This is a genomic window from Sphingobacterium sp. Lzh-3, assembly GCF_046764375.1.
Lineage (GTDB): Bacteria > Bacteroidota > Bacteroidia > Sphingobacteriales > Sphingobacteriaceae > Sphingobacterium.
Genome location: NZ_CP177226.1, coordinates 3,342,144 through 3,457,486 on the forward strand (window position 1 = coordinate 3,342,144; position 115,343 = coordinate 3,457,486).

The following is a 115,343-nucleotide window of genomic DNA, read 5'->3' on the forward strand; positions in this document are numbered from 1 at the left end:
TGATTGGCTTCCTTATAGGTTACCCACTCTTTGTATCCTTTCCCCAGTACTCTGTTTCTTGGACACTCATATCGATTATACTGGTCATTTCGCCACAAGAGAATGAATCAAAAAAAATAGCTATCGATCGCGCTAAATCCAATTTTATAGGCTCGGCAATCGGGCTTAGTTTATATTTTGTACCTATTTCACAACTGTACGCCATGATTATCGGCATTGTCGCGTCATTGATTACTTGTAAGCTACTCAACATCATGGCTGTGGCGCGAACATCGATGGTCGCCCTAATTATCGTCTACCTTCATGAACAGCAAAGCCGCTCCTACTTCGCCGCCTTGGATCGCTTTGGTTGTGTCTGTTTAGGTTGTCTGATTGGATTGGGGGTCATCCTGTCTACAAGAAATATTATTCTGAAATTAAGAAAAAGGTATAATTGTTGAATTATACCTTTGGGCGACCTAAAAAGCAATATACTTACTTTCAGCACCATAGCCCAAATGGTTAAGATTTCTTTACAGTAAATTCGAATAAAATTCACATACCACTCCGTTTAATCAGAATAATATTCAGGATAGCATAAATAATTTTGAATATTATACTTTTTTAGCTACCTTTGCAGTCGAAATGACAAAAGTAGAATATAATTTAGACCAAGTCGACTATAAAATCTTGCGCTTAATGCAGGATAATGGACGGATCAACAACGCTGATATCGCAAGAGAATTAGGTATGGCACCATCAGCAATCCTCGAGCGCGTAAAAAAGCTTGAGCAAAAAGATGTGATTTTAAAATATAGTGCTAAGATCAATCCTGCCGCGGTCGATCAAAAACTTTTATCGTTTATTTTTATCAAAGCCAATGATATTATTGGCGAACAGGGTGTAGGGTTGGCACTTGCCGAAATCCCTGAAGTTCAAGAAGTACATGACATTGCAGGTGATGATGGTTATCTTATTAAAGTAAGAACTGCAGATTCTACAGGTTTAGTGGATCTCATGCGAAATACCTTAAGTAAAGTTGAAGGTATTATTTCGACACGGACAACAATTGTACTTCAGACAGTCAAGGAAGATCAGCAGGTTGTGATACCTGAGTAATAGAAAGGAGGTTTAATTATGTTGCAAGGACAAAAAAAGGCAGCTAGCCCATTCATGGTTGTTGTTGCTTATTTCATTATTTATGTGGTATGGGGCTCTACCTTTTTCTTTATAGAAAAAGCATTGCATAGTTTCCCCCCATTTATTTTGGGTTCGTTTCGATTTGTTGCAGCCAGTGCAATCCTAATGACATATTGCGCCATAAAAGGATATAAATTATTTAATAAGCGTTCTATTCAGGAGGCCGCAATCGTAGGTTTTTTATTACTCTTCGTCGATATGGCAGGGGTTATCTGGGCCGAGCAATATGTATCTGGCGGTGTTGCCGCTATTATTGCTGCCGCTGCTGCAATCTGGTTTATATTATTGGACAAACCAAAATGGAAAGAAAACTTTAGCAGCATTAGCACAGTTGCCGGCGTAGCATTAGGTTTCTGTGGTGTTGTGATGCTATTTGCTGAACAGATCATGGCGACCAATGACAATACAGATGGCACCCTTAAGGTGATTGCCTTATCGATTTTAGTATTGGGTTCTATCGCTTGGACTGTAGGTTCATTGATTTCCAAATACTTTAAAAAATCTGAAAAAGAAGAAATAGAGGATCTGCATGTTATGGTGAAGACCGCTTGGCAAATGGTTACCGCAGGTGTCCTCTTTAATATCACAGCGCTTTTTACCGGCGAATATGCATCATTTACACTGCGTAGTGTGGCACCTGTTGACTGGTTTAATTTGGGGTATTTAATTACATTTGGCTCAATTCTTGCTTTTAGCTCTTATATCTGGTTATTGCAGGTGCGTCCAGCAATGGAAGTAAGTACCTATGCGTATGTGAACCCAATTATTGCACTTATTTTAAGTCATTTTTTCACTTCGCACGTGGTAACCTCCCTGCAAATTGTCGGTTTAGCCGTTATTCTATTTTCAGTCTTGTTGATGAACTGGAAAGCGTATCGCACCAAACTGTCGTTGCGCAGCAAAAGGAAAAAGATCATCCAACAAGGTAATAAGCTGGAGAACTTAAAAACAGCAGATTGCCAAATGGATGCCAATACTATTCCTGACACGGAATTAGTTCACTAGGTTGTTATTTTTCTAATTATATGGACAAAGCTTAATGTGTAACAATGTTAAGCTTTTGTTGTTTTTAAAAATTAGCTAACATTGGATAAGATTTGTTCATATATAATTGGCTAACTTTGCAAAGTATTTGGTTAAATTAAAGAGAATGAATATATCGAAGCAAATTGCCTTTATTGGTAGCCTTGGTGTCGCTTCGCTTTTGATGGTTACAGGTTGTACAAAACAGCTCCATCCAACGCAAAAAGATTTCCGACAATATCATATCAATAGCGATATGCAAGCTGATCCTGCAGTCGTATCAATCTACGAGCCCTTCAAGCACAAAATGGAAGCGGAAATGAACCGTGTGATTGGACATGCGGACAAAGCATTGACAAAAGAGAAAACAGCGGAAACATTAATGGGCAACTTTTTTTGTGAAGCCTTTTTGTGGATGAGTGAACATAATGCCCATAACCCTGCGGATTTAGCGTTCGCAACAAAGGGTGGGATTCGAAATGACCTTAAAGCAGGAGATATTACCGTAGGACATATTTTCGAGGTTATGCCCTTTGAGAACACATTGACAATACTCGAACTCAAGGGTAGTCAGATTCGTCAGCTTGCTGACTATATTGCAACAACACATGGTCAACCTATTGCTGGAATGACTTTGACAATTACAGGCAACAAAGTTCAGGACATCAAGATCAAAGGTCAAGCTATTGAAGACGATAAGTTATATAAACTAGTGACCTATGATTATCTTGCCAATGGTGGTGACAACCTTACCCTGTTGACACAACCTGTATCGCGGGCAGACTATCCGCAACGTATGCGTGAAGGTTTGATTGAATATGTGAGTGAATTAACGAAAGAAGGCAAAAAAGTAAATGCAGAATTAGATGGAAGAATTAAAATCAATTAACCGAAGATCGTTTATCAAGCAAGTTGGTGGATTTTCTGCTGCAGTTGCTTTGGGATCACTTCCTTTTCAAGTCGACGCGAAGAGTAAGAAGGTAAAACTTACAATTTTACATACCAACGATGTTCATAGCCGTATTGAACCGTTTCCGATGGACGGCGGTAAATATCAGGGATTGGCTGGTGTTGCGCGCCGAAGTACGCTTATCAATAAAATCCGCAAAGAAGAAGAACATCTTCTATTACTGGATGCAGGCGACATGTTTCAAGGTACCCCCTATTTTAATCTTTTTGGAGGAAAACTTGAACTTGATCTCATGACAAAGCTGGGTTATGATGCCGGGACATTCGGAAATCATGAATTTGACAATGGTCTTAACGGTCTTGTAAAATACCTGGATCACGCTAAATTTCCGTTCTTAACGGCCAATTACGACTTCAAAGGAACTGTATTGGAGGGGAAAACCCAGGATTATACCATATTCCATAAAGGCGGAATAAAAATAGGCGTGTTTGGACTAGGAGTAGATATTGAAGGATTGGTTGACCCCAATAACTTCAAGGGAATGAAATATTTGGATCCTATTGAAGTATCCAACAAGGTGGTCCGCATATTGAAGGAAAAACACAAATGTGATTTGGTCATCTGTTTATCGCATTTGGGTTATCAATATGAAAACGATAAAGTGTCCGATCTGATCCTTGCCGCTAAAACCTCAGATATTGACCTAATTATCGGCGGCCATACCCACACCTTCTTAAATGAACCAACACTGGTTACTAATTTAAAAGGAACGAAGACCGTTGTGAATCAAGTCGGTTTTGCCGGGATTAATCTGGGACGTATTGACTTTATTATGGAACCGGGGTCTGAGAAGAAACAAATGGTCGCAAGTACCTATCAGGTCAATCCTTCAATTCCAGAGTCCATGTTGGCATAATATGATCTAATTCTAATAAATGCCAAGTTGACTAATCAATTTGGCATTTTTTTTACCAATACGACAAGAAGACGTATGAATTAAAAACCTTATACGATCTATACAAGCTGATTCATCATTCAATGAAAAGAATTTTATCGATATACCTCGACTCCTTTAAGGGACTGTCTCAAGCCGCATGGCTACTTGCCATAGTTATGCTCATCAATAGAATGGGAAGTATGGTGATTCCCTTTCTTGGTCTCTACATGACCCAGGTTCTACATTTTGACATTAAACAGGTCGGTGTGGTATTGATGAGTTATGGATTCGGCTCCGTTTGTGGTTCCTATATAGGTGGCTGGCTGACTGATCGGATTGGTAGTTTCAAGGTTCAGTTCGGAAGTCTCGTATTGGCCGCTCCTTTATTCTTACTGATTCCACATTTCAAAGAGGTGCAGTCGTTATCCATCATGATTTTTACGTTGAGCTTAATCTTTGATGCCTTTAGACCTGCAAACTCGGTGTCAGTGGCGAGTTACGCTAAACCAGAAAATATCACGCGCGCTTTTTCATTGAATCGCCTAGCCATAAATTTGGGGTTTTCAATCGGCCCAGCGGTTGCTGGCTTTTTGGCCACCATCTCATTCAATTGGATCTTTTATGGAAATTCTTTTGCCGTCCTTTGCGCTGCAGTGATTTTCTTTGTCTTTTTTCATAAGCGAGAAAAAAGAAGCGAAATCAAATCAAAAAAAGAGATTATTCCTGAAAACGGATTGCCTCAAAAAGGACGAAATCCTTATACGGACGTGCCTTTTGTCTTATTCAATATCTTTTGTTGTATTTTCTCATTTTGTTTCTTTCAGCTGATTACGACTTTACCCCTTTTCTACCGTGAGGTTCATCATTTGAACGACCACCAAATCGGATTTCTACTCGGTTGGAGTGGTTTCGTTATCGTATTGCTGGAGATGTTTATCGTCCATATCGCTGAAAAAAGATTCTCGTTAATTAGCACGCTCGTCTTTGGAACATTTTTATGTGCCAGCTCTTATGCCATGCTAAATTTTACAGGCGGGCTGGGTTGGTTATATTTCACATTCTTTATTTTTGGTCTCGGCGAAATGCTGACATTGCCCTTTATGGCAACGGTTTCTGTTAACCGCTCGACACCCAAAACACAAGGAGCATACATGGGCTTCAATTCCCTTGCTTTTTCAGCTGCAAATATATTTTCACCACTTTTAGGGACAAGCATAGTTGACTCCTTTGGTTTTACAACACTATGGTGGGCAACTGCATTGACTTTATCTGCAACGGCAATCGGGTTCTATTTAGTTCTGAAATGGATGAAATAGTATAAACTAAATAAACAAAAAGCGGGTGTATTTAAAATTAAATGCACCCGCTTTTTGTAAAATGATTGATAACTACCAAATTTTGATACGCTTATCGACCGGAACAAACATTTTGTCGCCGTTCTTTGTATCCCAAGCTTTATGGAAAGCATCTAGGTTAATGATCGGCGCAAAAGCACGGTACTGTGCCGGAGAATGTGGATCAGTTTTCACTTGATTGACCACAAACTCGTCTGTTGTCTTCGTTCTCCATATGGTAGCCCAGGAAAGGAAAAAGCGCTGGTCCTGCGTAAAACCATCTATTAATCCAGGATTTCCCTTATCTTTCAGATAGAGTTGCAATGCATCAAAAGCAACTGATGAGCCTCCCAAATCCCCTATATTCTCCCCCAATGTAAAGCGACCGTTCACAAAAACGCCCGGTACAGGTTCATAGGATTCAAATTGACGTACCAAAGCATCAGCCGCTGCTTCAAATTTCGCCTTATCACTGTCGCTCCACCAGTTGTTCAGGTTTCCGTTTCCATCGTATTTCGCACCCTGGTCGTCAAATCCATGCGAAAGTTCATGACCAATTACCGCACCGATACCACCAAAATTAACTGCAGCATCAGCCTTATAATCATAGAATGGCGGCTGGAGAATAGCTGCCGGAAAGACAATCTCGTTAAACAATGGGCTATAATAAGCGTTTACAGTCTGCGGAGTCATCCCCCATTCAGACTTGTCTACTGGCTTATCTTGTTTCGCCAAATTTTGGAAAAATGCCCATTTACTCGAAGCCAATACATTTTCATACAACGATGTACCAACATCAAGTTTGCTATAATCTTTCCATTTATCCGGATAGCCAATTTTAACTTTAAACTTAGCCAGTTTGTCCAATGCCTTTACTTTCGTTTCATCCGACATCCAGGTCAATCCCTTGATATGCTGCCCGAAAGCTTTAACGAGATAGCTTACAAGTTCTTCAGCTTCGGCTTTGGCCTTCGGAGGGAAGTTTTCTTTCACATATAATTTCCCTAATAATTCTCCTGCGATCGAATTGACAAATTCCACACCACGCTTATCTAAAGCACGCTGCTCCTTTTGTCCTTTTAACTTACGACCCCAGAAGTCAAAATACAGATCATTAAGCTCCTGTGTAGTATATGACGCTGCATTATTTAAAATATGAAATGTCAATATCTCTTTGATTAGCGGTAGATTTTCTGGATTGAAAACTCGATCCAAATTCTCATAATACTTTATTTCCGGCACAATCACAGTATCAGCCTTAAAACCGACATCCTTTAGGTACTTTGCAATATCCACGTTTTTCACCATCTTTTTTAGATCTGCTACAGCGATCGGATTATATCGACCATTAGCATCACGTGATTGCTCAACAGTTTTAAGGTTTGCGGCCATTTGCTTTTCAAAAGCAACAATTTTTGGACCTTTTAAATCCTTCGTAACTTGGCCAGATTTAGCATAAAGTGCAGAAATATAATTTGAATAGTCAGTTAAGGTTTCTTCGTTCTTCTTGTCTTTTACTTGATAATATGAACGTCCTAAACCTAGACTTCCGCCACCAAGGTATACCGTATTGACATCGGAATTTTTAAGATGTGCATATACATAGCCACTAAAAAAAGGATTTCCACCACTGGGTGCTACCTCAACAAGATATTTATATAAATCATCGAAATTCTTAATGGCTGCAATTTTAGTGAGATAAGGTTTAACAGGCGCTAAACCAAGTTTATTACGTGTTTTCATATCCACAAATGATTTATACAAATCACCTATCTTCTGATTGTCTGTACCCTTTTGGAACTGTCCAGATAATGATTCTTGCAAAACCTTCAAAGTAGCAATATCGGTATTTTCACGCAATTCGTCAAAAGAACCCCAACGTGCTTTATCAGAAGGTATTTTGACCGTTTTCATCCATTTCCCGTTCACAAAATTATAAAAGTCATCTTGCGGACGAACACTCTTATCCATGTAACTCACATTAATTGCATTGTTTTGCGCATGGCTTGCCAACGAGCCGCAGGCTAACAAGGCTGCTAAAAGTAGATTTTTCTTCATATAAAAATTTAGTTTGTTTATCGCTATACACAAACTTAAGAAAAGTTCTTCTATTGTTGATGCAACAAATATGGTTCTAATGACAACCAAAATTAAGAAACATAGCTGGGTCTATGCTTTATTGCGGGTTGATTTACGTAGTACAAGGATAAAAATCAGTAAGAACAAGGCAATACCTGCGATCCAGACCCACGGATTAGCAAACCATAAAGTACCATTCGCTTCTTTGAGTTTTTGATCTTCCTCTAGCGTAACCTGTGCTTTCAATAAAAAAAATGAAAGAACAGAACAAACTAGTAAAGCAGTCTTTTTCATATTTAATCACTTAACATGAATAGAATGCTTTTTTAGCCGTTTTTGTTTGAAATGAATTAAATTATCCTTGTTTGATTTCGCCTAAGTAAACCACATCTTTCAGATCAAAAGGAGTTTCTTGATACACGAAGTAATTCAACCAGTTATTGAAAAGCAGGTTCGCATGGCTTGTCCAGCGCACTAAAGGACGATTTTCGGGATTGTCATCGACATAATAATTTGCAGGCATAGCAATCTCCTGCCCTTTTTCCAAGTCTCTTTTATACTCTTCGTCCAATGTAAAAGGAGCATATTCTGAATGTCCCGTCAAATAAAATTCTCGTCCACCTCGTGAAGAAACAATAGCAATACCTGCTTCCGGCGATTCCGAAAGAATTTCCAAACCCTCTTTCACCAGGAGATCATCCTTCTCAATGGTCGTATGGCGGCTGTGCGGTATAAAGAACTCATCATCAAATCCACGGAATAGCGGATGTCTTTTGTTTAACGTAGTATGCTTAAATACACCAAAAAGCTTTTCCCCTAAAGGCTTTTTCTCTACACCATAGAAATGATACAATGCAGCTTGAGACGCCCAACAGATATACAAACTTGATGTTACATGGGTTCGTGCCCAATCGAAGATGGTCTGAATTTCTGCCCAGTAGGTCACTTCCTCGAAAGCAACCATTTCAACTGGAGCTCCCGTAATAATCATTCCGTCGTAGAAATTCTCCTTAACCTCAGTCAAGCTCTTATAAAACATCTCCAAATGCTCTTCGGGGGTGTTCTTTGAAACATGCGTTTCAAGTCGCAAAAATTCCATTTCCACCTGCAAAGGATTATTCGACAGCAAACGAATAAAATCTGTCTCTGTCGTAATTTTAAGCGGCATCAAGTTCAGTACTAAAACGCGAAGCGGTCTAATGTCCTGCTCATTTGCTCTTAAATCACTCATGACAAATATATTCTCCTTTTTCAACAGCTCAATGGCAGGAAGGTTATTAGGAAGTTTGACCGGCATAGATAATTTCTCCTTATACAATTAGCATGCAAAATTAGCAAGAAAATGCCATAAATGCTAAATGAAACATAAATTATCTTCCATTATATTAATATAATCTCCAACATCAAAATCTATTCCTTACTTAAATCTAATAGGGATTTTCTAAATCTCTGCGACCCAAAATTCATTCCACCTACATGCTTAATGACCAACTTACCAGCCTTGTCCAAAATAATTGTTGTGGGTATGCTTGTGGTACTCAATTCATTCGGTAACACCGAATTTAACTGATAGACAGGTAGACTATATTTTCTTTTCGCCATAAATTTCCTCGAAGCGCTAAGATTTCCATCAATATCGACAGACAAAATAATAATACTATCGTTGCCTTTAAAATCCTGATAGAGTTGATCCAATGAAGGCATCTCAGCAAGACAAGGTGGACACCATGTCGCCCATAAATTAATAACCACAACTTTCCCCTTGAGTTGATTTAGGCTCAACACATTGTTTTTACTGTCCCTAAAGCTAAGATCATACCCTTCGGTCCAGCCATTACCCTCCCCTTCGGCAACAGAAAGCGTATTTGCTTTACCCGGAAATGGGCTGCAAAACAACAAACTAACCAAGAAAAGGACACTATAATTTACTCTTTTTCTCATACAACACTGTTTCTAAGCATTAACATAACGTTTGCATCCTAATTTGATTGTCTCTAAATCAGAAAAAGCAATCTTTTTTTTATCCTATTTTTTAATTCATTTTTTAGCGCCGATATAGGCCTAAATTCCGTTTTTGGAATACAATAGCGGAAAGATATGTGTAAAAGATATTACAAACAAATTTGGGGATATGTGTATTATATAGTATGAAAATAAGTAAATGAATATGAGCAAAGAGAAATCAATACGAGAAATTGAAATTAACGGAAAAGTTTACCAGTATAGTGCTATTAAAGATCTTCCTGAAGGTAATATCACACACCTGCCATTTAGTATCCGCATCCTACTGGAAAATGTATTGCGTAACCATGATGGATTCAGTATCACGGACGAGCATGTCAATACCCTGATTCATTGGACTCCACAACCTGTTGACAAGGATATACCCTTCAAACCAGCCAGAATTTTAATGCAGGACTTTACCGGAGTACCTGCTGTAGTCGATATGGCATCGCTTCGTGCCGAATTTATCCGGCATGGCAAGGATGGACAAAAAATAAATCCCGCTATCCCTGTGGATCTAGTTATTGATCATTCCGTTCAGGTCGATTACTTTGGCACAGACTACTCGTATGACAAGAATGTCGAGTTGGAATATGAACGCAACCGCGAGCGTTATGAACTCCTTAAATGGGCACAGAAAGGATTAAAAAATTTCACCGTTGTTCCTCCGGGTATGGGTATCTGCCATCAGGTCAATTTAGAATATCTTGCCAAAGGAGTAATTGAACGCGACAATTGGCTTTTTCCGGATACCTTAGTAGGGACGGATTCGCATACACCAATGGTCAACGGTATTGGTGTACTGGGTTGGGGAGTTGGTGGTATTGAGGCTGAAGCTGCCATGCTTGGACAACCGATCTTTTTCACCTGTCCTGAAGTTATCGGCCTTAAACTTATCGGCAAAATACCGGCGACATGCACCGCCACAGACATGGTTCTTTCGATAACAAAAATACTTCGCGATAAAGGTGTTGTGGGCAAATTTGTTGAAGTATTTGGCGATGGATTGGACAGCCTTTCAGTGACAGATCGTGCGACAATTTCCAATATGTCCCCAGAATTTGGCTGTACAGTTACCTATTTTCCGATTGATGACCGAACCCTTGAATACATGCATAGCACCAATCGAAGTGCAGAGCAGATTAAAATTGTTGAAGATTATTGTAAAAGCAATTTACTCTGGCGCACTGGCAAGGAAGAAATTCAATATTCGTCGGTCGTTGAATTCGATTTATCAAGCCTTGAACCAACTGTATCTGGGCCCAAAAGGCCGCAGGATAAAATTCTAGTGAAGGATTTAAAAACCACATTTTCACAACTTTTGGACAGCGAACACCATCGACAATATGTCCCTGTTTTGCAGCGATCTGAATCTGCCTGGCTTGCTGACGGCGGTTCAGGAACAGAGTTTACCTTTGGTAAGGTACCTGTCGAACATGATTCACCGCATGAAGTTATTCAAGAGTCTATTCATGCCGTTCGCATCAAACACAATCATAAGGAGTATATTGTCAGTGATGGCAGTATTGCGATCGCAGCTATAACAAGCTGTACCAACACCTCGAACCCTACGGTCATGATCGGTGCAGGATTATTGGCCCGTAACGCCATCGAGCGCGGACTTCGCACCAAATCCTGGGTAAAGACCTCTTTAGCCCCTGGCTCAAAAGTCGTTACGCAATACCTTGAAAGATCAGGACTTAGTGCTGATCTTGATGCCCTGCGTTTTCATACCGTAGGTTACGGTTGTACCTCCTGTATTGGAAACTCCGGTCCTCTTCCACCACAAATAGCAGAAGCGGTGGAAAAAGGTGAATTGATTGTTGCCTCGGTATTATCTGGTAACCGAAATTTTGAGGCCCGTGTGCATCCACAAGTCAAAATGAACTTCTTAATGTCGCCGATGCTTGTTGTGGCCTATGCGCTGGTCGGACGAGTGGATATTAATCTCTTGGAGGAACCATTGGATTACGACCCTAACGGTCAGCCCGTATATCTGAAAGATATTTGGCCAAGCCGCGAGGATATTATGGAAACCGTCCATGCTTGCGTCAAACAATCGGATTTCCAAGAAGTCTATGATGTCATCTTCGACGGATCGACAGACTGGCAAGAACTTGAAGTGAATCTTGATCAAAATTACCAGTGGGACAACACGTCTACCTACATCAAAGAATCGCCATTTTTTGAAAATCTACAAGCCGTTCCTAATCCAATACAGGATATTCAGAATGCAAGGGTATTACTTTATCTCGGTGACTCGGTGACTACGGATCATATCTCACCCGCTGGTTCATTCAAAGAAGAAACTGCAGCTGGACAATACCTCAGATCACATCAGGTAAGTAAAGAAGATTTCAATTCTTACGGATCTAGACGTGGGAACCACGAGGTCATGATGCGCGGAACATTTGCCAATGTGCGTATTAAAAACAAAATTACCGATCGTGAGGGTGGATTTAGCCGTTACTTCCCCACCAATGAGGTGAAGACGGTGTATGAAACCGCAATGGAATATCGCAAAAACAACACAGCGCTCATCGTACTGGCCGGAAAAGAGTATGGTTCGGGTTCCTCCAGAGATTGGGCAGCAAAGGGCACATTCCTTCTTGGCGTACGCGCGGTTATTGCTGAAAGTTTCGAGCGTATTCACCGAAGTAATCTTGTCGGTATGGGCGTAGCACCTCTTGTCTTTATCAACGACGAAAACGCAGAGAAATTAGGACTAGATGGAACAGAAGTCTATAGCATCTCTGGACTTGAGACCGATTTAACACCCCATAAACTTCTCTCGGTAACGGCGGTACATGACAATGGAACGGTAACCAATTTTCAAGTAAAAGCAAGACTCGATTCAGCCATTGAAATAGAGTATTTTAAGAATGACGGTATTCTACAATATGTGCTGCGTCAGTATTTAAAGAACAACTAACATTGTGCAAATAGAGAATCGGAATATCTAAAAAAGTAAAGGGCACTGATCAGTGCCCTTTAACAAACTATATAAAAACCTACCAGAGTTCTACAATACTTCAGTCTTGACCCCAGCACCCCAAGAATTATATTTTATGACTACGCCAAAAATAGCCATAAAAAATCCCTCTTTTTATCCCTGAAATCAGGTATTTTGGTCGCAAGCGGAAATAGCGCCTTTGACTTTATTTTAAAGTAAAATCATTCGGCAGAATTCCTTATTTTCGCTAAAATCAATGCCAACACGATACAGAATGGAAGAACTTGTCGAACAAACAATCACTAAACAAACATTTACAGCTGAACTAAAGCAAGTTCAGGAATTCTACAAATGCACCTTTGAACAATGTGATTTCCAGAACGCAGAACTCGTAGATCTCCTATTCACAAACTGTGAATTTAAATCATGTAATCTTTCCAATGTCAGTCTAAAGGGCACACAACTAGATCATGTTGTTTTTAATGACTGCAAAATGCTAGGCATACACTTTAATGAATGTAGTTCATTTTCCTTTCATGCCAATTTCAGCAACTCGGTTCTGGATTACTCCTCTTTTTTTGAAAGAAATATAAAGAAGTTCCAGTTTGAACAATGCTCTTTGCAACATGTGGATTTTGAACGGGCCAACCTTCAACAGGTGCTGTTTAAAAAAACGAATTTGCTAAATGCCCGCTTTGTACAATGCAATCTCGAGGGCTGCGATTTTCGGTCTTCGATCAATATCCAGCTAGATCCTGAGGTCAATCGTATGAAAAAAAGTAAATTTGGTCCGGAACAATTACCTGGTCTACTACTTAAATATCAACTGGTTATTGATTAAATATGGGAAAGGCCGTTCAACTAACTCCAAAATCAATGTATTCCATTGAACCATGTTGATTTATCGTTAAATAACGGATTTCAGGGATAAAACTCCCCACTTTGAATCAGGATATTTGTCATTCAAAGTTTAAGAAAATGAAAAAAATATCCCTATCATTCGCAGCTATCTTAGCGGCCAGCACAATGTCGTTTGCACAGATCAATAAAGCATTCAAGATCAACTATGCCATTACGTATGCTGTCGATCCCAGCGAAGAAGCACAAGCAGCTCCAGTTTCTGTTTACGAAGCGTATGTTAACAATGATAAAATAAAAGTTATATCGGCTTCCGGAGACGGCGAAGAGTCAATCTTTCTCATTAAAAAAAATGAAGAACAATCAATTATATTGTACCCAGGACTGGCAAAATACGTCGTTAAAGAAAATGCGCTCAGCCCACATACGATCAAATTCGTCCCAAACCAGACGAAAATGATTGCCGGTTATCCCTGCAAACTAGCTCAGGTCGAAATTCCTATTTCAGAAGATAATGACGAAAACAGCACCTTATCGATCTGGTATAGCGATAAATTGCCAGCCACCTATTGGGAGGGATTTGATCTATTCAAAAAAATCCCCGGGGCTGTGCTACAGCTAACAACACCCCTCGGAATGGATATGATTGCCCAGAACATCGCCGATAGCCAATTAGACGATAAAGATTTTATCGTACCTGAGGATTATGAGCAAGTAGCATCCATTTATGACGCCGAGGAAGATTCGGAAGAAAACAACCAGATTGCTGAAAATCTGTATTTATTTGAAGATGCTGCAACTAATCTCCTAGGGGTACAAGACAGCGAAGAAAAAACAATTGTACCAGCACAATACCTCTATATCGCACCATTTGTTGGCGATCTTAGTATAGTTCAATATAAAAATGAAAAATATGGCGCCATTAATCTGGCTGGTAAACCAATCATCCCCTTTCAATACGATTATTTAGGTTACGATGATCACCTTGGACAACTGGTTTTTGGACTAAACGAAAAATATGGGGTCATGGATAAATCCGGCAAAATTTTAATTTCCCCAAATTATGATATGATATCGTTTATTAACGGTGGTTATGCCGTATTTCAGCAGAAAAATAAATATGGTATATTGAATCAGGCGGGCAAAATAATTGTTCCGGCGACGTATAGCTATATTTCTGAAAATAATTCAACGCATTTCATCAGTATCGAAAACGACAGATATAATCTTACTGAAATAAAGACCAATAAAATCGTTGCTCCCGACTACGATTTGATTTCAGTTACAGAAGAACCTAATCTTTTTCTTGCTAGTAAAGATGGAAAATATGGTTATTTAGATGGTCAGGGAAAAGTGGCCATACCATTTATCTACAGCGGGGCTACCTCTTTCAGTGATGGTGTAGCTTCTGTCTCATTAGCGGATTCGGACGATGTAATTTTGATTAATACAAAAGGTGAACGTGTAGAAATCGATGCCGCGGCAGAAGCAACAGACACAATTTAAGAGCCAGAAACAAAAAAAGGCAGCAGATATATCTGCTGCCTTTTTTTGTTATAGGGTTGCCGATCATCAAAGATCAATAGGAGTTTATTTTTTCTTTTTAAACAGCCCTTTGCCGATCGTAAATAAAACCACCACGATAAGACCTCCCCCTAGGCCAAATAACAGCTCTTTTATCATTCCTGGCAGAGCTGGTAGCGCATGGTGTAAGAAATCAATATAATGCGCAAATATTCCGCCTGAAACCAGAATTAAAGCAAATGTACCTACAACAGCCAATAATTTGATAACAAAGGGAAGCGCACGGACTAAAAACCGACCTAGGCTTGCAACAGGACCTTTTTCACGTGAGGTTTTAATCAATTTATAACCGGCATCGTCCATGCGAACGATAAGAGCTACAATACCATAGACCCCAACTGTGGCCAGAAAAGCAACAACCGAAACCGTAATAATTTGTAAGGACAAGCTTTTTCCCAGAACCGTTCCCAAAGCAATAATGACGATTTCCACAGAAAGAATAAAGTCTGTCGTAATAGCCGATTTTACCTTCGCTTTTTCAGCGGCAACTGAGTTTTCAGCAACGACAGTCTCCACTTTTGTTTCCTCCGTAGGATGTTTGCGATGGAACAGGTATTCAATAATCTTCTCAACACCTTCAAAAGCAAGATAGAAACCTCCTAAGATTAAAATATATTTGATGGCAATTGGAAAAAAGACATTCAGTAATAATGCTATTGGTACAATTATCAACTTATTAAGCAGTGAGCCCTTTGTAATTGCCCATAAAACCGGGAGCTCGCGCGAAGCTAAAAAGCCAGTCGCTTTTTCGGCATTAACCGCTAAATCGTCACCTAAGATTCCAGCAGTTTTTTTTGTTGCGATTTTACTCGCTACTGCCACATCATCCATCAACGCTGCAATATCATCTAGAATTGCAAATATTCCTGAAGCCATAGTTATATAAAGATTGAACGTAAAAATATAAATTTAATTCAATTTTGAAATAAGGAATTTAATCCATTTGCAATATCAAGCTACATTACATTTGAATTAAATACGTAATTTTAGTACCACAAAGGACAACCATTATGAAAAATTCACTTACACAAGAGGAACAGTCAATGCTACTTGAAACGCTGAAAGAAAGGTTTCAAAAATTCCCCAAACGACACCCACAGATCAGCTGGGACGAGGTAGTGCATAAATTGCTTGAAAGCCCCCAAAAATTATGGAGCTTGTTCCAAATGGAAAAGAGCGCTGGCGAGCCCGACCTTGTTATTATTGATCCAAACAAAAAGCAGTATGCTTTTGTGGATTGTACAGAAGAAAGTCCCAAAGGAAGGAGAAGCCTCTGTTTTGACCAAAAAGCCTTAGATGAAAGGAAGGAAAACAAGCCTATTGGAAGCGCTGTCGAAGAAGCTAAAAAAATGGGAACGGAGCTGCTTTCTGAACAACACTATCGCCAACTCCAAATGTTAGGTGAATTTGATTTAAAAACTTCCAGCTGGATACAAACTCCAGCGGATATTCGTAAGCTTGGTGGCGCCTTATTCGGTGACAGACGTTACAACCAAGTTTTCATCTATCATAATGGTGCGATCTCCTATTATGCGGCACGAGGCTTTCGTACCATACTTTTTCTTTAAATAAAAGCACTTAAGCATCGTAATATAACACCTATATGAAAACAATTTTAATCGCTACCCTACTCTTTTGCTTGGGAGCCGCTCAACCTCTTTTTTCACAAGTACCTTTTCCTTCTTTCTTAGAAGGGACGTGGAAGGTTGACAATAAAGAGGAATATGAACAATGGGATCGTATAAACGAACATGAATTAAAAGGCCTTTCCTATACGTTGAAAAATGGCCAAAAGATAGTCAGTGAATACCTAAAATTGACCAAAATAAAGGATAAAATCATATATACAGCACTGGTTATTGGACAAAACAATGGGAAAGAAGTCAATTTTGAGCTAAATTATCAGGATAGTACCTATTATTTTGTCAATGAGGCCCATGATTTCCCTAATTACATTCGATATACGCCCGTTACGACAAACCGACTTTATATTGCAGTGGAAGGAAAATCAGGAAAAGTCAGATCTTTTTATGCGACGAAAATCGTACCCACACCGACCGTAGCGAACCCAAATTACGATCAGGAACTCGCAAAAAAATTAGGGGCCGATGATTATGGAATGAAATCCTACATCTTTGTCCTCCTGAAAACTGGCGAGAATAAAACAACAGACAAACAATTTATTAATGCATGTTTCAAAGGTCACATGGAAAATATCAATCTTCTCGTAAAAAATGGGCAACTGATTGTTGCTGGCCCGTTTGGGAAAAATGACAGTAACTTCCGGGGCCTTTTTATCTTAAATAACATGGCTTCTATTGATGCCGCAAAGCATATTTTAGAAAACGATCCAGCGATAAAGAATGGTCTCTTAGAAGCTTCATTTTACCCTTGGTATGGTTCAGCTGCTTTAGCAGAATACCTGTCCCAAGTAGATAAAATCTGGAAAAATCAACATTAGCTGTTTGTTCGTGACATACGGCTGTCATTTACAGCGCTAACTTTGGGGAAAACAAAAAGACATGAAAAATCAAACAATCCCTTCATTCAGTATAATTGGCCTCGCCATCCGTACGAGCAACCAAGATGGACAGGCAGCTAAGGACATTCCGGAACTTTGGGCCCGCTTTTTTAAAGAAGATGTATTAAGCCGTATTCCCAACAAGATATCCAGCGAACTCTACTGTATCTATACCGAATATGAAAAGGATCACACCTTACCTTATACCACTTTCTTGGGCTGTAAAGTGAGCAATCTTGAAGAAGTACCCGAAGACTTGGACGGTATTCATATCGCTGAAAATCGTTACCAACACTTTACTGCAGAAGGAAGTTTGGAAGATGGCATCGTTTATGAAACTTGGCAAAAGATATGGAGCTCAGATTTACCAAGAACGTATGCCGCAGACTTTGAAATATATGGCGAAAAAGCCCAAAATCCACAAGATGCAAAAGTGGATATATACATCGGTATCCATTAGGGGGTATACCGTAACAAAAAGTATGTCTTAAGGTATTCATCATATATTTTAAACTAAATAACACTTACCTTTGAGCCGATTTAAAGAAAAACATTATGCAAGGCAATACGACATACAGAAAAAAAGTTGTTCGATATAGCTATTTAAAATTAATTGGAAGTTCAGTTCTTGTCAGTATCATTTGCTGCTTATTGGCATACAGTCTCAAGCACAGCACAGGTTATGTACAGGAAGAATTGTTTGAAAAAGTATCTTCCTGGAATCCTAAACTGTTTATTATTCTACCCAGCATAGGTATTACAGCTATTTATTTCTTACGGAAATACGCTTTTCAAAACAGAAAAAACAAAGGGATCAAAGAAATCTATACAACATTGGAAACAAGAAAAGACCATTTGCCTTTTTTTAAGATTCCATCACATTATATCAATGGTTTTCTAACTGTAATTTTTGGTGGTTCAACCGGTGTTGAAGTCTCCACAGTTGTTGCCACAGCCACAGTAGGTAACCAAGCGTATAAGAGATTACATCCGGCTTGGGCCTACAAAACCGAGTTGATCTGCGCAGGCGTAATTGCTGGAGTCACACTGTTGTTTGGAAGCGCATTGGGTGGTTTTCTTTTTGCTTTTGAGGTTATTGCACGGAGATATAATAAGACTTTACTCATTAGCGGACTAACTTCAATGGCTGTGGCATCCATATTTGTTTATTACATTGACGCAAGTCCTTTATTTACATTTGAGGTAAAAGCATGGCGATGGCAGGCGATCCCTTTTGTCGCTATTTTAGGACTGATTGGCGGGATCTTAGCGTTATATTTTACTAAAATTGTTATTTATGCAAAGTCCTATTTTGCAGGCATAAAAAGTAATTTTATCCGTGTCAATTTGGGCGCAATCACTGTTGGGACGTTAATCTTTTTCTTGCCGGCACTGTATGGCGACAGCTATCATGGTCTTGGAGAAATTCTAAAAAGCAGTCTGCATGATTCAGTCAATTTACTATACTTTCTTCCGCTGATCCTGCTTGTTCTCTTAAAACCTTTTGTAGCCTCTCTGACCTTAGGTGCTGGTGGTGATGGAGGCGTTTTTGCCCCAAGTATTGTTACCGGTGCATTGTTAGGCGTTTTGTTTGCACAGCTTTGTAATCATTACCTCGGTACACAATTGGTGGTTATAAATTTTGCTCTTTTTGGTGCGGCAGCAATGCTTTCTGCGGCTATACATGCACCATTTACGGCAATCTTTATTATTGCAAGCCTTGTTCCTTCAGGCTATTTATTACTAGCACCGCTACTCATCAGTAGTTTTATTGCGAAAGCGCTGGCAAAAAAACTATATCCTTATAATGTATACACCTATAAGGAAGTGGCGACAGCCAAACCACTTTAATCGCACTCATTGATCAACAAAACATGATCAAATTACAATAAAAAAGCGCCTCAAATGTATTTGAGGCGCTTTTTTCATGATTTAATCTTCCCTGCTTCCATCATCTGCCATACGGACTATCTTGGGCGAAAATTTTGCCACGACATCAACAAGATCTCTTTGTGAAGCCATTACGGTATGGATGTCTTTATAGGCCATCGGCGCTTCATCCATCCCTGCCCCAAGCAACATAATACCTTTATCTTTAAGCATCGAATGGAGATCATGGGAAGATAGCGTTTTAATCGCTTGTGTACGGCTCATCAGTCGACCTGCCCCATGAGATGCCGATTGTATCGCATTCGACTCCCCTTTTCCACGAACCAAAAATCCTGGTGTAGCCATGGAGCCTGGAATAATCCCCATAACTCCTTTTGCAGCTGGCGTAGCACCTTTTCGATGGACAATAACCTCTTGACCATTCCACGTTTCCTTCCATGCAAAATTGTGGTGATTTTCAACCTTCGCCAACAATTCGGCCCCTAAAGCCACCGTAATCTTTTCATGGATCACTTCATGGCAAGCTGACGCATAGTCGCCGGCGAGATTCATCGCTAGCCAATATTCTTGCCCTTCATGAGTATCTAAGTCTAAATAGGCCAAATTTTCAGCCTGGTAAGGCAACTTACACAAGGATTTAGCCAACTTGGTATAATGTGCCGCAATGGTAGCGCCCATTCCTCTTGAACCTGAATGGGTCAGTAAGCCTAAATAGGCTCCGCTATCAATGTTCAAAACCTCATCTCTTTCTTCAAATTCGACTATACCAAACTCCACAAAATGATTCCCCCCACCTGAAGATCCCAATTGCGTCCAGGCTTTATCCTTCAATGCGGAAAGGAAGCTGTTCTCAGTGAACAACTCGTTATCCAATACAGCATGATCTACACGTTCATGTCTCAAATATCCATTGCCAGCACCAAACTTACTATTACGCAGAATAATGTCTTTCAAGGTCATTAAATTGTCTTCCAAAAATGAGGCTGGCAAATCAAAGATCGACAAAGCCATACGACAGCCAATATCAACACCGACCCCATAAGGAATCACCGCATTATTAGTCGCCAGTACGCCACCAATTGGCAACCCATATCCTTGATGCGCATCTGGCATCAACGCTCCGGCAACTGAAACAGGTAATTTCATGGCAACACTCATTTGTGCTTTCGCCCCTGTTTCGATTTCAGATGCACCATAAATCGTATATTCCGCAGGAGTCTCGTTCAATGCAATTAACGACTTATCAACAGCCTCTTGCCCAAGTATAGCATGGGCCAAAATTCCGAAAACAGCATCTTCTGAATAGCTGGTCGGATCTTCCAGGACAGACTTGAACTTCTCGAGCATTTCTACCCGCGTAAAACCGTGTCTTTTACTATTGATCTTTAATGCCACGCCCAAGGAATGATTCTCTTTATACCCTAATGCAATTAAATCATTGCCATTTATTCTCTTATTTTCCATTTTTTACTTTCTTTTTTGATGGAGGAGCCATACGACTTCTCCAAAGCAGGTAACAACATCTCTTTACGTTGCTACCTGCACCTCTTTCAACTTATTAATCTTTTATTTCACAAACAATTGCTTGAGTTGGTCAACAATTTGTCCATTTCCGGAAACCGAAATCGTATTGATCTTTTCAGCAATCTTTTCGACATATTCCATTTCCTTCAATTTAAACAACATACTGTTTTCTTCCATCAGCTTCGCTGTATTCAACAAACTCCGTGTCGAAGCAGTCTCTTCACGACGCATGATACTATTTGCCTGTGCCCTCTTCTCTGCAATCAACACCTGGTTCATGATGTCCCGCACATCTCCTGGTAAAATAACATCTTTAACGCCGCAGGTCAATAGTGTTATACCCAAGCCCGCGACTTGTGGCAATGTGTTTTCTAAGACATAGCCCTGTATTTCGGTCTTTCGCTCCATCAACTCGTCCAAAGTCATCTGGCCAATATAGGACCGTAAGGTCAACTGCATCAACGAATACAATTGCTTTTCATATTCCTTATTATCCAATAGCGCTTTGACAATATCCACAATCTGATATTGCAGCGTGAAATTGATTCTGATCTGTGCCTTATCTTTGGACAAGATCTCCTGTCCTACCACCTCCAACGTCAAGACTCTCATATCAGCTTTTGAAATCGCTATGGTTTTTGCATTCTTCCACCAACAATACGTTCCCGACTTCAAAATATCTACAAACACACCGTCCACAAAAAGCAGCGCTTTCTCATTTGGTTCAATCTTATATTGACGTACATAATAGCCTAAGCTTTGCTTCTCCAGCAATTGACGATTAACAGATGCAGGGATCTCAATCTCCGTAATGTCTTCCAATTGAAATCTGCGTTCGCGCAATTCCTTCCAAAAAACATGTCTGCCAGACGCTAACGTCTTTTCAAAATTACCATTCAAAAAAACAAGACAGATTTCCGTATCACCCACTTCAACGATATCGACCAATTCGCGAAAACCTGTCAACTGCAACAGTACATCGACATTGCGACCGGAAGGAAATGGATGAGTCGTCGTGTACTTCTCCAGTTTTTCACCAAATCCCAACCAGTAGTTACCGGATTTCAAAACACGGATCACCGCATTGTTCTTAACAACCAATCCGATTTCGTCTGTAGTTAGCTGTACTCTTTTCATTGTATATTCTTTTAAATTTTCCTATTTCTATTATAAAACCTGCTATTTTTTATCCCTTGACCTCAAGCGGGATTCGAAAGTCCTGGTACCTTTTTTTTAAATCAAAAGTCGATGAACAAATACCCCATCTTATCGTCATGACTTTTTATGATAAATGCAGATACCTCACTTAGGAATCTCAGGCCATCAATCAATTGCTCAATCGCATGAAAAACAGCGCATAAGCAGGATAAAAGATAGCAAGCTTCTACCAAATGACCTTTTTGAAGAAAGTCTTAACTTTGAATGTCCGAATGGACAGTTCGATGCAATACCCTTATGCTATTCCATCCGAAAATGGAAGTGGGATTCGAACCCACACGATTGTGTTGTTATTCTAACCAGACTGAACTATCCTGATTGCTCAGGAGTAGGAATCGAACCTACGACCCACAACTAACTGCTTTGCTCTACCCTTGAGCTACCTTTTTTACAGGAGAGGATTCGAACCTCTAACACGAGCACTTTCCTTTCAACTTCTCGTTTTATCAGTATATTGAAGCTCATAGAGAACAATACTAACCTGCTATACTGAAACAGGTGACCAGGATGCCATCTGAAGAAGAAAGGCTCTTTTATACTTCATAATGAAGTATATATCTTAAAGCTTTTCGCTATAATTTCCATCAAAGAACGTTTGTCACTGTTGACATTACAAATATCGTTGGCTTAATATGCAGGGAGTTTGCGTAACAATAAAAAGAAATAAGAAAATTTATAAAAAAAATATAAAATACTGATATATAGACAATAAAAAACAAATAATTAGTATCAAAAAAAAATTAGAAGTCCTGAACTACGCAGATTCATTGCGTCTTTACTCGACACGGTAGACTTATGGCCCGCTGCATTATTTCAAAAAGAATGGAAAATTAGATTTTTTGATGAATATTCTGTTGAATATAGTGGTAATCCGTGATCATGTTATCCAATTTATATCCTAATTTTATTCCAGTTTTAAGACGATATCAAAAAATGAAAAGTTTATATGCAACAATAGGGCTGTTTTGCATGCTAGCAAGCTGTACAAATTCAGCGCAAGACCATAAAAGCGCTACTGCAAATCATCCCGCAAAGCAAATACCATTCAAAGACAGCACAAGGACAGCGAAGCAAGACACGGCAGTGGGTCAGCATCAGCAAGCAGAAGCTTGGTTGAAAGGAATTTTTCAATGTGCAGGTTCCGCATCTGGAAAATATTGTTACTATCTGGATAAAGAGGACGCATTATGTACCAAGCGATTCCAAGCCTTTTTAAAAGATGCGAATGAAATTTACGGACCCTCCAACCTCACAGATGAAGAACTACCCAAAGCTGAGGCAGCTTACAGGGCCAAATGGGAGAAAATCTACCCTCTATATACGGAGGAAACCTGGTTATTTGGAAGAGGTAATGACGACGCATTGGATATCAAGGATGTCAAAATCGACAAAGTAACTGAAAGCAAATTTATCGTATTTATTGATTACGGTAATGACATCCGAACCAAAAATGAAGTTCAATTGGTCAATGAGCAAGGTTCTTATAAAATTGATTACTGCAAGACGACTTTCCTACACTAATCGTTCCCCCTAGCATTGAAAATGCCAATTTTCTAGACGATAAATTGGCATTTTCAATTTATGATTGTTTGCTATTTTCAATTAAGCTTGGGAGCTATTGTTCCATTTAACAACATTTCCCTGATGGATAAGCCCATAGACGGTTGAGATCCGAGAAACTGCTTCTGCAGAACAACTCGCATCGACAAAAAGGAGGTTAGCATCATCTCCAACTTTCGGCCATACGGAATTCCCTTGATCATCAAGCGGAATTTTGCCATTGGTCGCATAACGAAGGCAACGGGATAACTCGAATTCAGTTTCATAACCATATAATTCCGCAGCTAGATTGGCTTTTTGAAGCATATTACCGCTACCGAAAGTACCCCAATGGTCCTGAACATTGTCGTTTCCTACAAAAACTTCCACTCCCGCTTTTTTCAATTCCCGAAATGGCATCAACATATTGCGAAAAGGAACCGAACTGCATATACCAACTTTCGCTTCTGCCAATCGTTCGGCCGTATGTGCTAAGTCCTTTTTCGGCATGTAACCTAAGGCGAAAGCATGACTGATAAATGTACGTCCCTGCAATGCCGGATTTTCCAATGCTTTATCAATCAAATAATGTATGGTCTTAACACCTGATTCCCCACCCTCATGTAAGTGGATATCGATTCCTTTGTTATTATCCAATGCAAGTTGAACTGTCAGGTCCATCGGCTTCTCAATACTGCCGTCAATACTAAAGGGATCCAAACCACCAATAAAATCCACCTGCTCCCATTTAGCGACTTCCTCCATCAGCTTCGCTGATGCTGTGTAGAATAGACCGTGCTGAGGGAATGCAACCAGTTCTGCAGCAAATGAATATTTTAAATGTTCCAGCGCCTTTAACAAATGCTCCAATGACTTTGTTCCCGATGTAGGCTCTACATTAAAATGCGTCCGTGCAAAATTTGTTCCGTAGCCCTGTAAAAGCGCGATTAACTTTTCGGCCCGTTCGACAGAGGTTTTCAACAACTCGGGGATAATCACCTGTTCCTTGGCAATCATATCTTTTACAGTCCTATTTTTTGGAAATACCGCCTTCCAGGGCAGGCCATATAAGGTTTTATCCAAATGAATATGCATGTCACGGAATGGCGGCAACGCCAATTTACCTTTCGCATCAAAGGCCTTTCCGCCCCCCGCCGATTGCGCTGGCTCAATACTTTTTATTTTATTGGCCTCAATTTGAATATCAAATAATGCCGTTTTCGTAGCAACAATTTCTTCCTTCTCATAAAGAAAGCCAGTTTCTAGCAATACATTCTTCAACAAATAAGTATCTTGATTTTGATTGATTTCATTCATGCCTATATCATTTTTCACCAAAGCTAAGTGATTTGAGCCAATGATCTTTGTACGAATTATTACAGCTTGTGTAGATATTATGGCTGCGCTTTAAACTGACTTGGCGTCATATTCGTATGGCTTTTAAAAAACTTGCTGAAGCTTGCATTATCGTAAAACCCCAAATCAAAGACAATAGCTTTGATCGTTTTATCCGAAATTTTAAGCAATCGCTTTGCTTCCAGTAACACACGTTCCTGAATCAAAAATGAAGCTGATTTCTGTAAAACCCGATTACTTAACACATTCAGATAATTTGCCGAAATATTTAGCTTCTCGGCATAAAAAGCGACTGATTTTTCACTTTTATACCATTCATCGATAAGCTGCACAAATTTTGCCATAATTGGATTAGCCTGATTTTGTTCATAATCATCAAAATTATCCTGAACGATCTTGCTGATCAGAAGCGTAATTACTTTGACCCGTGCGTAAATCAATTCCCATAGGATCTCACCATTCTGTAAATCATCTGCAATTGCCTTGAATTCTGTCAATAACGACTGAAAATTGGCCGTTGAAAGATCAATGACCAAATGCTTAAAATAATAAGAAATAGGAAATCGCAACGCAGGTAATAAGCTTTCGAACCAATGTCTGCTAATCATGAGCTGCAGTGCATAGGTAGGATCGCCCATCTGCCATTGATGTACCTGTCCAGGAAAAACCAGATGTAACTGATTTGCACCTAGTACAAAACGGTCAAAATCTATTGTATGTGTGCCTACAGACTCCTGGAACAATAAAAGGATAAAAAAATCGTGTTTGTGCGGTTCACTAATTTCTCTAGGGCCAATGAGCTCATGAAAAAGTAAATCGCGGTCAGCGATAATCCCTTCCTGAAATTTCTGCAGGTCTAATATTGGGAAATGGTCGTTGGGTTGATACATAAACAGTATTCCAAAGATAGTATCTAAATTTTAAAACAAAAAACAAAAGCTAGAGAGAGCTGGTAACAATGCTAAAAATTACGACTAACTTATGACCAGCTTCGTACTGTAAGCACAGTGAGTCCACAGTAAGTCCACGTTGAGTCCACCTTTTAAACGTGTATTCACTATGGCTTCATCGTACAGACATACTACTTACAGTCCGAAGTTGATTACTCGTAGTCCATAGCTTGTTCAAACGAAACTCTTATTGTTTGGACTAACTGTATAAAAGAAAATTGTTACGATTATAACTAATATTTAATATAAAAAAAATGTTACTTTAACGCAGTTGCAAGGGTATCAAGCGATATTGAATGCCGACGCCCCATATCTAATTAAAATCGAGAAATGCAAATCGAAATCGGTCGTATATTTTATGAAATAGTTCCCTGGAATAAAGATTATATCCAAATTTCGGGTAATTCATCACCCTATCGTGTACATGCTCCGGCACATTGCGATGTTGCTTTCCTTAAAGAGTACATCAAGTTAAACCCGCCAGAAAGTAAATCGGAAGGTACATCCTATTCCTACCTCGAAAATCCCTACTACCTATTTGGAAAACCTTATTTGGTCAAAATCTATCCTTCCACAACGCTAGCAACCTTTGAACTGACAGCTACAAGTATATGTGTATATCAAAAGAAGAGCACGAATACATTGAAATTACTGTACAAATGGAGTCAGGAATTACTCTACCATGAAATAATCAAGCAGATTGCTTATTGGGAAGAACAGTTGGATATATATGATGTAGCTACAGTAACCATCCATAAATTATCCAAAAACGATTTTAGAATCGTTGAAGGTGGATTTCATTTTTCAAATCGACTCATTGATTTCGAAAAAGAATACATCAATCTAATTATTCTAAAGGCTTTCTGTAAATTTGCTCATAAGACGCGAAAAGAAACAGAAGCAATTTTCAGTTTATATATTCCAAACTGGAGAGATCTTTATTAGTACAGCATAATAAGATGACAGAAATTAACATCAGAATCCAACTAAAAAAAGACGATTTAATCATACCATTCAGCAATCAAGATCTTATACCATTCATCGCCAAACATCAGCAAGAAATCAATGATTACGTTATCGAGCAATTGGAAGATAAAGATGGCGCACCGCATTTAAGTGACTTTAGCATAAGTGGATTAACTTTTTATACAAATAGTACCGAAGGTTCATTTAGACTTCATTTTAAAATTGATCGTCAATTTTGCTGCAGTGATCTCTCATCGTGTCAAATGGATTATATAGACTTTAAGTTTAATAAATCAAATGATAGTATCACACTAACTGGAAGTTATACCGTTTGGACAATTCAATAAAAGATATGCGAGTACCCGAACGTTATCAAGTTAATACAAGTTCATTTTCTTTTTATTGGTCGAAGGGGCTTGGTGTCGAATTGCTTCGCAAATTGCCGACGAAACTTTCCATCGCTGCTGCCGATCAATTTACTCCTTTACTCTATCAATTTGACAATAGCTGCGACCAATTTGTCGAGCAGCTACACCTAAAAATTGGTTTCCATCAAGGTCAACAACTGCTTAAAGATGCACTTGCAGGCAAGCCTATTGATGCAGCATACGAACATGTATTGCTGAATTTTTTAAATACATTAGATCTCAGCCCTTCTTGGTTAGATTGGAATAAAATAGAACAAGGCATTGGGCTCAGTCAACGTTCTGGTTTATCAGGACTTATTGTATTACGGGATTATGTCCTCATGGGGGGCTATGAATCCAGTGCGATCAATAAACCCTTAATCTTTACAGGTGCGTTAAAAAAAGGGGCTGTCAAACGACTCACCGAAACGGTAACCTTTTGGGTGGATATCACAGGCGATGATGCACTGAAAAAGGGTAATATCGGCATAGAGGCCATTCTACTTACCCGATGTATCCATTCGTATGCGCGATTAAACATTCTAAAGCACGGTCAGTGGCAAACAGAAAAATGGGGTATTCCATTAAATACGTGGGATATGCTTGCAACCAATCTCGGATTTTCTCTTGTTTACCTAACAGGGCTAAAACGCATGAAATTCAATGTATTGGAAAACGAGGTAGAAGGTTTATTCCATGTCTGGAAGTTTATCGGAACATTGCTGGGTATTCCATTGCAACTTCTCCCCGACACAGAGGAGCAAGCTATTGAAGCTTTGTATTATTGGACCATGACACAACAATCAGGAGATCAGGATAGTTTAGCTTTAGCAAAATCACTCATGGAAGAGCCCATTAAAGCGGCCTACCCCACAAACAAATGGGGACGAAAGCTCATGCGCGAAATTCATCTCTACTACAATCATTATCTATTGGGCGACTATTCGTGTTCACTATTGGGTTTAAAAAAGACGGTACTCGGTAAAATTGCTTATGTGAATATCTTAAAAAATAAAAAAGCAAATCGTATGGTTACCGACAGCTTATGGCGACAACAACAAATTGAAAAAGGAAGAAAAGTACACGAAGGCGTGAAACAAATCTATCTGAAATACAATTAACCAACGTTGCGCTCGTAAGGCACCCGTGTCGCAATGGAGCGTCCCAGGGTTAGCTCATCGACATATTCCAACTCGCCACCAAAGGCAATACCGCGGGCAATCGTTGTAATTTTTACATCAAATTCACGCAATTTACGGTATAAATAAAAAATGGTGGTATCCCCTTCCATTGTTGCTGAAAGGGCCAAAATAACTTCTTCTACCTCACCTCTCTGGATTCGGTTAATTAAACCTTCAATTTTTAGATCAGCAGGGCCAATACCATCCATGGGCGAAATTAATCCCCCCAATACATGATATACACCTTGATATGAATTTGTATTTTCGATGGCCATCACGTCTCGCGTGTCTTCTACAACACAGATCAAATTTTTATCGCGTTTGAATGAGGCGCATATCTCACATATACTGTGGTCAGAAATATTGAAACATTCCTGACAATATTGAATATCTTCTTTTAAGCGATCGATAGAGGCCGTAAAACGCGCTACATCTGCATCGGATTGCTTCAACAGATGCAAAACCAGTCTCAATGCCGTCTTTTGTCCCACGCCAGGTAATTTTCCAAATTCAGCAACCGCATTCTCAAGAAGTTTAGAAGAAAAATTCATAATGCAAATGTAAGAATAATCAGAAAAAGTAGCTAGTATTAAAAAAATAGCTATATTGTATTCCTTTTTGAAAAATTAGGTTTTAGAAATTAAATGTATAACGTTATATATGGACATTACAAAAGAAGATAAAATTATCCGCGCATTTGAAAACAAAACATGGCAGGAAATTAAAGTAAAGGACTCTTGGCAGATTTTTAAAGTGATGTCAGAGTTTGTGGATGGGTTTGAGAAATTGGCAAAAATTGGCCCCTGTGTTTCAATATTTGGATCAGCACGTACCCCACGCGAACACAAATATTATCAAATGGCGGTAGATATTGCTAGCTTATTGACGGAACGCGGTTATGGTATTATCTCCGGCGGTGGACCGGGTATTATGGAGGCAGCCAATAAGGGCGCTTACGAATCTGGAGGTAAGTCTGTTGGCCTAAACATTGAATTACCATTCGAGCAATTTCACAACAAATATATTGACCGCGATAAATTGCTTGAATTTAAATACTTCTTCGTCAGAAAGGTCATGTTTATGAAGTATTCTCAAGGGTATATTGTTATGCCTGGAGGTTTCGGAACCATGGACGAACTGTTTGAAGCAATCACACTGATTCAAACCGGTAAAATTGCACGTTTTCCAATCGTATTGGTCGGCTCTGAATATTGGAAAGGGTTAATAGATTGGGTTCAAAATACGATGATTTCAAACAAATATATCAGTGAAGAGGATTTAAAACTATTTCGAATTGTGGATACGGCCGAGGAAGCAGCTGATCATATTTTCCGATTCTACGATAAATACTTGTTGAAGCCAAACTTCTAAGAAGCACTTCTTCAAAAAAAGGAGTATCTGTTGATTCGGATACTCCTTTTTTTTGTCTATTCGAAGCTGCTTTCCTTTGTAAAATATGCGTTTAGCTGCTTAAAGCCAGCTTTTATTTATTAAAGTTGCATTATTCATAATTTAGTCCCTACATTTATAGCGCAATTAGCATTTCACGTCGTATAACCATAGAAAAACAAATTATTGTCTTGCATGAAAGATTTTGGAGGCCATTCAGATGAAGAGTTGATCGTGTTGATTCAACAAGACGATAGCTTAGCTTTCGAAGCTTTGTATGATCGCTATTGGAAAACGCTTTATTACCAGGCTGCCCGCAAAACAAATTCACTGGAAGATGCGCAGGAAATTGTACAAAATATCTTTACTTCACTTTGGCTGAGACGCCATCAACTCCAAATTGAGAGCAATCTCGCCTCCTACCTCGCTGTGGCCGTAAAATACAAAGTATTTAAATATCTCGCACAACAATACAAACAGGAAGCTTTTAAGCATGATACGGAATGGGTGGATTTTGATAACTCGACGGAAAATTGGCTCCAGTTTGAAGAGCTTCGTGTTCGGCTAGATCAGCTTGTTTCGGAACTGCCTGAAAAATGCCAGCTTGTCTTCAGATTATCCCGCGAAGAAGGACTCTCCTATAAGCAGATCGCTGAAAGTATGAACATCTCTGTGAAAACTGTCGAAACCCAATTAAGCCGTGCCTTAAAAAAAATACGCACTGGTATTCAGCGCTTTCTGATTACTTTGTAATTTTTTTTCTCTTCTTGTCAGGGTGTCAGCCCAATTTAGGGACTCTATATATAAATAACCTCTAAATATGGTTGATCATAATCAATTCCGGATAAAGCAATTGGCTTATAAATGGCTTCAAGGCACATGTAGCCCTGAAGAAGAGGCCGAACTGCAACAATGGTATGAAACAAGTAATGGCGAACCTCTCCCTATCCCCGAGGAGCTCGCAACGGATGAACAACAACTCAAAGAGCTGTTATTCTTACATATCAAGCAGGAAATCCAAGCGTCAAAAATCAAGCGAATTCCAAAATGGGTGAAATTGAGTGGAATAGCTGCTGCTTTAGCACTGTTATTTATACTACCCCTTTACCTTGTTAAAAGAACAACCGGAGACACCCCGCTGGTAGCTGTGAAGCCGCTACAGCAAGTTCATCCGGGTATTAAGGCAGCTGTATTAACTTTAGCTGATGGAACTAAAATTGACCTTTCTGCCCACCAACAGAGCGTTCTCCATCAGGATGAACAGGTGAAAATTGTTACAACTGCTTCCGGAACCGTGCAATATCAATTTACGGCCAGTAAGAATACTACTGCTAGCCGTACCAATACCATTGAAACGCCGATTGGAACAGAGTATACGATCATTTTGGCCGATGGCAGTAAGGTATGGCTAAACGCTGGCTCCGTGCTGACATTTCCTGAATCTTTTGCGTCAAATAGCCGTGAAGTAAAATTATCTGGTGAAGCCTATTTTGAAGTCAGCCACGATAGTAATCGACCATTCTATGTGCGATCGAATGAACAAACCATTCGCGTATTCGGAACACATTTTAATGTAAGCTCCTATCCAAATGAAAACAATAAAACCACACTTATAGCAGGCTCTGTACAAGTCTCGCAATTCGGCAAGTCAAAAATGCTGAAACCTGGTCAAGCAGCATTTACCGCAGGCGGGAATCTTATCGTAGCAGAAGCCAATATCGAAGAAGCAATGGCCTGGAAAAATGGCTTTTTCTATTTTGAATCGACACCAATAAAAGATGCACTCGCTGCCATAAAACGCTGGTACAATGTAGATATTGTCTATAAGGGAACAAATGAAAAGCGTGAGCTGACAGGAAAAATAAAACGTAATTCAACGGCCCAGCAACTGGTTGAGACCCTTAACTTCCTGGATATAAAATGTCGATTGCAAAACAATAAAATTGAAGTTGAACTCTAAATTATTTAATATAAAACAAACTTACCCAACTAATTATGTATAAACTTAAAACCATCCAGGGGGCTGGTAAAAAGGCAAAACTATTTGCTGCTTTACTCGCTATCCAATGCGTTTCCCATGCAAATAATTTGGCGATGGCGAATGTAAACCAAACTAAAATCAAGTTACAAGACAAGGAATACACTTTGGCAAAGTTTGCTAAAGAGATCGAGCGTCAGAGTTCTTATGTGTTTCTGTACGATAACTCGCAGATTAATGATAACCAAAAAATCCGAATAAACCATAAAGATGGTTCTATTGTTGAAATTCTGGATGACAACCTGAAAGAGCTATCGTATTCTTATAAAATTGTCAACAACACCATTGTCCTAAAAAGGAAAACAGATGATATGCCCTTAAGAAACACGATCAATGTACAACAGCTTGTCAAAGGGCGCGTTTCCGATAGCGATGGTAAAGCATTAACAGGGGTCACAATCCGCAATACAACAACAGGTAAACAAACGGAAACAGACAGTAAAGGTGAATTCTCGATTGAAGCGACCTCTACACATCAACTGAGCTTTAGTTCGATAGGTTATGAGACTATCAGTAGTACGGTAGGTTCCAATAGTTACCTCAATATACAGATGAAAACTGCCAACAACCAACTGGAGCAGATCGTTGTGGTCGGTTTTGGAACACAGAAAAAAAAGGACATCACGGGAGCCATTGCAACCATGAGCACAAAGGATATTGAAGATCGCCCTGTGACCCAATTGGCGAGTGCCATGGAAGGTAAAATGGCGGGGGTAGAAATTGTAAAATCCTCCGGACAACCGCAAGCTGGCTTCTCCATTCGTGTCCGTGGAACCTCAACAATTACTGCAGGTAGCAACCCATTATACATTGTAGATGGTGTTCCTACAGAAAATATATCGGAGCTCAATCCATCAGATATTCAAAGCATTTCGGTCTTAAAAGACGCTGCTTCTGCCGCTGTCTACGGATCGTCAGGAGCCAATGGCGTGGTGTTGATTACGACCAAAAGAGGAACAAACGGTAAGACACAGGTAAATTTCGAAACCTATCAAGGATTTTCAGCCATCAGAAAAAAGCCTAGCGTTCTAAATGCGGTACAATATAGAGAATTAATGACTGAGATGGGAGAAGCCTTGGATTGGTCGAAATATACCGCTGATACGAACTGGCCAGATCAGCTATTCCGCACCGGTCACAGCCAAAAATACCAGGCTTCAGTACGCGGTGGAGATGAAAAGACAGGGTTTTACATCTCTGGATCTTATCAAAAAGATAATGGTACAGTCATCACAAATACAGTAAACAAGGTCAATTTCAAGGTTAATTTGGATCATCAGATCAATAAAATCTTTAAAGTTGGAACAAGCTTATCTTACAACCGTTGGTACGACGTGGACATTACCGAGAACTCCCGAAATGGAGTCATCATGAATGCTTACCTGGGCTCTCCAGTAATCGGCATATATGGCGATAAAGGTGCTTTCACAGTAGATCCATTCTATACGGATCTTGACAACCCCGTTGCATTGGCAACAGGCAACGAGCACAGCTATATCAACAACAGATTTACAGGAAATGCCTTTGTGGAAGCCAATATCCTACCGGGACTAAAATTCAAATCGCTGTTTGGGTATGAGAAATTTAACAACCAGTACCGCACTTTTGTGGATCCGTTCCGCACGACAGAGGGTAGAAAATATAAAGGAATGGCGACGCTCCAGCAGCAGGATAATCAGTATTGGATGTCCGAAAATACATTAAACTATGACAGAACTTTTAGTGATAAGCACCACTTCACAGGTTTACTAGGTTATATCACCACTAAAACACAAACAACAATCTCAAATATCGCTACCCAGAATTTTGCTAATCCAGCAATTCATACCGTCAATGGAGGTTCAATGATTACGGCGATGCCAACAGCGATAGATGCTGCTGTATCCACTGTCTCCGGCATTGCAAAAATCGGTTATGATTATAACGACAAGTACTTATTTACAGCCAATCTGAGAGCTGACGCGTCATCTGTATTCGGGCCTAATAACCGTTGGGGTTACTTCCCTTCTTTCTCTGCCGGCTGGCGTTTATCCAATGAAGATTTCTTTAGTTCGCTGAAAAACACGGTAAACGATTTGAAAATCCGCGCTAGTTGGGGTAAGGTTGGAAATAGCCAAATCCCGGCCTTTTCCTATCTTGGTTTAGTTGACGTCACGGGATCGTACAATATCGGCGATCAGGTTGTACCGGGGTATACACCTGCTACCTTGGACAACCCCAATCTAAAATGGGAAACAACAAACCAGACCGACATTGGTGTGGATGCCAGTTTCTTTAATTCCAGATTGATATTTGGTGCAGATTATTATGCAAAAAAGACTGTAGGCCTACTTCTCAACTCAAGAGTTCCGTATAGTTCCGGTTATAGAACTGCGCTGAAAAACCTCGGCGACCTACAGAATAAAGGTTTCGAATTCGAATTGAGTAGCCGAAATTTCGTTCACGATTTCAAATGGAATACAACAGTCACCTTTGGGCTCAATCGCAATAAAGTACTGAATATTGATGGCGGAACCTACTATGACGGAAATATTGATGGCCGTGGCAATAGTACGATTGCAAAAGAAGGGGTTGCATTGGGATCATTCTGGGGTTACGTCGCGAAAGGCGTCAATCCAGAGACCGGAGATATGATCTATCAGATGGCCGACCCTGAAGCAGGTCTTCAAACGAGTGATATGGCTATCATTGGTAATGCTACACCAAAATTCTCTTATGGCATGACAAATGATTTTAGTTATAAGAACTTCAGCTTTTCTTTTTTCTTACAGGGTGTACAGGGAAATGATATCCTTAATGCGACACGTATTTATACAGAGGGTATGTGGGAACCGAGAAACCAAAGTACTGCCGTATTAAACAGATGGACAGTCAATAACAAAAATAGTACTATGCCGCGTCCGGATCTAAATAATACAGATGACAACTACAATTCACAGATTTCTTCCCGTTTTGTAGAGAAAGGTTCCTACCTCAGGGTAAAATCGATGACCTTGGCCTATACCCTACCTAAACAAGTGCTTGAAAGATGGAAGCTCAATAAGGTCCGTCTTTATGTGACAGGCGAGAATCTGTTAACATTCACAAAATACTCAGGTCTAGATCCTGAGGTAAGCATGTATGGGGGAACTAACCAGGAAACCGTGAGCTCCAATATGGCGCCGGGCATCGATTTTGGTACTTCGCCGCAGGCACGCACCTTTATTGTTGGTATAAACCTAACTTTTTAACCTTTTAGCTTACAAACAATGAAATCAAATAGATATACGTCATTAGCCATCGCCTTATTGGCTTCTCTTGCTCTAAATTCCTGCAAAAAGTTTTTAGATCTTCAGCCTACCTCCACGGTAACGAGTGAAAATGCCTATCTCACCGGAGACAATATTGAGAAAGCATTAAACGGGGCCTATAATTCTTTTATAGGCAATGGTACCCGCCCAGGAAGCAATGCCAATTATTATCAATGGGAGATGATTTTACAGACCGATATCCGTTCGGACAATGCGCATGCGGCCGGCGGTGGTGAGATAGACTTTGCACAAATTGACTATAATACGATTACGAATACCAATGAAATGGTACGCAGGGATTGGGAAGAACTGTATGGAGCAATCTCAAAATGCAATATCGTTATCGACAATGTTGGTAAAGTCACAGATCCTACTTTTTCGGATGAAAGACGCAAACAAATTCTTGGAGAAGCTTCATTTTTAAGAGCCTTCCATTATTATCAATTGGTCAAACTTTACGGTGGTGTCCCCTTGGAAAAACACTCCAACAGTACAGATTCGGAAGTATTACGCATCAAGCGATCAACTGTAGAGGAGGTTTATGATTTTATAGATTCGGATCTACAAGTGGCAGCAAACAATCTTCCCGATGGATTTGGACAGCCCTCTATTGACAAGGTTAGAGCTACAAAAGGTGCTGCAAATGCCTTGCTGACAAAGATATGGGCGCAACGCCCTGATCGGGATTACAATAAGGTATTGCAATACGCCAATGCAGTGATCACTGGAAAAGGTGGCTATCAGCTCCTTCAAAACTATGCGGATCTTTTTGACGGTAAACATAACTATAACAGTGAATCCATCATAGAGATTCCCTATATCGCCGGCAGTCCCAATCTAAGCTGTTGGGGTGGCGCATTCTTTTTCCCGGATCTTGATGAAAATGGCCAAATCAACGAAAACGAATGGCGCCGGTATGGCACACCTTCGAAAGATCTTGTCGAAGCTTATGACAACGCTGGCGACACTGAACGAAAGAATGCCAACATCTGGTTTTTCTCTGTGCCTTGGGCAGATGAGTTCTGGAACCCTTGTGGAGATGCCGATACAGAAATCCCATTTAATGTAAAGCAAAAACATGCCAACAGCTTCCAAAGTGGCGATCATTTTTACCTTTTGCGGCTTGCGGACATCATTCTGCTTAAAGCAGAGGCTCAAAACGCCTTGGGAAATGCTTCTGGTGCGCTAAACACTATAAACATCATACGTCGTCGCGCAGGGCTCTCCGATTTATCCGGTGTCAGCTCCAGTGCACTGAAGGCCATCATTCTTAACGAGCGCCGATTGGAACTTGCTTTCGAAGGTCAACGTTGGGATGACTTAAATCGTTATGGTGTCACAGTAGATGTAATGAATAAATTAAATGAAATAAAATTTACATGCGATAACGGCAAACAGAGCAACCCTACGTTAATTAAGTATAATTTTAACCAAAATAGCCTGCTCCTTCCAATACCATTATTGGAACTGCAGGCAAATCCGAGCCTGACTCAAAATCCAGGCTATTAATTAGACCAAGCATTAGGCTGTTCAAAAGATTGATTCCTTGAACAGCCTTTTTTACGAATATACTTTATTATGACTCGTTTTAAATCACTGGATATTTTCCGTGGGTTTACACTCGCGGCGATGATTCTCGTCAATAATCCCGGCAACTACCACCATGTATTTCCTCAACTTGAACACTCCATCTGGCATGGATGTACGTTTACAGATCTTATATTTCCATTTTTCTTATTTGCTGTTGGAAACTCGATGGCATTTTCTTTAAAAAATATCGATCAACAGGCTCCATCAGCCTATTGGCAAAAAGTTGCGAAAAGAACAGGCATCCTTTTTATGCTGGGCATCTTTTTAAATGTTTTTCCTTTTGTTGAATGGAATAGCCTTCATCAGCTGGAATGGATTCCATTTGCCAAGTACAGGTATTTCGGCGTACTGCAACGTATCGCTATCTGTTATTTCAGTTGCGCCATGTTAGTATATTATTTTAAAGATAAAGGCGCAATTATCATCGGTACGGCATTTCTCTTGTTCTATTGGTTGATTTGCTACTATAGTAATCCATCGGATCCTTATAGTTTGGACGGCTGGTTCGGAACTGCACTTGATATTCGAATCTTCGGTGCGTCCCATCTCTATCACGGCGAGGGCACAGCATTTGATCCAGAGGATATCTGGAGCGTTTTACCGGCCATCAGTCAAACAATATTCGGGTATATTACCGGAAAGTACATTATTCAAAAACTGACAGGAAAAAGGGAGCTGATGAACCTATTTATCGTAGGTCTGTCCTTTATCCTGATTGGCTATCTATGGTCATTTGTTTTTCCTATTAATAAGAAGATCTGGACCAGCAGCTACGCCGTATTCAGCACTGGAATTGCACTCTCTTTTCTCGGTATATTAATCTATCTTATCGAATTTCAAAACATCAAAGGGATAATTTACACTGTCCTTGACGATTTCGGTAAGAATACACTATTTATCTATTGTCTTAGCGGCTTAATCCCCACGATTTGTTCTTTTATTCTCATCGGGGATACACATCAAAATCTTTGGAACTTAACCTACCATTTCCTGTTTGATAGCTGGCAAAACCAACGATTATCCTCAGCCCTTTTTGCGCTGCTATTTGTCGCTTTGAATTGGTTGATCGCATATTGCCTACGGAAGAAAAAAATCTATATCAAAATCTAGGTCAAGGTGCCATTGGCTTAAAATAGGCAATCTGAATAATAGGAATAAAAAAAAAAGGGCCAAGGCCCTTTTTATATATAAAGATATGGATAAGATATACCGCAGCTACTTTTAGAAAACGCCCCATCTTTGTTTTACTATTTCGCTATTACAGTATGCTGACACTAAAATAGCTTAAACTAACTACACAGAGAAAAAACTTAGGGGGACAAAAGGGGGACAAACGATAATATGTTTAAAACCAATAAATTAAAAGAGTTTTAAATTTTAAAAAATTATCCATTTTATCTTTGCCAATCAATATGTAAGGAGGATTCCCGGTCAAATTCCAGTTAAGAAGTAATAAAAAAAAGAAAACCTGAGGTTGGGAGCCCCAGGTTTTAACTAACCAATTATTAACCTAAATTATGAAAAGTCTTTTTTTATATTTTACATAAATAATATTTCAACTATTGGACCAAAATATGCCACTAATACGTATTTCACATTTCTTTAACAGATTACTGAGATTGAAATGACCAAACAGAGCCATTAACAAAATATAACGTAAAAATCCTCCACTCAGACAAAGTTAAAAAGGTTATTCGGAGACATTTTGTCATAAGATAAATTGGGTTCTGCTGCAACAGCGAGGAGCGTAGATTTTGTTAGGAAATGTACTTTATTAGGCTGCCTTTCTGCGGCCATTTTGACCAATTCCATCATGTAGTGATTACTTTGATATTTATTGACCTGCCTTTTTATGTCTTCAAGCTCGTTACATTGACAATATTGGTCAATATAACCCATTCCATAAAAAAGACCATTTTCAATGACGATACAGCTTTTTTCATCGGAATTACGTCCTTTATCGATCAGGACGTAAGACGGTCGCTCCCTAAGCCACTCCTCAATACAACGTTCAACTCTCGTATTATGCAGGATTCGGTCAGGCAAATCATTCTTTTTTATGGATTTCGTGGTCAGGCTGGCATGACCAAACTGACAAAATTGCGGATTAATATCCCCCTCCCGAATAAATGTTTGCAGCAATTGAATCGCATCATATTCACGTTGAAACAATTGGATACACGCTTGTCCCTTTATTATCTTCCCAATAGCCAGGTGGAGGTAGCCATTTTGATCCTCATAAGAGAACAAACCGAATTTGGGTTCATATCGCTTAAGCGCCCGATTATATTTTGGCCAAAACCTTTTAATCTCTGCACATTCCAAAAGAAGTGCCATAAGCTCTGTGCCACAGCATTCGTAACTTATATGATGAATTTCTTTTAAAAAATTCTGCCTTTGTGCTTGAATATTATTTCCCGTAAAATGGGACAATACTCTTTTTTTGATATTTACGGCCTTGCCAACATAAATAACTTTTCCAAGTTTGTCATGAAAATAATAAACTCCGGCCTCATTAGGCAATTGCTCATACTCTGACGGATTTAAATGCGGGGGAAAACGTTGGTCTAGTGCTTTATGTTTAATCATATCCTGAAAGACCTGCTCGGTATCCAGCGCTTTTAAATAAGCAAAAAGAATAGCCGTTGCATTGGCGTCACCGCCCGCACGATGCCTATTTTCAATAGGGATATCTAAATAATCACATAGACGTCCTAAACTATAGGATAATAATCCCGGCTTTATTTTTCGTGCATAGCGTACCGTACATAATTTTATAGCTGACCACTCGAAGCCCGATTCCTGAAGTTGAAATCGGATGAATGAATAGTCAAAATTTACATTATGTGCAACAAAAATACGGTCTTCAAGCATTCCATAAATATGTTCGGCTACTTCATCAAATAATGGAGCATCCTTTACCATCTCATTATCGATGCCAGTAAGTGCAAAAATCGAATTCGGAATTTCTTTCCCTGGATTAACCAATGTTTCCCAACGTTCCAACACTTGATTACCATCGTGAATAACAATGGCAACCTCCGTAATCCGACTTGATTTTGCATTGCCGCCTGTAGTCTCTATGTCCACAATGGCAAACTCTTGTTTTTTGCTTTGATTTACACTCATAACGCAAAGCAAACATACTAAAAATATTAGCTATTCAAAAAAAAATCCCCGCACTTTTACAAAATACGGGGAAACCAATTATATAATCCAAATAATGAAAATAGCAATTTTTAGAAGCTACCTGAAGATACGACAATAATTAACCAAATGATTAAAACAACAGATTTATTACAAAACTACGATCCACCCAGCGAAAACTGTTCATGTTATATATTGTTGAATTTTGTTTATTTTGTAATTTCCTTTAATTATCTTCATGCTCATGGAAGTAATACAAAAAAATAACGACAAACATGGTAGCTTTGAGGTTATCGATCAGGAAAATTCCGTTGCACAAATGACATACACTTGGGCTGGCCCTACAAAATTCATCATAGATCATACAGAAGTGGGCTCCGAGTATGCTGGGAAAGGGCTAGGCAAACAAATGTTAATGGCAGCAGTTGCTTATGCCCGCAGAGAACATTTAAAAATTATGCCACTATGTCCATTTGCAAAATCAGTTTTTGATAAGGATCCCACATTAGCCGATGTACTTTTTTAATACCTCTCCTAATAATGAGAAAAAGGTTAGGCTTTTTTCAAAGAAAACCTAACCTTTTTTTATCAACAACAATATACTTTACAGTATATTTCTTAATCAATTTTTGTTGCTATTTTGTTTGTCAACTTAAATATCAGATCAGCTGCCAATTTGGCTGTTCTGGAATCTATGTCAAAATAAGGGTTTAATTCGGCAAAATCGACAGATCTTATATTGGGTAGATCTAAAAGAATATCATAAATTGTAAAAAATAGCTGATCCGGGACAATACCGTTAAATGCCAATGCACTTACTCCCGGCGCATAGGCTGCTGCGAAAGCATCAAGATCAATCGTCAAATACACATAATCCACCGATTTGGAGAAACGAACAATTTTTTCCCTAATTAAATCAAGCTTTTCAATGATCAAACTCTCTCTTTCAATAATCTGCACATCCTTCTCTTTGGCATAGTCCAACAATCCCTTGGTGTTACTAATTTCCTGAATACCAATTGCTAAGTAATGAAATGGCAAATCAGCTTTAGACTGATCCTGCTCGATTTGAAAGAAGCCCGTTCCAGAATTTCCTTTGCCATCCTCCAATGGACGGATGTCTAAATGGGCATCCAAATTAATAATGCCAAGACTTTGATTACGACTCTTTAAAAATTCTTTAACACCCAAATAATGGCCATAAGCTACTTCATGGCCACCACCTAAGATGACTGGAAATCCTTCTTGTTCGAGAATACAATTTAAAGCAGCCCCTAGCCCCTGCTGAGACAACTCTAAATCATTGTCTTTTAAAAGTATATCACCACAATCTTTAAGTTTTAGTTTATCAGAAAAATGGACAGGAAGGTTTGTTAATACATTCCGGAGTGCTGTCGGTCCATCTTTGGCCCCTACACGACCTTGATTGCGTGCAACACCCTCATCGCTACAGAATCCGAGAAAAGCAATGGACTGCCTTAAATTGGGCTGCTCGAGAAGATCAACACAATCCATTAATTGATGCCAACGCATCCATTCACGATCCTGGCCATCGATACGCCCCTTCCAGACCGCTTGGTCTCCTTTGTTATATATTTCCGGATTATTCAACAATAAGTTCATTCGCCCAGATTAAATAATTGTTCGATAATATCGTCATCTACAAGTTGCGCGCGCGTAACCTGCAATGTGGAATTTCTCTCCATTGCACGATCTAGCGCCTGATTAGCTTCCTTATTTCTAGCCCAGGCGCGCCTGGCAATCCCATTATTCACATCAAAATACAGCATCGTTTCCAATTTAAAAGCTGCTTCTGCAGAGCCATCTAGCAGTAGACCGAAGCCACCGTTGATGACTTCACCCCAACCGACTCCACCGCCATTGTGAATAGATACCCAAGTGGCCCCCCGGAAACTGTCGCCAATGACGTTATGAATAGCCATATCTGCTGTAAATTGACTGCCGTCGTAGATATTACTGGTCTCCCGATAAGGTGAATCGGTACCGCTCACATCATGATGGTCTCTTCCCAAAACAATAGGTGCTTCAAATAAGCCACTTTTTACGGCTTCATTAAAAGCCTTTGCTATGGCAATACGTCCATTGGAATCTGCATAAAGAATACGCGCCTGAGAGCCAACTACAAGTCTATTTTTACCAGCTTCTTTAATCCATTGAATATTATCTTGCATCTGCTGCTGAATCTCCACAGGGGCTTCTTTTCGGAGCTTTTCTAAAACTGTCATGGCTATTTCGTCTGATTTTTGAAGATCCGAAGCCTTTCCAGACGTACAAACCCAGCGAAAGGGTCCAAAACCATAGTCAAAACACATTGGACCAAGAATATCCTGTACATAAGATGGGTAGCGGAATTGATCCTTTTTATCATTCCAAACCGCTGCACCAGCACGACTGCTCTCCAACAGAAACGCGTTACCGTAATCAAAGAAATAGGTTCCTTTGGCTACATGCTTATTGATGGCATCGACATGTCGTATCAAGCTTTCTTGGACACATCGCTTAAACCGGTCAGGATCGGTCGCTAACAACGCATTGGATTCTGCAAAGGTCAACCCCATCGGATAATAGCCTCCAGACCAAGGATTATGTAATGATGTTTGATCAGATCCTACCGTGATGTGGATATTTTCGCGATCAAAGGCTTCCCACACTTCGACAATATTACCGATATAGGCGAAGGAAATTGTTTCCTTTTGATCCATCGCCAACTGCACCTGTTCAACGAGTTCATCGATGTTTTCTATCAATCGGTCTACCCAACCCTGTTCATGGCGTTTTCTTGCCGCAGCGGGATTTATTTCAGCGCATACGGTGATACAGCCGGCAATATTACCGGCTTTGGGCTGTGCACCACTCATTCCTCCCAACCCAGAAGTCAAAAATACCTTGCCATGAATTGAATCTCCCTTTGCCAAATGTTTCCGGAAAGCGTTCATGACAGTAATTGTGGTGCCATGCACAATACCCTGCGGACCAATATACATATAGGAACCTGCTGTCATCTGCCCATATTGTGTAACACCCAAGGCGTTAAAACGTTCCCAGTCATCCGGTTTCGAATAGTTTGGAATCATCATGCCATTGGTTACAACAACACGAGGTGCATGTTGTGCGGAAGGGAAAAGCCCCATTGGATGACCACTGTAAAGATGTAACGTTTGTTCATCTGTCATCTGCGAAAGATACTGCATGGTGAGGCGATATTGCGCCCAATTTTGGAAAACAGCTCCATTCCCGCCATAGGTAATCAGTTCATGGGGATGTTGTGCTACAGCTGGATCGAGGTTGTTCTGAATCATCAACATAATAGCCGCCGCCTGCTTACTCACTGCTGGATAATCATCTATTGGTCGAGCATACATGGCATATTCGGGTCTAAAACGGTACATGTAGATTCGGCCATAGGCACGAAGCTCCTCTAAAAACTCAGGCGCTAAAACGGCATGCCATGGTTTCGGGAAATAACGCAATGCATTCCGTAGGGCCAGCTTTTCCTCCGACTTGGTGAGAATATCCTTTCGTCTGGGCGCATGACTTATTGTATGATCTCGTTCTACTTTTGGAGGTAATACGGTCGGAATACCTTCCGCAACCTCGCGCTTAAATGTATCTTCCATGTTATTATATTGAGAATACTTCCTGACCATTTTTCCATACTGCCGTAGGCTGCAAGCTTCCTTGGTAGTAAGTAATATCCTGATAATTATCTGTTTTAAATAAACTGAAGTCTGCTTTCATGCCCTTGGTCAATACGCCGCGATCCGACAGATTTAAGGCTTTTGCAGCACGGTAGGTTAGTGCTGCAAGCAGCTCAGCATTCGTCAACTTTTCTGCTGTTGCCAAAATACTCGCACTCGTCAGTAACTGTCCCATGGGCGCGGAACCTGGATTCCAGTCACTTCCTATTGCCAAACATGCCCCTGCATCCAGCAACTTTCTAGCAGGTGTAAAACCACATCCGAGGCCAATGGAGGCTGCAGGCAGCGCCACAGCAACAGTAGCTGAGTGTGCGATGAGTTCTATTTCAGCCGCAGTTGATGCTTCAAGATGATCCGCAGAATGCGCACCGAGTTCTACAGCAATCTGACTTCCCGAAGTGGTAAACTGATCGGCATGAATCGTCAGATCAAAACCCATTGCTTTTGCTTTTCGTAAATAGGCCACAACGTCTTCCCCCTGAAAAGCCGTTTTTTCGATAAATGCGTCAATCCGATTCGACAGCCCTTCTGATTTCAATAGGGGAAAAAGATCTGTTGTGATCAGATGAAGATATTCTTTTGCCGATCCGTCGAAGTCCCGTGGGAGCATATGTGCCGCCAAACAAGTTGGAATAAGGTCTGATGCCGTACGACGATCCGATTCCTGAATGACCCGTAATATCTTAAGTTCTTCTTTAACATTGAGACCGTAACCACTTTTAACTTCAATTGTTGTGATTCCTTGCCTTAATAGAAAATTTGCGCGCTGGATGGTGAGATCAATCAATTCTTCGGCGTTACAATCCCGCGTATGGGAAACGGTGCTCCAGATCCCACCTCCTGCCGCTGCAATCTCCAGGTAGCTTGAGCCCGCATTTCGAAGGGCGAAATCATTCGCTCGATTACCGGCAAAAGCAATATGTGTATGGCAATCAATAAAGCCTGGCAGAGCGACCTGATCTCCTTCTACAAGTACAAGTGCCGCCTCCTTTCCCCATTGCAGTTGTAGTTGCTCAAAATCCCCTACTTCCAATATATGATTACCTGCTATTAAAATACCACCTTCTTTAATAATAGCCAATTGTTTATCGTGGAGTGCCCCATTTTCGGGCATATTTGACATCGTTAATACCTGCCTAAAAGGTCCAACTAATTTCAGCTCTTTTTCCATCATTCTTCGTTTAAAACATTTCAAACCTTTGTTTCAAATCCGCTTCCATCTCACCTGTAGCATATTGACGATGCAATGTGATCAGTTCGCCTGATTTTACGAGCCTTTGTGCCTCAGTCAGCAGCTCTTCCATAGGTTGATCGGATTCAATATGCGGAATAGACTGACGAATTCTTGCATGGATAGCTTCCAATGCTGCAGTCGATTTTAATGGCTGATGGTAATCCTTGGCCTGTGCCGCACATAACAGTTCAATACTTAGTATTTTATCGACATTGTAAATGACCTGCAGTAATTTTCGGCCGGCAATAGATCCCATACTGACATGATCTTCCTGGCCTAAAGAGGTAGGAATACTATCTGCACCTGCAGGAAAACAAAGTCCTTTATTCTCACTTGCAATCGCGGCAGTGCTATATTGTAAGATCATAAATCCTGAATTGAGACCGGTTGACTTCATTAACAATTTTGGGACACCGTTGGTTTGACCTTCTAAAGACAAATAGACCCTACGGTCCGAAATATTGCCAATTTCCGATGCGGCCAGTGTGGCATAATCCAAAGGCAAAGCGATTGACTGTCCGTGAAAGCTACCGCCACTAATGGTGAGTTCATCATTAATGATCACAGGATTGTCGGTCACTGCATTTATTTCGATTTCTATGGTATCCTTCAAATGAAACCAAGCATTGCGTGATGCTCCATGGACCTGAGGGATACAGCGCAGCGAATAGGGATCTTGTACACGAGAACAGTCTTTGTGGCTTTCCAAAATAGCCGAGCCATGAAGCATGTTAAAAATGCTTGCAGCAACATAGCGGTTTCCTGGGTGCGGGCGTAATTGATGTAATTCTGTAAAAAATGGTTTTATTGAACCATTTAAGCCTTCAATCATTAAGGTAGCAATAATATCAGCGTTCTGAAGTACACGATTTAACTCGGCAACAGCCATCACACCATGTGCCGCCATAAATTGAGTTCCATTGATTAAAGCCAGACCCTCTTTTGCGCCCAACTGAACCGGTGCCATACCGTGTTTTTCCAAAACGGCTACTGTCTCCACAATCTCCCCTTCTACGTTGACTTTTCCTAGGCCAATCAATGGTAAAAATAAATGTGACAATGGAGCCAAATCACCCGATGCGCCCACAGAACCTTGTTTAGGAACCACAGGAATGACATCATTTTCAATATGCCAAATAATCCGCTCAATCGTCGCATACTGGACTCCTGAAAATCCCTTAGAAAGTGCGTGAACTTTAAGAATAAGCATCAATTTGGCCAAATCGTTGGCTATAGGTTCTCCCATACCGACAGCATGGCTTTTTAGAATATTTTCCTGTAACAGCTGCGTTTGACTTGCATCAATAAGTGTGGTACACAATGGACCGAAACCTGTATTGATCCCATAGACAACCTCACCGCGCTCTACTATTTTCCTGACATAACTGGCGCTTTGCTCAATCTTATCCTTGACTTCGGGGGAAATTTCCCCGGTAACTGTTCCTTTTGCTATCGCTAAAGCTGTGGAGCATGTTAGCTGCCCACTGCCATATAAAAATTTTTCCATTATCATAACTGCTTTACTCAAATGTACTTGCTATATTTGATAATTAGAAATACCATTTTTATCATCAATTGATAACCATGAATTATCAAATAGAGCTAAGACATTTACTATATTTTAAGGTATTGGCGGAAGAGCTGCATTTTAGAAGGGCTGCCGAAAAATTATTTATTGCGCAACCAGGCTTGAGCAGACAAATTAAACAGTTGGAGGAATCCTATGGCGTAACACTTTTTGAGCGTAATAAACGAAATGTTCAAATGACTGAAGCGGGGCTGTATCTCTTTCAGGAGGTGAAAGAACTATTTAGGCACTTGGATCAGATTGAAACTCAACTTCAAAGTTTTGCCAACGGTAAAATAAGCACCTTAAAGCTGGGGTTTATCGGATCAGCTGTTCAAACAATCCTGCCGGAACTACTTGTTAATTTAAAACAGCAGCAGCCTGATATCGAGTTAACACTTCACGAACTAGCGAATGAAACCCAGCTGGATCTGCTGGAGAAAAAAGAACTGGACTTAGGGTTTGTTCGTCTTTCCGAAACGCCCCCCGGGTTATGTAGCCTGCCTATACATACAGAGCATTTTAGCCTCGTTTTACCCAACGATCATCCCCTATTGAAGTCGCCGCGTGCAAGTCTTGATGCATTCAAAAATGAATCATTTATCTTATTTTCCAAAAACTATAGCCACTCTTATTATGATCTCGTGATGAGTATTTTTAGTGATCATAAGTTTATCCCCAAAGTTACTTTACGGACAGTGAATGCTTTGACCATTTTTAATATGGTAGCGCAAGGACTGGGTGTTGCCATTGTTCCTTCCTCTTTAAAGAACGGATACCATGTTGATGTTACTTTCCTTGAATTGGATACTTTGCCGCAGCGAACAACGCTCTCCTTGGTTTGGAATGCCCAAAATCGTAATCCGGGTATTCCATTAGTTGTTCAGATCATCGCTTCGCAAACCAACAAAGCTGGACCTTATACTGCCGGCATAAACAATAATAGCTAAGCCTGCATCAAAAGAATGCCAAATAAATTGTTCGGATAAGCTTGTTATTGTTTTGCATATAAAAAACAAATTCTCTAAGTTTGATGTATTTACTAAACTTTATTTAAAAAACGAATTATGATTTTAGAAGTAGCTGTATTACAAATTATTGAAGGACAACAGTCCGATTTTGAAAGAGATTATAAAACAGCTTGCCAGTATATTAGTGCGAGTAAAGGTTATATCACGCATTCCTTACGTAAATGTATTGAAAAAGATAACCAGTACATTTTGTTGGTTGAATGGGAAACTTTAGAAGACCATACCATTGGTTTCAGGGAGTCGGCATTATTTAAGGAATGGGAGAAACTTTTACACCATTACTACGATCCATTTCCAACAGTCGAACATTATGAAGTGTTAAAATAGTAGTTTTGTCGTTCTTTTCTACAATAATCTAGTATCTTTGTAGAAATTTTTGATATTCAACTTTTAACCCCTATAACGTCACAAGCGTTATAGCTTTGAACAGAACAAGATGTACACAAAAGAAAAAGCAAAAGTAAATAGTTTTACGGTAGATCATACCAAATTAAAACAAGGGATCTACGCTAAAGCTTCTACAACCAATAACAGCAATGTTGAGAGTTACACAACTTACGACATTCGCATGATCAGACCGAATTCTCCGGAGCGTATGCTATCACCTGAGGTCATGCATACCTTAGAACATTGTTTTGCAACAGAAATTAGAACCATCTTAGGTGATGAAGTTATTTATGTTGGGCCAATGGGTTGTTGCACGGGATTTTATGTTGTTTTGGCTGGAACAGCGAAAACTCCTCAGAATGTGGCGGAATTGATGAAAGAAGTATTAGAGACTGTTCTTACAGAAGGATACGAAGTACCTTTCCAAAATCCAATTAGCTGCGGAAACTACACATTCATGGATTTTCCCACCTCAAAACAGGCTTGTGTTAACTTCTTAAATCTAATTACTGCCGAAGAATTGGAATTTGAGTATCCATATATCGAAGAAAATTAAATGATCCTGAATAAAGATATTGAAACGATTATCTTGGTAGCAAATAAAAATGAGCTATCTTTTAATTCGACAAGTGAATCGACTTTTGTATACGAAATTGGTGTAGGTAAAGTAAATGCGCTCCTGTCTGTAGCTACGCTTTACGAGGACATCAAAGCATTAGGGATCAGTCCTGTTCTTCTCAATGTTGGCACGGTAGGTTGTACAAGGCATCCGATAGGCCATGTCCTTTATCCGGCATACTATGCACAAGGGGATGCTTATACGGATGGATTTTTCCTGGAAAACACCTTGTTTTTTAAAGGTCAAGGCGTATTGGAATCCATATCTCGTGATGAATTTCGCTACGAAGATGCACTTTTGACATCGGATCGTTTTATCAATGTAAATACTGCTTTTTATCAGGATATCAAACATTTTAATCCTTTGGCATTTGATATGGAATCTTATGCCCTAGCGAATTTCTGTTTTCAAAAAAATCTCACCTTTCATAGTATTAAAATTGTTTCAGACAATTGTGATGGTACAGTGAAAGATTGGGAAAGTATTTTAGGCGAAATTTCAGGGAGATTAGGTGATATTCTCGATCAATTCATGAAAAAGCTGGATAACGAAAAAGCTGTAGCGGTCAGTGTATCGTAATTTTCAGTATATCGGAATCTAATGAAATAGCAAAAAAAGACCTGTAGAAATAGAGGTCTTTTTTTTTGCAAAATACCGTGTTCTTTCTTCAACAGCTTCCCTATTGTCTTTCTAATTTGAATTTATTCAAACTATTCTCTCCCGAGGTTGTTCAGATAAGTGGATTACAAGCCCATCGTTATTTCAATATAACTCTTCCACACTGCAAATAAATCGATCTAATATTCTTATGAAGAAAAAGAAGAAAATAATAATTTCAAATAGACTGCCGATACAAATAGAACGAAAAAAAGAAAAATTAATCATCAAGCCTAGTGCGGGCGGACTGGCAACCGGTTTAAATTCCGCCTTTGATACGGATGAAATACTTTGGGTTGGCTGGCCGGGAATTGTTCCCAAAGATGAAGAGGAAAAAGAAAAGATTGTCGAGCTTCTCAAGCCGATGAGCTTACTTCCTGTTTTCTTATCAAAAGATGAAATACGTAATTTCTACGAAGGTTATTCCAATGAGGTCCTCTGGCCTATTTGCCACTATCAGCCGGGCTACATCCATTTTGACCGCGAATATTGGTCTACCTATGTCATGGTAAATAAGAAATTTTGCGAGGCTGCGCTTTCTATCGATGCGCCATCCGATTTTATTTGGGTGCAGGATTATCAGCTTATGCTACTCCCTCAACTGTTGCGTTTAGAAAACCAAGAGCTCAACATCGGTTATTTTCACCATATCCCTTTTCCTTCGGAAGAACTCTTTATGAACATTCCGCAACGTAAAGAATTGGTTGAAGGTTTACTGGGAGCAGATCTTATCGGATTTCATACTTTCGCCGATAGTCAGAACTTTCTAAATGCCTGCAAAAAAATACTGCATGTATCGTCTGGACATAACCAGCTCAAGTACAAAGACCGTCATATATTTATAGAATCCTTTCCGATGGGTATTGATTTTGATAAATTCGTCGAAGTCAGCAGTCAGCCTAAAATCCAGTCCATTGCAAGCCAATTCCGGAGCCATTTTCCCGATCAAAAGATTATTATAGCTGTCGATAGGCTCGATTATAGCAAAGGGATATTAGAGCGATTACGTGCATTCCTCACTTTCCTTGAAAAATACCCCGAATGGCATACAAAAGTTGTGCTATATATGCTTATCGTGCCCTCCAGGGATAAGGTATCGCAATACAAAAAACTGAAAGATGAGATTAACCGGAAGGTGAGTGAAATCAATTCCATTTATGGCAATCTAAGCTGGACGCCGGTACTATATTTTTATAAATCGCTTCCATTCGAAGAGCTGGTTGGATTATATGTTGCATCCGATATCTGTATGATTACATCTACGCGAGATGGGATGAATCTTGTAAGTAAAGAATACATCGCAAGTAAGACTTTATCAAAGGGGGTATTGATTTTAAGTGAGTTTGCAGGAGCCTCCAAGGAACTCGTTGATGCCTTGATTATTAACCCCTATAATCGTACAGAAACGGCAGACAGTATTTACCAAGCGCTTAAAATGCCGCCCGAAGAAATTCAGGAACGTACCGATGCCAATATTCAGATTATACAGAAGTTTAATGTGCAACATTGGGTGCAGCTCTTTACCAATCGTTTGGCTGAAACCAAAGCCATACAACGTGACGAATGGGCAAGGCGAATCTCGGATAAGGTGTTGAATAGTATTTCAGAAAGGTATAGCAAAAGTAGCAATAGACTCTTTTTTCTGGACTATGACGGTACCTTGGTCAAATTCCAGAACCATGCCCAGAAAGCAACTCCGACGACCCTGTTGTATAACCTTTTGGATAATATCATTTCTGATCCACTCAATACATTGGTCATCATAAGCGGCCGATCACAAGAGAGCTTATCGTCTTGGTTTGACGGTCGATCTTACTATTTAGTTGCCGAACATGGCATTTGGTCAAATTTCCCAAATTTCAACTGGTCGTATAAAAAAGGATTGGCCCTCCACTGGATGCCTGAAGTAAGGAAGCTGATGGAAAAACTGGCCGATCAAACTCCGGGTGCTTATATTGAGGTCAAGCCCTACTCGTTAGCTTGGCATTATAGAAAAGTGGAACTGGGCTTAGGCGAACTTAAAGCAACAGAGCTAAAGGAGACCTTAAACCCAATGCTCAACGACTATGGATTACAGCTACTGGACGGAAATGCTGTCATTGAGGTCAAAAATACAGAAGTTAATAAAGGTAAGGCGGCATTGGAAATCGCGGGACACATAAAAGCAGATTTCATGTTGGCTATTGGCGACGACATTACGGACGAGGATCTATTTAGGTATCTACCTCAATCGACCATAAGTATTAAGGTAGGCAGCAACAAATCTGCAGCAAAATATTATTTAGATGAACAGGAAGATGTTCTTCAATTTTTAAATCAACTTATCGTAAAATAATGAACGAAAATACAACAGAAAACAGACATATCTACCAATCTGGAATCATTGGAAATTGTTCCTACATAGCGCATGTTGGCATTGACACAAACATATCATGGTTGTGCTGGCCATCGTTTGAAGATAGCTTTGTATTCGGCAGTATGATCGATAAAAATCAAGGTGGAACGTTCAAGATTAGTTCAGAGGAAGCAGTTGTGGAAACCAAGCAGTATTACATCAAAAACTCCAATGTACTCTGCACGGAAATCCATACAGAATCTTATGCCTATCGTATTACCGATTTTGCACCTCGTTTTGAACAATTCGGGCGGTATTTTAAACCGTTGATGCTGATACGCAAGATTGAGCCACTGCATGGTGCCCCTAGCGTCAACATCAGGTGTCAGCCGACTGCTGACTACGGCCGCTTGGCACTTAAGCCTACCCGCGGCAGTAACCATATTCTTTATAGCAACGATCAGGTCGGAGAACGGATTCGACTTACTACTGATCTGCCTATTTCACATTTCTTCCAAGAGGAAAGCTGGACCATTATCAGTGAAAATAAATACCTTATACTGACGTATGATGCAGCTTTCGAATCGGCCATTGCAAGCACCTGTGAGGATTTCCTCCATAAGACGCTCAGTTATTGGCAGCGATGGATTAAAAGGTGTAGTATCCCCAACATATATCAAACAGAAGTTATCCGATCGGCTCTGGTGTTGAAACTTCATCAATATGAGGATACCGGAGCAATTATCGCCGCATCAACCACTAGTCTGCCCGAATATCCAGGCTCGGGAAGAAACTGGGACTACCGTTATTGCTGGGTACGTGATAGTTATTATGTCCTAACAGCCTTGACGCACATCGGTCAATTTGAAGAAATGGAGAGCTTTGCGAATTATATTGCTGGCATCACGCATCGCAACCCTGGAAGACTTCAACCTTTATATGGTATCCTTGGTACCACAGAACTGACGGAGCACATTTTACCTTACCTAAAAGGCTATCAGGATAGCGGTCCAGTACGGATCGGCAATCAAGCTTTTGAACATATTCAAAATGATGTATATGGCCAGGCAATGATTGCCTTGTTACCTCTTTTCACCGACCAGCGTTTTAAAATCCATGAAAACAAGAATGTATTAGGCTGGGTAAATTTCATTCTCGAAAAGATTGAGGCTACTATTGAGGAAAAAGATGCCGGTATCTGGGAGTTTAGAAATTTTGCCAACCACCATTGCTATTCCAATCTTTTTCAATGGGTTGGATGTAAAGCAGCCCTGTTGATTGCGCGGCAAAATGGTTATCAAGATATGGAGGATCGCGCAAATGTCCTCTTAAAAAAAGCAGAAGCTTACATCGAGGCCTGTTATGACGAAGAGCGAAAAGTCTATCAGAATGCTATTGATAGCCGGAATTTAGACGCCAGTACCTTGCAGCTCATCGTCATGGATTACCTTGACCCAAAATCGGAACGCGCCCTTCATCATCTCGAAATGCTGGAAAAGGAATTAAAAGGTGAAAATGGACTTTTCTATCGATATAAGCATCAAGATGACTTCGGCAGACCCAAATCCACTTTCTTAGTCTGTGCATTTTGGTACGTGGAAGCGCTAGCCTGTGTCGGCCGTGTGGAGGAAGCGAAAGAGATCCTGGAACGTTTGCTGACCTACAGCAATCACCTGGGCCTGTTCAGTGAGGATGTTACCGAGGACAATGGCAGCCAATGGGGCAATTTTCCACAAGCCTACAGTCACGTTGGATTGATGAATGCCGTTTATCGTCTTGCCATCAAATTAGATAAACCAATTTTTCATTGACATAAAAACAAAATGTGCGATCAAAATAAATTGATCGCACATTTTTACACGTATAATTGCCAATTAAATGGCCTTGATAAAATATTACAATTTATCCAGCCAGTTTTCTACCTCTTCTTTGGTTTTTCCGGTCTTTTGTTGCAATTTACCCAACAATTCATCTTCTTTTCCCTCTGCATATAGTAGATCATCATCGGTTAAATCTGCATATTGCTGTTTCACTTTACCTTTCAGCTCGTTCCAACGGCCTTTCCATGTTAAATTACTCATAAATGCTCCTTGTTTAAAAAAATGAATTGTTTGTACTTATATATCTATATTAATGTCTGTTTATAGCTATCAAAATGTTCACAGATCTCCTCCATCCCTATTCGCTTGCCCATCAAGTCTATAAAACGGTTTTTATACAATGAAAATATGTATAGTCCCGTTGCTAAACTTCCTATGACAAAAATACCTTCCAGCTCATTGCTCTTCACAAGCTTGTTGTTCAGGTGGCACTCTTTGAGTAATGGAATGTTATAAGAAGACCATTTCCCCATTCTATCTTTGAGTACCAAACCAATATTTTTTGTCCCTGTCATCATTTCAGCTCCTTTTATCAGAAAAACAGCTACGTTGCTTCAAATGTTTTCTAATTTTTGTCATTTTGAGAAGAATAGGTCTTTCATACATATAAGCAAGTAATTATACGGTGGCGTCCAAAAAAAATGTTTCCAATTGATCAATTGGAAACATGCTGTTAAAGATTGCTATTTTTTGCTAGCGTTTACCTGGTAAATAGATTTGAAAACCTACGCCAACGCCTAACCCACTCGCACCGCTGCCTGTATTAATATTAGCCTTGCTATAATTGTAGCCAAAGGTAGCTTCCAAAGCAACAGTTCGTGTGATAAAATGTGCATATCCAACATTGGCTCCTACCGCTAGCGCGACATCTTTGCCCCTAGAGCTTCCTGAAATACCAATATCTCCCTGTCCAAAAAACCGACCTGTACTTGATCCCGCATTTGGAAAGTAATAACGCACAAATGGCGCTACACCATAGGTCCATTCATTATCAGCATCTTTTTGAGTAGCCAGACCAAGATTTGCCTGTGCACCAATAGCCAATCCATCGGACACGAAATAACCAGCTCGTGGTTGAAGTGCTACATTAAATGATTTTCCTTCAAAACTATAGCCAAGATTACCGATCGATCCACCGACCATCCAATTTCCTTGTCGAATAGGTTCAATTCCGACATCCGATGACATCTGTGGCGTGGTTTCAATTTTCTGAGCATGGGCCTGATACCCAATTCCTGCTGTTATTAATAAAAGAAGTGTCAATTTTCTCATAGTATATCTATTATCTAAATTACTTTAGTTTAATAACAAGGTCGACAAATGAAAAGTTTTAAATTTATTCTTAAAATATATCGTTTTGTCATTTTATAAAAAAGAGAACCAATCAGATTTGGCTCATGTTCCTATTAAAAAGACTATGAATACAGCAATTCAATTTGGCGATACTATTTCAGATTATTCCCGAGAAAGCTCCCTATTCTTGCACGAAATAGCCCCAATGGAAAACGAACCGGACAGCTACAGTCTTAGGGCTTTATTTAGTCCATCCAAAGTTTCGGATCGAGATGCGGTCAATCTCAAACTATACGCTCCAAAAAGTATGGCTGGCCCCGATCCAAGTGAAGAAGAACAACGCGACCGCACTACTAAAGAAAAGATTAATACAGAAGAGGATCAACATAAAGAGAAACCAGATCATTCAGAAGAAGATATTTATGATGCTGATTCAGATCAAAAAGAAAAGGACAAAAAAAACTCCCACAACTAAGGGAGTTTTTTTGGATATAACGAAGCGGTACGGGTGACCTTTGCTAAGTGCTCCTTTAAGGTTTAGATTGTATAGCATTGATACTATCCTTCCTAAGCGTGTCTGCTAAACTGGTATCCTTCTGCATGCTCATTTTTTGTTGCTCGCTTAAATTGTATCTTGTCTCATCGGCAGCGCTCGGCGCGATATTGTCCGCCTGACCACTTCCCTCTGCTGGATTTTTGTTTGGATTTTGGCACGCAAAGAATAGTGTGCTGCAAAATAATAACGTTCCCAAAACTACCGTGAATTTCTTGCTCTTTTTCATATTCTATTTGTTTTTGTGATCAACCTTTTTTTCTTAAGAACCACATTCAGAACTTATTAGTTTAATAAAAACTGATAAAAAACAATCATTTAAACTTCTGCTTAAAAAAATAGACAGTTCCCATACTCCACTGAATACAGAAGGATACCCGTAATAAAGACATTTTTTAATGGAACAAATACCCAATTGACCGGTCCCTAATCGGCCGCCTATTTTTATCGGGACGTTTTCAATTGTGTATTCTTGTAGCGTTTAGGCTACAAAACGATCAATACGCAGGTGTACGTATTTTTCCCCTATGCCTGTTTAAACAAGTTTTAGATGAATCTGAAAACGTAAATGTAGCACTTTAATTGCACCTCCATGTATCAAATAAACATCAATCAATTTAACAAACGGTACTATGAGCAATTCCAATTTGAATATTTTAGTCGAGGAAAAAAGAAGTCTTTTGAAACATTTTGCTGGAAAATTCACCAATGATCCCGATGAAAAAGAGGATTTAATTCAAGAGACGCTTATTCGTGCATTGAAATCGATCGATGATTTTATCCGTCATCCAAAATTAATGTCGTGGCTCTACGTTATTATGAAAAATGTTTACATTAACCAATATCGCAAAGCCAAACGTACGAACGACATCCATGAAACATACATCGGTCTGGAAAGCACGAACACTGTAGAATCCAATAAAAGTGACAACAAGTTCATCGCTGACGATATTCAAAAAGCGATGTGTAGTTTGTCGGAAGAAAATTACCAAGTGTTTCAATTATTCCTTGAGGGATACAAATACCATGAGATCGCCAGCTACTTTGGGATGCCAGAAGGTACAATTAAAACCAGAATACACATGACGCGGAAAAAGCTTCAAAAACAGCTTAAAATTTATAAACTAAAATAAAAACAAAATGTATTTTTTGAAGTTATCTACCTAAGGTAATTAAACCAGATAGCTGACAATTCGCTAAATAACAAACATATGAAATCTGAAGTTAAAATAAAAAATCAGCACAATATGGTCATTACGCTGATTATCTGTGGCGGTCCCATTGGAAAAGGAAATGGTAAAACAATTATACAAGCGGAAGTTCCGGAGGTATTAGACAAAAAGCCAATTAAAGCTGATACAGAGAAAGGTAAAAAAGCTTCTTCTGTAGATAAAACAAAATAGGTGGAAATTTACCCATAGAAAGGGTTGCTTTTGTAAAGAAAGCAACCTTTTTTAATATATTTTCATTTTATTTATCTGATAGTCCGCCCCCCACTTTTCTGTATAAAACCTTTGATTTATGTGAATACTACGTATCTTATCTTTTTTGAAAACCAAGGATGCCCCTCTTCAGTTCTTACAAGAAAGATTAAAATTCATATGAAAGTAAAAGCTGGTTATACAAGGAAGAAAATAGGCAAGTCTTTTAAATATTTCGATACATCAGGAACAGAAGTATCTGATAAAAAGATCTTAGAAAGAATAATGAAACTGGTTATTCCACCCAACTGGAAGAATGTATGGATTGCCAAAAGTGCAACCAGTGATCTGCAAGCTTTTGGATTTGATCAAAAAGAGCGTAAACAATATATCTACCATACGAAATTCGTTGACCAACGGCAAGCGGCAAAGTTCAGCAATATTCTTTTTATGGGTAAATATTTGCAAGAATTAAGAAAGATCAGCACTAAACATCTCAAACGTCAGGTTTGGGATATGGATAAATTGTGTGCAATTGCTTTTAAAATTATGGACAGTACATTAATCCGTATCGGCAATAAGCGCTATACACTGACCAATAAGTCATATGGCCTAAGTACACTGGAAAAAAGGCATGTCACCATCGATAACAACAATATTTCTTTGGCCTACAAGGGAAAAAAGGGCGTTTTTCAGCAAAAGACATGGTCCAATAAGCAACAAGCTAAGCTTTTGGAAGAACTTTTAAAAATGAAAGGAAAAAGGATATTTCAGATTGATAGTGCTACCTGCGAAAGCACGTTCTGTGGTGCGGCCTTTAATCGGTATCTCCGGGAGAATTCTACGGGCCAGATCAGCTGTAAAAGCATCCGCATTTGGGGAGCCAGTCGAGAAGCTTTTTACCAGCTCGCCCAAACAAAACAGGCAGAGACACTTAATGCGCGAAAAAGACAGTTAAACAAGGTCATTAAACATGTTGCTGAGCAACTCGGTAATACAAAGACTGTTTCACAGACATATTATATCCATCCCGACATACAACGTTTATTTATGGAGGGAAGATTCCCCAGCATAAAAAGTAAATTACCGCTCGCGAAATTAGAGGATAAATTATACCGTTTTCTGCTTAAACACACCGCTAAGGCAATTGTTTAACGCCCAAACCTAAACCATTTGTCCAGTGGATGGCGTAGGTTGTTCAGCCAGCATGCTGCCATATCCATGGCAGCCACCGAAAATGTGATACCATTTCCACCGAAACCACATACAAAATATGAGTTTTTAAACTTTTCATGTTTTCCGATATACGGCAATCCATCTTTGGTTGTTCCAAATGTACCAGCCCAGGCAAAATCTGCGTGAAAGACCCTATTGGCAATAATTTTGTTAAATGACTTTTCCAATTGAAGTGATTTTGCTGAAATGAGACTATCTCGCTTAACAGGGTCTTTGAATTCTTCATCTTCGCCCCCAATCAGAAACCTATGATCGTCTGTGGTGCGCATATACAGATAAGGTTCAGCGGTATTCCAAATAAGCAGATCGCGATACCGATCATAATTGTCTTTATCGACTTCTGACACGATTGCGAAGGTACTCAATAGATCGACAAATTTTTCAGGAATAAGGTTTGTCGTTTCGTATCCTGTACAATAAATAATTTTCTTCGCTTTGATTTTAGCGCCTGTTGAAGTGGTTACAAGATTATGCCCCGACTTATATAATACAGTGTCTAAAGCTGTTTTGTCGAAAATCAATAATCCCTTTCTAACGTTGTATGCCAGCAGTTCATGTGTAAAGCAAAAGGCATCTATGCTTGCCCCTAGAGCAGAGAGAATCCCAGCATAAGCGCCATATATAGCATAACGATCCTTGATATCTTGTTCCGTCAACCATTTAACGTCAAAACCCGCCGCTTGTCGGGCTTCAAACTCTTGCTTCAACCAGGAGATATCTTTTTTCCTTGCCGCGTAGTAGAGTGATTTTTTTGTTCGGAAACCAGCTTTGGACCGGATTTTCTTTGCGATTTTCCCCAATTTGACAATTGCTTCACCGCAGGCGCTGTAGCTCGCTATTGCGCCCTCTTCACCAATTAACTCCTTTAATCTATACAAAGGCACATCAATTTCATATTGCAACATAGAGGTTGTTGCCGCCGAACTCCCATTTACAATTTCACGCTTGTCAATAAGAATACATTTCTTTCCATCGTTTATGCATTGATGTGCGATCAGGGCCCCTGTAATGCCGCCCCCAACGACAAGAACATCACAGCTATTATCATCTTGCAAGGAAGGGTAACTATTAAGAAGACCGTTTTTTATTAACCAGAAAGGTTCATTTGACTTTAAATCCATTGTAGTAAAAGCATATTGAATGTTTGTATAACTGTTTCTTTCCAGAATAGTTTGGCGGACATTTTATAAAAATTCAAACCATTTGATCATTACCAAGGTTATCCTATTAGCAATTAATAGATTACTTATGCGAGCAATTTGGACCGGGGCTATTGGTTTTGGTTTGGTCAATATCCCAATTAAAATATATAGTGCAACGGAGAGTGCTGCTTTAGATCTGGATATGCTTGATCGAAAAGATCTATCCAATATTAAATTTAAGCGGGTAAACGAACAAACCGGCAAAGAAGTAAAATGGGACAATATCGTTAAGGGATATTTCATGAAAGATCATTATGTCGTATTGGAAGATGCGGATTTTGAAGACGCAAGTCCGGAAAAGACCAAACTTATCAATCTTCATGCTTTTGTCGAACTGACGGATGTGGACAGTATATATTTTGAAACGCCCTACTACCTGGAGCCGCAAAAAGGTGGAGAAAAAGCCTATCAGTTGTTGCTCAAAGCATTGGAAAAAACTAAAATGGCGGGCTTAGGGTCGTTCGTGATGCGAAATGTAGAACATCTAGCCCTTATAAAGCCTTATCAAAATGCATTGGTTTTGAATAAAATACGTTATCAACAGGAAATCAGGGCACTTGATGAGCTTAAATTACCTAACACAATTAAAATTCAAAAAGCAGAAATGGATATGGCTACACAGCTGATCAAGCAACACAGTACATCTTTCGATATCAGCAGCTATAAAAACGAATATATGGACGGCCTGCTCAAAATAATCAAACAAAAAGACAAGGGTAAACGTCCTACCATTCGAAAGATGAAGGTAGAGCATACAAAAGCGGACGATTTGCTTGCAAAACTTAAAGCAAGCCTTGGTTAAACAAAATACCCTGTGCCATGATACGTAAACTAAAGTCGGGACAATATCGAATATATGCCAGGCATCCAGATAAAGAGACGAACAGACGTCGGAACCTGGGTACTTTTGATACCCTTGCGGAGGCAAAAAAACACGAGCAAGAAATTCAATATTTTAAGCATAAGAAGTGAAATAAGATGAAGAATATCATACCGGAACAGAAAGAAGGCAAGCACCTGGATTGCTTTGAATCCCTCGAATTTGCAAGTGAGGCTATTGCCGATTTAGCCTATACTTCGGCTATAAACAATCTTAGAAAGGTCAATCATTGGTATGAACTCGCTCAGATTCCTTCCACTGTATTTCAATTAACGACGGGTTATGGTACTCCAATAGATCGTTTACTCGAATTACACGATTATATCAGACTCGATATTCCAGGACCGGGACTTCCCAGTAGTAATGGTTATGATTGGGTGAATGTAGTCAGTCTCATATCAGACAAAACGGACGATTATAGTGTTTTTGCCATAACATTAAAACCTTGCCCCGATCCTAGCCATCCTGGGGATAAAAATACAGCTCATTTTTTTGAAGGGATTTCATCTTCAACCTTTTTGATCGAACAACGGAGGAATAGTATTTTGTTCCAGTACGCCGGAAGAAACGAGATCATCAATGTCGACAATGAAAATATAAGTGATAATGTCAGGAATTATGTCATTGGTCTAGCAGCTAAAATGGGGGCATCTTACCCACAATGGAAATCACTTATTAAAGGAATGGCTCATGCAATCGCCAAAGAGTTTAATGTTCAGCATTAATTCCTTCTGCCGCACGGAAATTGGCGGCAGCTTTAATTTAAAAGTTAAAAAAAACCAATAAGACAATTTTATATAACTTTATAACGTTCTGTTAGCAAAGATTCGATCGATGTTGTCGATTTTTTTTTTGTATATTTATGTATATCATAAGAAGTTTTGGGGTATTATGAATCATACATTTCAACCGAACAATCAAACCATCATTACGCTTCAATCTTTTGGCAGTCTGGTCATCTTAGATCGACATTTTAATGTCGTTGGGGTAACCGAATCTGTCGTAAATGATCACGACGCCAAAGAGAACCTATTAGGAACTCATTTCTTTGATAGCTTTAGCAATACATTTGGTAAAGCGTTATCCAAAATCAAAAATGCAGTAACTGATCTACTTGAAAACAGGCAGTCGCGCCATATTTTACCCATTAAAATGAGAAAAGAACGTGTCTACGTAAAATTACGAAGACACGATGAATACTTCTATATCGAGTGGGAACAACAACACAAAAAATACATTGCCGCAAAAAAAATAAATGAGCTTAATTTTTTGCTGGATACTATTCAACCGAATAATTGGGACCGTGTTTGTTCGGCCATCAACAAATTACTGAATTACGATCGGGTTTTCGTTTTGCAGGTTCAGGAAACGGGATATAGTTCCGTGATTGCTGAACATACAGCAGATGGACAAGCCCATTTCAGAGGAATGGAGTTCTCGAAAGACTTCATGCCTGAAGAAGTCTTGTCGTACTATCGGAGCTATTCATATCGATATGCTCCCAATATTAATATCGAGGGACAGGAATTCTACTATACTGACGAAGGAATTGATCCGGTCTCGAGTTTATTATCACCTCTACCTGAACTTCATCGGCTTTTTTTAAAAAAGATAAATGTACAAAGCGCCTTGTTTTTTAGAATCTGTATCGATGATGACTTTTGGGGTCTTGTGGTCGCACAGAACGATGAAGAGCGGCTAGTCGATCTGCAGCAGCGAAAACTATGTACGTTTGCCATCCAGGCAGCCACCAGCAAGTATGAGAGCCATGTCAAACAGAATCTGTTGGAAAGAACGGAGCTTCTTAAACTTGCCGAAGAAGAGTTAAAAAGGAGTCTTTCTGAAAATAAAATGGTGAATTGTGCTTTGATACAGCATATGGATATTCTTACCCAGCTGGTCAATGCAGATGGATTGGCCATATTTAATCAGGGCGATGTCTTTAACTATGGTCATTCTCCGCAGAAAGCACAATTTTATGAAATTATTCAATTCCTACAAAAACATACCGATAAAGCCCTCTTCAAAGATTATAACTTTCGGCTGAATCATCAGGATAACTTTAACGATAAACTTGATTTTGCGGGCCTCATGTATCTAAAGGTTGGCTTGGAAAACGATTATTACCTGGTTTGGTTTAGAAAGGAAAACCGCAATCAGGTGATGCAGATGGAGCTGAAAAATGAGCCACATGAAGACAAACAGCTCAAAATCTGGGAAGATATGCGCTATGACGTTGCCAAACCCTGGAATGATGCTGAAATCAATTTTGTCCTTCGTCTGAATCAGATTATCAAGGAATCCATTTTTGCAAAACTAAAGGAACGTCAGTTGCTGAATGAAGAGCTTCTGAGCTTGAACAATGAGTTGGAAATGTTTACACATACCCTTTCTCATGATTTAAAAAATCCCTTGTCCATCTTAAAAATGGGCATACAGTTTTTACAGCAGCACTCCGACAATATTGATTTTACAAAAATCAATAAGTGGTACCAGAATTTCAGCAGAAGCGTTACAAACATTGAAGATATTATCAACAATATGGTCCAGTTGAGCCAGCACCGTTCTAGCGTTTTAGACAAGGAACCACTTCCTATGGCCTATACAATTCAGCGCATATTTCAAGAAAACAGCATTTTATTTAACGTCAATAATTGCCAGCCCACTTTTGGTACCCTATTACCAATTTGGGGCGAAAAAAGTGCCGCGTATCAAATTTTTTCCAATCTAATTATTAACGCAATAAAATATTCGGCACAATCCGAAAGACCTTTAGTGACAATAGATAGTTCTCATGAAGATGACTATACCCATTATCAGATCAAGGATAATGGTATTGGCATACCAAGTGACCACCTGCCCCATATTTACGAAATGTTTACCAGAGCCGACAATGTGGGATCAATACCTGGTACGGGCATTGGGCTTTCGCTGGTGAAACGGATAATGGAACGATTGGGAGGAAGTATAGAAATTGAATCAGAGGTCGGTTTGGGCACCATTGTCCACCTTTACTTCCCGATTGTCAAACCATTTCCTGAGCAAATGCTACTCGATTGATCTTTGTTTCAAATCCTGAAATCTTTCAAACTATTTTCCATCTAATGTTGTTCATTTAAGGAAAGTATACCATCCAATAAAAAGGATTGTACCACTTAAAATGAAATCGAAAATGGAAGAGATATTGCAACATACAGTAGTAAAACGAGGTTTAATTATTGCCTATTATTTTAGTAACATCTGGTATCGTAAAGGATTGTTCGGGGAACGTACTGTTCCCGATCCAAATGACACTGATCCCATCGAACATCCTGAACCAGATATAGATGAGACAGATCCGGAAGAAGAGGAAAATATCAACTATAAATATAAAGATCTGAGGACAGGAAACAGCACAAGACCTGGAAAGAAATCTCCCGCTACCCAGACCGAAAATGTCGAAAATCGGGCCATATCCAAAAAGACAGATTGACCGATTGGTCAATCTGTAAAGATGTTCAACTGTCCTTTTTCATCAAAAAAAACATCGCTGATAAAAACGATACGCTGATCTCCCGTCTTTAAGGTGCGGCCATGATATACACAGCGGATTTTTCCTTCCTTGTCCTGAAATAAACTATTGTGTCCAGTACCCGAAACCACCCCACCCCTATTGGTATTCTTTTCAATGATTGGATTAGATGCCGATTTTTGATAGCTTCCTAAAGGAGTTGTTGCTGTCGCATAACCAACAGCATAATTGGCTCCTGCAAAATAATTGGCCGAATACATCATATAGTATAATCCGTTTTCTTTGACCAAAAAGGAACCTTCTGTCCATCGTCTATTGACCTCACCTGAAGTAACTGATCTACTTTCCCATTCTGATTGTGCATCGTTCATCGTAACTGGGGGACGCATTAAAAGAACGGGACTACCGATCACCTTCGTCATACTGCTATCCAATTCGACTCCGTATACCCAGCTTTCTTCAATATTTTTATAGCCAAATTTCTTCTCCGCCCAAGTTGCAATTTCCGATTCCACAGGATGTTCGTAGCAGCAACGTGAATAGAACAGATAATTTTTATGGTCTGTATCTCTAAAAACATTCGCGTCAATGATGGGATATCCAGGATCAAAAATAGGTTTCCCGGTCAGATCTTTAAATGGCCCCAATGGACTATCCGCCACTGCAATTCCTATACGATAGTTTTCTAGGTGTTTTTTGGGATTTTCTTTCCAATGAGCACTATAATACATGTAATATTTGTTATTTACACGATAAACTTCAGGAGCCCAGAAATCCTTTTCCCCCCAACCATTCGGCTGTTTGGCATCGTATACTTTTCCTTCCTTTTTCCATGTCTTTAGATCTTTGGAACTATAGGCTATAAATCCATTTTCAGTCCCGCCGGTTCCATATAAATAGTATTGATCCGAAGGTGGATCGAATACAATAAAAGGATCACCAAAGGCTACATCTGTTTGATAGGATTTTCTAGGTTGCCTCGATCGTTGATCTGTGCTTAAAAAGCGAAACTTTGCAGTTTCGAATTGGGGAACCAAGACACCACTGCTATCTGCCACAAAATGAATAGGCACTAAGGCTGTCCGCCGAGGTGCAACTTTTTCATCTGAAAAATGTGTGTGACAGACGTAATACCATTGTTTTCCTTTTTTGAAAATGTCGCCATGTCCAGTTCCGGCAAATCCGCTATTCTTACGGCTTAATGCAGGCTGATCTTCCAATTTTTTCCATGGTCCATAAATATTTTCAGCGATAGCAACGCCCACAGCGTAGTCCTTATTCCGAAAATCATTCGCCGAATAGAACATATAATAATATTTTCCCTCTCGAATGACGGTGGGACCTTCACTTACTGTCCAGTCGGCATTTGCCGTATTTTCCCAAGGAAGTTCTGCATGGAGACATTCTTTCAACGTTTCTTCCTTTATTCCGGAATAATCTGACTTCAGCTCCGCCACAAAAATTCTATTCCCTTCCTTTAACCTTACATGAAATAGGTATTTTTTCCCATCTTTATCGCGGAATACAAACGGATCAATTTGCTTTTGCCCGATAGCAATTGGCACTTTGTCAGTTTGCTTAAAAGGACCCGTTGGAGCATCACCGACTGCGATTGCAATATGCTCATCGGCTGTGTAAGCCATATAAAACTTACCATTCTCAAACCATACTTGCGGAGCCCAAAACCCCTTTGATCCAAAGATATCGCCCTTTACAGCCGCAAAACCTGAATTAACTCCCTCCAGACTTACCCAGGAATCTAAATCCTTGGACCGATATACTTTAAAGCCCTGCTGTTCATGTTGATCACCATTCGTACCGTAGAGGTAATAATATCCTTTGTGATAGAATATGGTCGGATCCGCTTGAAAAATGCCGTTTATCGGTGTGTGCACATTTTCAATTTGGTTGTTTATCGTTTGCGCAGAAGTCCTTTGGACAAAAAACAGCAAGATAGCAATAGGCAGCAAATATATTTTGTTCATTGATTATAATACATCATAGAGGTGAAAGCCTAAAATTGAATAAATATTTGCTAAAACTGGAGGTAAATTGTATCAATCGAATATCATTTTGTATCAAATTAACAATCCCCTCATAAAATTATCACAATCCATTCCTCTTCTAAGTCCACAAGCCCATAGTATTGTCGAGCCTTATTCTATCCGAAAACATTTCGATATAAACTCCAGGATTACTTACACCACCTATACGTATCAAAATTTTCCTATTCATTTGTCAGGAAAATTTTCGCTAATTCAAAATCCCTCTTTCAAAAGCAAACTTAACCAGATGTGCCGTATTTCTTACACCCGCTTTGTCTATGAGATTCTGACGATGGCCCTCAACAGTACGCTTACTTAAAAAAATCTTATCTGCAATTTCGACATTCGTATAGCCTTCCGCAATCAATTTTAACACTTCCAATTCCCGCTCTGAGATATCAAAATCCGTTTGCATCTCTCCTGGGATCTGTGCATAGCTTTGCCCAGACCTAACCTGATCTAAAAGTATCATGGCTATTTCTTCACTCATATACCGACCACCGTTTGCAATATGATTTAATCCAAAAAGCAATTCGTTATAGCCAACATTTTTAACCAAATAGCCAGCAAGACCAGATTCAAACGCTTCAATGACATAATTAATCTGATTGAGCATGGAGAGTATAACCACTTTAATAGAGGAATACTGTGTGTTTAGGATCTGAAGCAATTCCATGCCGTCCATTTCATCCATACTGATATCCGTTAAGACGATATCAGGAACAGGATTTGTCCTCAGGAAGTCGAGCGCCTCTTTGCCATTCGACGCTTCGCCAACGACTTCAAATCCTTCTTGAGATTCTAATAGTAATTTTATTCCGTTACGTACAACCATGTGGTCTTCAACCAATAGGATTTTTATCATTATTATCTTTTTAAATAGTCAATTTTAGTAAAATACCTGCCGCAAGCGTATCATTCATAATCCGCGCATTGTAGAGCTCGGCAATCTTCATCAAACGCATTGGGCTGTTTTCGAGTTTTGATACCGACAAGGCTCCTCCTTGCTGAAAAAACGGCGATACTTTAATAAGGATGTCAAATTCGATCACCTGCACTGAAATTGAGATTGCCTGTGCGGGTATCTCATCATTTAAGTACTGAAAAATAGCTGTCAAGAGTTTAAATAAATGAACTTGTGACTGTTGATGCAGTTCTCTCAGATGCGGATCAAGTAGCGTATCAATTGTAAAACCAGAACGTTTTTTGTAAGTGGCCACGACTTCATCAACGGCATGGAAAATTCCCAGATCATTTAATATGGGATTATATAGCAATCCAGCTTTATTGCGGATTTCTACAACTAGGGAAGTCAATGAATCACTTAGGCAACGTAATTCTTCAAAATCACCATAGCGATTTGTAAAATTCTGAAGCGATATACGCATTCCATAGAGCTCCTGTGCCAATTCATCACGAAAATACCGTCCTATTTTTCCGAGATCTTCCTGTTGATTTCTAATAATCGATTTATAAAAGTCTTCTTGACTACCGTACCACACCTCCTTTAATTCCGACTGATCTTTAAGACCTTCAGATTGCCCTTTCGGACCATCTGATAAGTCAAAATATGTTTTTTTGTTCACGTCCCCCATATTGTTTTTCATTTCATGTTGTAACTAATAACCAATTTAAGGTACGAACAGTTTTAAAAATTAACATCTATCTAGATAAAAGATGTATCTTTTAAAGTACTACGTATAAATACGTGCATAAAAAAGATAAATGGGGGAATTTAAACAGGAAAACACTTGTTGTTAAAGTAAAAAAGTTCAAATAAAGCACCAATACACTAAGCGATTAATCTTTACAAAACCCTGTATAACAACTATTTAAAATAATAAATAAATCTACTCGCTTGATAACACTTGCCTCAATCCATCCTTCCAAATTGTTTTTTCTAGCATCTTAATTGCAGTGCATGTAGAAAAGATAGACACTTAAAATTTGATAATATGGAAAATACAACAATCGATCAACTGTTTAAGGAAAAAAGACCTACATTAAAATATTTGGCAGCGCAATTTACAAACGATCCGGATGAACGGGAAGATTTGGTTCAAGAGACCATGGTGAGGTCGCTAGCATCTATCGAAAAATTCCTGAAACATCCGAAATTGATGTCTTGGCTCTATATCATTATGAAAAACACGTATATCAATCAATATACACGTAACAAAAGGTTAGAAAATTACAGAAGCGAATACATCAGCACTGGTTATCGCAATGAAATAACAACCAATCGCGGAGAAGATAATTTTGTTGCTTCTGACATTCAGCATGCGCTCAATAATTTATCGAAAGACTATTATGACGCCTTTGCCATGTTTTTGGAAGGATTTAAATATTATGAAATTGCAGAGCACTTACAAATACCGGAAGGAACTGTGAAAACACGTATACACATGGCAAGAAAATCCTTGCAAAAACAGCTTAAAATTTACTCAAAAAGTATTAATTAAAAAAATAGTCCTATTTCAAGAACAAAAAGCAGGTTATAGCCTGCTTTTTGAATTTACACCCCGTTATTTTGGCTAATATTGTTTTAGTCGCTGACCCTACCTCGGGATATATTTATTATATTTAGGGTGAAACTTACTAATTACAATATCACTTTGAACATCATGTAATATGAAAAAGCAAACAATCGCTATGTTTTTTATATGCTTGAGCAGCATAATTTTAATAACGTCTTGTGGTCCGGTATCAAAGGAAAGTGAAAACAGAATTCGTGTAAGTGGCGAAGGAAAGATTAGGATCATGCCCGACCAGGTCACCCTGACCATCAATACGGCTTTCACAAAATCCAGAATGGTAGACGCGGTACGAGAAACACAAGCAACAGTCGACACCGTAATAGCGTTGCTCCAAAAATATGGACATCAAAAAGAAGATATCAAAACGAGTAGCGTGTCTGCAAATAAGGACTATCAATACATTGGTAATACCAATAAATTTATAGGTTATCAAGCACAGCAAACAATCGATTTTGTTTTACATGATTTATCGAAATTCACAGAATTAACGGGAAAATTGTTAGAAACAAAAATTAGTGGAATCGGCTCCATCTCATTTGACCACTCCAAAGCAGACAGTATTTTAAGAGAAGCAGATCTTATTGCATATGATGATGCTTTAAAATCGGCAAAAAAACTTGCATCTAGGGCTGATGTTAAAATCGGAAAACTGCTATTTCTGTCCAATGATGGAAGCGCATCCAACGAATCAACGCAGTACAGAACAGGAATGGCTTTAGAAACATTCAATAAGGGCTATGGCGGTGAAGGTTTTAAAATTGCTCCCGAAGTTTTAGAATTTAAAAGAACAATATTTACAGAATTTGAAATCAAATAAGTGCCAACCGATTCAGTCTCCATTCAACCAGCGTCTTTGATACAATGGTTGAATGAAAAAATAACGCTCGAGGGATAGTGTGTTAGCCGTTACGCGGACGAATTAGTTACCGATGATTATCGAAATTATTTTTTCGTATATTTAACATATAGTTTATATCCAGTTCATATAAGTTCTGTTACTTTATAATGCGATAATTAATGTAGTCAACGGAGTTAATGTATCTATTATGACAACGATAAACTATTTTTTCCAGCGGATTATATTTAGAATCTTTTTGGGTCGATTCAGTTCATTCTATTCACCATTAAGATTCCACAAAACTTAATTGTTTTTAAAAACGGCATTGAGGTCCGATAATTTTATTTTTGTAAATGCTATTAACCAAAGATGCCTTTGGCAAAGATTTTATTTGGGGAGTCTCTACAGCTGCCTACCAGATTGAAGGAGCACATGATTTGCATGGAAAAGGCCCTTCTATCTGGGATATATTCGTCAAAAAAAGAAACCGTATATTTCAAAATCAACATGGTAATGAGGCCTGTGATTTTTACAATCGCTATGTTCAGGACCTGCATTTGATGCAGGGAATGCATATTCCTAATTACAGATTCTCTTTATCATGGAGTCGTATATTTCCTGCTGGCATTGGTGCGGTAAATCAATCTGGATTGGATTTTTATGATCGTTTGATCGATTTATCCCTTGAGTTAGGGATAACGCCCTGGCCTACCTTATATCATTGGGATCTTCCACATGCATTGGAAAAGAAAGGTGGCTGGGTAAACCGTGATGTGAAAGATTGGTTTGGAGAATTTGTTTCCAAATGTGTGCAAACCTACGGGGACCGTGTCAAGCATTGGATGGTTCTCAACGAACCTACAGTATTTACTGCTGCAGGTTATTTCTTCGGTGTACATGCACCAGAGCGAAAAGGTTTGGGCAATTTTTTAGCTGCGGCCCATCATGCTGCATTAGCACAAGCTCAAGGTGGCCGAATTATTAAGTCTTTACAGCCTAATAGCGAAGTAGGAACGACTTTTTCTTGCTCCCATGTTGAACCATTTACGTCGAAAGACAGAGACATTATTGCGGCGAAGAAAGCAGATGTATTGCTCAACCGCCTATTCATAGAACCACTACTAGGAATGGGCTATCCAACGCAAGAGATTAAAATACTGGGTAGAATTGAAAAGTATATGCACGCGAATGATGAGCGAGATCTAAAATTTGATATGGACTTTATTGGCGTGCAAAATTATACACGGGAAATTATACGATACGCCATGTTCGTTCCTTATCTTCAAGCGAAGATAGTGTCGGCGAAAGACCGCAAAGTTGAAATGACCGAAATGAACTGGGAAGTTTACCCAGCCTCCATTTATTATATGCTCAAGAAATTTAGTGCCTACCCTAATATACCCACTTTAATTGTTACCGAAAATGGTGCAGCATTTCCTGATCAAATTGAAAATGGTTTAGTACATGACCCCAAAAGATTGCGCTATTTACAGCAAGCTTTACAGCAGGTTTATCGCGCAAAACAAGAAGGAATAAATGTCAAAGGGTATTTTGTATGGACATTCATGGACAACTTCGAATGGGCTGAAGGATACCGTCCAAGATTTGGGCTAGTGTATGTTGATTTTAACAATCAACAGCGCATCGTCAAGTCCTCTGGACATTGGTACGGAGACTTTTTAAAATAAATGGATGGCTTCTCCATCCTTATGAACGATATATCAAATTTGTAATTCTCAATAAAATTAGACCAAGAAACAATGCAGCAACAATACTAAGTATTGTGACTAATGTATTCCTTCCGTTGTCTGCAAAAAAATAGATGGATAGTCCAGCCAATATACATGGAATACCAATAACAATAAGCTTGACCCAATATATTCGGTCTTCTTCCCTACGGATAATTTTTGTTTCAACTGCGGCTAAAACATCCGGTCTATTCTTTCTAAAATATTCGAGAATAATTTCGATTTCGTCTGAACGCAATTCACGAGGACGTACGATCTGCTGCTGCAAGGCAATAAGTAAAGTATTTCCATCTCGCTGAGCTGAAACAACTGCTGACATTGGAAAGCGCTTTTTATACCCCATTGGGTTCATTGCATAGCCTTTGTAGTCACTGTTATCTGGACTTAAACATACAAAATACTCCGAACCCATTGCGAAGATCACATCGGTATGCTCCTGTTGGTTTTCTTTCCATATAACGATAGCAGGCTTAATGGCTGCAAGCAATAGACATTGAAAAATAAATATACCAAAAGACAAGCTGAATATCCACGACAAAGAAAATGAAAGGATTAAAAAAGCAATGACAAACCAGAGGACATTTGACCAAAAATCAATTTTCCGCTCGATTAAATAGAAAGCAATGACGCAGATTATTGGCGCAATGCTGGCTTTCCAATCCCAAAATATACTTACAATTCCGAGTATTGAAAACAGCGCATAATTCAACAGTTGAAAATATGCTGACTTCCGCTGAAAATTAGTTCTTTTAATTTCAATGATATTTTCCGATGTGTTCTTTTTTTCCAATGGGTCCTCTAATAAAATAACAAAATCTCTTTTGCTAAGATAGCGCTGATTGCATAAATATAAATATCTTTACTAAAATAAAAACGTGTAAAATAGAAGTCACCACTATGGATACCTTTCAATTTAAATCACATAATGTAAAAAAGGGCTTGATCTTTGGATTTGGTTACCTAATTGTTGTTTTTATCCTATGCTGTTTAATTTTTGGCGGCATAAATGGATTAGCTGATGCCGTAAACAATTTTGGTTCGGCAAAAGGTCTTGGGATATTGGTTGCTGTCATCGTAATCGGTCCCCTAGTCATACTATTGCAATTCATCAATCCCAAGATAGAAATACAAGTTGATAAAAATAACTTATCCATTAAACAACCGAGAAAGGAGAACAAAATTATTCCGTTAGAAGTAATTCATTCCATGGAAATAAATCGTTCCTTGGTCAACCAACTTCAACTATTCGACCAGAATGGAAAACTACTTACCACTATTCACCCTCAAAACGATATGAATGTTATTTTCTCCATTGCAAATATAATCGCGCAACATGGTGGATTTACACAGAAAAAAGGGACCAAAAAGATCTTTGGTAATCCCGTTGAAACGATCTCCTATTTTAGGCAATAACACTGTAGCGCATTCGTTTCGATGAAACCAAAAATACACTATCTACTTCGCGTTGCTTTAACCATCTTCATGGGTTTGTTGTCACGTAAAATATCCGCCATTCCTACCATTACCGGCGATGTACTTTATGCGGTTATGATTTATTGGTTGTCACGTTTTTTATTTACGAGGAAATCGTTATTATTTTCTTTTACGACGACACTTATATTTTGTTTTGCCATCGAATTTTTACAGCTTGTACAACATCCTTTACTTATATGGATAAGAAACAATCCGCTTTTGCGGCTCGTGTTTGGACAGGGCTTTTTATGGTCGGATCTTGTGGCTTACTGCCTGGGAACCGTCGGAGCTGCATGCATTGATTATCTTAATTATCAAATGTTAAAGACAGACCCTACGTTACGAACTAAATAGACCTACTTCGTGGTTTTGGCCCCCAAATCGATGCCCATCTTTTCATAAGCAAGATCATTGGGCTGCCAAAGCTCTATTTTGTTTCCTTCAATATCCATGATATGAGCAAATTTGCCGTAGTCAAAGGATTCGATCGTATCAAGTACCGTAACGCCCTCCTTCTTCAATTCTTCGATTAAAAGCTCAATATTGGCTACCCGATAATTGATCATAAAATCTTTTTCCGAAGGGCCAAAATAGGAAGAGCTCTCTTTAAAAGGGCTCCATTGCGTAAAACCCTTTTTCGTACTGTCAGCTCCCTGATACCACTCAAATACAGCGCCGTAAGAATTTGTAGCCAGTCCCAAATGATCGGCATACCAAGCTCTAACTTTTTTAGGATCTTTACATTTGAAGAAAATTCCACCTATACCGGTTACTCTTTTCAACTCGGTGGATTGATATGAATGGCTCAAGTTATTAAAAGCATACCCCATTCCAAATGCCAGCAAAATACTTGCAACAAATACGACTCTTTTCATAATTTAATAAGGACAAATCAGTTATTCTGCCTTCTCTCCCGAATTTAATCATTAGTTTTGACAAAACATTTACGGCGCTTCAGAAAACATTCTTATCCTACAACAGCAGTACTTAAAACGCATAGCTTTTGTCCTAAATTTTTCTAGATTAAGATTGTTAAAAAATGAGACTGTATGTATACATTTGACCTACACAAGACTCGAACGTCCTACCCTAGGAAAAGAGTTTAATAAAGCATCCGCATTAAATAGATAAATTTATGTACAACTTTAAAAATGACTATTCAGAAGGGGCACATCCCCGCATTTTAGATAAGCTTATTGAAACGAATCTGATACAGCAATTAGGCTATGGAGAGGATGACTATTCCAAAGAAGCCAAATCGATTTTGAAGAAAAAGATAGCGAATCAGCAAGCCGTTATCCACTTTTTATCTGGGGGCACACAAACAAATCTTCTTGTCATATCTTTTCTTTTACGTATCCATGAAGCAGTGATCAGTGCAAAAACAGGGCATATATCTGCAAATGAAACTGGTGCTATAGAAGCAACTGGACATAAAGTCATTACCGTTGAAACGTCTGATGGGAAATTGACACCTAACGATATTAGTACGATACTCAGGGAACATGCTTTGGCGCCACATGTGGTAAAACCAAGAATAGTTTATATTTCTAATTCCACTGAAATCGGCACAATATATTCTTTGGCAGAGTTGGAAGCGCTATATGTGTGCTGTCAGCAGCAACAACTGTTACTTTATTTGGATGGCGCACGCTTGGGCCATGCTTTGACCGCGGAAAACAACGATTTAACCTTTGCAGCTATTGCTAGGTATACTGACGTTTTCTACATTGGCGGAACAAAAAATGGAGCTCTTCTGGGTGAGGCAGTTGTGTTTAACCGTCCCGAATTAGCCGTAGATTTTGACTATGCGATTAAGCAGAAAGGCGCCTTGCTCGCCAAAGGCAGAGTACTTTCAATTCAATTTCTAATGCTATTTCAGGATGATTTGTATCTTGAGCTGGCATTAAGAGCTAATTCGCTTGCGATGCGTATGGCGAAGGCCATCAAAGACAAAGGATATTCCTTTCTAACGGAATCAACCACCAATCAGATTTTTCCCATTTTACCTAAATCGCTCATCGAAGCTTTGCTTATAAATTATCAATTTTATATATGGAAGGATATCGATTCAGATTATGCAGCGGTTCGTTTGATCACGTCCTGGGCTACGGACGAGAAACAGGTTACTAACTTTATAAATGATATATTGAATTCCTAGGGATTGTTCCGCCCTAGCCAATAAATCTTATATAAACAAAAGCGCCCAATAGGTAATATTTTACGTATTGGGCGGATCTTATAAAATTGAAAAACTAGTCTTTAGGTTCAAGGGCTTTCCATACCCCTGCTGCTACAGCTGCCCCTACTAATGGAGCTACAATAAAGAGCCAAAGCTGCGATAAAGCCTGACCGCCGGCCAGAATCGCTGGCCCAAATGAACGAGCAGGATTAACCGATGTACCTGTTACAGGAATAGCAACCAAATGGATCAAAAGAAGCGTAAAGCCGATTGCAAGCCCAGCCATTGTGCTGTTTCCTACCTTCGAAGTTGTTGCCAGTATCACAAACAGAAAAATGAAGGTTAACACGGCTTCAATCAAAAAGGCGGAAGCAGTACCATACTCGTTTTGATATCCTTTACCCCAACCGTTTGAGCCATACGCCCACTCTCCTGCCGTAAATCCGGCCAATTGCCCACTTAAAATCTGCTGAAGGACAAATGCCCCCAAAAGTGCACCAATAAATTGAGCAACAATGTAGACAACCGCATCCTTGGCAGACATTCTACCTGCCAATAACACACCAACAGTCACCGCAGGATTGATATGACAGCCTGAAATTTCACCGATCGCGTATGCAAATACCACCACTGAAAGTCCGAAGGCGACAGCAATACCCAAAAGACCAAGACCAGAAAGCCCAGCTGTGGTATTGGCTCCTGCAATAGCGGCCGCACCGCAACCAAAAAGTACCAAACCAAATGTTCCAATTAGTTCGGCGATAAATTTTGAAGATGTTTTAATTTCCATATGAATCTGTTTATAAATTAGTTAACTCTAATTTAATCATTTTCCATATAAAATTATACTGCTAAATAAATTATTGTAGAACAATATCCACACCGCTTTAAAACCAACGTTAATAAGCTTTTCTATGTTAATTTAACCAGATTTCATCACAGGCTATAAGAGGCTTTCGCTTAGGATGATACCGCCATTCGGGTAGTTTTACCAGAGGTGAAGCATAAACTCGGATCACTTTAACACTGTCATTTAATAATACTTGATAAGGTATCCTGTCCAAGGTGTAATCCTCCTCAACGGATTTAAGCTTACTGAGAAATACATCTTGGAAATCTTTTCCATTCTTAGATACCGAAATTCGAATTTCTTTTGGTGGAAATATCCAATGTCGGGCATCCTTTAGAAAATTAAGTGTTATGGTATCTATTCGCCTTTCCTGTTCAAAATCAAAAGTAATATCCATCGGCTCCCCGTTCCATAGCAACCAATTATAGCTATAATCCATATAGCCCGGCACACTATCTGTAAGTGTTTTTAGTCCATTGGCAGGGAAAGAAGGATCAAATGCATATCTCAACTTAATATTTGCTTCAGAGGCCTTATTTGCTCTAACGCCGGCTTTAAATATTTCGGACCACTCCTTTGCATAACTATCGGGTGATGCACCACCTTCGGCAAGCTCTATAACGCCCAATTTTTTTGCATCTTCAACAAATTGTGTTACTTTACGACTTACCTTTGGTCTCACAACCCAACGCTCCCCCTCTTGTTCAAATATACCATGTTGATGCGGTCCATAGAATCTTGCTTGTTGCAAATAGGTATAATCCAACCCAAGTCCAATACGCCTGACACGGGATTCCAATAAAGGATTACCTTCACTGGCTATTTCCGCTTTTTCTAATAATGTACTATACTTATCCATGGCCTCTGGACTTAAAAAGTCATGCCTGTTATCAATCGGGTTTCCGTAAATAGATAAAGCTGATGAAGGCCCAGGCAAGTGATTTCTTCTTTCAGCAAGGTATGCTTTAATAAAGGGTGCAGCCTTGCCATAATAGCCCTCGATAAATTCGTTGGTTAGCTGTTCTTCTGAAAGCGTCGTATCCCAGGCGAGGCTAGCCAATATATAGGCATTTAGCTCGGCCATATCACTATAAGTCGCTCCTCCACCTTGCAAAAAGACCCCTTCGACACCTTGCGTTTTCAGATATTGTAGACTTTCCTGCATGGTTCCTTGGATTGGAAATGGCGCAAGATAATTGGTGAACTGTGTCAGATAATCCCATACAAATACATGCTTGGTTTTAGCTTTCCAAGCGCCTAATTGTCTACGAAAAGTTGCTGCTGATGGTTCACTTCCAATGTCATTTTTTCTAAAAGCATCAATATTACTTAATATAACAGAAACATTATCGGCAACCCTGAGGTGTGTTGGGGCATTTGCTGATTCTAAATACGCCAGTGTTGTAAATTTTTTGTCGGGAAATTGTGCGGCCACTCTATTCACAAAGTGAATCAGTGAACCTTGCGCTCCACCTTCCCGCTTATCAATAGCCTGACAACGATCGCAAGTACAGCTTCCGATATCGTCATTGGCCGCGATAGACCAATAAGTAGCTGTGGGATTTTCGCTTATCCTACGCTTGAAATAAGCTACGGTAAGCTTAAAAACGTCCTCATTAGATAGACAAAGTTGAATAGGTTGGCGTTTTCCATCATACAGGGAGTAATACTCCGGATGTTCTTTAAAATAAACTGATGGTGGCAATATTTTACTGAAAGTGTGCCCCCAATCTCCCCAGCGTTCTTCCAAATTATGTAAACCATACCAATCCATATACTCCTGATCTAATTCAACAGGGAAATAAACCTCTCTAAACTGAAAATTTGGTTTGGAATAAATCTTCAGATCTGAATCCACTGCCAGGAATGTCAATTTTGGAACATGTGTATTTTCTTTACCTACATACCACTTTCGTCCACCAATAATATCCCTGACATAACGATATGCCGCAAATAGTACACCTTTACCACTTCCCTTGATATAAATATTCTTTCCTACAGCTTGTATAGAGTAACTGTCTTCGGGAAACGTATTAGTTATGGAGCTTTTTTCCAAAATAATGGCATGTGTGACTTCACCTTTAGCTTGTATTGCAAAATCTACGCCTGTACTTTCTTTTGTAAAAGTGTTTATCACTGCAGCCGCTTTTTGTAAAACAGGATCATTTGCATCCGCTTGAATGACATAGTCCGTTTTCCCTTGATCAACCAATGTAATCCTTTCTTTACCCTGAACTATCGTTACCATTGACAATAGACATAACATAAACTTCCACATCATTTTAAAAATATTTCCTTAATGATAGATTTAGGTCATACTGATTCATAAATCTATTTTCAGCAACTTTGTAATAGCTCCAACCGCCCATCAGTGTAAACCCCCAGTTGTCTATACGATGTTGCCATCAAGATAGACCAGCCCCCACCCTCGAAAAATGATCAAATGACATGGATTACATGTCCAAATTTACTAAGCATGACCTATTCTTAATCGTACACGAGATATCAGTTCTGACGGAGAAATAGGCTTTTTAATATAATCATTGGCTCCGACTTCAAAGCCTTCCACAATACTATTATCGTCACGGTAACCAGAAATAATAATAACAGGCACCTGATTATTCGTATTGCTTTTTCGAATGCAATTGATTATTTCGTAACCATTGGCAAAAGGTAATGCGATATCTGTTATGACCAAATCAATAGTTTCGTCAGAAACCAACGAGAGCGCTTCTTTGCCAGATTTGGCAAGCAATAGGTCATAGCCCTCCCTTACAAGAACAAATTGCATTGTGCTTAATAGAATCTCATTATCTTCGATAACAAGAATTCTCTTTTTTTCGTTCCCCATAGCGATAAAATTTTAGTTTTTCACGGTGAAACAAAGTTTCAAAAAAAAAAGAGAATTCGTTGTAGATTAACCACTACAACGTCATTTAAATTATTTAAACACAGATTTTAGTTATTAGTTCTAATTAAAATGACAGTATGTTGACAGGCGACAAGTTCATATTATTATTAAACAACTAAACTAGTATGCAAATTTTCAACTTCTCGGATTAACATTTGAATTATATCTGCTGTCGAAAGTTCACTGTATGAATGGATCGATTGCCCTGCCCAAATATTTACAAAATCGACATTTTTATTGGCCTTGGCTATTCTTCGTAATTCCCCGGTGAGTTTATTTTGATAGGGATATGGTAAGATGTATTGCGACTTGTCCAAAGCTTCAATAAATGTATTCTTTATACCTCTGGCATAGCGCCCTGAAAAACTCCTTGTCAAGACAATATCTGATTCCTGAACATGAGAAAGACGCGCTTTCTCAAAGTCCAGCAGTGCGCTTTCTTTAGATTTGAGCAATAAACTACCAATCTGAAAACCATTGGCACCTAATAGCTTTGCAGAATGGATCGTGCTTGCATTATATAATCCACCGGCATAAATAAGCGGAGCGTTTACATGCTCTTTCACCTGTGGTAGCAGAGAAAATCCGCCAATCTCAGGAACAGGCGCCTCCTCAAAACTTCCACGATGTCCCCCAGCCTCTAATCCCTGTACACAGATCACATCAATACCAGCTTCTTCCAGAGCAATTGCTTCTGCCACTGAAGTGCATGTACCAATAATTATCACATCATTGTCTTTCAACCGTTTTATACTATGTGGATCCAGATTTCCAAAAGTAAAACTCACAACTTTACACTGTTGGGTTATGATCGCGTCAATTTGTTCCCTATAATCTGTAATATGGATGCTGTCGAGCTCTGGTAAAGCTACTTCTAAGCCATGTTGCAGGGCTAACTGTTCCACAAAAACCTTTGTTTCATTATATGCTATCCTCAAATTCACCGAAACTTCAGGAACATGATTTACAAAAATATTAACTGCAAAAGGCTTCTTTACATGTGCAGCGGTTGAACGAATAAGCTCACTACAGCGTTCTGCTGGTAGATCACCCAACGATAAGGACCCGAGCGCCCCTGCACGTGATGCTGCAATGACCATTTCTGGTGTGGTAACACCAAACATGGGTGCCTGGATAATCGGATAATCAATACCTATTAATTGTGTAATTTGATTTGACCATTTCATATCGGAAGTAATTCATATGCTTAAGATTCAACTATACTAGTTTTCATGTGATTGTTCTAATTTAAGCTATTTTAAAGCAAATTATACTATAATAATAGAAAATCATCCCGCATTGCGGTTCCAAATAAGCAATTTATACCGTATATTTATGCGATACTATTACGTAACAAACAATTTTATGAAAATCGCTTTCTTTTCGACAAAACCATACGACAAATTATTTTTTGAGCAAGAAAATAGCACCTATGGCTTTCAGTTTAATTTTTATGAAACGCACTTAGGCCCGCACATTGTCAATGCGATTGAAGATGAGAAGGTAGTCTGTGCATTTGTCAATGATAAACTCAACCGGCAAGTGATCGAAGTACTTGCTCAAAAAGGAGTTGAGCTGATCGCCTTGCGTTGCGCTGGATTTAATAACGTTGATCTGGAAGCGGCCAGGGAATTTGGTATAAAAGTTTGTCGAGTGCCCGCCTATTCCCCTGAAGCGGTAGCTGAACACACCATGGCCATGTTATTGACATTGAATCGTAAAACACATAAAGCCTATAATCGCGTACGGGAGCAAAATTTTGCATTGAATGGACTTTTGGGATTTAACCTGCATCAGAAAACAATTGGTGTTATCGGAACAGGAAAAATAGGTAAAGCCTTTATCAAAATCGCATTGGGATTTGGGGCAAATGTAATTGCCTATGATTTATACCCAGACCAGCAGCTTGCAGCACAAGGTGTCAATTACAGATCGTTGGATGAAGTCTTTGAAGAATCAGATATCATTTCTCTTCATTGCCCACTTACTCCCGAGAACCATTATCTTATTAATAAGGAGTCATTGGATAAGATGAAAAATGGGGTAACAATTATTAATACAAGCAGAGGCAATCTAATCCATACCAGTGATGCTATTAAAGCGCTTAAAGAACGGAAAATTGGCTTATTAGGTATTGACGTTTATGAACAAGAAGAAAAGTTGTTTTTTAAAGACTTATCGACCACAATAATTGAAGATGAAACAATACAATTATTGATGAGCTATCCGAATGTTTTGGTTACGGCGCACCAAGCTTTTTTTACAACAGAAGCATTAACAGAAATTTCTCAAAGAACGCTTCGGAGCATCTCCGACCTATCAACTAAAGGGATCACTGACGCAGAGGTTTTGCTATAGCAAGACTTCGTATCAAATTTAGTTCGGATAAAACAATGAAAAACCATGTTTTGAAAGGATTCCTCTTGGCAATCGGGGCGGCTATTCTTTGGGGGGTATCGGGTACTTTTGGCCAATTTCTTTTTCAGAAAAGGGCAGTTAACGTAAAATGGCTTATTACGGTACGAATGCTTGTAACAGGTATTGTATTATTGCTTTTGGCCGGAATACACAAGAAAAATGAGATTTGGCAGATTTGGCGTCATCGTAAAGATAGTTTAGCACTTTTTCTATTCAGTATTTTCGGTGTATTAGCCGTCCAATATACTTATTTTGCCGCCATAAATTATTCCAACGCTGCTACCGCAACAGTACTACAATATACTGGTCCGGTCCTGATCGCAATCTACATGGCGTTGAACAAGAGAAAATTCCCTTCGAAAGTTGCCTGCCTGGCCATACTTTTAGCTATACTAGGCACATTTCTTTTAGTCACACATGGGAATTTTGGTTCTCTCTCGATTTCTCCGCTCGCATTATTTTTTGGTTTAATGTCGGCTGTTACGCTTGCTTTTTATACACTACAACCTATACACTTGTTAAACAAGTATAATGCGGCAATCGTTATCGGTTGGGGAATGCTATTGGGAGGTTTCGTTTTTTGCTTTGTCAAACCTCCTTGGGAGGTTGATGGAATCTGGGATATATATACCTATAGCTACACTGCTTTTATTGTAGTCTTCGGCACACTAATCCCTTTTTATGCTTATCTAACAGCTGTTAAGCTTATTGGTGGACAAAAGACAAGTCTTCTGGCTTCTGCCGAGCCTCTATCGGCAGCCCTATTAGCTGTCTTGTGGTTAAATACGCCATTTAGAGAAACAGACTGGATAGGAACTTTTTGTATCATCGGTACAATTGTCTTATTGGGCATCAGCAAAAATGAGGAGCGAGAAGGGATAAGCTAAACGCCTACCCCCTTTCGCGTTTGTAATCTGACCACCACTCATCAAGTCTTTCAATGACCGGCAGTAAAGTTTTACCTAATTCGCTAAGTTTATATTCCACGCGTGGTGGCGATTCAGCGTAAATCTGTCTACATAAAATACCATCGCGTTCGAGCTCACGGAGCTGAACAGTCAATGTCGTCTGCGCCAGATCTTCCATTTCCCGTCGTAGCTCACCAAATCTTTTGGGGCATTGTTTCGCAACAGCCTTAATGAGCAAAACTTTCCATTTTCCACCTATTATCTTAAAAATTCCATTGACATCACAGCAGGCGCCAAAATTTTCACTTTTTTTTTCATTCATAATCACCTCATACTGACCATTAGTTCATAAAAACATACCAAGTACATAATTTATAACTACTTGATTGTAGAAAATATCCACGCTATTTTTAACCATAAAATTATTAAAAACTTTCTATATGCGCTTTCAAATTAAAGATTTACTTCATATTTTCCTCCTTTCAACTGGTATATTTCTATTTGTCATAGATCTCTTTATTATTAATGTTTCCCTTCCCACAATTCAACATGGACTACATCTACGAGACAGTGATACGCAATGGATTATCATACTTTATATTATTGGGTATGCAAGTCTTCTAATCAATGCTGGGAATGCCGGAAATCATTATGGAAAGAAGAAATTATATTTAATTGGGATGGCTTGTTTTACTGTAGCCTCCCTTTTATGTGGCCTAGCAAATAATCTTTACATTTTATTGGCTGGAAGATTGATCCAGGGGATTAGCTCTGGCCTTATGGTTCCACAGGGCATCGCATTGATCACCTTACTTTTTGAAAATCCGGAGAAGCGGTCGATGGCTTTGGGCATCTATGGAAGTATAGCAGGTATTGCCTCAGTAATAGGTCAATTGTTAGGCGGAATTCTTCCGGATCAGACGTGGATACATGAAAGTTGGCGTCTTATTTTTTTAATCAATGTTCCCATTGGGGTACTTGCCTACTTTGCTGTCTATCGCTATACATTCAATGATCAGGTTACTGGAAAATCTAAGATATCTTTTATCCCTATGATAACATTGTTTATGCTTTTAATGGGAATAATTTTCCCTTTAATCATGGGACCTGAGTTGAAATGGCCACGCTGGTCATTACTGCTATTGGGAACAGCAATTGTTCTTGTCTTGTTGTTTCTAAAAAAACAACGTAAATTAGAACAAACGGGCCGTTCTAGTCTACTCAATTTCTCCTTATTTAATAATCGGGTTTTCAATTTAGGCCTTCTAGCCGCTTTAGCCTATTATATGGTCCAAGATTCATATTTTATTATCAACTCCAATTACCTTCAAAATCAAAAGAATTATACGGCAACAATGACAGGAATTGCCTTTATTTTTCAGGGTATTGGTTACGTATTGGCAAGTGTTATTGTGAGCAAGTTAATACAGCGCCACGGAAAGACCATTGTCCTATATGGATTAGGAATAATGATTTTGGGTTTGCTGTCTCATCTTTTCGTTTTCAATACGATGATCATAGATAGCAATCAAATACATGCGCTCTTCTTTTTTTATGGTATTGGCTGCGGTAGTGTATTGCCGGCATTAATGACACTAGCATTAAAAGACCTTAACGAAAAACTAATCTCTGTAGGATCTGCCATCTATCTCACAGTACAACAACTATCTATATGCTTAGGAATCGCATTTATTGTCGGGGTATTCCTTCACAGGAAAGGGACTAAATTTCTTATTTGGCAGAATATCTCATCGGCCTATGGCTATTCGATCGCACTATCGGTCATATTACTCTTATTTGTCGTATATTCAATAGCTTATTTACCTTCAAAAAAGGTAAAATAGCACTTAAATTGGTTCAGCATTGCAATGGGGCTTTATAACAGCCGGATGAATTAAGGCAGCTAATCTGCTTCCTTATATTTGTTTACTAAAGCATAATCATAAGGAATGGACATACTCAGCGGGCCGGCTTCCCATAAGTCTGAACCGCTGGGCAAATAGAAATCATAGGCATTACGCAGGAAATTCTCCCCATTGGGAGCTTCTTGCCAGCTTTTCTTCTCCCTATTGTAAAGTAATATCATACAACTCACGCAAGTACCCTTATCTTTTATGGTCGAATTTTCATAGCACTTCCCTATTTTTAAAGTTAATTTTTGCTGAATAATAACATCAGTCAACCGACCATTTGTAAGGTGAATTAGAGCGATCTGTGCATCTTCATCCGTTGGTGAATGTTTTGCTGCTTTCAATTGATCGAACTGAGCCCGATGTATTCGCGCTATTTCGGCCTGCCTCACATCCAATGGTAAGAGATTTGTATCTACGGGATGGAGGTCTTCAACATCACCCGCCCGGGTGATACCAGCACTTAATATAATACTTTGTTTGGATGTATCAGTATCAGCGGCAGCTGAGCCTTCATTTTTATCGAATAGCTGCGTAAGTTCTGAGATATGATGCCCTATTTGATTAAAACCCACAACATAATTTAAGATAACGAAAGCCAACAGGGCAAGGACAGAAAAGATAAAAAGTGCCTTCCAAATACTCGTTCGGCCACGTTCATTTGTTTCTACTTCCAAAAAAGTAGATCCTTTGTGATCTGCTTCCTGCGAATCGCCGCGATGCTCAACCAATTCATAATCAAACAAAAACAGGTCTTTACCATCAAAAAGATCAATATGGTCTTCTTTAAACATCTCCACAATATCCCGGGCAGTTTTATACTTTACATTTGCCTGGGTGGCAATCAGATCAATAGCAGCATTTACATCACCCTGTTTAATGAATTCACGAATAGTTGCTTTATCAATTTCGATCGTATTAACGATAATATTCTTGGTCATACCTTTTAAATCCTATAACGTGCCTACCTACTGGAGGATAAATGTTTATTTTTTCAAAAATGAGATTAATAAATGAGAGATCAATGAAAATTTCTTCCCTTATGAAAAATACCTGCAGCATTGTCGCCATCTGTTGTCAGATCTTTTAACAAACCTGACATATCAAAGCATCGTTGCGCTATTACATGAATAACTTCACCTTCAACTTGGATTTTGCCCGCAACCATAAGGAGTTTTCCCCGAAGGATTTCTTTTCGATATTTTTCAAACACATTACTCCAAACGACAATATTTGAAAAACCAGTATCATCTTCAATAGTGATAAATAAAACACCCTTAGAGGTTCCTGGACGTTGCCTAACAGTAATCAACCCACATACTTTCACGGGCATATCATTTTTTAAGAATGCTAATTTCGCTGTTGGCACAACATGGAGAAGGTCGAACTTTCCGCGCAAGAAACTCACTGGATGTGCTTTAATGGATAGCGAGGTCCTTGCGTAATCAGCCACAACATGTTGGCTTTTGGTTAACAAAGGTAATTCGATTTGCCCCTCCATGACACTTTCAGACGCTTGACCTTCAAATAATGCAATCGGCCGATCACCCAAGGCTGTAATTTCCCAAAGCGCTTGCCGACGATCAATACCTAATGAGGTAAAGGCATCTGCATCAGCTAATTTCTCCAACGCAATAAGAGATAGTCCAACATCCATCATACCAGTAATGGATGAATAGGCAGACTGCCGACCTTGAGTCAACACAACGGCCTCATCCATTGAGAATCCTTTGATCTGACGTAACCCCAATCGAAGAGCATGCGGTTTTCCAATTTCTCCTTCTAAGGTATTGTCCCATGAAGAATGATTGATATCAATAGGACGTACTTTTACGCCATGTTTCTGCGCATCAATAACAATTTGAGCAGGTTGATAAAAGCCCATGGGCTGACTATTGAGTAAGGATGCCGCAAAAATATCAGGATAATAATATTTAAGCCACGAGGACACATACACCAGTAAGGCAAAAGACGCTGCGTGACTCTCTGGAAAACCGTAACTCCCAAAACCTTCCAATTGCTTAAAAACTCTATTGGCAAATTCTTCCGTATAGTTTTTTTTTACCATACCATCGACCATTTTTTTGTGAAAAGCAGATACCTGTCCTTTTGCTTTGAATGTAGCCATGCTACGCCGCAATTCGTCGGCTTCCGCAGGAGTAAATCCGGCAGCGACTATGGCAATTTCCATGGCCTGCTCCTGAAAAAGAGGAACCCCCAAGGTTTTTTCAAGAATGGTTTGGATCTCTGTACTGGGATAATCAACAGCTTCCTCTTTATTTCGACGGCGCAAATAGGGATGCACCATATCGCCTTGTATCGGTCCAGGCCGAACGATAGCTACTTCAATGACCAGATCATAAAACTCCCGTGGTTTTAATCGCGGCAACATCGACATCTGGGCCCGGCTTTCGATCTGGAATACACCTAGAGTATCTGCATGACAGATCATATCGTAAACCTTTGGATCGTCCTCTGCCCCAATATCAGCCAGAGTAAGCTCTTTTCCATAATGCTTTTTAGCGAGATCAAAAGCTTTGCGAATACAGGTCAACATCCCCAAAGCAAGTACATCAACCTTTAGAAAGCCGAGTGCTTCAAGATCATCTTTATTCCATTCGAGATTTGTCCGATTATCCATGCGGGCATTTATTAAGGGACAAAGCTCATGCAAATTACCTTGCGTAATAACAAATCCGCCTGTATGCTGCCCCAATTGACGTGGAAAGCCAATATACTGATGTGTCAATTCGAGAACTTTTCGCAAATGTTGGTCTTCAGGATTAAAGCCCTGTTCAACCAAACGTTCCAAATTGATATAATCGTCCCAATGGCTACTCATACCCCCTGCTAAACGCCCTACAGCATCCATGGAAAGCCCCATGGCCTTGCCAACATCACGTATAGCCCCTTTGGAGCGTACCTGTGTGACAGTTGCTACAATAGCAGCACGATTGCGGCCATATTTCTCATAAATATACTGGATGACTTCCTCACGGCGCTCATGCTCAAAGTCGACGTCTATATCTGGTGGTTCATCGCGTGCATCGGACATAAATCGCGCAAATAAAAGCCTGTATTTTGACGGGTCAACAGAAGTAATACCTAAGCAGTAACATACGGTTGAATTTGCTGCAGATCCACGCCCTTGACATAAAATTCCCTTTTCCTTCGCAAATCGAACATAATCATACACCGTCAAAAAATAAGAAGCATAATTTTTGCGTTCGATAAAATCAAGTTCCATTTGAATCGTTTCGCGAATTGCATCCGGGATATCTCCGTTAAATCGTTTACGGGCACCTTCCCAAGTTAAATAACTTAGCTCTTCCTGTGTAGTCCGACCATGAGCTGATAATTCATCTGGATAGATGTATTTCAAATCATCTAAGGAAAAACGACAGGCATTGGCAATTTTTACACTCTGTTCTACAGCTTCAGGGTACAGTCTAAACAAGCGTTCAACTTCAGTTATTGATTTTAGATAGCGCTCTGCATTGGGATATAAATTAAATCCAGCCGTATGTATTGTGCATTTTTCACGAATACAGGTTAAAATATCCTGCAATTCACGCCTTTCAGGTACATGATAATATACATCTCCAAGTACAACAAGCGGGATAGCCAGGTGTTCGCCCAACTGATTTATTCTAAACAATAATTTAGCATCATCACCACGATAGAGTTTTTTTATTCCTAGATTAAGACAACCCTGTAGACGCTGTTGACATTCCTGTACAAACGCTATAAATGACTGCTCAAGCTCAAAACCGACCACTAGTTTTTCAGGTGGGCAAATAATGAATATAATCCCCTCAGCATATTGAAACACATCATTCTTGTACAATTCGCATTTTCCTTTTTCCGTCCTTAGATTTCCAACAGTTAACAATGTTGAAAGCCGTCCGTAAGCCTCTTTATCTGTGGGGTATGCCAATAAGCTTGGCCCATCCTGTAAATCTAGACGACAGGCAGGAATCAGTCGTATACCGGCTTTTTTTGCAGCCATATGTGCACGGACGATTCCAGCAAGGCTATTGCGGTCAGTTACTGCAACAGAATTATACCCCAATCGCGCCGCTTGCTCGATCAGTTCTTCCGGATGAGAAGCACCTTCGAGAAAACTAAAATTACTTGTTATCTGTAATTCACAATATACCATACACTAACCTTATGCAAAAAAACCATGTATAAACCATTGATCTGCCTGTCCGTCATAATGCCCGGCGCGATATAACCAAAAGCGCCGACCTTGCAGATCTTCCACTGCATAGTAATCCCGATGTTCACCAGGATCAATCCACCATTCGCGTTCAATACGTTCGGGGCCATCTGCTTTCCTTATAGTATAGGTATCTCCCTTATAACGGAACAGTATGGGTGGATAGTCGGGTATGGGTGCTGTGACTATAATACGTTCAGGGATCTTCAATAGTCGTGTTGGACGTGGCCTTGCAGTTTGCCAGTCAACAGCTGCAACCTCATCCATTTTAGCCGCTATTTTCATGGATCGTTCGGGCCAGTAGTGCGCAGATGGAACATAGCGTGAAATCTCACAATTGGCGTCCCTACTTTTCAAGCGATCTAAAAGTTCGGTAACCGTCGGGTTTTTGAGACCAATTCTATTGTTCCAGAGATTTTCCTGAACAGGATCTGCCGTCTCAACTTTGGATACGCCCAAGGTAAATAATTCAATACCCAATGCCGGTTCAATTTGAGGAATCTTTAGGACAAATAATTGAAGGATATGTTTAACCTGAGCAGTAGCACGATTAGTCTCAATAGTAATGGTCTCTATTTTTCCATCCACGCGATGACAATTCAATTCGGCTGCACGTAATCCTTTACCCTCCCCCGACAAACGCTTACACAACTTGTTTAATAAATCTTCCAAAGCCAATTCAATACCAGTTGCTGTACAGATAGGCTCCAAACAAGGTAAACGTTCTTCATAGGGTAAGATGGGTTTTATAGAAATAACAAATTCATCTTCCAATCCCATGGCCTGGTCCAGTCGGAGCAGTAAACTATCGCCAAATCTTCTACGCAACACTGAACGTGGCATTTTTGCAAAACTTCCGATTGACCGTAATCCAAGCGATTGTAACCGCTTCAATTGAACATCTTCCAATCGTAATGCGGCAGGACTTAATGGAAAAAGCGTTTCCGACTGCGCCTGTTCATTTATAATGATATCTTCGTGTCCAAAATGCGCTACCGCCCATGCGGCCCCAATGGTATCAGCAATCCCCATACGTACATCATAACCATGTTGTCTAAATTTCGAGACAATACTTGTTAAGTAGGCCGCCTCCCCGCCCCAAAGATGAGCACAACCACTAATATCCAGGATGATACCGTCGGGCGTATCTAATGCAACCTGTGGAGTGTACCTGATGCACCACTCTGCTATCGAATGGAGTAACTTTTCAGCCAATCCAGCTTGCTCATTGATTATTTTAAGTGATGGAATAAATGCCCGTGCATCCGCTATGGCCATTCCTGAATGCACCCCCGCTTGCTCCGCTAATAAGTTACTCCCACTGACGATTAATCTTCCTTGAGCGGCGATGGACAATACAAAGGGAATATTTTGCAAATGTGGTTTACAAACAGTGAGCCAATCTGTTTTCAGATGAGGAAACCAAAGTGAGGCAAATCTTTTTTTCATGACTAGCCAAGATTTTGGTAGTTATAATTCCAGTCTTTTACCTGTATCTCCTTTTTAGAAAATATTTTAAACCCCTGTGGCGACCAGGTTATTTGCTCTTTGGCTGGACTTCCATTCCTTACCTTGAGGAGCTCTACATCCCAACAGGGATAGCCAATACCAGGTAATCCATCATCCGATTGACTAGGTAAAGAAGTGACTTTCCAACGTGCCGCACAACTCGTCGCCAACAAGATTTTTGGGTTATGTTGAAGTATAAACCCTGTAACCCGACTTTTTTCTACGGCAAGTTGAAGGCGCCTCGACTGAACAAAATCCAGCTGATGTATTTCGGCCAGCACGGCTGTTATGCCCTGACATTTCAACGCTTCTTCCATCGCCCATAACACATCCTTCTCCCGTTTCATAGAAACAAAAACAATCGATGCTGGATCAACCCCAAATGATCTGATTGCCGCTGGAAATACCGTTTGAATGGAGCCTATCCAAATACAAATCCCATCAGCTTGCATAAGTTTTCCAAGGAGACCACCAATAAACCCACAGGATGCAGCACTATCCATGCGGTTAAAGCTCACAAACTCGTGTATTACCCCTTTAGGAAAAACGCCATTCGGAAAAGCTTTCTCCAATGGTCCCAAACCCATCGTGCTTGCATCATTTGACCTTTGAGGTATCCCTTGCCAGGCAAGCAAGTCCTTTTTAAGTTTGCTGATCAAAGCCTGTTTATCTTCTAACATCATAGCCCCTCGTATTTAATATTACACACAAATATAATACTAATTATTTTAGCAATAAAAGAGAATGCTACATTTTTTAGTATAAACAACAGAACTTAGAATCGTAGAGCCCTTGTTACTTCAAGCCTTATATATCATTCAAGAATTGCTGGATAACATCTTTTTTTCTTGTCGCAACAGGAATCATTTTACCATCGGACATTTCTATCTGGCCATCCTTGAAATATTTTTTTATATAGTTTGCATTGATTAAATAAGATTGATGACAACGAATAAATTCGGATTCAGGAAGCATAGTTTCAAAGTGCTTGAGGACTTTCGAAACCATCATCGGTTTATTGTCTTTAATATAAAATGTGGTATAACCCTTATCTCCATGGCAATAAAGAATATCATCAATATTCACAATCTGAGTGTATTCAAATGTACGTAGTGCTATTTTCTTTGGTCTAACTGGTGACTTCAGATAGCTTTCGGCCATACTTAATTGCATGCTATTGAATCTAAACTCTGTATTTTTCTTATAGCATTTTTCAATAGCCTCTATAAATTGTTCCGGAACCAAAGGCTTTAATAAATAGGCAATAGCGCCTATATTAAGGGCTTCTATCGCATATTGGTTAAATGCGGTTATAAAGATTGTATTGATGTCCAATTTCAGCTCTGAGAGGAAGGATAAGCTTGATCCATCTTTCAATTGAATATCAGCTAAAATAAGATCTGGATTAGATACAAGTAACTCACGTTCTGCCTGGGCGATTGATGGACTATAACCAACGATCTGGACATAAGGAATAGCATCCAATAAAGACTTAATGTACAAATAGATATTATACTCATCTTCAAGAATATAAACTTTCATAATTTCACGTATTTAATTAAAATATAAAACGAGTGGGATATAGAGTTCTACGCGATATCCACTTTTATCTTCTCTATAATTGGGCTTTATTTCAATCCTTGCTTTTTGCTGAGGATCGTTAAACAAAAGCTCAAGGCGCTCTTTCGTGATAACTTGTGAAAGAGAGGTCTTGTGTGCATTATTTTTCTGATAAGATTGCATTCCCCAGCCATTGTCACTGATAACAATATGCAATTGATCTGCTTCCTGATTAAAAAGAATTTGCAATTGTCCACGATAGTTCAAATTTTTGAAAGCATGTTCAATAGCGTTTTCAACAAAAGGCTGAATCAACATAGGGGGAATCATGACATCATCAACATCCAAGTTACCGCTCTCAATTTCAAAATCAAATACATCTTGATAGCGCATCTGCTGTAAAAGTATATAATTCTTTAATGATTTAATTTCTTGATCCAAAGAAATATACTCTTCCCTATTTAATTCGAGTATGTCACGAATTTGACGGGACAATAAGATGAGGTACTGATTTGCCTTTGCTTTTTGCTCACTACTGATCAAACCTTGCAAATTAGCTATAGCATTATAAATAAAATGGGGATTAAGCTGGTTTTGTCGCGTCTTCTGCTCTAAAATTAATTGTCTATTTTCGGCAACTATACGCTGATTAATATTTTTCAATAGCTTTTGTTTATTCCGGTAATAAAGGAAGAATGCAATGCTAAAGATCAGCGCAAATAAAATAACAAAAATCCAGCGCTGTTGGACCATAATCTTATAGTTGAATGCATTTGTTGTTTTTAAAAGCTTAATAGCCTGATCCTTTTTTTCAGTTTCATACCGTGTATTGATCTCATTGATACGTTCATTTTCAATACTTTTTGTGCTATTTTTATAATCCTGATAGGCCGAATCCAAGGTAAAATAAGCCCGTTCATAATCTCCTTTTAATGCGTATGCTACTTGTAGATTCTGGTAATAGAATAATTTATTTTGCTTGCCTTTATGTGTTTTGATAAACTGCAATCCAGCATTAAAATAATAGATCGCCGAGTCAACTTGATGATTATTCAAAAAATTTTTTGCCAAATTCGCATACGCATAGGCATTGAGTGCCTTGCTTGAAGATAAATAATTAAAATATTTTTGGGATGCCTCTACCGCTTTTCGACTATTCCCTATGCTAAAGAAATACTGCGCCTGTAAATTATACATGCGCATAATGATAGCAGAATCGGCCGTTTTATTTGCGTAATATTTGCAGCTATCCAGTGTTGCTTTTAGCTTCTCAAAATCATGCAATTCAATATACTGCATAAATTTGATCTCCTGATACGCTTGCGCAACACGGGCATCGGATCTATTGGGATGATAATGATACCATGACTCGTTATCTTTGAGCGCCTGGTTATAGTCAGCTCGACGATAATTTGCATTAGCCAATAGATTGAAAAAAAGAAAGCTAAACCTACTCTTATTTTCTAACGCATATTCTTTAGCATCGATAATTTGTTCCATGATGCCAATGGTAGTCACATCATTAAAACTAAAATTAGCCCTTATTTTAAAGTAATCCTTCAGAACAAGCAAATCCGGAGACAGCTTTCTCCCATCCAGGTTTTTCAGCGCAATTTCTATTGAATCTATTTTATCGTCCAACAAATAGTTGTAGGCCAAAAAAATCCAGTTATAACCAGAATTATTAAAATACTTATCCTGAGCAAACTCCGCTATCTTCTTTGCTATAATAGATTGATCCCTAAAATCTTGTAATGCGAGAAATTTAAATAACGTATCCTGATAGGTTAAATCAAGTGAGTTATCTTCGCTATGCGTATTATTTTTAGACGCCTGTTGGTCACTTTGATGACAAGAGTGTAACTGTGCCATGAGCACGAGAGATAAAAAACAAAAAGTAAATCTTGTCAAATTTCGTATCATCAGAAAATAACTATCTGTTTAAATTTACATGAAGGTGCCTATATTTTTCCATAACCTCGTTCATTAACTAGGATAAGCTTTCACAGGATGTAAACAGCTATTAAAGAAATATGCAAGATGCTATCTATATCATGTTATCAATTGTCGAATATCGGAATATTATCAAAAAAACAAGATATACTTTCAAAAGTATTTAACCCGGCTGATACTTATGCTAATATTCTTCTCCAATAAAAACACCGGTCGCAATTATGGAACTCGGCGATAGTTAATTTCCTTTTACTCCCCACAAACATACAAATTGGTCAAACAACGAAAACTTCATAGTTAATAATCGCAGTATATGACTCAATATTTGCATCAATAAAGAGAATTTCGTGTTTTTTCATCAAAGTGTGTAACGAAATACCCTTACCACATACCTATACGATGGTGCATCACGCTAAAACGTCATATGGTAAATAATCTAATCTTAACTTACATAAACTGGAATATAGATAGTGACATCTTTGTTATTCCAATTATTGAACACCCTATTCGCTGGTACGGACTATTTTGGTTATTGGGCATTGTATTATGCTATAAAGTATTAGGTTCATTATTTAAGAAAGAAGGTCGGTCAACCGAGTTCTTAGATCAGCTAACCATTTATATCGTTTTAGGTACAGTCATTGGTGCTAGATTGGGGCATGTACTGTTTTACGACCCCAGTTATTACCTAGATCATCCCTTAAAAATAATGGCCATTTGGGAAGGTGGGCTGGCAAGCCATGGTGGAGGTATAGGTATCCTGATTGCGATCTATTTATTTGCAAAAAAACAGGGGCTTCCTTTTCTTTGGGTTGCGGATCGGATTGCTTTAGTCGTTCCTTTAGCAGGGGCTTGCATTCGCCTGGGCAACTTAATGAACTCTGAAATGATTGGTACAGCAAGTAATTTACCTTGGGCTTTTGTGTTTAGCCGTATCGATACAATACCTCGCCATCCGGCACAGCTTTATGAAGCATTATTTTGTCTCCTATTATTCGTATTGTTATATCGTTTGTGGAAAGACAAAAAGCTTCGACGTAACAATGGAAACTATTTCGCCTTGCTGTTGGTTTTGCTGTTTTCGTTCCGGTTTTTGGATGAGTTTTTGAAAATCAATCAAGAGCATTTTGAAGACTCCTTATTCATCAATATGGGACAGCTGCTTAGTATACCATTTATTATTATTGGAGCTGGTCTATTTATTTTCAACCGTTTTCGAGAAAGAATACCAAAATTAAAGTAAGGGGATGTGTAGTATTTTCAAAGATCGCCCGCTGTGGCATGGTCACCAGTAACGTAAATAGTTCTCATTATTTTTTTAATAAACCATGTTGAAAAGCATATTTTACTAATTCCGCGGTATTCTTCACCCTTGTTTTATCAATCAAGCTCTGTCGATATCCTTCAACTGTTCGCTTACTCAAAAAGATTTTATCTGCAATTTCTAGATTTGTAAAACCGTCGGCGATCAACTCCAATACTTCTAGCTCGCGATCATTTATTTCCAGATCGAGGATCATATTCGAGCCCACATCCGTATAAACCTGACCAGAAGAAACTTGTTCAAGTAAGGCTAAGCTAATTTCTTCGCTCATATAGCGTCCACCTTCAGCAACATGTTTTAATCCAAAAAGTAATTCATTATAACCTACATTTTTCAACAGGTAGCCTGAAAGACCATGCTCAAAACCTTCAACCACATAATGAATTTGGCTAAGCATAGACAATATCACAACTTTGACCTGCGGATATTCTTGACTGATGACTTTTAAGAGCACCATTCCGTCCATATGCTCCATGCTGATATCAGTTAAGACAATATCGGGAGCTAGACCATCCGCCAATTTAGACAGGGCTTCCGTACCATCAGAAGCCTCTCCTATCACTGTAAATTCTCCTTCGGATTCTAAAAGTAGTTTAATACCATTCCGTACCACCATGTGATCTTCAACCAATAGTATTTTAACCGTATTCATCTTCTATGGCATTTAAATAAAAACTTTCAATTCCATCTTCCTCCAAACATTGAAAACAATAGTGGTGTATTGTAATTTTCCGATTTGAAATAAAATAGAAACAGACTGCATAAACAAAATAAAGATACGAATTTCTATTTACTGTACTATTGATGGGATGAATCCATATTAAACAGCCTCCGAGATGACTAACAGATCAAAAAGTAGGGATTCCTAGGAACCAATAATTGCTGCTCCATATCGACAAGGAGAAAACTCATGAGAAAAGGAACAATATTTGTACGCTATTAAATCTAGCTATAAATGATATCGCTTAATCAACACTTAATTTTTGATATGTTATGATTCGTTCAGATAAAGATATTTTAGCCGTTCTCTCTTCTTCATTAGATGCTTGTGCAATTTATGACAGCGCAGATCTCCGTATTTCTTATGCAAGCACTGACATGTTAAAATTGTGGAATTGTGATCACAGCGCGATTGGGCAATATCTTGAGAATTGCCTTCAACAAGAAGAATTAACATCTTATATACCCCTCTTGAAAAACGTTTGGGAAAATGGAAATACGCAGCCGATCGACAAGATAAAGATCAAACTCAAAACCGAACAACAATCTTCACTCCGATATACGCACACGTTTGAATATCATCCGCTCATCAATGAAAAGGGTGAAATTTATGCCATATTTAATCAAATTAGACTGATACCTGAAAATGAAGACGACACCCCACAAACGCAAGAAAAAAATACCATTGAACGAAAACTGCTACAAGATTTATTAACTCAAAAGTATACAGTAGCAGGAACCCCCTACAAAATCCCCACGAATAATTACACCTTATCACCTAAACATACCGAAGATCTCAATGAAAAGCTTAAGGATGCACTCAAGAAAATCATAGAAAGTGAAGAACATTACCATTTTGCCTTACAGTCGGCTGAGATGGGTACATGGAATTTAAATTGTAAAAATTATATGGTCAATTGGGATGAACGGACCCGGGAGCTCTTTGGTTTTGCGAAAGGTGAATATGTTCCATACAATGAGGTGCTAAAATATATTCATCCAGAAGATAGGAATAGAATCGATCAGGAAGTCAAAAAGTCACTGACTTACCAAAACAAAAGTGTTTATGACGTACAATTTAGAACCATTGGAGCACAAGATCTTCAATTACGGTGGTTGCACTGTAAAGGAAGAGTATACTTTGACCAAGACCAACAACCCGAATGGTTTGCAGGCACCGCTATAGATATTACCATCCAGCATCAAGAGCATGAAAAACTTGAAGCTATTAATCAACTTATTGCCAAAAGAGATCAACAGTTTAGAATGATCGTAGAAGCCGCCGGCATCGGTATCTTTTCTATTGACATGGAAACCAAGAAAATGGAACTCAATGATCGTTGCCGTGAATTATTTGGCTTCGATCAGCGTGACAACATAAAAGAATCCGACTTTTTCGACCAAATTCTGCCTCAGTATAGAAACATCATTCATCATGTTTTTCAGGAAGTAACGCTCAAACAATCCCCTTTTGATTGTCAATGTGAAATAAAAGATAAAAAAACGGGTAAGATAAAATGGTTAAGGTCAATAGGCGGAAGTCAATTGGAATCGGATACGACAAGACACATGATCTACGGCGCTATAATAGACAGCACCAATGACAAGGAAGAAGAAAGGAAAAAACTAGACTTTATTAGTATCGCAAGTCATGAACTCAAAACACCTTTGACCTCACTCATTGCCTATATCCAATTACTACAAGCCAAAGAAGGTACATTGAGCAGCGAAAAGCGCATGCAATATCTCCACCAATCGAATGAGCAAGCAACGCGCATGCGCGGTTTAATCGACGGCTTTTTAAATGTTACTCAACTAAATGAGGGTAAGTTAGTACTTCGCAAAAAGACATTTAACGTTTGTTCTTTACTCGATTATATTCAAAATATCTATTCTCTAAAATCTGCAAAGCACTTCATTCATTATTCAGGAGCAATAGATTCGAATTTGGAGATTATCGCCGATCGTGATAAAATCGAACAAGTGTTAATCAACTTCATGGATAATGCCATTAAATATTCGCCCAGTAATTCAACAATTACCATGCATGTGGCCATACATTCAGGTTATTTTGAAGTCGAGATCAAAGACCAAGGAAAAGGCATCAATCATAAGGATCAGAAACAAATATTCAATAAATTCTATCGTGTAAATGACGATGCGGATCGTTATGCTTCGGGATTTGGCATAGGACTGTTTATTTGCAAAGAAATTATTCAAAAACATCAAGGAGAAATTGGTGTCGACAGCCAGATCGGCCAAGGGTCAACCTTTTGGTTTAAAATTCCGGTCAGTGTATAAATAACAGCGCTAATTACCACCAATAAAATTTCCGATAGCAAAAAAAGCAACAGTTGCGAATCAAATCACAACTGTTGCTGAAATATTAATTCGTCACCTATTTCTTTTTCAAATCGGCTCCGGCAATATCTTCCCATCGATAATAATGGAATGTTTTATCGTCACTCATAACAACAAACAAGCCATGTTTGAAGGTTTCATTTAAATTAAAAGAGGTAGTTTCCGAACCATCACTTTGTGTTGCCATAACCGGCACAGTCTTCAGATATTTATGTTCGAAAGGATTGCTTTTGGTTCCTTCCCGACTAAAAACCTGAAAACGATTTGCACCCTGGTCCGACACCAAGATATATCCAGTACTGTCGGTCACTTTATAAATCGAAATACCTTCATGATCTTCTTTAAAACCTGCTGTAGCAAACAATGCCAACTGTTGGTTTCCCTTTACTGGATCCGCATAGTATTGTTTTACGCCAACCTGTTCATCCGAATAGTAAATATACCCAAGCTCATTGTCCACCGCTATTGCCTCAATCTCTTTCTTTCCACTAAATGAACCGAATTTGCGAACCAGTGTAGCTTTTACTGAACCAGAGCCATTATCCTCCAATAAATATTGTCCCAAATAGCCTTCTTTTGGTCCATTTTTTCGTCCAACAATAGCATAGATCTCTCCTTTTGGAGAAGTATATAGGGCAATCCCCATCAGATCTCTGAATTCAGGCTCAGTTTCACCAACAAACATATCTAATCCCCCTTGATCGATCGGCTTCATGTCAGGTAGTGAAAAAATACGCAATTTATGGGTCATACGCTCTGTTGTGACAGCGATATCAACAGGCTTCCCACCCAATACCAAACCGTAGGCTACATCAACGTTGTTTGGTCGTTTTAAATTGGAAACCACTTTTTCTTTGACCGTTTTACCCTGTAGATCGTACACGAACAAAGCTCCATCGGCATCTTTATCCGTTGCTATAATCAGACTCTTGCTCGGATCGCTCTTATTGATCCAAATTGCAGGATCATCCGAATCATAACGTACAGCATCGGTCACAATAACGGGTTTAATTGATTCTACGTTATTTGTTTGCGCATTTTTGCATGCCATTTGAAGCAGGGTTGATGCTCCCAAAGTTAGTGTTAGTATTGTTTTTAAATTTGTCATTATATGAAGTAAATTAGAATTTGGAACCAAATGCCCCAACATAAGCTGCAGGCTGAGGAGAATTATATGTTAAGCCGTTTGACATCACCAGGCCACTCGTAAAATGGGGTTTAAAAGCCAAAGTACCGGCCTTTAATGCAGGTGAATTCCCCTGAAGATGAAAATCCCAGGTTAAATCAAATACGTAATTGTCAACCGATGTTTCTAAAGGATAAGAAACAAATTTAGGATTATTCTCCCCTGCCACTTTACCTCTAACATCATTACTACCGCCTACAATATCATTTTTACCGACCTGAAACTGATCTACAGTCAATTGACCGTAGCCATAATACCAATTATTACCTGACACAGAACGGCTATCCTCTGGTTTTTTAGGATCACGCTTGACACCAAACCGTGTATTGGCAAAAAGATTATTATAAATTTCTGCTCTGACAGAGGCTTCTAACCATATGGAACCTCCTTTGGCAGTCGGTCTGCGCCACCCTGTATTGAGCATGGTATTATTATAAACAATAATATAAGCCTGAGGTGTACGGTCTCCCGAGTTGGATAGTTTTAAAGCATTGGTATTTACACTATACACGAGGTTATAAGCAACATCGGCAAGACATCCGGATTTGAAATTCATCGCTTCTCCACCTGTCACCCCATTAGAAAAGAAACGATTGTTAGCGAAAATGATTTTTCCGCCTTCAATATACGTACAGTCTTCGTGAAAATGACTTACAGTACTATTTTGAACAACTAGCTTTCCGTCTGGATTTGAGAACCACAAAGCTGGCAAAGCTTCACCAGACACTTTTTTATACAAGCCCATTTTTACAGAAGTCGACGCATCCGATGTAATTGCACCGCCATATTCAATGACGGTATTGTCCAAAACAAGTTCCTGGCAGCTTGGAGCGGCTAAAATTCCTCCCCATAACTTGCCAAATTCATTCGTCTTCGTCTTATACCCATCTTCAACCGTAAACTTTACAGGATTTTCAGCTGTACCTAGTGCATACAAATTACCCAAAACAACAATTTCAGGCTTATTGACAGAATCCATCAATACGGTTACACCTTCCTCAATCGTCAGGCTCTTGCCTTCGGGAATAATAATATCTCCCTTGATATGCTGCACACTCCCTTTGCTCCACACACCGGAGACCTCACCTATAGCACTTCCATCAGCATCAGAAGTATCAACATCAATATTTGCTTTTTCACAGGCACTTAGCACCACGATAAAAAACGCTAGAAACGATAAAATACATTTATTTTTCATCTGTATATATTTAATTTTTAATGATGAAGCAGATTTCACTTATCCAAAACATTGGCTTTCCAAAAAAGTGAAAGCTTCACCGAAACAAACTGTTGTTATTTCACGTCGCACATGTTCAGATTAAAACATGCCCTGTTTTACGCGGGTCTATTATTTACTAAACGAATAACGTAATCCAAGGATATAGTTCTGTCCATACAAATCCTTTCTAATCAAAGTATTTCCGCCTTCAATAAGCTTTTCAGCGATCTTCTCATTTTCGGGATTTGTTCCTTTCACATACAATTCCATTGGTGTATTCAAGATGTTGTTAGCTTTGGCAAAAATGGCCCAACCAGCTTTAAATTTCTTCTCAATAGAAGCATCTAACTGAACAAATCCTTTTTGCCATAAATCATCGTTCAAAAATTGCGACACTGTATTGATTCGTGAGCCGGTATAAGATCCAGCTAACTGTCCTTCCCAGCCATTATTAGCATCTTTGTAAAGTAGCGACAGATTGGCCACATGTGCAGCTTGCCCATATAGCGGTCTCGTTTGATCCACGATAATCGCTTCAGGGTCCTGTGTGGTCTCATTGATTCGACGCGACATCTTGGCGGTCGTTATACGTGAATGTGTATAGGTGTAATTGGCCTTAATACCAAATTTCTGGATATACTTGATATAATCAACCTCGAGGCCAAAGTTGTTGGCGTTACCAAAATTACCGGGGGTGTAGTATACATCCTGCTTACGAACCTCATCCGGTTGAAAGGTATATTCAATTGGGTTTTTGATTTTCTTGTAAAACATACCCACAAGAAATTGAGAGGAAGCTTCAGGGAATAATTCATACCTTAAATCAAAGTTATCTGCTAAGGCATGTTTTAAATCTGGGTTTCCTTTTTCTAAAAACTCTTCGTTAACCACACTTGAGGGTACAATTTCATAAAATCCAGGTCGGTTTAACGCACGATAATAGGCCGCATGAAGCTGTTGTTTTCCGTCCAAATGATATTTCATGGTCAAACTTGGCAGCCACTCTGTATAAATTTGGAATCCTTCTGGTCTTTTTTCTCCTGCAGGAAACAATAATTTATAATTCTGATTGGTATGCTCCATCCGGATCCCACCGATCATCTGCCATTTGTCATTCTCATAATTGAACATACCATACAATGCTGTGGTCTTCTCACCAGCATCATAAGTTAATGGATTTGCGACAGCTCCGGTAGGATTGGTGACGGTCAAATTGAGATCGGTATAGCGCTGAAAATCTACGCCGTATTTATACTTTGCCTCTTCTGCCGAAGCTGGTGATAAGTTATAGTTATTGTAAAAACTACTACGCTGTTTATCACGATACAAACCTCCGGTCGATAGCTCCAGCTTACTGTTTTCCATTGGAACTTTATAAGCTACATCCCAATAGCCTGCATGATCATTATCGGTATTCCGCTCCCAACGATAGGTTACGGGAGATTTATTGACGAGAGAAGTCCTTTTACGTTCAAAATTTTCTTCTACTCCATCCAAACTGATCATCGTATTTTGTGGCAATTGATTGCGCGCTGAAGAAAGCACACCTGACCAACGGACATTCAGACGATTATCTAAAAAATGATGATCCCCCTGTAGGGTACCATTGTAGATCTGTTGCTGTGTTTTTCGGCTTCTTGTCACATAGGTCAGTTCGGCTTTACCAATACTGGGATCATACTGACCATTATATATCGTATTTACCGCATCACGCAATTGCATGTTATTTAAATTCACATACATTTGATAAAAGCTAACCCGATGATTTGGATTAAATCGATAATCGACCTTGTTATGCAAACCTAAGCGTTGTTGCTGTTCATCATATTGACGATCACTCTGCTCAGTAATTACCGCATTGGGATTTACGCCAACGACAGCCGATTTGTAGAAAATAGAACGACTACCTCGATGTAAATTTTGATAACTCGCACCCAAAATAACGCCCAATTTATCATCCAAATACCGATTGCCTATTGTCAAATTGCCTACAAGATCTGGAAGGGGCTTTTTATAGGTATAATCTAATGCTCCCTTATTAAAATCAGCAGCGGTTGCATTGTAATTCTTCCCATGCTGTTCGTAGGGAGATTTAGCCGAGGTTCCGCCTGTTGAAAAGCTTCCAAAATCACGATTAAAATAACGTTGGCTGTAGCCTGTTGCCAAATTTGCTTGAAGCAATAATTTAGTCGGCGCCGATTTCATAACCATATTGACAACTCCACCCACCGCATCGGCTTCCATATTTGGTGTTAGCGACTTGTAGACTTCTAAGCGTTCCAACATATCTGAAGGAAATAAATCCAAAGGGACATAACGGTATTTATTATCGGGACTTGGAACCTTTACACCATTCACTAAAGTGGTATTGTAACGTTTATCCATCCCCCTCAGAATAGCATATTGCCCCTCGCCATTCGAATTTCTTTCTATAGATACACCCGAAACACGCTGTACAACATTAGCAACAGTGATATCCGGAGAAATCTCTATTGCACGCGCCGAAACAACATTCATAATTTGTGACGCATTCTTTTCCAAACGCCTTGCACTAGGATCATCATCCCCTCCATTCCGACGTCCCTTTATGGTTACTTCCATTAATGTCTGTTCGGCAGATGTCAGCTGAAAAATAAAATGAGGTGTATTTTCTTTTTGAATTTCGATTTCTTTAATTAATTCGGCATAGGCCATATGCTTGATATGAACCTTATCCACACCTGCAGATAATCCTTTGAATTCAAACGAACCATCCAATTGTGTTTTGGTCGATAGCCCACGCTGTTCCAAGAACACTGTTGCACCAGCAATGGCTTCACCAGTCTGACCATCTAATACCTTACCTTTGATTTTGGTCGCATAAGCAGCGCTGACCGAAATACTGGAGGCAAGTAATACCGTTAAAAAGTTTTTCATTTTGATTAGATTATTATGAATCTTTGATTGTTGTCGCAAAGATGGCAGCCAATTCTATTCACACAAAATATCTAGCGTTACAACAAGGAAACAAGGTAAAAAGAGCACTATACAGCAAGGAAACAAGAAGATATAAAACACTAGTAAGCAGTAATTTAAAAACAAATTACACGCCATTAACATTCTATTACTCCTGTGTTAAAAAATTATGAAATACCAACGAGATAACCCGTCAGATCCTCTCCTTGTTCCAATCTTAATTTTTTTCGCAATCGATGTCTGGCAACACGAAGGCTATCTTGTGAAATGCCCAATAAGACGGCAATATCGATATTATTCAAATTTATTTTAAGCAATGCTATTAATCGCATATCTGCGGCCGTCAAATCTGGAAATCGTTGAATAAGTTTTTCAAAAAAGCTGTGATGTACCTTTTCGAAAGTTCCCATAAACTCTTTCCAATGGATGCCCTGCGTAATATTTTCATTGATTTGCAACACCAACTTCTGCATTTGTCGTTTTTGATCCCGGCGTTCGTCCTTAACCATTCCTTTTAATTCATCACGAAGTTCTTCCAAAAATTGATTGTTACGGATTAGATTTAAGGTATGGGATGTCAATTCCTTTTGCTTGAGTGACAGTTCTTGTTTGAGCTGCTTATCTTCAAGCAACTGGTTTTTAAGAGCTACTTCGGTCAACTCACGTTCGGCCTCCTGTTTTCGCGATTCAGTAATCTGATTTTTGATCTTAATTTTCTGACGACTATGCAATACATAGGACAATACAATTAACAAAATTAAAACCACGATTGTTCCCCACAGCATGATTAAGTTGATTCTTTTTGTTACCTGCAATTTTTCAATCTCCTCAGCTTTTTGATTCATATCGTAGAGCGCCTGAAAAAAAGCTGTATGTCGAGCACCATCTACGCTATACAGTTCAAGCACTAACTTACGGCTCTTTTCTGCATAAAAATATGCGCTATCCATCTGCTCACGCAAGGCGTAGGTCCTACTCAAATCTTTTGTCGTAGCAGCCATTTGATACACATCACCCAAACTTTCCGCCATCTGATAAGCCAATTGTGTCAGTTTGATACTTTCTGGATATTTATTGGTCTTTCTAAAAATATCGCCCATATTATTTATGACCACAATTTTTCCATAATTGTCTTTTGTTTCCGTATAGAGAGTACTTGCTTTTTCAAAATGAAAAAAAGCGCTGTCATACCTTGCAAGATCTTCATAAATACTGCCTAAATTTTCATGGATCTTGGCTTCTCCATTTTTATTACCCACACTGCTATAAATGGACAAAGCAAGATTCTGGTAGACAAAGGCGGAGTCGTAGTTAGCTTCCTTTTCAAATAAATGCCCTATATTCCCTAATGTACCTGCCGCTCCATTTTTATCCCCTTCTGTTCGGAAAGAATGTAGCGCCTTGTTAAAATAAACTTTCGCTACATCATGTTGTTTGTTGAAAATATTGAGCTCCCCGATATCACTCCAATTCGAAGCAAGATGCTGTTTTGAATTTAATTGCGTATAAATTCGATCGGCTTGAAAATAGTAGTCCTGCGCCTGTCCATAATGTCCCTGATTGACACATAACCATCCAATCGCCTGTAAACAATTGGCTTGTAATAATAAGTCTTTATCCGTAACAGCTTTTGCATAACGTTTTTTGACGAGCATAATTGCAGAATCAGGATGGTTTTGACTTAATCCTCTAATATCCTTAAAGGATACAACCTGCGCAGTCCCCGGATGCCACAAAAAAAGCTGTATAAAAAAAAGTAGAAACAAAATAATTTTATCAGAAATCCTCATATCTAACGTAAATAATCGAATTGCAAATGTACATGAAACATGTTAACACAATATTAAATCACATAAAGCAATACGAGTTTTAACATAAGGAAGGATGACTTATTTTTATCCGCCGAGCTCAACGATATACTATTAAAAAAGCCCTTTTATTGACGACAAACATCAATAAAAGGGCTTAAAAATAGACAATCCCAAAACCGGTTAATTACCCGATTTCAATTCAATGAGCGGAGTGATCCGTTCTAATATATCAAATGCCACCTCTGCCATTTTATTACCTTTATTGTCCAATAACGGATTAACTTCAACAATTTCAAAACAAATTACCTTTCCAGATCGGATGATCTCTTCTAAAATCAACACAATCTCCCTTGGCAAAAACCCCTTAGGCACTGGTGTTCCCGTGCCATCCGAGATCAATTCACTATCCATGCTATCTACATCAAAAGAGATATAAACCATATCACATGCTTCTAGGATTTTCAATGCTTCAGCCACACAATCGGTTATTCCCCGCTGTCTCGTATCTTCCACACGATAGTTCTTAATGCCAAGTCGTTCAATGACCAGATCTTCCGGTTCTTCCGTATCCCTTACACCAAAATAAATCAAATGATTGGATTGTATTTTACCTACTGGGCCAGCTATTCGTTTTAGTTTATTCCAAAATTCTTGTGTCGATTCGTCTATTTCATTAATTTTGCATGGCAAATTATCTTCATTCAACATCGCCGCTAAAGGCATTCCATGCATATTGCCTGAGGGTGTTGTGTGCGGAGAATGAATATCGGCATGAGCATCTACCCAGATTACACCGAGTTGCTTATCGGGATAAGCGGACTTTATACCACTGATCGTCCCCATTGCGGAGGAATGATCCCCTGAAAACACCAATGGAAAATTGCCGGAAGATAAGCTATCTTCAACAGTGGAAGCTACTTGTTTGCATTGTTCATAAATCTGCTGAATATGTTTCGCAAAAGGATGATTATCATTCTGATAAATGGAGCTATTTCGAGTCGGCACATCAACAAATGGATAGTTAATGAAATATTGACTTCCTTTATTAATTGCAGCTATCTCGATGGCGTCGATGCCCAGATCTGAACCCCTAGTCCCTGCTCCGATGTCCGATCTGTTTTTGATCAATTCAATCATTTTCTCCATACACTATTTCAAATTAGTCAACGATCGCTCAATAATCCCTAAGCAAGTCTCGACTTGCTCTTTGGTAATAACCAGCGGCGGAGCCAATCGAATTTTGTTACCATGTGTAGGCTTCGCTAAAAGTCCATTTTCTTTAAATTTGAGACAGATATTCCAGGCCAAATCACTTTCTTCATCCGCATCAATTACAATGGCAGTCAAGAGCCCCTTTCCGCGCACTTCTGTAATTAACGTGCACTTAGCAGCAATCTGACGCAATCCATCCAAAAACAATGCCCCCATCTGAAACGCCCGTTGCGTCAAATTTTCATCCCGCACAACATTTAGCGCTTCCATAGCTACTGCACAGGCTAAGGGATTCCCACCATAGGTAGAACCATGTTCGCCCGGTTTAATACACAACATAATAGAGTCATTTGCCAACACTGCCGATACTGGCAATACACCACCCGACAAAGCTTTACCTAAAATCAGAACATCTGGTTTGCTTTGACTTTGCGTATCATCAATATCATAGGATGCCAACATACTTCCCGTCCGAGCAATACCGGTTTGGATTTCGTCTGCAATAAACAATACATTGTATTTTGTACATAATTGTCTCACGCGCATCAGATAATCCTCATCCGGAACGACAATACCGGCTTCGCCCTGAATTGGCTCAACGATAAAACCGGCGATATTTTTATCTGCTTTGAATAACTGTTCTAGCGCATCAACATCGTTATAGGGAACGAGTACTATGCCATCTAAAAAGGGGCCAAATTCATGTGTTGCAGTACGATCATTGGATGCCGATATAACAGAGATTGTCCTACCATGGAAATTGTCCTTGGCAAAGACAATTTTCGCTTGATTGGCTGCTACACCTTTCACCTGATAGGCCCATTTACGGCAAAGCTTCATTGCCGTTTCTACCGCTTCAACTCCCGAATTCATCACCAAAGCCTTATCAAATCCAAATAACTGACAAAGCATTTCTTCAAAATCGCCCAATTTATTATTATAAAATGCTCTCGATGTAAGTGTCAATTTCGCAGCTTGCTCTTTTAAAGCATCTATAATTCGCGGATGGCAGTGTCCCTGATTGACAGCAGAATATGCAGACAAGAAATCAAAATAAGATTTTCCATCAACATCCCACACCACGACTCCTTCAGCTCGTTCCAATACGACCGGAAGAGGATGGTAATTGTGCGCTCCATATTTTTCTTCTTTGGCAATGAACATCTCGCCCTTACCATGTTTAGCTACTGTACTCATAATTCAGATTTTTTCTAATAATAACAAATATACGATATTTACTTTTTTATTGACTTAAAAATAAAATTTAACACTAAATTAGCATAAAAATATTAAAATTAACTTTTAAACCACTTTCTACAATGAATAGTATCGATGATTTTGATCTACAGATTTTAAAATATTTAGACGAAGATGGACGGATGGCCTACTCTGCAATAGCAACAGCTATGGGCGTATCCAATACGATGATCCATCAACGAATCAACCGATTGACGGAACAAGGAATACTGGCCGGTATAAAGCCTGTATTAAATGAAAAAAAGCTAGGCTATGATTGGGGGGCTTTTACAGGGCTAAGTTTGGAAAAAGATCATGACTCGAGCCGAATTATTGAAGAACTTAAGAAAATACCAGAAGTTACAGAATGCTATTACATTACGGGCAATTACACGCTATATGTAAAAATTATTGCTAAAAACCACGAACATATGCGACAATTACTCTATGAAAAAATTGATAGCATTCCAGGAATTGCAAAAACAGATTCCCTTATTGAATTAGGCTGTGCTTTCAAACGTAATATTATATTCTAGTACAATAAAACATTCATGGGATCCTGAACCTCTATTTCAGGGTCTCCACACTACTTACCTATATTTGCCAATTCTTCTTCCGTCCAGTAGATCAATTCGCGCAAAACATATACATTTTCATAGCTTCCCAATCCATCGATGTAGTCCCACAAATCACCTTCAACCTTCACTGGTCTTCCATGATGAAGTATATCATACCCATTATCTAACCAATTTTGTATCTGCTCTTTATCCATCGTTATTAAAACTTATTGTTAATTATCTTTAAAATGACTATATCAAATATAATATATTTTACGATGGCTACCCAAAACTGTTTCAAAGAAACAAAAATTTCAACAACTTTTTGACATCGTGTCTATCACTCTTCAAGAAGTTCTCGTGCTAATTGACAAATTTTAAAAATAAAAAAAGTATATTCGTATAACATCAAATATCATTATTATGGCAGATTTTTTCTATGTTGGATTAGAAGGTGAAAACGAATTGCTCGAACTGGTGGCTGTATCTACGATTCAATCCCTCCTCTATTTTCAGGATGCCGATCAAGAGGATTTTACAACAATAAAGACCGCTATTGATCAAAATTTTATTGTCGAAGAAGATCTAATCACTGTAGCAGACACCCTCCGATTGGATCAATCTATTGTGCGCTTTACTCCGGGCAAGCCCAATTATAAAGATTAATTGCATGCTCAATCATACGGGTAAATAACTATCAGTAAAGCAATTAAATCAAGATAATTAGTAAAGAAAATAAGTAAGGAAATAATGAAGGTAGTTTTAATAGGTGGTTCTGGCGCTACAGGAAGAGCGCTCGTTCAATTGATGTTAAAATCTAAGGAAATTACGGAAATCGTTGTGCTTTTAAGACGTGTCTCGTTTGAGGAGCACATTAAATTGAAACAGGTTATCGTAGATTTTGAAAATCTAACGGATTTTGAGCAAGTGATACAGGGCGATGTCGCAATTTCCTGCCTTGGCACCACCTTAAAAGACGCAGGCAGTAAAGATGCACAATGGAAAATAGATCATGATCTTAATTTACAATTTGCGGCATTGGCTAAAAAAAATGGTTTTCCTACCTTTCTCTTATTATCGGCTGTTCTTGCGGATCCTGCATCAAAAATTTTTTATAACCGCATGAAAGGAAGCCTTGAACAGGATGTTAAAGCACTTGATTTCAATCGGCTTATTATTTTCCAGCCTGGAGGATTAATCCGACCAAATACAGATCGCTTGGGTGAAAAAACAGCCATAGCTGCCCTCCGTATCTTTAATACAATAGGATTATTCAAAACATACGAACCTCTTTCAGTAGGACAAGTTGCTATGGCAATGTTACAGGCGATCAATCATTACACAACAGGTATCCATACTGTAACCGTGAAAGATATCCAGAAATTAGCAGCAGAAACCAGTTGAAACAAGTAAAAAAAACAATTCATAATATTGAATTAACAGTAAGCTAATCCTAAGGCTGTAATTTGTGTTTTTTTAAAATAACAACCATTCAAATGAAAAAACACGTTTTATTTCTGTTCCTCCTCGTTTTTGTACAAGTTTTCCCCTCTTTTGGCCAAGAAGCAAAATACATTTTTTACTTAATTGGTGATGGCATGGGCCTCAACCAGGTTAATCTCACCGAAATTCATCAAGCTGAAGTACAGCATAAAGATAACCCAATCCCACTTGTGTTCACGCAATTTCCTCATGTTGGATTTGCCTCCACACATTCACTCTCGAATGGCGTAACGGACTCAGGCGCTGGAGGTACCGCATTAGCCGTTGGAAAAAAAACCAAAAATGGCGTTATCGGTATGGACAGTACGGGAACAGTCCCCTATAAGAGTATAGCTTATGCCGCAAAGCAAAAAGGAAAGAAAGTCGGTATTATTACAAGCGTCAGCATAGACCACGCTACCCCGGCTTCATTTTATGCACACCAAGCAGACCGCGACATGTATTATGAAATCGGTAAAGAAATTGTCACTTCGAATTTTGATTTTTTTGGCGGATCCAATTTTCTCAAACCCGAAACAACATTTGATCATAAAAAGGCGCCATCGCTTTTCCCCATATTAGAAAAAGCCGGCTATAAGGTGCTTAAAGGAAAAGATGCTTATGCACAACTACCAAATAAATCAGATAAGATCATATTGATGAATTCAGATGGCAGCCCTATAGATGCCCTTAAATATGCCATAGACCAAAAGCCAAGTGATTTAAAACTGGCAGATATCACATCTGCAGCTATCACTTCACTGCATAAAAATAATACAAATGGTTTCTTTTTAATGATTGAAGGTGGAAAAATTGATTGGGCATGCCATGCAAATGATGCGGCTACAACGATTCAGGAAGTGTTGGATTTCAATAACTCCGTACAACTCGCCTATGATTTTTATAAAAAATTTCCAAATGAAACACTTATAGTCGTTACAGCGGACCATGAAACGGGCGGATTAGGTGTCGGTAATGGAAGTTCTTCGCTGAAAACAAAATTCTTGTCCCACCAAAAAATCTCGCATGCAGAACTTTCGAACGCAATTGGCAACCTTCGTAAGAATAATCCAAATGCAACATGGGGCGATCTCAAGAATCTCATTGCTGCTCAAACAGGTTTGTTTTCCAAAATTACAATCCATGAAACTGATCGTAGTGCTTTAGAAGCTGCCTATCAAAAAAGCTTTGTCGATCATCAAAATGAAACCGCAAAAAGCCTTTACGCAAGCGACGACAAGATTGCCGCACTGAGTATTTCAATCTTAAATCGGATGGGATCAATAAGCTGGGCCTCTAACAACCATTCGGCAGCCTATGCACCGGTTTATGCCATCGGTGTTGGTTCCGAACAATTCAATCAGAAAATGGATAACACAGATATACCAAAGAAAATCGCTACAGCTGCAAAACTTAGTTTAGACTAAACAAAAAAAGATCCCCAAGAAATCTTGGGGATCTTTTTTATGAGCCTCTTATCGGAATCGAACCAATGACCTACTGATTACAAGTCAGTTGCTCTACCAGCTGAGCTAAAGAGGCTTTCAAATGAATTTTAATGAGTGTCGCTCAAAGAGCCTCTTATCGGAATCGAACCAATGACCTACTGATTACAAGTCAGTTGCTCTACCAGCTGAGCTAAAGAGGCTTTTTAAAGAAGTTTAATGCATGTTGCTTAAAAGAGCCTCTTATCGGAATCGAACCAATGACCTACTGATTACAAGTCAGTTGCTCTACCAGCTGAGCTAAAGAGGCGTTACTTCTTTTCAATCTTACAACGTCTGACCGTTTTAAGATGCTGCAAATATCGAAAGCTTAAACCAAAAATGCAAGTCGATTTCAAGAATTTTATACCCTGATAAGGCAATTATTTAAAAATCAAGCGCATTATTTTTAATAACTGAAAATTTGTCATGATTCAATAAAAAATATTGCCATTTTTTCCGAAGTATGGCTTAAAACCTGAATGGCACTTCAATTGTTATAACCAATATGTATCAACGAAACTTTAAATAAGACAATAAAAATGAATTTTAACAACTATACAATTAAAGCCCAAGAGGCTATACAAAAAGCTTCCGAAATTGCGGCAGGCCATCAACAACAGGCCATTGAGACAGCGCATATTTTAAAGGCTTTACTCACCGTGGATGAAAATGTGGTCAGCCACTTATTAAAAAAGTTAAATGTCAACATCAGCTATCTCGGTACTGAACTTGACAAACAAATTGAAGGTTTTCCGAAGGTTAGTGGCAGCAATATTTATTTAAGTAGTGATGCCAATAATGCACTTCAGAAAGCTCAGGGCTATCTCAAAGAATTCAATGATGAATTTGTCTCTGTAGAGCATTTACTGCTGGGTATCCTGGCAACTTCTGATAAGACCTCAACATTACTTAAATCACAGGGTGTTACAGAAAAAGACTTAAAGACCGCCATAAAAGAATTGCGCGGAAACAGTCGGGTAACCGATCAAAATGCGGAGGCCACCTACAACGCTTTGGGAAAATATGCCCGAAATTTAAATGAATATGCCGAGTCCGGCAAATTGGATCCCGTTATCGGCCGTGATGAAGAAATTCGACGTGTGATGCAGATACTCTCCCGTCGTACCAAAAACAACCCCATACTCGTCGGTGAACCTGGGGTTGGTAAAACGGCTATTGCGGAAGGTATTGCTTACAGAATTATAAAAGGCGACGCACCTGAAAACTTAAAATCTAAGATCGTATTTTCCTTAGATATGGGCGCTTTGGTTGCCGGAGCTAAATATAAAGGTGAATTTGAGGAACGTCTAAAAGCGGTTGTAAAAGAAGTTACCGATTCCAATGGAGACATTATACTCTTTATCGACGAAATCCATACATTGGTGGGTGCTGGAGGTGGTGAAGGCGCCATGGATGCGGCTAATATCCTCAAACCAGCTTTAGCTAGAGGTGAACTACGCGCAATTGGAGCGACAACCTTAAACGAATATCAAAAATACTTTGAGAAAGATAAAGCATTGGAGCGTAGGTTCCAGAAAGTCATGGTTGAAGAACCCGACACACAAGATGCTATTTCTATTCTCCGTGGCCTAAAAGAACGCTACGAAACACACCATAAGGTACGCATTTTGGATGAGTCTATCATTGCCGCCGTGGAATTGTCACAGCGCTATATTGCCGATCGTTTTCTACCAGATAAAGCGATTGATTTAATTGATGAGGCAGCATCCAAATTACGCCTTGAGATGGACTCTGTACCGGAAGCTGTCGATGAGCTTGAACGTCGTATCATGCAATTGGAAATCGAGCGTGAAGCTTTGAAACGTGAAAATGATGACAAAAAAGTCGCCGAATTATCGGAAAGTATCGCCAATCTATCGGCAGAGAGAGATACGTTGAGAGCATCGTGGCAAGAAGAAAAGAGTCTTGTTGACAATGTCAATCAAGAGATTGAGAATATTGAAAACTACAAACTCGAAGCGGAGCAGGCCGAACGTTCCGGAGACTATGGAAAGGTAGCAGAGCTTCGTTATGGACGGATTAAAGAAGCGCAAGAAAAAGTTGACAAACTAAAGGCTGAACTCGCAGAAAAACAAGAAAGCAAGCGTATGCTCAAAGAAGAAGTTACTTCAGAAGACATTGCCGATGTTGTTGCAAAATGGACGGGAATACCTGTGAGCAAAATGATTCAATCAGAACGCGAAAAATTATTGAATCTTGAGGAAGAGCTTCATAAACGTGTCGCCGGTCAGGATGAAGCAATAGAAGCTATTTCCGATGCGATTCGTCGATCACGTGCTGGATTAAATGATGCGAAACGGCCAATAGGATCGTTCATATTTCTAGGGACTACCGGAGTCGGAAAAACCGAACTTGCAAAAGCACTTGCCGAGTTCTTATTTGACGACGAACAATCCATGGTTCGTATTGATATGTCGGAATATCAAGAACGACACGCAGTGTCTCGTTTAATCGGAGCGCCTCCAGGATATGTCGGCTATGATGAAGGCGGGCAATTGACTGAAGCAGTTCGAAGAAGACCCTATTCTGTTGTTTTGTTAGATGAAATTGAAAAAGCTCATCCCGATGTATTTAATATCCTATTGCAGGTGTTGGACGATGGCCATCTTACAGACAACAAAGGTCGTACGGTAAACTTCAAAAACACCATTATCATTATGACCTCCAATACGGGATCGACCATTATACAGGAAAACTTCAGTCATCTGACCGATGATAATAGGGATGAAATTATCGCCAAAACACGCAATGAGGTATTCGATCTTTTAAAACAATCGATTCGTCCCGAATTTTTGAACCGTATCGATGAAGTAATTATGTTTACGCCATTAAGTCGAGATGAAATTGGAGATATTGTTCGTTTACAATTTGCACATGTTCAGAAACAACTGGCCGAACAAAATATATTCATTACGGCTTCTGATGAAGCAATGGATTGGTTGGCACAACTTGGTTACGATCCTATTTATGGAGCGAGACCCTTAAAACGTGTCATTCAAAAACGAATTCTAAATGAACTTTCGAAGGAAATTTTATCCGGAAAAGTAAATCGCGATTCGATTATTCGTCTGGATGTATTCGACGGTAAATTTGTGTTCATCAATAAACAAGAACAATAAAAGAAGAAGGTCCGATAGTATCGGACCTTCTTCTTTTTATTGCTAATATTTAAACATTTAACCTGTAATACCTAAAGCTTTTAACAACTTGTTTACATCGTCTTCGCCGTCCAAATGCTGTACCAATACTTTGGTTTTTGCATCATAGATATAGATCGAAGGATAATTGCTTGGCTTAAATTTTTCAATAAATTGAGTTCCAGCATCAAACAAGAATTTGACATTTGGGGCACTTTTCAAAGCCTTCGCATGCATATTAATAAATCCATCGACATAAGGCTTGTCATTCATGGAGATAAAATAGAAGGATACATTCTTGAATTTGGACAAGTGCTGTGCGATACCAGCCCCCATTTTCTGGCAATGGCCACAACCCGGGTCGTAAAAATCCAACACAATATAGCCCGATTTTGGAAGCTTGTCCGAATTAAACTTGTTAGCCTGATAGACCTCATCAAAAGTAAACGATGGAAGCGTTTTGGGTGCCTGCGCAAAAACAGGTTGAAATAAGAAAAATACACTTACAAAAAATAGGGAATAAAGGAACCTCATGTTAAAGAAATTTAAACCAACAGTGACTATTCAATTAATTTTAATCAATAATACTTAAAAATGCGCTTCAGTCAACTATTATTTTAGTTTTTTTACAAAAAATCCGTAAGTTTGGGCTAATTTTTAAATCGATCAAATCTATTAATACTTATTAATCGTGAAAAAACGAATTGCTATTTTTGCTTCAGGTTCAGGGTCCAATGCTCAAAAAATAATGGAACATTTCAAGTATTCAGATGAAGCTGAGGTTGCCTTGATTTTATCCAATAACCCTGATGCTTACGTTATTCAGCGAGCCGACAATTTTGAAATACCTGCACATATATTTGATCGTGATGAATTTTACAAAACCGACAACGTTGTCAATATTCTTAAAAACTTAAATATTGATCTGATTGTTTTGGCAGGTTTTCTTTGGCTCGTTCCAAATAACCTTCTGAAAGCATTTCCAAATCAAATTATAAATATACATCCTGCTCTCCTACCAAAATATGGTGGCAAAGGTATGTATGGTGACCATGTACACAAAGCCGTTTTAGCCAATAAGGAAGAGGAACATGGCATTACGATCCACTTTGCAAATGAACATTTCGACGAGGGGGAAATTATATACCAAGCACGATTCAAAGTGGATCCCAACGATACTTTAGACATTATTAAATTTAAAGGGCAGCAACTCGAACATCAGTACTTCCCTAAAATAATTGAAAATCTTATCAAAAAAATGTAAAAACAATTCCATTATTTAGAATTGTTTTAGACAAATTGTAACTTTGCATTATGAACGAAGTTATTGAATCTGTGTTGGAGGTAGATGAGTCAGAAAACAAAGCCGGGTTGTTTCAGTTTCGGAATACGGCTATGAACCCTTTTTCTGACTTTTCTTGTGCCTGCTTTAAAAAGTGTTGCAAAAAATATAAAGAAGGCAAACGCTGTAAAAAATGTCCGGGTCGAAAAAAATAGCCATTTATTGACTACTCCTCCAGGTAATCTAAATCTTTATCAAAGCTTTCTTCTAACTGGGTCAACGAATAAATTGCTATACCCGAAAGAACGACAACCATTGTAATTGCTGCTGGAACAATTCCAAACGCATTTACGAGAAGTCCATAGAGCATTGTTGAAGGAATGAGTGCACCCCGTACAAAATTGGGGGCCGTCGTTGCAACAGTTGCTCTGAGATTTGTACCAAATTGTTCCGCTGAGATAGTCACAAAGGTAGCCCAATACCCTACCCCTAAGCCCATTATAAAGGCAAGGCTTAAAAACTTTGTCGCTGTAATACCATCACTCAATAAATACCATAGTGAACTTCCAATGATAATTAATTGACATATAAACACCACTTTTTTGCGGGATTTTAAAATCTGTGCGAATATTCCTGCCAGTACATCCCCGATAGAAATACCGATATAGGTAAACATCACCCCTTGACCAGCACTCAATGTACCTGTAGCCCCTAAGGCCTTGCCGATTTCCGGAGCCTGTGTGACCAAAACACCAACAACAAACCAGATTGGGAGACCAATGCATAGACAGTTAACATACCGTTTTAACCGGCTTTTATTTGTAAAAAGCATGCGGATATCCCCTTTCACAACACCCGATTTATCCTGATCCTTAAATAGTCCTGATTCAAAAGAGC

At 39.1% G+C, this 115,343-nt stretch carries 101 protein-coding genes and 4 tRNA genes (2 of these 105 cut by a window edge); 55 read left to right on the forward strand and 50 right to left on the reverse strand.

The annotated features are described in order from the left end of the window. The 6 genes from ACLCDV_RS14030 to ACLCDV_RS14055 all read left to right on the forward strand — a co-directional run. Positions 1–440: the 3' portion of an FUSC family protein gene (locus ACLCDV_RS14030; protein ID WP_075992664.1), read on the forward strand. The gene continues 64 nt to the left of window position 1, outside the view; the window shows 440 of its 504 coding nt (coding positions 65–504); its start codon lies beyond the left edge, outside the window; it ends in the stop codon at positions 438–440. Between the two features lie 184 nt (positions 441–624). After that, positions 625–1,098, forward strand: a complete 474-nt coding sequence (locus ACLCDV_RS14035; protein ID WP_046673335.1) for an Lrp/AsnC family transcriptional regulator — start codon at positions 625–627, stop codon at positions 1,096–1,098. A gap of 18 nt (positions 1,099–1,116) precedes the next feature. Beyond that, complete coding sequence (locus ACLCDV_RS14040) at positions 1,117–2,184, forward strand: EamA family transporter (protein ID WP_411971446.1); 1,068 nt, start codon at positions 1,117–1,119, stop codon at positions 2,182–2,184. Between the two features lie 145 nt (positions 2,185–2,329). After that, positions 2,330–3,091: a 5'-nucleotidase C-terminal domain-containing protein gene (locus ACLCDV_RS14045; protein ID WP_411971447.1), complete on the forward strand. Its 762-nt coding sequence runs from the start codon at positions 2,330–2,332 to the stop codon at positions 3,089–3,091. After that, a complete protein-coding gene (locus tag ACLCDV_RS14050) occupies positions 3,069–4,028 on the forward strand; it encodes a bifunctional metallophosphatase/5'-nucleotidase (protein ID WP_120334364.1) in 960 nt (319 codons plus the stop codon). Before ACLCDV_RS14045 ends, ACLCDV_RS14050 begins: the two co-directional genes overlap by 23 nt. Positions 4,029–4,150: 122 nt before the next feature. Then, positions 4,151–5,365, forward strand: coding sequence for an MFS transporter (locus ACLCDV_RS14055; protein WP_411971448.1), 1,215 nt, complete (start codon positions 4,151–4,153; stop codon positions 5,363–5,365). A gap of 72 nt (positions 5,366–5,437) precedes the next feature. Here the strand turns inward: ACLCDV_RS14055 and ACLCDV_RS14060 are convergent, their stop codons facing one another. From ACLCDV_RS14060 to ACLCDV_RS14075, 4 genes are all read right to left on the reverse strand, one after another. After that, entirely contained in the window at positions 5,438–7,441 is a 2,004-nt protein-coding gene (locus tag ACLCDV_RS14060; RefSeq protein WP_411971449.1) for a M13 family metallopeptidase, read from the reverse strand. Between the two features lie 111 nt (positions 7,442–7,552). Further along, complete coding sequence (locus ACLCDV_RS14065; protein WP_411971450.1) at positions 7,553–7,756, reverse strand: hypothetical protein; 204 nt, start codon at positions 7,754–7,756, stop codon at positions 7,553–7,555. Between the two features lie 61 nt (positions 7,757–7,817). Continuing rightward, positions 7,818–8,759, reverse strand: coding sequence for a homoserine O-acetyltransferase MetA (metA, locus tag ACLCDV_RS14070; RefSeq protein WP_201668339.1), 942 nt, complete (start codon positions 8,757–8,759; stop codon positions 7,818–7,820). A 113-nt stretch (positions 8,760–8,872) separates the two neighbouring features. Beyond that, positions 8,873–9,403, reverse strand: a complete 531-nt coding sequence (locus ACLCDV_RS14075) for a TlpA family protein disulfide reductase (RefSeq protein ID WP_411971451.1) — start codon at positions 9,401–9,403, stop codon at positions 8,873–8,875. A gap of 226 nt (positions 9,404–9,629) precedes the next feature. Here ACLCDV_RS14075 and acnA point away from each other — a divergent pair, with 226 nt between their 5' ends. From acnA to ACLCDV_RS14090, 3 genes are all read left to right on the forward strand, one after another. After that, positions 9,630–12,398 carry an aconitate hydratase AcnA gene (gene acnA / locus ACLCDV_RS14080; RefSeq protein WP_317666411.1) on the forward strand — a complete coding sequence of 923 codons (2,769 nt, stop codon included), beginning with the start codon at positions 9,630–9,632 and terminating at the stop codon, positions 12,396–12,398. Between the two features lie 277 nt (positions 12,399–12,675). Beyond that, positions 12,676–13,260 (forward strand): pentapeptide repeat-containing protein, encoded by a 585-nt coding sequence (locus ACLCDV_RS14085; RefSeq protein WP_182981626.1) that lies wholly within the window; start codon positions 12,676–12,678, stop codon positions 13,258–13,260. Between the two features lie 137 nt (positions 13,261–13,397). After that, entirely contained in the window at positions 13,398–14,783 is a 1,386-nt protein-coding gene (locus ACLCDV_RS14090) for a WG repeat-containing protein (protein WP_411971452.1), read from the forward strand. Between the two features lie 84 nt (positions 14,784–14,867). Here the strand turns inward: ACLCDV_RS14090 and ACLCDV_RS14095 are convergent, their stop codons facing one another. Beyond that, positions 14,868–15,737, reverse strand: a complete 870-nt coding sequence (locus ACLCDV_RS14095) for a DUF808 domain-containing protein (RefSeq protein WP_313188385.1) — start codon at positions 15,735–15,737, stop codon at positions 14,868–14,870. Between the two features lie 134 nt (positions 15,738–15,871). Here ACLCDV_RS14095 and ACLCDV_RS14100 point away from each other — a divergent pair, with 134 nt between their 5' ends. The 4 genes from ACLCDV_RS14100 to ACLCDV_RS14115 all read left to right on the forward strand — a co-directional run bounded on the left by ACLCDV_RS14100 (position 15,872) and on the right by ACLCDV_RS14115 (position 19,233). Continuing rightward, the gene (locus tag ACLCDV_RS14100; protein ID WP_317666405.1) at positions 15,872–16,429 is read left to right on the forward strand and encodes a DUF4256 domain-containing protein; all 558 of its coding nucleotides are present in this window, start codon (positions 15,872–15,874) and stop codon (positions 16,427–16,429) included. A 35-nt stretch (positions 16,430–16,464) separates the two neighbouring features. Continuing rightward, on the forward strand, positions 16,465–17,322 hold the full coding sequence (locus ACLCDV_RS14105) for a YciI family protein (protein WP_411971453.1): 858 nt from the start codon (positions 16,465–16,467) through the stop codon (positions 17,320–17,322). 61 nt (positions 17,323–17,383) lie between these two features. Continuing rightward, positions 17,384–17,842, forward strand: coding sequence for a GyrI-like domain-containing protein (locus ACLCDV_RS14110; RefSeq protein ID WP_317666402.1), 459 nt, complete (start codon positions 17,384–17,386; stop codon positions 17,840–17,842). Positions 17,843–17,937: 95 nt separating this feature from the next. Next, a complete protein-coding gene (locus tag ACLCDV_RS14115) occupies positions 17,938–19,233 on the forward strand; it encodes a chloride channel protein (RefSeq protein ID WP_411971454.1) in 1,296 nt (431 codons plus the stop codon). Positions 19,234–19,314: 81 nt separating this feature from the next. Here ACLCDV_RS14115 and ACLCDV_RS14120 read toward each other — a convergent pair whose 3' ends face one another. The 3 genes from ACLCDV_RS14120 to ACLCDV_RS14130 form a co-directional block, all read right to left on the reverse strand. Further along, positions 19,315–20,736, reverse strand: a complete 1,422-nt coding sequence (locus tag ACLCDV_RS14120) for an RtcB family protein (protein WP_411971455.1) — start codon at positions 20,734–20,736, stop codon at positions 19,315–19,317. Positions 20,737–20,838: 102 nt separating this feature from the next. Further along, positions 20,839–21,933 carry a slipin family protein gene (locus ACLCDV_RS14125; protein WP_201668329.1) on the reverse strand — a complete coding sequence of 365 codons (1,095 nt, stop codon included), beginning with the start codon at positions 21,931–21,933 and terminating at the stop codon, positions 20,839–20,841. Positions 21,934–22,336: 403 nt separating this feature from the next. Then, a tRNA-OTHER gene (locus tag ACLCDV_RS14130) sits at positions 22,337–22,398 on the reverse strand. A 549-nt stretch (positions 22,399–22,947) separates the two neighbouring features. Here ACLCDV_RS14130 and ACLCDV_RS14135 point away from each other — a divergent pair. After that, positions 22,948–23,535: a hypothetical protein gene (locus ACLCDV_RS14135; protein WP_317666395.1), complete on the forward strand. Its 588-nt coding sequence runs from the start codon at positions 22,948–22,950 to the stop codon at positions 23,533–23,535. 81 nt (positions 23,536–23,616) lie between these two features. On the opposite strand, the gene ACLCDV_RS14140 is transcribed toward ACLCDV_RS14135, so the two are convergent. Together ACLCDV_RS14140 and ACLCDV_RS14145 are read right to left on the reverse strand one after the other, a co-directional pair. Beyond that, positions 23,617–24,870, reverse strand: coding sequence for an amidohydrolase (locus ACLCDV_RS14140; RefSeq protein WP_317666393.1), 1,254 nt, complete (start codon positions 24,868–24,870; stop codon positions 23,617–23,619). Between the two features lie 77 nt (positions 24,871–24,947). Beyond that, complete coding sequence (locus ACLCDV_RS14145; protein ID WP_411971456.1) at positions 24,948–25,799, reverse strand: AraC family transcriptional regulator; 852 nt, start codon at positions 25,797–25,799, stop codon at positions 24,948–24,950. Between the two features lie 390 nt (positions 25,800–26,189). Here ACLCDV_RS14145 and ACLCDV_RS14150 point away from each other — a divergent pair, with 390 nt between their 5' ends. The 3 genes from ACLCDV_RS14150 to ACLCDV_RS14160 are packed head-to-tail and all read left to right on the forward strand — an operon-like array spanning position 26,190 to position 28,353. Continuing rightward, positions 26,190–26,804: a hypothetical protein gene (locus ACLCDV_RS14150; protein WP_317666389.1), complete on the forward strand. Its 615-nt coding sequence runs from the start codon at positions 26,190–26,192 to the stop codon at positions 26,802–26,804. Positions 26,805–26,818: 14 nt separating this feature from the next. Continuing rightward, the gene (locus ACLCDV_RS14155) at positions 26,819–27,172 is read left to right on the forward strand and encodes a hypothetical protein (protein ID WP_294188044.1); all 354 of its coding nucleotides are present in this window, start codon (positions 26,819–26,821) and stop codon (positions 27,170–27,172) included. Positions 27,173–27,177: 5 nt separating this feature from the next. After that, a complete protein-coding gene (locus ACLCDV_RS14160) occupies positions 27,178–28,353 on the forward strand; it encodes an oxygenase MpaB family protein (protein WP_411971457.1) in 1,176 nt (391 codons plus the stop codon). Here ACLCDV_RS14160 and recR read toward each other — a convergent pair. Next, the gene (recR, locus tag ACLCDV_RS14165) at positions 28,350–28,964 is read right to left on the reverse strand and encodes a recombination mediator RecR (protein ID WP_120334345.1); all 615 of its coding nucleotides are present in this window, start codon (positions 28,962–28,964) and stop codon (positions 28,350–28,352) included. The two genes, ACLCDV_RS14160 and recR, sit on opposite strands and share 4 nt — an antisense overlap. Positions 28,965–29,079: 115 nt before the next feature. On the opposite strand from recR, the gene ACLCDV_RS14170 reads away from it, so the two are divergent. The 6 genes from ACLCDV_RS14170 to ACLCDV_RS14195 all read left to right on the forward strand — a co-directional run bounded on the left by ACLCDV_RS14170 (position 29,080) and on the right by ACLCDV_RS14195 (position 37,830). Then, positions 29,080–29,784: a TIGR00730 family Rossman fold protein gene (locus ACLCDV_RS14170; protein ID WP_075994812.1), complete on the forward strand. Its 705-nt coding sequence runs from the start codon at positions 29,080–29,082 to the stop codon at positions 29,782–29,784. A gap of 213 nt (positions 29,785–29,997) precedes the next feature. Beyond that, positions 29,998–30,555: an RNA polymerase sigma-70 factor gene (locus tag ACLCDV_RS14175; RefSeq protein WP_317666384.1), complete on the forward strand. Its 558-nt coding sequence runs from the start codon at positions 29,998–30,000 to the stop codon at positions 30,553–30,555. 67 nt (positions 30,556–30,622) lie between these two features. After that, complete coding sequence (locus ACLCDV_RS14180) at positions 30,623–31,762, forward strand: FecR family protein (RefSeq protein ID WP_411971458.1); 1,140 nt, start codon at positions 30,623–30,625, stop codon at positions 31,760–31,762. A 35-nt stretch (positions 31,763–31,797) separates the two neighbouring features. Next, the gene (locus ACLCDV_RS14185; protein ID WP_411971459.1) at positions 31,798–35,070 is read left to right on the forward strand and encodes a TonB-dependent receptor; all 3,273 of its coding nucleotides are present in this window, start codon (positions 31,798–31,800) and stop codon (positions 35,068–35,070) included. Positions 35,071–35,088: 18 nt separating this feature from the next. Further along, a complete protein-coding gene (locus ACLCDV_RS14190; RefSeq protein ID WP_411971460.1) occupies positions 35,089–36,639 on the forward strand; it encodes a RagB/SusD family nutrient uptake outer membrane protein in 1,551 nt (516 codons plus the stop codon). Between the two features lie 69 nt (positions 36,640–36,708). Next, entirely contained in the window at positions 36,709–37,830 is a 1,122-nt protein-coding gene (locus tag ACLCDV_RS14195; RefSeq protein WP_411971461.1) for an acyltransferase family protein, read from the forward strand. Positions 37,831–38,391: 561 nt separating this feature from the next. Here the strand turns inward: ACLCDV_RS14195 and ACLCDV_RS14200 are convergent. Next, positions 38,392–39,849, reverse strand: a complete 1,458-nt coding sequence (locus ACLCDV_RS14200) for an exonuclease domain-containing protein (protein WP_317666374.1) — start codon at positions 39,847–39,849, stop codon at positions 38,392–38,394. 262 nt (positions 39,850–40,111) lie between these two features. Here ACLCDV_RS14200 and ACLCDV_RS14205 point away from each other — a divergent pair, with 262 nt between their 5' ends. Next, entirely contained in the window at positions 40,112–40,393 is a 282-nt protein-coding gene (locus ACLCDV_RS14205; RefSeq protein ID WP_317666373.1) for a GNAT family N-acetyltransferase, read from the forward strand. A 92-nt stretch (positions 40,394–40,485) separates the two neighbouring features. Here ACLCDV_RS14205 and hutG read toward each other — a convergent pair whose 3' ends face one another. The 4 genes from hutG to hutH are packed head-to-tail and all read right to left on the reverse strand — an operon-like array spanning position 40,486 to position 46,327. After that, positions 40,486–41,490, reverse strand: coding sequence for a formimidoylglutamase (gene hutG, locus ACLCDV_RS14210; protein ID WP_317666372.1), 1,005 nt, complete (start codon positions 41,488–41,490; stop codon positions 40,486–40,488). After that, a complete protein-coding gene (locus ACLCDV_RS14215) occupies positions 41,487–43,505 on the reverse strand; it encodes a urocanate hydratase (protein WP_411971462.1) in 2,019 nt (672 codons plus the stop codon). Before ACLCDV_RS14215 ends, hutG begins: the two co-directional genes overlap by 4 nt. 4 nt (positions 43,506–43,509) lie before the next feature. Continuing rightward, the gene (gene hutI / locus ACLCDV_RS14220; protein ID WP_411971463.1) at positions 43,510–44,760 is read right to left on the reverse strand and encodes an imidazolonepropionase; all 1,251 of its coding nucleotides are present in this window, start codon (positions 44,758–44,760) and stop codon (positions 43,510–43,512) included. 7 nt (positions 44,761–44,767) lie between these two features. Beyond that, entirely contained in the window at positions 44,768–46,327 is a 1,560-nt protein-coding gene (gene hutH, locus ACLCDV_RS14225; RefSeq protein ID WP_411971464.1) for a histidine ammonia-lyase, read from the reverse strand. Between the two features lie 77 nt (positions 46,328–46,404). Here hutH and ACLCDV_RS14230 point away from each other — a divergent pair, with 77 nt between their 5' ends. The 6 genes from ACLCDV_RS14230 to ACLCDV_RS14255 all read left to right on the forward strand — a co-directional run bounded on the left by ACLCDV_RS14230 (position 46,405) and on the right by ACLCDV_RS14255 (position 53,227). Further along, positions 46,405–47,337, forward strand: a complete 933-nt coding sequence (locus ACLCDV_RS14230) for a LysR family transcriptional regulator (protein ID WP_411971465.1) — start codon at positions 46,405–46,407, stop codon at positions 47,335–47,337. A gap of 117 nt (positions 47,338–47,454) precedes the next feature. Beyond that, on the forward strand, positions 47,455–47,745 hold the full coding sequence (locus tag ACLCDV_RS14235) for an antibiotic biosynthesis monooxygenase family protein (RefSeq protein ID WP_088161631.1): 291 nt from the start codon (positions 47,455–47,457) through the stop codon (positions 47,743–47,745). A 109-nt stretch (positions 47,746–47,854) separates the two neighbouring features. Beyond that, the gene (locus ACLCDV_RS14240) at positions 47,855–48,361 is read left to right on the forward strand and encodes an S-ribosylhomocysteine lyase (RefSeq protein WP_075992695.1); all 507 of its coding nucleotides are present in this window, start codon (positions 47,855–47,857) and stop codon (positions 48,359–48,361) included. Then, entirely contained in the window at positions 48,362–49,003 is a 642-nt protein-coding gene (locus tag ACLCDV_RS14245; protein WP_317666362.1) for a hypothetical protein, read from the forward strand. Positions 49,004–49,232: 229 nt separating this feature from the next. Beyond that, positions 49,233–51,416 (forward strand): bifunctional alpha,alpha-trehalose-phosphate synthase (UDP-forming)/trehalose-phosphatase, encoded by a 2,184-nt coding sequence (locus ACLCDV_RS14250; protein WP_411971466.1) that lies wholly within the window; start codon positions 49,233–49,235, stop codon positions 51,414–51,416. Then, complete coding sequence (locus ACLCDV_RS14255) at positions 51,416–53,227, forward strand: glycoside hydrolase family 15 protein (protein WP_336836190.1); 1,812 nt, start codon at positions 51,416–51,418, stop codon at positions 53,225–53,227. The genes ACLCDV_RS14250 and ACLCDV_RS14255 overlap by 1 nt, the downstream gene beginning before the upstream one ends. 84 nt (positions 53,228–53,311) lie before the next feature. Here the strand turns inward: ACLCDV_RS14255 and ACLCDV_RS14260 are convergent, their stop codons facing one another. From ACLCDV_RS14260 to ACLCDV_RS14270, 3 genes are all read right to left on the reverse strand, one after another. Beyond that, entirely contained in the window at positions 53,312–53,497 is a 186-nt protein-coding gene (locus ACLCDV_RS14260; protein ID WP_075992699.1) for a CsbD family protein, read from the reverse strand. 44 nt (positions 53,498–53,541) lie between these two features. After that, positions 53,542–53,814, reverse strand: a complete 273-nt coding sequence (locus ACLCDV_RS14265; RefSeq protein ID WP_182981648.1) for a hypothetical protein — start codon at positions 53,812–53,814, stop codon at positions 53,542–53,544. Between the two features lie 175 nt (positions 53,815–53,989). Continuing rightward, positions 53,990–54,568 (reverse strand): hypothetical protein, encoded by a 579-nt coding sequence (locus ACLCDV_RS14270; RefSeq protein WP_075992701.1) that lies wholly within the window; start codon positions 54,566–54,568, stop codon positions 53,990–53,992. Positions 54,569–54,713: 145 nt separating this feature from the next. Here ACLCDV_RS14270 and ACLCDV_RS14275 point away from each other — a divergent pair, with 145 nt between their 5' ends. Further along, positions 54,714–55,064 carry a hypothetical protein gene (locus ACLCDV_RS14275; protein WP_317666354.1) on the forward strand — a complete coding sequence of 117 codons (351 nt, stop codon included), beginning with the start codon at positions 54,714–54,716 and terminating at the stop codon, positions 55,062–55,064. Positions 55,065–55,119: 55 nt separating this feature from the next. On the opposite strand, the gene ACLCDV_RS14280 is transcribed toward ACLCDV_RS14275, so the two are convergent. After that, positions 55,120–55,371, reverse strand: coding sequence for a hypothetical protein (locus ACLCDV_RS14280; protein ID WP_153848526.1), 252 nt, complete (start codon positions 55,369–55,371; stop codon positions 55,120–55,122). A 403-nt stretch (positions 55,372–55,774) separates the two neighbouring features. On the opposite strand from ACLCDV_RS14280, the gene ACLCDV_RS14285 reads away from it, so the two are divergent. From ACLCDV_RS14285 to ACLCDV_RS14295, 3 genes are all read left to right on the forward strand, one after another. Continuing rightward, on the forward strand, positions 55,775–56,275 hold the full coding sequence (locus ACLCDV_RS14285; protein ID WP_317666352.1) for an RNA polymerase sigma factor: 501 nt from the start codon (positions 55,775–55,777) through the stop codon (positions 56,273–56,275). 78 nt (positions 56,276–56,353) lie between these two features. Beyond that, positions 56,354–56,545 carry a hypothetical protein gene (locus tag ACLCDV_RS14290; protein WP_317666350.1) on the forward strand — a complete coding sequence of 64 codons (192 nt, stop codon included), beginning with the start codon at positions 56,354–56,356 and terminating at the stop codon, positions 56,543–56,545. Between the two features lie 198 nt (positions 56,546–56,743). Further along, positions 56,744–57,718 (forward strand): DNA topoisomerase IB, encoded by a 975-nt coding sequence (locus ACLCDV_RS14295; RefSeq protein WP_411971467.1) that lies wholly within the window; start codon positions 56,744–56,746, stop codon positions 57,716–57,718. Here the strand turns inward: ACLCDV_RS14295 and ACLCDV_RS14300 are convergent. After that, positions 57,715–58,920 carry an NAD(P)/FAD-dependent oxidoreductase gene (locus ACLCDV_RS14300; RefSeq protein ID WP_411971468.1) on the reverse strand — a complete coding sequence of 402 codons (1,206 nt, stop codon included), beginning with the start codon at positions 58,918–58,920 and terminating at the stop codon, positions 57,715–57,717. The genes ACLCDV_RS14295 and ACLCDV_RS14300 overlap by 4 nt on opposite strands. A 127-nt stretch (positions 58,921–59,047) precedes the next feature. Here ACLCDV_RS14300 and ACLCDV_RS14305 point away from each other — a divergent pair, with 127 nt between their 5' ends. The 4 genes from ACLCDV_RS14305 to ACLCDV_RS14320 all read left to right on the forward strand — a co-directional run bounded on the left by ACLCDV_RS14305 (position 59,048) and on the right by ACLCDV_RS14320 (position 63,353). Then, entirely contained in the window at positions 59,048–59,803 is a 756-nt protein-coding gene (locus ACLCDV_RS14305) for a Ku protein (RefSeq protein WP_411971469.1), read from the forward strand. Positions 59,804–59,979: 176 nt separating this feature from the next. Next, positions 59,980–60,606 carry a hypothetical protein gene (locus ACLCDV_RS14310; protein ID WP_411971470.1) on the forward strand — a complete coding sequence of 209 codons (627 nt, stop codon included), beginning with the start codon at positions 59,980–59,982 and terminating at the stop codon, positions 60,604–60,606. A gap of 166 nt (positions 60,607–60,772) precedes the next feature. Continuing rightward, on the forward strand, positions 60,773–62,941 hold the full coding sequence (locus ACLCDV_RS14315) for an ATP-binding protein (RefSeq protein ID WP_411971471.1): 2,169 nt from the start codon (positions 60,773–60,775) through the stop codon (positions 62,939–62,941). Between the two features lie 112 nt (positions 62,942–63,053). After that, positions 63,054–63,353 (forward strand): hypothetical protein, encoded by a 300-nt coding sequence (locus ACLCDV_RS14320; RefSeq protein ID WP_333575359.1) that lies wholly within the window; start codon positions 63,054–63,056, stop codon positions 63,351–63,353. 8 nt (positions 63,354–63,361) lie between these two features. Here ACLCDV_RS14320 and ACLCDV_RS14325 read toward each other — a convergent pair whose 3' ends face one another. The 3 genes from ACLCDV_RS14325 to ACLCDV_RS14335 form a co-directional block, all read right to left on the reverse strand. Beyond that, positions 63,362–65,377, reverse strand: a complete 2,016-nt coding sequence (locus ACLCDV_RS14325; protein WP_411971472.1) for a glycoside hydrolase family 43 protein — start codon at positions 65,375–65,377, stop codon at positions 63,362–63,364. Positions 65,378–65,645: 268 nt separating this feature from the next. Next, on the reverse strand, positions 65,646–66,302 hold the full coding sequence (locus ACLCDV_RS14330) for a response regulator transcription factor (protein WP_317666343.1): 657 nt from the start codon (positions 66,300–66,302) through the stop codon (positions 65,646–65,648). Positions 66,303–66,312: 10 nt separating this feature from the next. Continuing rightward, positions 66,313–67,023, reverse strand: a complete 711-nt coding sequence (locus ACLCDV_RS14335; RefSeq protein ID WP_317666342.1) for a hypothetical protein — start codon at positions 67,021–67,023, stop codon at positions 66,313–66,315. A 369-nt stretch (positions 67,024–67,392) separates the two neighbouring features. Between ACLCDV_RS14335 and ACLCDV_RS14340 the strand changes: the two genes are divergently transcribed. The 3 genes from ACLCDV_RS14340 to ACLCDV_RS14350 all read left to right on the forward strand — a co-directional run bounded on the left by ACLCDV_RS14340 (position 67,393) and on the right by ACLCDV_RS14350 (position 70,500). Beyond that, a complete protein-coding gene (locus ACLCDV_RS14340; protein ID WP_075992714.1) occupies positions 67,393–67,899 on the forward strand; it encodes an RNA polymerase sigma factor in 507 nt (168 codons plus the stop codon). 169 nt (positions 67,900–68,068) lie between these two features. Further along, positions 68,069–68,791: an SIMPL domain-containing protein gene (locus ACLCDV_RS14345; protein ID WP_411971473.1), complete on the forward strand. Its 723-nt coding sequence runs from the start codon at positions 68,069–68,071 to the stop codon at positions 68,789–68,791. A gap of 374 nt (positions 68,792–69,165) precedes the next feature. Further along, positions 69,166–70,500, forward strand: a complete 1,335-nt coding sequence (locus ACLCDV_RS14350; RefSeq protein ID WP_343566822.1) for a GH1 family beta-glucosidase — start codon at positions 69,166–69,168, stop codon at positions 70,498–70,500. Between the two features lie 19 nt (positions 70,501–70,519). On the opposite strand, the gene ACLCDV_RS14355 is transcribed toward ACLCDV_RS14350, so the two are convergent. Beyond that, on the reverse strand, positions 70,520–71,350 hold the full coding sequence (locus ACLCDV_RS14355) for a hypothetical protein (protein ID WP_411971474.1): 831 nt from the start codon (positions 71,348–71,350) through the stop codon (positions 70,520–70,522). A gap of 107 nt (positions 71,351–71,457) precedes the next feature. On the opposite strand from ACLCDV_RS14355, the gene ACLCDV_RS14360 reads away from it, so the two are divergent. Both ACLCDV_RS14360 and ACLCDV_RS14365 read left to right on the forward strand, forming a co-directional pair. Beyond that, positions 71,458–71,973: a hypothetical protein gene (locus ACLCDV_RS14360; protein WP_333575366.1), complete on the forward strand. Its 516-nt coding sequence runs from the start codon at positions 71,458–71,460 to the stop codon at positions 71,971–71,973. Positions 71,974–72,042: 69 nt separating this feature from the next. Then, entirely contained in the window at positions 72,043–72,387 is a 345-nt protein-coding gene (locus tag ACLCDV_RS14365) for a DUF2809 domain-containing protein (RefSeq protein ID WP_411973946.1), read from the forward strand. Positions 72,388–72,389: 2 nt separating this feature from the next. On the opposite strand, the gene ACLCDV_RS14370 is transcribed toward ACLCDV_RS14365, so the two are convergent. After that, positions 72,390–72,908, reverse strand: a complete 519-nt coding sequence (locus ACLCDV_RS14370) for a VOC family protein (protein ID WP_333575370.1) — start codon at positions 72,906–72,908, stop codon at positions 72,390–72,392. 260 nt (positions 72,909–73,168) lie between these two features. On the opposite strand from ACLCDV_RS14370, the gene ACLCDV_RS14375 reads away from it, so the two are divergent. Beyond that, positions 73,169–74,194: a threonine aldolase family protein gene (locus ACLCDV_RS14375; RefSeq protein ID WP_317666336.1), complete on the forward strand. Its 1,026-nt coding sequence runs from the start codon at positions 73,169–73,171 to the stop codon at positions 74,192–74,194. A 94-nt stretch (positions 74,195–74,288) separates the two neighbouring features. Here ACLCDV_RS14375 and ACLCDV_RS14380 read toward each other — a convergent pair whose 3' ends face one another. From ACLCDV_RS14380 to ACLCDV_RS14395, 4 genes are all read right to left on the reverse strand, one after another. After that, positions 74,289–75,005 carry an MIP family channel protein gene (locus tag ACLCDV_RS14380; RefSeq protein WP_411971475.1) on the reverse strand — a complete coding sequence of 239 codons (717 nt, stop codon included), beginning with the start codon at positions 75,003–75,005 and terminating at the stop codon, positions 74,289–74,291. A 127-nt stretch (positions 75,006–75,132) separates the two neighbouring features. After that, positions 75,133–77,313 carry a DUF4838 domain-containing protein gene (locus ACLCDV_RS14385; RefSeq protein WP_411971476.1) on the reverse strand — a complete coding sequence of 727 codons (2,181 nt, stop codon included), beginning with the start codon at positions 77,311–77,313 and terminating at the stop codon, positions 75,133–75,135. Between the two features lie 222 nt (positions 77,314–77,535). After that, positions 77,536–77,916 (reverse strand): response regulator transcription factor, encoded by a 381-nt coding sequence (locus tag ACLCDV_RS14390; protein ID WP_317666332.1) that lies wholly within the window; start codon positions 77,914–77,916, stop codon positions 77,536–77,538. Positions 77,917–78,083: 167 nt separating this feature from the next. Further along, positions 78,084–79,163 (reverse strand): nitronate monooxygenase, encoded by a 1,080-nt coding sequence (locus ACLCDV_RS14395; RefSeq protein WP_333575372.1) that lies wholly within the window; start codon positions 79,161–79,163, stop codon positions 78,084–78,086. A 178-nt stretch (positions 79,164–79,341) separates the two neighbouring features. On the opposite strand from ACLCDV_RS14395, the gene ACLCDV_RS14400 reads away from it, so the two are divergent. Beyond that, a complete protein-coding gene (locus ACLCDV_RS14400) occupies positions 79,342–80,334 on the forward strand; it encodes a 2-hydroxyacid dehydrogenase (RefSeq protein WP_317666329.1) in 993 nt (330 codons plus the stop codon). Positions 80,335–80,369: 35 nt separating this feature from the next. After that, entirely contained in the window at positions 80,370–81,281 is a 912-nt protein-coding gene (locus ACLCDV_RS14405; protein WP_411971477.1) for a DMT family transporter, read from the forward strand. A 4-nt stretch (positions 81,282–81,285) separates the two neighbouring features. Here ACLCDV_RS14405 and ACLCDV_RS14410 read toward each other — a convergent pair whose 3' ends face one another. Beyond that, positions 81,286–81,624 carry a winged helix-turn-helix transcriptional regulator gene (locus ACLCDV_RS14410; protein ID WP_083663640.1) on the reverse strand — a complete coding sequence of 113 codons (339 nt, stop codon included), beginning with the start codon at positions 81,622–81,624 and terminating at the stop codon, positions 81,286–81,288. A 118-nt stretch (positions 81,625–81,742) separates the two neighbouring features. Between ACLCDV_RS14410 and ACLCDV_RS14415 the strand changes: the two genes are divergently transcribed. Further along, entirely contained in the window at positions 81,743–83,146 is a 1,404-nt protein-coding gene (locus tag ACLCDV_RS14415) for an MFS transporter (RefSeq protein ID WP_411971478.1), read from the forward strand. Positions 83,147–83,205: 59 nt separating this feature from the next. Here the strand turns inward: ACLCDV_RS14415 and ACLCDV_RS14420 are convergent, their stop codons facing one another. From ACLCDV_RS14420 to ACLCDV_RS14445, 6 genes are all read right to left on the reverse strand, one after another. Further along, positions 83,206–84,153: a hypothetical protein gene (locus tag ACLCDV_RS14420; protein ID WP_411971479.1), complete on the reverse strand. Its 948-nt coding sequence runs from the start codon at positions 84,151–84,153 to the stop codon at positions 83,206–83,208. Between the two features lie 80 nt (positions 84,154–84,233). After that, entirely contained in the window at positions 84,234–87,374 is a 3,141-nt protein-coding gene (locus tag ACLCDV_RS14425) for an error-prone DNA polymerase (protein WP_411971480.1), read from the reverse strand. Positions 87,375–87,383: 9 nt separating this feature from the next. Then, positions 87,384–88,883 (reverse strand): Y-family DNA polymerase, encoded by a 1,500-nt coding sequence (locus tag ACLCDV_RS14430; protein ID WP_411971481.1) that lies wholly within the window; start codon positions 88,881–88,883, stop codon positions 87,384–87,386. Positions 88,884–88,885: 2 nt separating this feature from the next. Then, complete coding sequence (locus ACLCDV_RS14435) at positions 88,886–89,626, reverse strand: Error-prone repair protein ImuA (RefSeq protein WP_333575381.1); 741 nt, start codon at positions 89,624–89,626, stop codon at positions 88,886–88,888. A 124-nt stretch (positions 89,627–89,750) separates the two neighbouring features. Then, complete coding sequence (locus tag ACLCDV_RS14440) at positions 89,751–90,485, reverse strand: LytR/AlgR family response regulator transcription factor (RefSeq protein ID WP_145326802.1); 735 nt, start codon at positions 90,483–90,485, stop codon at positions 89,751–89,753. Positions 90,486–90,497: 12 nt separating this feature from the next. Beyond that, positions 90,498–92,375: a histidine kinase gene (locus ACLCDV_RS14445; RefSeq protein WP_411971482.1), complete on the reverse strand. Its 1,878-nt coding sequence runs from the start codon at positions 92,373–92,375 to the stop codon at positions 90,498–90,500. A gap of 505 nt (positions 92,376–92,880) precedes the next feature. On the opposite strand from ACLCDV_RS14445, the gene lgt reads away from it, so the two are divergent. Then, positions 92,881–93,699 (forward strand): prolipoprotein diacylglyceryl transferase, encoded by an 819-nt coding sequence (lgt, locus tag ACLCDV_RS14450; RefSeq protein ID WP_411971483.1) that lies wholly within the window; start codon positions 92,881–92,883, stop codon positions 93,697–93,699. Positions 93,700–93,766: 67 nt separating this feature from the next. Here lgt and ACLCDV_RS14455 read toward each other — a convergent pair whose 3' ends face one another. Further along, the gene (locus ACLCDV_RS14455) at positions 93,767–94,432 is read right to left on the reverse strand and encodes a response regulator (RefSeq protein WP_411971484.1); all 666 of its coding nucleotides are present in this window, start codon (positions 94,430–94,432) and stop codon (positions 93,767–93,769) included. Positions 94,433–94,773: 341 nt separating this feature from the next. Here ACLCDV_RS14455 and ACLCDV_RS14460 point away from each other — a divergent pair, with 341 nt between their 5' ends. After that, complete coding sequence (locus ACLCDV_RS14460; protein ID WP_411971485.1) at positions 94,774–96,801, forward strand: ATP-binding protein; 2,028 nt, start codon at positions 94,774–94,776, stop codon at positions 96,799–96,801. 97 nt (positions 96,802–96,898) lie between these two features. On the opposite strand, the gene ACLCDV_RS14465 is transcribed toward ACLCDV_RS14460, so the two are convergent. The 6 genes from ACLCDV_RS14465 to rocD form a co-directional block, all read right to left on the reverse strand. Next, positions 96,899–98,011 (reverse strand): phytase, encoded by a 1,113-nt coding sequence (locus ACLCDV_RS14465; RefSeq protein ID WP_411971486.1) that lies wholly within the window; start codon positions 98,009–98,011, stop codon positions 96,899–96,901. After that, positions 97,983–99,245: a right-handed parallel beta-helix repeat-containing protein gene (locus ACLCDV_RS14470; protein WP_411971487.1), complete on the reverse strand. Its 1,263-nt coding sequence runs from the start codon at positions 99,243–99,245 to the stop codon at positions 97,983–97,985. Before ACLCDV_RS14470 ends, ACLCDV_RS14465 begins: the two co-directional genes overlap by 29 nt. 150 nt (positions 99,246–99,395) lie before the next feature. Next, entirely contained in the window at positions 99,396–102,182 is a 2,787-nt protein-coding gene (locus ACLCDV_RS14475) for a TonB-dependent receptor domain-containing protein (RefSeq protein WP_411971488.1), read from the reverse strand. Between the two features lie 206 nt (positions 102,183–102,388). Next, the gene (locus tag ACLCDV_RS14480; protein WP_411971489.1) at positions 102,389–104,011 is read right to left on the reverse strand and encodes a tetratricopeptide repeat protein; all 1,623 of its coding nucleotides are present in this window, start codon (positions 104,009–104,011) and stop codon (positions 102,389–102,391) included. 201 nt (positions 104,012–104,212) lie between these two features. Further along, positions 104,213–105,178 (reverse strand): arginase, encoded by a 966-nt coding sequence (locus ACLCDV_RS14485; protein ID WP_159726582.1) that lies wholly within the window; start codon positions 105,176–105,178, stop codon positions 104,213–104,215. A gap of 3 nt (positions 105,179–105,181) precedes the next feature. Beyond that, complete coding sequence (rocD, locus tag ACLCDV_RS14490) at positions 105,182–106,441, reverse strand: ornithine--oxo-acid transaminase (RefSeq protein WP_343566800.1); 1,260 nt, start codon at positions 106,439–106,441, stop codon at positions 105,182–105,184. Positions 106,442–106,563: 122 nt separating this feature from the next. Between rocD and ACLCDV_RS14495 the strand changes: the two genes are divergently transcribed. After that, positions 106,564–107,016, forward strand: coding sequence for an Lrp/AsnC family transcriptional regulator (locus tag ACLCDV_RS14495; RefSeq protein ID WP_088161676.1), 453 nt, complete (start codon positions 106,564–106,566; stop codon positions 107,014–107,016). 50 nt (positions 107,017–107,066) lie between these two features. On the opposite strand, the gene ACLCDV_RS14500 is transcribed toward ACLCDV_RS14495, so the two are convergent. Beyond that, a complete protein-coding gene (locus tag ACLCDV_RS14500; RefSeq protein ID WP_046673540.1) occupies positions 107,067–107,252 on the reverse strand; it encodes a hypothetical protein in 186 nt (61 codons plus the stop codon). A gap of 208 nt (positions 107,253–107,460) precedes the next feature. Between ACLCDV_RS14500 and ACLCDV_RS14505 the strand changes: the two genes are divergently transcribed. The 3 genes from ACLCDV_RS14505 (at position 107,461) to ACLCDV_RS14515 (ending at position 109,946) form a co-directional block, all read left to right on the forward strand. Beyond that, positions 107,461–107,703 (forward strand): hypothetical protein, encoded by a 243-nt coding sequence (locus tag ACLCDV_RS14505; RefSeq protein WP_088161677.1) that lies wholly within the window; start codon positions 107,461–107,463, stop codon positions 107,701–107,703. Positions 107,704–107,787: 84 nt separating this feature from the next. Beyond that, positions 107,788–108,441 carry an NAD(P)H-binding protein gene (locus ACLCDV_RS14510; RefSeq protein ID WP_088161678.1) on the forward strand — a complete coding sequence of 218 codons (654 nt, stop codon included), beginning with the start codon at positions 107,788–107,790 and terminating at the stop codon, positions 108,439–108,441. A gap of 92 nt (positions 108,442–108,533) precedes the next feature. Continuing rightward, positions 108,534–109,946 (forward strand): alkaline phosphatase, encoded by a 1,413-nt coding sequence (locus ACLCDV_RS14515; RefSeq protein WP_307186235.1) that lies wholly within the window; start codon positions 108,534–108,536, stop codon positions 109,944–109,946. Positions 109,947–109,988: 42 nt separating this feature from the next. Here the strand turns inward: ACLCDV_RS14515 and ACLCDV_RS14520 are convergent. The 3 genes from ACLCDV_RS14520 to ACLCDV_RS14530 all read right to left on the reverse strand — a co-directional run bounded on the left by ACLCDV_RS14520 (position 109,989) and on the right by ACLCDV_RS14530 (position 110,274). Then, positions 109,989–110,061, reverse strand: a tRNA-Thr gene (locus tag ACLCDV_RS14520). A gap of 33 nt (positions 110,062–110,094) precedes the next feature. Then, positions 110,095–110,167, reverse strand: a tRNA-Thr gene (locus tag ACLCDV_RS14525). A 34-nt stretch (positions 110,168–110,201) separates the two neighbouring features. Continuing rightward, positions 110,202–110,274, reverse strand: a tRNA-Thr gene (locus ACLCDV_RS14530). A gap of 271 nt (positions 110,275–110,545) precedes the next feature. Between ACLCDV_RS14530 and clpB the strand changes: the two genes are divergently transcribed. Beyond that, entirely contained in the window at positions 110,546–113,146 is a 2,601-nt protein-coding gene (gene clpB, locus ACLCDV_RS14535; protein WP_075992745.1) for an ATP-dependent chaperone ClpB, read from the forward strand. A gap of 57 nt (positions 113,147–113,203) precedes the next feature. Here the strand turns inward: clpB and ACLCDV_RS14540 are convergent, their stop codons facing one another. Continuing rightward, positions 113,204–113,698 (reverse strand): TlpA family protein disulfide reductase, encoded by a 495-nt coding sequence (locus tag ACLCDV_RS14540; protein WP_411971490.1) that lies wholly within the window; start codon positions 113,696–113,698, stop codon positions 113,204–113,206. Between the two features lie 157 nt (positions 113,699–113,855). Between ACLCDV_RS14540 and purN the strand changes: the two genes are divergently transcribed. After that, on the forward strand, positions 113,856–114,428 hold the full coding sequence (gene purN, locus ACLCDV_RS14545) for a phosphoribosylglycinamide formyltransferase (RefSeq protein ID WP_070563826.1): 573 nt from the start codon (positions 113,856–113,858) through the stop codon (positions 114,426–114,428). 244 nt (positions 114,429–114,672) lie between these two features. On the opposite strand, the gene ACLCDV_RS14550 is transcribed toward purN, so the two are convergent. Continuing rightward, positions 114,673–115,343, reverse strand: the 3' portion of a protein-coding gene (locus ACLCDV_RS14550) for an MFS transporter (RefSeq protein WP_120334433.1). It continues 562 nt past the right edge of the window; only the last 671 of its 1,233 coding nucleotides appear in the window; its start codon lies off the right edge, out of view — the gene reads right to left on this strand; the stop codon is at positions 114,673–114,675.

What these genes read in the sequence shown, in the direction of transcription:
- ACLCDV_RS14035 (WP_046673335.1), top strand. Translation starts at nt 625, where the DNA reads ATGACAAAAGTAGAATATAATTTAGACCAAGTCGACTATAAAATCTTG.
- ACLCDV_RS14040 (WP_411971446.1), top strand. Translation starts at nt 1,117, where the DNA reads ATGTTGCAAGGACAAAAAAAGGCAGCTAGCCCATTCATGGTTGTTGTT.
- ACLCDV_RS14045 (WP_411971447.1), top strand. Translation starts at nt 2,330, where the DNA reads ATGAATATATCGAAGCAAATTGCCTTTATTGGTAGCCTTGGTGTCGCT.
- ACLCDV_RS14050 (WP_120334364.1), top strand. Translation starts at nt 3,069, where the DNA reads ATGGAAGAATTAAAATCAATTAACCGAAGATCGTTTATCAAGCAAGTT.
- ACLCDV_RS14055 (WP_411971448.1), top strand. Translation starts at nt 4,151, where the DNA reads ATGAAAAGAATTTTATCGATATACCTCGACTCCTTTAAGGGACTGTCT.
- ACLCDV_RS14060 (WP_411971449.1), bottom strand. Translation starts at nt 7,441, where the DNA reads ATGAAGAAAAATCTACTTTTAGCAGCCTTGTTAGCCTGCGGCTCGTTG.
- ACLCDV_RS14065 (WP_411971450.1), bottom strand. Translation starts at nt 7,756, where the DNA reads ATGAAAAAGACTGCTTTACTAGTTTGTTCTGTTCTTTCATTTTTTTTA.
- metA (WP_201668339.1), bottom strand. Translation starts at nt 8,759, where the DNA reads ATGCCGGTCAAACTTCCTAATAACCTTCCTGCCATTGAGCTGTTGAAA.
- ACLCDV_RS14075 (WP_411971451.1), bottom strand. Translation starts at nt 9,403, where the DNA reads ATGAGAAAAAGAGTAAATTATAGTGTCCTTTTCTTGGTTAGTTTGTTG.
- acnA (WP_317666411.1), top strand. Translation starts at nt 9,630, where the DNA reads ATGAGCAAAGAGAAATCAATACGAGAAATTGAAATTAACGGAAAAGTT.
- ACLCDV_RS14085 (WP_182981626.1), top strand. Translation starts at nt 12,676, where the DNA reads ATGCCAACACGATACAGAATGGAAGAACTTGTCGAACAAACAATCACT.
- ACLCDV_RS14090 (WP_411971452.1), top strand. Translation starts at nt 13,398, where the DNA reads ATGAAAAAAATATCCCTATCATTCGCAGCTATCTTAGCGGCCAGCACA.
- ACLCDV_RS14095 (WP_313188385.1), bottom strand. Translation starts at nt 15,737, where the DNA reads ATGGCTTCAGGAATATTTGCAATTCTAGATGATATTGCAGCGTTGATG.
- ACLCDV_RS14100 (WP_317666405.1), top strand. Translation starts at nt 15,872, where the DNA reads ATGAAAAATTCACTTACACAAGAGGAACAGTCAATGCTACTTGAAACG.
- ACLCDV_RS14105 (WP_411971453.1), top strand. Translation starts at nt 16,465, where the DNA reads ATGAAAACAATTTTAATCGCTACCCTACTCTTTTGCTTGGGAGCCGCT.
- ACLCDV_RS14110 (WP_317666402.1), top strand. Translation starts at nt 17,384, where the DNA reads ATGAAAAATCAAACAATCCCTTCATTCAGTATAATTGGCCTCGCCATC.
- ACLCDV_RS14115 (WP_411971454.1), top strand. Translation starts at nt 17,938, where the DNA reads ATGCAAGGCAATACGACATACAGAAAAAAAGTTGTTCGATATAGCTAT.
- ACLCDV_RS14120 (WP_411971455.1), bottom strand. Translation starts at nt 20,736, where the DNA reads ATGGAAAATAAGAGAATAAATGGCAATGATTTAATTGCATTAGGGTAT.
- ACLCDV_RS14125 (WP_201668329.1), bottom strand. Translation starts at nt 21,933, where the DNA reads ATGAAAAGAGTACAGCTAACTACAGACGAAATCGGATTGGTTGTTAAG.
- ACLCDV_RS14135 (WP_317666395.1), top strand. Translation starts at nt 22,948, where the DNA reads ATGAAAAGTTTATATGCAACAATAGGGCTGTTTTGCATGCTAGCAAGC.
- ACLCDV_RS14140 (WP_317666393.1), bottom strand. Translation starts at nt 24,870, where the DNA reads ATGAATGAAATCAATCAAAATCAAGATACTTATTTGTTGAAGAATGTA.
- ACLCDV_RS14145 (WP_411971456.1), bottom strand. Translation starts at nt 25,799, where the DNA reads ATGTATCAACCCAACGACCATTTCCCAATATTAGACCTGCAGAAATTT.
- ACLCDV_RS14150 (WP_317666389.1), top strand. Translation starts at nt 26,190, where the DNA reads ATGCAAATCGAAATCGGTCGTATATTTTATGAAATAGTTCCCTGGAAT.
- ACLCDV_RS14155 (WP_294188044.1), top strand. Translation starts at nt 26,819, where the DNA reads ATGACAGAAATTAACATCAGAATCCAACTAAAAAAAGACGATTTAATC.
- ACLCDV_RS14160 (WP_411971457.1), top strand. Translation starts at nt 27,178, where the DNA reads ATGCGAGTACCCGAACGTTATCAAGTTAATACAAGTTCATTTTCTTTT.
- recR (WP_120334345.1), bottom strand. Translation starts at nt 28,964, where the DNA reads ATGAATTTTTCTTCTAAACTTCTTGAGAATGCGGTTGCTGAATTTGGA.
- ACLCDV_RS14175 (WP_317666384.1), top strand. Translation starts at nt 29,998, where the DNA reads ATGAAAGATTTTGGAGGCCATTCAGATGAAGAGTTGATCGTGTTGATT.
- ACLCDV_RS14180 (WP_411971458.1), top strand. Translation starts at nt 30,623, where the DNA reads ATGGTTGATCATAATCAATTCCGGATAAAGCAATTGGCTTATAAATGG.
- ACLCDV_RS14185 (WP_411971459.1), top strand. Translation starts at nt 31,798, where the DNA reads ATGTATAAACTTAAAACCATCCAGGGGGCTGGTAAAAAGGCAAAACTA.
- ACLCDV_RS14190 (WP_411971460.1), top strand. Translation starts at nt 35,089, where the DNA reads ATGAAATCAAATAGATATACGTCATTAGCCATCGCCTTATTGGCTTCT.
- ACLCDV_RS14195 (WP_411971461.1), top strand. Translation starts at nt 36,709, where the DNA reads ATGACTCGTTTTAAATCACTGGATATTTTCCGTGGGTTTACACTCGCG.
- ACLCDV_RS14200 (WP_317666374.1), bottom strand. Translation starts at nt 39,849, where the DNA reads ATGAGTGTAAATCAAAGCAAAAAACAAGAGTTTGCCATTGTGGACATA.
- ACLCDV_RS14205 (WP_317666373.1), top strand. Translation starts at nt 40,112, where the DNA reads ATGGAAGTAATACAAAAAAATAACGACAAACATGGTAGCTTTGAGGTT.
- hutG (WP_317666372.1), bottom strand. Translation starts at nt 41,490, where the DNA reads ATGAACTTATTGTTGAATAATCCGGAAATATATAACAAAGGAGACCAA.
- ACLCDV_RS14215 (WP_411971462.1), bottom strand. Translation starts at nt 43,505, where the DNA reads ATGGAAGATACATTTAAGCGCGAGGTTGCGGAAGGTATTCCGACCGTA.
- hutI (WP_411971463.1), bottom strand. Translation starts at nt 44,760, where the DNA reads ATGATGGAAAAAGAGCTGAAATTAGTTGGACCTTTTAGGCAGGTATTA.
- hutH (WP_411971464.1), bottom strand. Translation starts at nt 46,327, where the DNA reads ATGGAAAAATTTTTATATGGCAGTGGGCAGCTAACATGCTCCACAGCT.
- ACLCDV_RS14230 (WP_411971465.1), top strand. Translation starts at nt 46,405, where the DNA reads ATGAATTATCAAATAGAGCTAAGACATTTACTATATTTTAAGGTATTG.
- ACLCDV_RS14235 (WP_088161631.1), top strand. Translation starts at nt 47,455, where the DNA reads ATGATTTTAGAAGTAGCTGTATTACAAATTATTGAAGGACAACAGTCC.
- ACLCDV_RS14240 (WP_075992695.1), top strand. Translation starts at nt 47,855, where the DNA reads ATGTACACAAAAGAAAAAGCAAAAGTAAATAGTTTTACGGTAGATCAT.
- ACLCDV_RS14245 (WP_317666362.1), top strand. Translation starts at nt 48,362, where the DNA reads ATGATCCTGAATAAAGATATTGAAACGATTATCTTGGTAGCAAATAAA.
- ACLCDV_RS14250 (WP_411971466.1), top strand. Translation starts at nt 49,233, where the DNA reads ATGAAGAAAAAGAAGAAAATAATAATTTCAAATAGACTGCCGATACAA.
- ACLCDV_RS14255 (WP_336836190.1), top strand. Translation starts at nt 51,416, where the DNA reads ATGAACGAAAATACAACAGAAAACAGACATATCTACCAATCTGGAATC.
- ACLCDV_RS14260 (WP_075992699.1), bottom strand. Translation starts at nt 53,497, where the DNA reads ATGAGTAATTTAACATGGAAAGGCCGTTGGAACGAGCTGAAAGGTAAA.
- ACLCDV_RS14265 (WP_182981648.1), bottom strand. Translation starts at nt 53,814, where the DNA reads ATGATGACAGGGACAAAAAATATTGGTTTGGTACTCAAAGATAGAATG.
- ACLCDV_RS14270 (WP_075992701.1), bottom strand. Translation starts at nt 54,568, where the DNA reads ATGAGAAAATTGACACTTCTTTTATTAATAACAGCAGGAATTGGGTAT.
- ACLCDV_RS14275 (WP_317666354.1), top strand. Translation starts at nt 54,714, where the DNA reads ATGAATACAGCAATTCAATTTGGCGATACTATTTCAGATTATTCCCGA.
- ACLCDV_RS14280 (WP_153848526.1), bottom strand. Translation starts at nt 55,371, where the DNA reads ATGAAAAAGAGCAAGAAATTCACGGTAGTTTTGGGAACGTTATTATTT.
- ACLCDV_RS14285 (WP_317666352.1), top strand. Translation starts at nt 55,775, where the DNA reads ATGAGCAATTCCAATTTGAATATTTTAGTCGAGGAAAAAAGAAGTCTT.
- ACLCDV_RS14290 (WP_317666350.1), top strand. Translation starts at nt 56,354, where the DNA reads ATGAAATCTGAAGTTAAAATAAAAAATCAGCACAATATGGTCATTACG.
- ACLCDV_RS14295 (WP_411971467.1), top strand. Translation starts at nt 56,744, where the DNA reads ATGAAAGTAAAAGCTGGTTATACAAGGAAGAAAATAGGCAAGTCTTTT.
- ACLCDV_RS14300 (WP_411971468.1), bottom strand. Translation starts at nt 58,920, where the DNA reads ATGGATTTAAAGTCAAATGAACCTTTCTGGTTAATAAAAAACGGTCTT.
- ACLCDV_RS14305 (WP_411971469.1), top strand. Translation starts at nt 59,048, where the DNA reads ATGCGAGCAATTTGGACCGGGGCTATTGGTTTTGGTTTGGTCAATATC.
- ACLCDV_RS14310 (WP_411971470.1), top strand. Translation starts at nt 59,980, where the DNA reads ATGAAGAATATCATACCGGAACAGAAAGAAGGCAAGCACCTGGATTGC.
- ACLCDV_RS14315 (WP_411971471.1), top strand. Translation starts at nt 60,773, where the DNA reads ATGAATCATACATTTCAACCGAACAATCAAACCATCATTACGCTTCAA.
- ACLCDV_RS14320 (WP_333575359.1), top strand. Translation starts at nt 63,054, where the DNA reads ATGGAAGAGATATTGCAACATACAGTAGTAAAACGAGGTTTAATTATT.
- ACLCDV_RS14325 (WP_411971472.1), bottom strand. Translation starts at nt 65,377, where the DNA reads ATGAACAAAATATATTTGCTGCCTATTGCTATCTTGCTGTTTTTTGTC.
- ACLCDV_RS14330 (WP_317666343.1), bottom strand. Translation starts at nt 66,302, where the DNA reads ATGATAAAAATCCTATTGGTTGAAGACCACATGGTTGTACGTAACGGA.
- ACLCDV_RS14340 (WP_075992714.1), top strand. Translation starts at nt 67,393, where the DNA reads ATGGAAAATACAACAATCGATCAACTGTTTAAGGAAAAAAGACCTACA.
- ACLCDV_RS14345 (WP_411971473.1), top strand. Translation starts at nt 68,069, where the DNA reads ATGAAAAAGCAAACAATCGCTATGTTTTTTATATGCTTGAGCAGCATA.
- ACLCDV_RS14350 (WP_343566822.1), top strand. Translation starts at nt 69,166, where the DNA reads ATGCTATTAACCAAAGATGCCTTTGGCAAAGATTTTATTTGGGGAGTC.
- ACLCDV_RS14360 (WP_333575366.1), top strand. Translation starts at nt 71,458, where the DNA reads ATGGATACCTTTCAATTTAAATCACATAATGTAAAAAAGGGCTTGATC.
- ACLCDV_RS14365 (WP_411973946.1), top strand. Translation starts at nt 72,043, where the DNA reads ATGGGTTTGTTGTCACGTAAAATATCCGCCATTCCTACCATTACCGGC.
- ACLCDV_RS14370 (WP_333575370.1), bottom strand. Translation starts at nt 72,908, where the DNA reads ATGAAAAGAGTCGTATTTGTTGCAAGTATTTTGCTGGCATTTGGAATG.
- ACLCDV_RS14375 (WP_317666336.1), top strand. Translation starts at nt 73,169, where the DNA reads ATGTACAACTTTAAAAATGACTATTCAGAAGGGGCACATCCCCGCATT.
- ACLCDV_RS14380 (WP_411971475.1), bottom strand. Translation starts at nt 75,005, where the DNA reads ATGGAAATTAAAACATCTTCAAAATTTATCGCCGAACTAATTGGAACA.
- ACLCDV_RS14385 (WP_411971476.1), bottom strand. Translation starts at nt 77,313, where the DNA reads ATGGTAACGATAGTTCAGGGTAAAGAAAGGATTACATTGGTTGATCAA.
- ACLCDV_RS14390 (WP_317666332.1), bottom strand. Translation starts at nt 77,916, where the DNA reads ATGGGGAACGAAAAAAAGAGAATTCTTGTTATCGAAGATAATGAGATT.
- ACLCDV_RS14395 (WP_333575372.1), bottom strand. Translation starts at nt 79,163, where the DNA reads ATGAAATGGTCAAATCAAATTACACAATTAATAGGTATTGATTATCCG.
- ACLCDV_RS14400 (WP_317666329.1), top strand. Translation starts at nt 79,342, where the DNA reads ATGAAAATCGCTTTCTTTTCGACAAAACCATACGACAAATTATTTTTT.
- ACLCDV_RS14405 (WP_411971477.1), top strand. Translation starts at nt 80,370, where the DNA reads ATGAAAAACCATGTTTTGAAAGGATTCCTCTTGGCAATCGGGGCGGCT.
- ACLCDV_RS14410 (WP_083663640.1), bottom strand. Translation starts at nt 81,624, where the DNA reads ATGAATGAAAAAAAAAGTGAAAATTTTGGCGCCTGCTGTGATGTCAAT.
- ACLCDV_RS14415 (WP_411971478.1), top strand. Translation starts at nt 81,743, where the DNA reads ATGCGCTTTCAAATTAAAGATTTACTTCATATTTTCCTCCTTTCAACT.
- ACLCDV_RS14420 (WP_411971479.1), bottom strand. Translation starts at nt 84,153, where the DNA reads ATGACCAAGAATATTATCGTTAATACGATCGAAATTGATAAAGCAACT.
- ACLCDV_RS14425 (WP_411971480.1), bottom strand. Translation starts at nt 87,374, where the DNA reads ATGGTATATTGTGAATTACAGATAACAAGTAATTTTAGTTTTCTCGAA.
- ACLCDV_RS14430 (WP_411971481.1), bottom strand. Translation starts at nt 88,883, where the DNA reads ATGAAAAAAAGATTTGCCTCACTTTGGTTTCCTCATCTGAAAACAGAT.
- ACLCDV_RS14435 (WP_333575381.1), bottom strand. Translation starts at nt 89,626, where the DNA reads ATGATGTTAGAAGATAAACAGGCTTTGATCAGCAAACTTAAAAAGGAC.
- ACLCDV_RS14440 (WP_145326802.1), bottom strand. Translation starts at nt 90,485, where the DNA reads ATGAAAGTTTATATTCTTGAAGATGAGTATAATATCTATTTGTACATT.
- ACLCDV_RS14445 (WP_411971482.1), bottom strand. Translation starts at nt 92,375, where the DNA reads ATGGCACAGTTACACTCTTGTCATCAAAGTGACCAACAGGCGTCTAAA.
- lgt (WP_411971483.1), top strand. Translation starts at nt 92,881, where the DNA reads ATGGTAAATAATCTAATCTTAACTTACATAAACTGGAATATAGATAGT.
- ACLCDV_RS14455 (WP_411971484.1), bottom strand. Translation starts at nt 94,432, where the DNA reads ATGAATACGGTTAAAATACTATTGGTTGAAGATCACATGGTGGTACGG.
- ACLCDV_RS14460 (WP_411971485.1), top strand. Translation starts at nt 94,774, where the DNA reads ATGATTCGTTCAGATAAAGATATTTTAGCCGTTCTCTCTTCTTCATTA.
- ACLCDV_RS14465 (WP_411971486.1), bottom strand. Translation starts at nt 98,011, where the DNA reads ATGTTGGGGCATTTGGTTCCAAATTCTAATTTACTTCATATAATGACA.
- ACLCDV_RS14470 (WP_411971487.1), bottom strand. Translation starts at nt 99,245, where the DNA reads ATGAAAAATAAATGTATTTTATCGTTTCTAGCGTTTTTTATCGTGGTG.
- ACLCDV_RS14475 (WP_411971488.1), bottom strand. Translation starts at nt 102,182, where the DNA reads ATGAAAAACTTTTTAACGGTATTACTTGCCTCCAGTATTTCGGTCAGC.
- ACLCDV_RS14480 (WP_411971489.1), bottom strand. Translation starts at nt 104,011, where the DNA reads ATGAGGATTTCTGATAAAATTATTTTGTTTCTACTTTTTTTTATACAG.
- ACLCDV_RS14485 (WP_159726582.1), bottom strand. Translation starts at nt 105,178, where the DNA reads ATGGAGAAAATGATTGAATTGATCAAAAACAGATCGGACATCGGAGCA.
- rocD (WP_343566800.1), bottom strand. Translation starts at nt 106,441, where the DNA reads ATGAGTACAGTAGCTAAACATGGTAAGGGCGAGATGTTCATTGCCAAA.
- ACLCDV_RS14495 (WP_088161676.1), top strand. Translation starts at nt 106,564, where the DNA reads ATGAATAGTATCGATGATTTTGATCTACAGATTTTAAAATATTTAGAC.
- ACLCDV_RS14500 (WP_046673540.1), bottom strand. Translation starts at nt 107,252, where the DNA reads ATGGATAAAGAGCAGATACAAAATTGGTTAGATAATGGGTATGATATA.
- ACLCDV_RS14505 (WP_088161677.1), top strand. Translation starts at nt 107,461, where the DNA reads ATGGCAGATTTTTTCTATGTTGGATTAGAAGGTGAAAACGAATTGCTC.
- ACLCDV_RS14510 (WP_088161678.1), top strand. Translation starts at nt 107,788, where the DNA reads ATGAAGGTAGTTTTAATAGGTGGTTCTGGCGCTACAGGAAGAGCGCTC.
- ACLCDV_RS14515 (WP_307186235.1), top strand. Translation starts at nt 108,534, where the DNA reads ATGAAAAAACACGTTTTATTTCTGTTCCTCCTCGTTTTTGTACAAGTT.
- clpB (WP_075992745.1), top strand. Translation starts at nt 110,546, where the DNA reads ATGAATTTTAACAACTATACAATTAAAGCCCAAGAGGCTATACAAAAA.
- ACLCDV_RS14540 (WP_411971490.1), bottom strand. Translation starts at nt 113,698, where the DNA reads ATGAGGTTCCTTTATTCCCTATTTTTTGTAAGTGTATTTTTCTTATTT.